The following is a 110190-nucleotide window of genomic DNA, read 5'->3' as shown; positions in this document are numbered from 1 at the left end:
CGACCTCACCGCACTGACCAGGGTCCGTGCGGCGGAGCCGCGGTTGCCGCCGGGGACCAGCACGGGTACCGAGTCGCGCATCCTCCTGGAATCGCTGCGCCTGTTCGCCTATCACGGCTATCCGGCCACCAGCGTGCGGAAGATCGCCACGGCGATCGGGATCAAGGCGCCCAGTCTGTACGAGCATTTCGCCGCCAAGGAGGACATCCTGACGCGGATAGTCCACATCGGACACAGTGTGCTGCTGGCCTCGTTCGAGCGGACGATCGCCGAATGCGACCCCGACCCGGTGAGTCAGATCCGGGAACTGGTGCGCACCCATGTGCTCAACCACGTCACGTACCCGCTGCTGGCCATCGTCACCAACGACGAACTGCATCATCTTTCCCCGGCGCGCGCCGGGGAGGTCCTGGCCTTGCGGCAACGCACCGAACAGATCGCTGTCGAGGCCGGCGTCCGTGGCGTCGAACAAGGCTTGTTCGACGGCTCCGAACTCGTCGCGACCACGGCGGCGATCGCGAGCATGGGGGTACGGGCGCCGTACTGGTTCGTGCCCACCCCCGGCTACGGGGCCGCCGACCTCGCCGACGCCTATGCCGAGCTGGCCATCCGGATGCTGCGGCCCGGGGACCCCGCGGGGTCAGGCCGGTCGAGGTGACCGGTCATGTGGACTGATTCCCGCACCGCTGACGCGCCCCCCGCCTGGACGGACCTGGCCACCTACGTCGGCAGGCAGGAGGAGGGTGCGGAGGTACGCAGGCTGCTCGGGTCCGCGCGGCTGGTCACGTTGACCGGTCCGGGCGGGGTGGGGAAGACCCGCCTCGCCGAACGGGTCGCGGCCAGGCTCCGCCGGGCGTTCGCCGACGGGGTGATCGGCGTGCCGCTCGCCGAAGCGCGTGACGAGCGCCTGCTCGCCGGGCTGATCGCGCACCGGCTCGGACTGCACGACCGGTCGGTCCAGCCCACCCTCCACACGGTCGCCGACTATCTGCGCGAGAAACAACTTCTGCTCGTGCTCGACAACTGCGAGCATCTCGTCGCGGATTGCGCCGAGCTGGTCACCACCCTCTTGCGCCACTGCCCACGGCTGGTGGTGTTGTGCACCAGCCGGCGGTCCCTCGGCGTGGCCGGTGAACACGTTCACGCCGTGCCGCCGCTGACCGTCCCATCCGGACACGGCACCTCCGTGCGTGAGCTGGAAGCCAGTGAGGCCGTCCAGCTGTTCGTCGATCGCGCCTGCTCGGTATTGCCATCGTTTCGGCTCACCGACGACAACGGGCCGGACGTGGCCAAGGTGTGCCGTCAGGTGGACGGGCTGCCGCTGGGCATCGAACTCGCCGCGGCCCGTATCCGGGCGCTGTCGCCGCACCAGATCGCGCGGCGGCTCGAAGACCGCCTCGCGGTACTGAGCACCGGCTCACGCACCGTGCCCGAACGGCAGCGCACCCTGCGGGCCACGGCGGACTGGAGTTTCGCGTTGTGCACCGAGGCCGAGCGGGTGGTCTGGGCGCGGTGCTCGGTGTTCGCCGGATCGTTCGACCTGGCCGCGGCGGAGCACGTTTGCGCGGGCGGCGCACGCGGAGAGGACGTCCTCGCCGCCGTCGACGGTCTTATCGACATGTCGGTGCTGCAGCGAGAGGACGTCGGTTCGACCGTGCGTTACCGAATGCTGGAGACGTTGCGCGACTACGGCCACGAGCAGCTGGTGGCCCGGAACGCGGATCGCGAGGCCGCCCGCAGGCACCGCGACCACTATGACCGGCTGACCCGTGACGCCGACGCCGAATGGTTCGGGCCACGCCAGCCAGAGTGGAACGACCGGCTGCGCGCCGAGCACGCGAATCTGCGCGTCGCGCTGACGTGGTCACTCACCGAGCCCGGCGAAGCAGGCGTGGCGCTGCGCATGGCGACCCGCGTCTCCGAGTACTTCGTGATGAGCGGCGCCGCACGCGAGGCCCGTGAGTGGATCGATCGCGCGCTGGCGGCCGTGGACGAGGACGAGCCTGGGCGGGCCCTCGCGTTGAGCACGTCGGCACTGTGCGCGTTGTTCCAATCCGACCTGCCCTCGGCCCGCGCCCGGCTGGACGAAGCGGCGGCCCTCGACACCGCGGAGGCCGACGCGCACCTCGACTACGTGCGCAGCTTCGCCGCGATGCTGTGTACCGAGCCGACAGTCGAACTGGCCGCGAAGGCGGTGAGGGCCTTCGCCGAACGTGGCGACGTCCGCAGGCAGATGCATCCGCTGTTCATCCTCGGTGTCTCGGTGGCCTACCGCGGTGACCTCGACCTCGCGCGGGCGTTGCTGCGCTGGATGTTGTCGCTGTGCGAGGACGCCGGGGACAGCCACTACCGCTCGATGGCCCTCTTCGGAATCGGTGTCGTCGAGGTGTGGTTCGGTGACGCCGAGGTCGCTGAGACGGCGATGCGCGAGGCACTGCGGATCGACTTGCGCGCCGGTGACAAGCTGTCCGCCGCGTACCGGGTCGACGGGCTGGCCTGGGTCGCGTCGCGGCAGGGCGGGCACACCCGGGCGGCCCGGCTTTTCGGCACGGCGGCGACCATGTGGGACCGCTGCGGGGCGACTCCCGACGTCGCCGTGTCGATCCCGCACCGATGCTTCCGCGACGCCACCCGCGACGCCCTCGGCCTCGACCGGTTCGAGCGCGCGTACGCCGAGGGACGGTCGATGACCCCGGCCGAAGCCGCCGGCGGTACGGGGGAGGACCGCATCGAGGAGCCCCCGCGGCTCCCGCCCTCGGTGTCCCCGCTGACCCGGCGGGAAGCCGAGGTCGCGGATCTGGTCGCCGCGGGAATGACGAACCGGGAAATCGCGCGCCGTCTGGTCATCGCCCAGCGCACGGCCGACACCCATGTCCAGCACATCCTGACGAAGCTGGGTTTCGCGAACCGCACCCAGCTCACGGTCTGGGTCATCGAACGCCGCGCGGCCCACGAGAACTGATCCCGTGGGCCGCGTGAAGTCCGGTCACGCCAGCGCCCGCACCACCAAGTCGGCGACCTTGTCGTCACGCAGCATCGCGAGATGACTGACACCGGGCACCTCGATGTTGTGCACGCCGTCCAGTTTCGAACTGGTGGCCGGGGTGACCACGCCGTCGTTCGGCGACCAAATGACGGTGCCCGCCACGTCGCCGGGCAACGTCTCGCCCGCGTTGAGCTTCGTGAGGAATCCGGAGCCGGGCCGCATTTCCCGGCAGGTGACCTGCCACCCGCAGAGACCGGCGTTGGCCGTGCCGTTGTTCGGCCCGGCCAGCGACACCCAGTCGTCCACCTTGCCCGCGCACGCGCCGTACTTCACGCAGTAGCGGCTGTTGAGGCTGCCCATCGAATGGCCGACCAGGTCCACTTTCGACGCGCCGGTGCGGCTCAGCACCTCATCGACCTTCGCGCCGAGTTGTTCCGCGGTGACGACGTTGGACTGCGTCGTGGTGTTGTAGCCGAACGTGAAGACCTGATCGTCGCGGTACCCGGCCTGCTTCAGCGAGGCCGCCAACTCGGTCCAGTTGGCCGGGCTGCCGAACAACCCGTGGATCAAGATCACCGGATCGCGTTCGGCGGCCACCGGCGAATCCGCCGCGGCGGCGGGAACCCAGGACTGGACAAGGACCCCGACGGTGGCCATGGCGGCCACCGCGATGGCCGCCACACTGCGACGCGCACGCTTCATGAGACTTTCTCCTCGCACCTGGCCGAGACCCTCGCGGTCTCGGTGACAGGCACACACCGTCTCGTGATCGCGCGGCCGGGACATCGCCAGAACTACGGAGATGTCCCTACGTACGTGAAGGCCCCCTTCCTGTACCTAGGCGCAAGGAAGGGGGCCATCATGTACTTCGACAGGGCGGAGGGGTGGTGGCGGCGTGAGCGGCTTCGCGAAGTGGACTCTCGGTATCGGCATCTTGCTCATGGTCGCCGCCGTGGTGTGTTCGATGCGCGACCTGATCCCGGCCTCGGTGATCACCGGTATCGTCGGCCTGATCGGGCTCACCATGGCGGGATACGACGTGATCCACGACTGGTCGGAGCGGGCTGAACTGCGCCGCCGGGGGGAGAAGGCGGCCGCGAGTGGCCGTGACCGCGAACAGAACGGCTGAGAGATCTCAGGCCGTGCAGTTCCTGGGTGAACTCACGTTGACCTTGGCTCCGGTGAATTCCTCGATTATCGCGATGTTCTCCGGGGCGTAGTTCTTGGCGACGATCTTGTCCACGTCCGCACTGCCGAGTTTGGTGGCATAGGACGCGGATTGGTCGAGCCAGTACGCCGACCGGAGAAACTCGATGAGCACCAGTTCGCGCAGCGCGGGTTCGGCCTTGATCTTGGTCCAGTAGTCGGCGTGTTTCGTCTTGGCCGTGCGCAGGTAGAGCAGAAGATAACGCATGTTGGTGGCGACGATGTCCCTGGAATTGCTCGCTCCCACGCCCTGGATGTACTCGGCGACGACCGTCGCCGCGGGCAGACCCATGAGCCCGGCGTTGAGTTCGGCGAGGACTCCCTGCAGGCGGTACGTTCCCTGCTGCGCGTCCCGCAGGTAGATGTCGTCCATGGAGGCGGTGAGCTTGTCCGTGATCAGCGGCAGGATCTCGCGGCGGGGAAATCCGCCGTGCAGCGGCACCTTCATCGCCTTCCGGGACGCGTTGATCCACGCGGACATGTAGACGTCCCAGGACGTTCTCGACGGATCCAGGTCCCACATATGGGTCTCCTCGTGAATGGCCACCATCAGCGATTCGGCGAGGGCGTTGAAACTGGATTTTTCGACGAACTGGCTGAAATACTTGTCGTTGGCTTGAGCGATCGCGAGGCCTTCGCCGCTGGGCCACCGTCGTTTGTACACGGCCTGGATCGTCTGCAGCCACTTCGAAGACTGGAAAGCGGCCTTGATGTCACTTACATCGGCTTTCGGCTGCACAGGTTCTTCGTAGCAGAACGCGGCGCGCGTCCCGCCTGTGTCCGAAGCGGGTGCTGCGGCGGCGACGGGAACCTGGACGAGGGACACGGCGAGGCAAGCGGACAGCAGTGAAACGCGGAATTCGCGGCGCATGAGGACCTCGGTTCACGGTAGGAGTTCCGTGGGTCAAGACGGAAAGTGTCTCCTACTCGGCACCGTCGTCTCAATGATATCGCTTCGCATACGACTGGACGGCCTAGGTGTTACGGCGGCGTACGGAGGAGCGTATTCCCGCCCCGCACATGCGAACGGCACGCGGCGTTGAAGCCGCGTGCCGAAGGGGCGGAGAGAGGTGGTCTGTTCAGTCGCGCGTGTTGCCTTCGTTGGCGAGGCCTTGGGATCGGTTGAGTTGCTGAGCTTCGTAGAGCTGGTCTTCGAGGGTGACGATGCGGCAGGCGGCGTCGATGGCGGTGCCCTGGTCGACCATTTCCCGCACCCTGGCGGCCTGGCGCAGCTGGTGCCGCGAGTAACGACGGTGCCCGCCGGCGGACCGTTGGGGGGTGATCAGGCCGGCCTCGTCGAGGCTGCGCAGAAAACCCTGGGTCGTGCCGAGCATGTCGGCGGCCCGGCCCATGGTGTACGCGGGGTAGTGCTCGTCGTCGAACCTGTCGGCCCCGCTGGGCGTGGCCGGTCCTTCTTGGTCAGGGATCATTCCACCTCCATCACGAAGGGCCCCGGGTGCCAAGCGGCACCCGGGGCCCTCAGGGTTGGGTTTCACCATTGTCAACCGGCTTGCTCGCCGGCTTCCTGCACCCGCGTCCGGCGGAAAGCCGAACCTTGCGGGGATCGCTGATTCGTGACCGAGAACCACCTCCGAACTCGATGGAACTACGGCACCCGCGCGGCACTACCTGGCCGCCGCGGGCGATCCAATGATGACGCCGTTCCCTTCTTTCCTGTGTTTTCCACTTACTGGGTACTGCGACTTCACTTACCGGTACTGCAACTACTGGTACTGCGACTTCAACTGCTGGTACTGCAACTACTGGTACTGCTACTTCACTTACTGCTACTTCAGCTACTGCAAACGTCACTGCTGGAACCCTTTCACTGATCGGTCCCAGCACGCTGACGCCGCTGGTCACTGCCAGGAACCCCGTTCACTGATCGGCTCCGGGCACCTGACCGGTCCTGCCTACTGCTGATACTGCTCGACTTCGGTACTGCCAACACTTCGATACTGCTGCTCCAGGACCGGTACTACCTGGCAAAACCTCTTCACAACACGGTCCTGGAGTACTGCTCCCGGTCACCAGCCGGAACCTGTTCCTTGATCGGCTCCGTCCTGCCTGACCGCCTTGTCTCACCTCGCGGGTAGTTACGTTCTCTCCCGCGCCTGCTTGACGTTGTCTCTCTCGGTACGAAGAGAAGACTACACGCACCCGTCGTTGAATGTCTACTCCGGTCGGCATAGATTTTCTCCGGCGTGTCGGACGGAGTACGGGAAGAGGGGCTCACGGGCATGAGCGACGAGGTCATGCGGGATCCGCTCGACGAGCGCTACGGCCTGGTCGGGGTGCGTGACCTGGACGAGTACGCCGAGGCCCTGACCCGGCTGATGGAGCGGGGGCGCCGGGAACGGTTCGCGGCGTTGCTGTCGGAGGCCGAGGCTTACGCGGCGGCGGAACTGCTGGGCCGCTTCGCGCAAGTCGAACCCCATGGCGCGCTGAACCAGCTGGCCGCGTCGCTGGCGAGCCGCCTCTACAGCCGTCTCGGTGCCTGAGGAGCGGCGGCTCCGGGTCGTGAGTGGCGATTCGGGTGCTGGCCGGGGTCGTTCCAGGTGCCTATAGCGGGTGGGCCCGGTAGCGGCTGGTCTGTGAAGGACTCTTTGGGGACTTGTATTTGGTTGTCCGCTGGTGTGGGTTGCCGGTCGGCGTGTGCGATGGGGCGAAGGGACTCGGCGTTCCTGCAGGAGTCCTTCACACCTTTCCCAGTACATGATGGCCCCCTTCCTTGCGCCTAGCGCAAGGAAGGGGGCCATCATGTACTTCACGCGAGCAAGACCGCAGGTGACGAGTAGGTACTTAAGAGAGGGTTCTGACCCGAATCGTCACTCACGACACGGCGAGCGGTCCGAACACGAGCGTCCCCGGCGCTCCGGCGTCGTCGCCCGCCCAGAACTCCAGCCACAGCGCGGCGAACTCGGTCCGCGACAGCATGCCATCACCGTCGGAGTCCAGCAGCGGGAACGTGGTGTCGGTGTCGGTGGGGCGGCCGCTCCAGGCCTCGATCATCCGGCGGTACTCCGCCGCGGAGATCAGGCCGTCCTCGTTCTCGTCGATCGCTTCGAACATCGCGTCGGCCGTCGCGGTCACGGCCTCCGGCGTGTCCGGCAGCTTGTCCACCACCAGCAGCACTTCGTCGAGGGAGACCTTGTCGTCGCGGTCGAGGTCCGAGGCGGCCAGCAACGTCGACCACCAGCTCAGCATGATGCCGGTCAGCCGTCGCTCGTCACCCGGGCCACGCAGCCGCGCCCAGCGCTCGGCGAGAGCCTGAAAGTCTTGCTCCTGAAGGAAACCGTCACCGTCGCCGTCCATCGCGGCGAAGACCCCGGAGATCTTGCGTCGTTGCAAGTCGCTTGCCATGCGACCGAACGATAGGACCGGATGCCGTAGTGACACATCGGCCATTCAGGGGCCACGGCGACCCACTAACGGGGGACGGCGCCCTCAGTGAGGGCGCCGAGGAGCTTGCCCAGTGCGGACTGCGCCACCGCCGAGGTGTACGGGCCGACGGCGACCAGCGACGCGATCAGCGCGGAAGCCTCGCCCGGTGTCAGCGAGATCGGCGGCAGCGCGGACCGGGCGTCGATGCCGTATCCACCGCGAGGTCCGCGGTGGATGGTGATGGGAACGCCCGCCTCGCGCAGCCGGGTGATGTCGCGCTCCACGGTCCGCAGGCTCACCCCGGTCGCCGTCGCGAGGTCCGCGCCTGCCACCCGGCGCGGCGCCCGCACCCGCAGCAGTTCGATGATCGCGTGCTGCCGCTCGACCAGAGGTGCCGCCTGGTGCAACTGGGTCATTCCCGCGATTCCCCCGGAACCGACCAGCCGCCGCTGGGGCATTTCCACTCCCTCGAGTTCGAATAACCGACCCGGCTATGACGTCTATTGGATCTTAGGCTGATTTTTCCTTCTCCGATTGGACTTTCATGCCTTCACCGTTCGCGTTTTCCGGCGACTTCCGGCGGTTGTGGATCGGTCAGACGATCAGCGCTTTCGGGGACAAGGTTTCGCGGATCGCGTTGCCGACCGTCGCCTTGCTCGGCGCCGGTGGAACCGCGTGGGACGTCGGCCTGCTGGCCGCGCTGCGGTTCGTGCCGTTCGTGCTGCTCGGTTCGGTGGCGGGCGTGTGGGTCGATCGGGTCTCGCACCGGCGGACGATGATCCTCGCCGACATCGGCAGGCTGGTGGCGATGGGTTCCGTCCCGGTCGCGTACCTGTTCGACGCGGTCACGCTGGGCCATTTGTTCGTCGTGGCCGGAGTGGTGGGGGTGTTGACGGTGTTCTTCGAGGTCGCCGCCCAGTCCTTTCTGCCGACGCTCGCCGGACCGGACGGGATCGTCGCGGGCAACGAACGGCTGCAGACCTCCCGGGCGGTGGCCGAGGTGGGTGGCGCGGCCGCCGCGGGTGGGCTGATGCAGTTCCTCGGCGCTGCACTGGCGATCCTGGCCGACGCGCTGTCGTTCCTCGCCTCACTGGTCTCACTGCTGCTGATGCGCCACCGCGAACCAGCCGCGATCAAGCCGGACAAGCCGCGTTCGGCACTGAGGGAGGCCAAAGAGGGGCTGGCGATGTTGTGGTCCGACGCGCGGCTGCGCAATCTGATGTTCGCGAGCACGACAGTGAATCTGGGAGTGGCGACGGCGAACACACTCGTGCTGGTCTTCGCCTACGACCACGCGAAGCTGAGCCCGGGCGCGGTCGGTCTCGCGTTCGCGATCGGTACGGCCGGGCTCATCCTGGGGGCGGTGTCGGCCGGGGCGATCGCCCGCGGGCTCAGCCTCGGCCGGACGCTGGCGATGTCGATCTTCGTGACCGGCCTGGGTTTCCTGGTACTGCCCGTCGGCGGGCAAGGCCCCGCGATGATCACCTTGGTCGTGAGCCAGTTCCTCATCGGCTTCGCCGACTCGGTCTTCAACATCCTCGTGCTCAGTCTGGTCCAGCGGATCACCCCGCCGGAGATGATGGGGCGGGTGAACGGGACCGCGCTTTCGGTGGTGTTCGGCACCGGGACCCTAGGTGGAGTCGCCGGCGGCCTGGTCGGCACCGTGGTCGGCGTTCTGCCCGGACTGGTTCTCGCCTCGGCGGTCATCTGCTGCGGGGTGGCTTTCGTCCTGGTCAAACCCTTGCGGACGATGCGGGACGCGGCGAGCGAACCGGTGGCGAGTCCGGCGAACCCACCCCAACCGGACGCCCGGCGTGAGACCATGAGACCGACGGCTTGAACACCTGGACGGAGGGAAAAGGATGACCGCCGGAATCGAGCGCGCGGCGCATGCCTACTGTCCCGTCTGCAACCCCGATCCCGGCCGCGGCGTCCCGGTCACCGCGCTCTGCGGTGCCACCCACCCCTTCTGGGGCCGTCGCGAGCGGCCGGTGAACAATTGCCCCTCGTGTGAAGCCCTCGCCGCGAAGACGGTCTACCCGTGCGGTCACACGGGGAGCGAGCGATGAAGCAGGAAGTTAAGGATCGCCGTGCCCGGGGTACTAGATCGGTGTGGCCCTCCCGACGGGTCACGGAGAACATGGAGGTCCCCCCGTGTCCACCGAGCAAGCCGCGCGGACCGGTGGCCAGGTCGAGAGCCTGACGCTGGACGTCGGCACTGACGTGACGGAGTCCGCGCGAGTGCGCGCTTGGGCGCGGGCTGGACTCACCGGTCTCACGGAAGAGGCGCTGGCGGATACGATCCTCGTGCTGGACGAGCTGGTCTCCAACGCGTTGCGGCACGGTAAGGGGCCGCGGCGGGTGTGGCTGACGCGGTCGCCCGGCCGGGTGCGGATCGACGTCGACGACGCCGACAGGACGCCCGCCGCCCCCCGTCCACCGTCAGAGGACGGTGGCCGCGGTCTCACTCTCATCGATGCCTGCTCTTCGGCGTGGGGGCAGGAAGTCCGCGACAACGGCAAAACCGTGTGGGCCGAACTCACTTACTCCGAAGGTGTTTCGGAATCGGCCTGAGGGGTATCCGAGGGTAGCGGACGACAACGAACGGAGGCCTGATGAACGACAAAGCCGAGAACAAGGCGGAAGAGCTCAAGGGCAAGGCCAAGGAAGCCGTCGGGAACGCCACGGACAACGAGCAGTGGCAGGCCGAAGGCAAGGCCGAGCAGGGTAAGGCCAACGTGAAGCAGGCCGGAGAGAAGCTCAAGGATGCCGTGAAGGGCGTCGGGGACTGAGCGAGCAACCGAAAAAAGGGTCCGCCTCAGGGTGGACCCTTTTTCGTGTGACCGGCAGCTCGCCGCGATACGGTCCGGCTCAGGGAGACCCGTCCATCTCGACGGCGTGACCAGGACGGCGTCCGCGGCTGTCCGATGTGGTCTTCGAGGGCGTCGACCTGTCCAGCGCGGTGATCCGCGACCTGACGGCGCGCCGCGTCGAAATCCTTCGCTGCCGCGCCCCGGTGACGCTCATCCCTCGGGATAGAAGACGAAGAGCGTGCACCCCGTCACCGACGCGGGCACATGCCACGAACCGGCCGGAGCGTGCAGGAAGGTCCCGGCCGGGTAGTCACGCGCGCCGTCGTTGAACGTGCCTGAGACGACGTACACCTCCTCTGGCCCTGGTTCGTGGACATCGCGACGCGGCCACGAAGTACCGGGGTCCATTTCCAGCATGTTGGCGTGCGCCCCGTTCGCTCCCGTCCACAATGGACGAACGCGGATCCCGGGGAAGATCTCGCGAACGGGGGATTCCTTGACAGAGACGGAAGTGTAGCCCTCTTGGGCGAGGATCTCGGGGTGCATGCACACAGCATGCCGCGATCTTCGTGCGGTCGGACAGTGTCAGTGAAGACACCATGGGGTACTTTCCTGCCATGAAGTGGTTCCGGTGGCCGCCAGGAACAGAGAAGAAGCGGCCATGCATCGCGTGACGGCTCTCGTGCGGCCGGTCCAGTCGACGTTCGAACTCGGCATCGCCGCCGAGGTGTTCGGGACGGCGCGGGCCGGGGTGCCGCGGTACTACGAATTCGATGTCTGTGCGGAGAAACCCGGCCCGGTGCCGACCACCGCCGGGTACGCGATGTCGGTGACCCGCGGCCTTTCCGCGCTGGCGGCCGCGGACACCGTGCTCATCCCCGGCTGGGCGCCGGTGGACGCACCGTTGTCCGCCCCCGTGCGCCGGGCGCTCTTGCGCGCGCACGCCAGGGGAGCGCGGCTCGTCACGATCTGTTCCGGCGTGTTCGCGCTGGCGCGCACCGGGCTGCTGGACGGCCGCGCGGCGACCACGCACTGGGCGAACGCGGCCCGGCTGCGGGAGGAATTCCCTCAGGTGCGCGTGGAACCGGACGTGCTCTACGTCGACCACGGCGACGTCGCCACGAGCGCCGGGGCGGGTGCGGGGATCGACCTCTGCCTGCACCTGGTTCGGCGGGACCACGGAGCCGCACACGCCGCACTCGTCGCGCGGCACATGGTGATGCCGCCACACCGCGACGGTGGTCAGGCGCAGTACGTCCCGCCCCCGCCACCCGCGGACGAGCTGGACGGCCTTCTCGGCTGGGCGGGCGCGCGACTGGGGACGCCGCTCTCGGTGAGCGACCTGGCCGCGCACCTCAGCGTCTCGCCCCGCACTCTCGCCCGGCGGTTCGCCGATCGGCTCGGCACCACGCCGGGCGCTTGGCTCCTGTCGCGCCGGGTGACCGAGGCCCGCACCCTGCTGGAGGAGACCGATCTGCCGGTGGAAGTGATCGCGACCCGCGTCGGGCTCACGTCGGCGGTCAACCTTCGCCGCCGGTTCCGGGCGCAGGTCGGGACCACGCCGGGTGCCTATCGGCGGGCGTTCCGGGGCTCGTGACCTGGACGGGTGGCCTGTGGCGGGCCACCCCGCTCGTTTCGCCTTGAGCGGAACGGCGCACTCGGGCGCCGTGCGGATGTCACGATGACCGTATGGCGGACATCCTCCCTTTCCACCAGAAGCGTGCTTCGACCGAAACCCCCGAGCCGGAACCGCTGTGGCGTGACGTGCTGGGCCAGAGCCTGCGCGCGGCCAGAGAGGAGCAGGGCGGCCGCCTCGTCGACGTCGCGGAGCGCGCCGGGATCTCCCCGCAATACCTGTCCGAGATCGAGCGCGGCCGCAAAGAGCCTTCCAGCGAGATGATCGCCGCGGTCACCGGCGCGCTCGGGGTCGACCTGGCGGATCTGCTCGTCGGCATCGCGGGTACGGTGCGGCGCCGCCGCGGCACGGGTCTCGCGGTCGGCCGCCGTCCGGCGGGACCCGTGCTCATGGCCGCCTGAGCCCTCAGCTCCGCTGATCCAGGACGCGGTCCGCGAGCCCGTAGGCGACAGCGCCCGCCGCGTCGAACACGCGGTCGCGGTCGGTGTCGTGCCGGAGGTCCGCCACGGCGCGACCGGTGTGCGCGGAAAGGATCTCTTCGAGCTGCGTCCGCACGCGCACGACCTCGTCGGCCTGGAGGATGAGATCCGGGATCGTGCCGCGGCCCTGCGCCGCGGGCTGGTGCAGCACCACCCGGGTGTGCGGCAGCACGAACCGGTGCCCCGCCTCGCCCGCGGCCAGCAGGATCGCGCCCGCCGCGACGGCCTGGCCGACGCAGGTCGTCGCCACCGGCGCCTTGATGAAGCGCATGGTGTCGTACAGCGCGAGCATCGCCGACGGGTCGCCGCCCTCGGAGTTGATGTAGAGGTTGATCTCCTGCTCCGGGTTGTCCGCCTCCAGGTAGAGCAGCTGGGTGATCAACGCGTTCGCCACGCCGGAGTCGATCGCCGTGCCGAGATAGATGATCCGCTCCGACAGCAGATGCGAATAGACGTCCATGATCCGCTCGCCGGCGGGACTGCGCGAGATGACGTTGGGGATGGTGTAGGTGCTCATGCGCCGACACCCCTTTCCGAGCCGAGGCCGAGCCTGTGGGTGCGGACGGGAACGACCTGGTCGAGACTCTCGACGATGTGGTCGATGAAGCCGTATTCGCGTGCCTGTTCGGTGGTGAACCAGCGATCGTGCAAGGAATCGGCGAAGATCCGGTCGATGGGCTGCCCGGTGTCCTCCGCGATGAGGCCGAGCACGGTGTCGCGCGTGTAGCGCAGATCGTCCGCCTGTACCTCCACTTCGACGGCCGAACCGCCGATGCCGGCCGAGCCCTGGTGCATCAGGATTCGCGCGTGCGGCAGGGCGAACCGTTTGCCGGGGGTGCCCGCGGACAGCAGGAACTGCCCGGCACTGCACGCCAGTCCCAGCGCGAGGGTGGCGACGTCGCACGGCACGAGCCGCATCACGTCGCGGATGGCCAGCATCGAGGGGACCGATCCGCCGGGGGAGTGGATCCACAACGCGATGTCCTTGCGGGGATCTTCGGCCGCCAGCGACAGCAGCTGGGTGGTGAGCACCGTCCCGTTGTCGTCGTCGAGCGCGCCGTCGAGGACGAGCACACGCCGGCTGAAGAACCGTTCCCGGAGCCGGTGGTCGAAGAGTGGTTGTTTCTCGTGATCGCTCATGCCCCGACCATGCCGCCGGAGCCGTGCCGTCCGCCGGTTTCTCTGCTGTGAGCGGATCAGCCCACAGCAGGACGCTCCACTGTGGACCGCCGGGCCGGGACGAACCAGGCGACGCCCGCCACGGTGAGGGCGAAGACGAGAACGAGGACATCGATGGTGAGACCCGGTTGAACCGGAAGGCCGAGGTGCGTCCGATCCTCGCCGACGAAGGTCAGCAGACACAGCGAGAGCAGTGCCAGCAGCGCGGAGACGCTGAGCATGGTCTGCCCCGCCCGGACCCTGGCGAGCAGGCTCGCGCCACCCGCCACCGCGGCCACTCCGGCGAGGACCAAGCCGGCGTCTCCCACCGTGATCCACAGATGCGCGAACTCGAAGAAGTAGTACGCCTGATGCACCAGCATCGCGTTCGCGAACAGTGCGAAGCCGAGCACCATGCCCGCCACCCCTGCCAGGACCGTGAACACGGAGGGCGGGGTCAGCCCTGGCCGCTGGGGTGCCGGGGGCTCGACTCCGCTGGCGGCCTGGGCCAGCAGCGGAAGCACTTGATCCGGCAGCATGCGCGCCTGTGGTGATTTCGCCAGCAGCCCGCGGATGGCGTCCGCGAGCGCCCCGTACGTCCGGTGGAAGGACGGCTGCTCGTTGACCACGGCGTACAACGTGGCCGCGACATTCACCCGCTGGAACGGATTCCCGCCTTCGCTCGCGCTGAGGAGCGTCACGCCGAGCGACCAGAGGTCGGAATGGGGAGTGCCGTCATGGCCCGCGATCTTTTCGGGGGCGAGGAAGGCCGGTGTGCCTGCCGGATCGAGGGCCTTGGCGATTCCGAAGCCGGTCAGTTTCACCGCGCCGTCGGGGCACACCAGGATGTTCGCGGGCCGCACGTCGCCGTGCACGACACCCGCCGTATGCGCGGCGGCGAGCGCGGCGAGCGCCTTGCCGCCGATTTCCGCCACGAAACGCGGCTCCAGCGGGCCGGACGACGTCAAGTCCTCCAAGGTCCGCGCTTCCACGAAGGGCATCACGAGGAAGGCCGTCTTGTCCTCGACCACGACCTCGTGGACGGGTACCACCGCCGGGTGATCCACCCCGGCCATGGCCTCGCGCCGAAGCCGTTCCACGAGCGCCGCGCGGGCGTGCTCGTCGAGCGTGGGCAGGGTCAGTTCCTTGAGCGCGACTGCGCGGCCTCCGGATCCGTCCTCGCCACGCCACAGCACGGCCGTCCCGTCGCCGCCCAGCTTCTCGAGCAGGGTGTAGCGCTCGGCGATCGTGCGCGAAACAGCCGTCACAGTTGGTCTCCTCGAATCCCGAAGTGTCTTCGAGCGCACGCTAGTTCGCGAGCATGAAAAACCGATGAAATGGCTGATCATCCAAGATGACCGGTGCGAGCTGGATATATTCCCAGCCATGCTCACCTTGGCGGCGCTGGTCGAGGACCCGGATCTCGAACTGCGCGTGGTCGTGCCCGGTCGCGAAGGGGCGCTGACCGGGCAGGTGCTGTGGGTGCACAACACCGAGCTGCCCGATCCCGGGCCGTACGTGCGTGAGCGCGAGGTCGTACTCACCAACGGCCTGTGGCTGGACAGCGTCGATCCGGCGGACTTCGTCGCGCGGGTGGTCCGCGCGGGGGCGGCGGGGATCATCTTCGGGCTGCGCGTCGAGCAGCGCGACACGCCTGCGGCGCTCGCCGACGCGTGCCGTGCCGCCGGGCTGCCGCTGCTGGAGATCTCGGTGGCGGTGCCGTTCACGGCGGTCACCCGCGCCGCGGCGGCGATCCAGGCCAAGGGCAGGCAGAACGCGCTGATGTCGCTGGTGCGCCGAGGCGACGAGCTGACCTCGGCGTTGTCGAGAGGCGACGGGGCTTCCGGGGTGCTGGCGGTCCTTCGCCGGGAACACCAGCTGCCGCTGGCGGTCGTGGACCGCATGGGCCGCGAGCTCGCCTCAGCCGGTGCCGATCTGGACGCCGGACAGCGGCGAGCCGCGGCGGAGGCCTTGGCCGGGCATCCGCCGCCGCTGGAGGCGGAGCTGGGCGCGGGAACGCGGGCGGCGCTGTTCCCGGTCGGCGCGCTCGGCGACGCCGACGCCGCGCTGCTCTGCCTGCGTCCCGTGGCCGAGCTGACGCGGGCGGAGCGGGACGCGCTGGAGCAGACCGCCCGCTACCTCAGCCTGGAGGTGGCCCGGCACCAGGCGGTGCAGGCCATCGAGATGCGGTTCGCCGTCGAGTTGCTGGACATGGTGCTTTCCGGCGCGCAGCGGGTCGCGGAGGTACCCGGCAGGCTGCGGGCGTTCGGCGTCGACCCGGACGGCCCCCTGGCGGTGTTCGCGCTGGCCTTCGCGGGCGACGACGACGCCGCGACCCGGCCGGGGATGGCGGAGGCCGTGACGGATTTCCTGCTGGCGGACGGGCTGCCCGCGGTCGTGGCGGCGGGCAGCCGGGACGTCGTGGCGGTGCTGTCCTGGCGGCCGGGCGCCCGGTCACCCGCGACGTTCGCGCCCCGGCTGGCAGCGGCGGTGTCCCACCGGCTCGGTGGCGGGCGCGTGGTCGTCGGGCTGGCCGATCCCGTCTCCGGCGCGGCCGACCTGCGCACGCCGTTGTCGCGCAGCCGCGAAGCCTGCCGCGTGCTCCGCGGCAGGCGCGGCGGCCCGGTGGCGGCGAGTTTCGCCGAACTGGGCAGCTACCGGCTGCTGCTGGAATCGCACGACGAGCAATGGCGGCGGGCCTTCGCCGACGCCCTGCTCGGTCCGCTGCGCGAGCACGACCGCGCCCGCGACGGCGCACTCGAGACGACTCTGCGGGCGTTCCTCGACCACGACGGCCAGTGGGCGGCCACCGCCGCCGCCCTGTACGTGCACGTCAACACCTTGCGCAACCGGCTGGCGAAGGTCACCGAGCTGACCGGCCGGGACGTCGGGCGGACCGCCGACCGGGTCGACCTGTTCCTGGCACTGGAGGCGACTCAGCCTGGATAGACCGCCGGGTCGGCTTCCAGCCGCCGCAAGGGTTCGGCGGGCAGTGCCGGATCGGCCAGCGCCGCGGCCGCCACGTCCCGGCACCGGGCGAACCGGACGTCACCGAGGCCGAGTCCGAATTCGATGAGCGCCCGTACCGCGGCCAGCCGTCCCGGCCTGCCCGACAGGAACGGGTGGAGGCACAGGTTGAACAGGCACCGATGACGGCGCATTGCGTCCAGTTCCGCGCGCCACATCTCCAGCACCCGCACCGGCGACGCGATGATCGAACCGATCTGGGGCGCGGGAAGGAACGCGTACTGCTCCCAATCGTCGAGCGACCAGTGCACCGGCAGCTCGGCGATCCGGCCCGCCCCGGTCTCGATCAGATAGGGGCGGTCGTCGGTCATCAACGACGAGTCGTAGCTCAGGCCGTATTCGGCCACCAGACCCGGAGTGTCCCACGTGGACTCCCAGCCCGCCGCGCGATGCCCGCTGATCTCGATGCCCTGGCTCGCGAAGACCGTCATACCGCGCTCGAAATCGGCCCGCTGTTCGGCCGCGGTCATCGCGGTCGGCGGCCGGTGACTGTAGGAGTGGTGGGCCACCTCGTGCCCGCGCTCCACGATCGCCGCGGCGAGGCCGGGCCGCTGTTCGGCGACCCAGCCCGGCACGAAGAACGTCGCGGGTACGGCGAGTTCGTCCAGCAGGTCGAGGATGCGCGGCACCCCGACCCGTGGCCCGTATGCCTGATGGGACATGGTCGACAGGTGATCGGCGTAGCCCCGCCCTCGCGCGAGGATCGGGGACTCCGCGTCCACGTCGAAGGTCAGGGTCGCCACCGCGGCCGCGCCGCCGTGCCAGTTCGGTTCCGTCACGCCTGCCGACTCTCCCGCCACCGGCGCGCGTTCGCCACCGTGACCGTCGGGGTGACCATCGCGCGGTCGAATTCGGCGAGCGGTTCCGCCGCGGCGACACGGGCGGGCAGATCCGGGTTGGCCAGCGCGCCGTGCCCGAGGGAGAGCAGGTCGGCGTGCCCGCCGGTGAGGACCTCGTGTGCCTGGGTGAGGTCGTGCATCCCGCCGTTGGCGATCACCGGCAGGCCGGTGATCTGACGGGCGAGGGCGGTGACGGTGCCACCGTCGGCCAGCCTCGCGGTCTCCAGCCAGTTCCGCCCCTCGCTGGCGATGTGCAGGTAATCCGCGCCCGCCTCGGCGACCGCGGCGAAGATCACCTCGGCGTCGTCGCGGCCGCCGGGCCAGCGGTAGGTGAAGTCGTTGACCTTCGTCTGTGACAGCCGAACCCCGGTCAGCAGGTCCGGGACGGCTTCCGCGACGGCGGACACGACCCGGGCGGTCAGCCGGATCCGGTTGGCGACCGGTCCGCCGTAGGAGTCGGTGCGCTGGTTGGTGTAGTCGGTGAGGAACTGGTCGAGCAGGTAACCATTGGCCGCGTGCACCTCGACTCCGTCGAATCCGGCCTGGCGGGCGCGCTCGGCCGCGGCGGCGAAGCCCGCGACGACGTCGTCGATCTCGGCGGTGGTCAGCTCCCGGGGCACCGGCCACGGCCCGGAACCGCCGTACGCGCGCATCATCTCCCCACGCGGCTTGACGGGCGAAGGACCGACGGTGTGCTCTTGGTGTGGATTGCCCTGCGAGATCGCCCCCGCGTGCATGAGCTGGGCGATCATCCGCCCGCCTGCCGCGCGCACTCCGGCGGTGACCACACGCCAGCCCGCGACGTGCTCGTCACGCGCGAGCCCCGGCTGGTTGAGGTACCCCTGGCTGGCCGCCGTGTCGGGGTAGGTGCCCTCGCTGAACACCAGGCCGAAGCCGCCACGGGCGAATTCGGCGTAGTAGTCGGCCATTTCGCCGGTCGGCGTGCCGTCGGGCCGGGCCGAGACGCGGGACATGGGCGCGACGGCGTAGCGGTTGCGCAGGGTGAGACCGCCGAGTGTGATCGGGGCCAGCGCGGGGTGGGCGTGGCCGACGGTGGTGGTCATGCCGGGTTTCCTCCATTGTGGACGGTTTCGATGGCGAGTGGGGAGAGGTCGGCGTCGCTGATCCGGACGAGGTCCTGCGGGCAGGCGGAGACCACGACGACGCAGTCCACTTCGGCCCGCAGCGTCACCGCGTCGCCCGGCCGCGACGACGCGGTGAGCCGGCTCAGCCGCCCGTCCTCGGCGACCGGGACCCGCATGAAGACGTTGATCGGCTGGGGAGTCGGGCCCGCGAAGCTCAGGCCGAGCTCGTCCAGCGCCTCACGCAGGTTCACCGCGCAGGATCGGTGACCAGGAGCCCCCAGCGCGGCGTACCTTGCCGGATCGCAGGCCGGGATCAGCATGTCGTGCTCGCCGGGCGAAGTGTCCTCGACCAGGGTCAGGATGGGGCGGCGCCGATCGGTCGCGAAGGCCTCGCCGACGGCGGGGAACAGCCTGTCGATCGCGGCGCGGGTGTGCGCGGCGCTGTGATGCTCGGTCAGTTCGGCCCCGGTGCCGGCTTCGGTGAATGCGAACACGTCGCCGACCTGGCCTCCTTCGACGTCGATCACCCGGACGAGGTCTCCGGCGGCGACCCGGACGGCCTTGGCTGTCGCCGGGGGGACTTGCGTTCTGCTCATGCCTCCAGCAAACCGGTGAAGGCGGACGGTTCGCCATGGAGGAGTCTCCACCGATTGCCAAAGTAAATGTGAATATCTCCAGACAGCTCAAGGTTGGCAAACTAGTTTCGACTTTGACCATTTTCACGGCACCGGGTTAATGTGCGGTGATGGAAGACGTGGACGCGGCCGGGCTGGACTTCTGGTCGTTCGTGGCGCTGGCCAACCGGCGGCTCGCGCAGGAGTACGGCTTCCGTCACCAGTTGGCGACCGAGGTGCTGCTGACCCTCAACCGGGCCTCCGACCTGGTGACCTACGACCTCGAAGCCGCGGTGCACCGGCCACGCGGCCGGTCGTGGTCGGCGTTCCGGCTGCTGTTCGTCGTCTGGCTCGCCGGGCCGCTCGAACCGACGAGCGCGGCCCGGTTGACCGGGATGAGCCGGGCGGCGGTGTCGAATCTGGTCAAGACGCTGGTCGGGGAGGGGATGCTCCACCGGGTCCCGGACGAGCGCGACGGCCGTTCGGTGCAGCTGTCGCTGACAGAGGTGGGTCACGAGGAGATGGTCTCGGTCTTCCGCGAGCACAACGAGCGCGAGTTCGGCTGGACGAACGCGTTGACCGAGACCGAACAGCGCATCCTCGTGATGCTGCTGGGCAAGCTGATCACAAGCCGCGCCGAGTTCGGTACCCGCAGCCGCAACTAGGCCTTCCCGTCGCGAGGAAGACCGGACTACGCTGCCCGAGGGTAGTCAAAGTGTGAACTAAATCGGCGAGGAGGAGACCATGGTGGACGGCGGACGGATTCCCGCGCTCTTCGCCGGGTTGTGTGACGACGCCGCGGTGTTCCCGCCGGGGCTGGCTCCGCTGCCGGACGCCGTCGCCGCGCATGACGACCACGTCTCCGCCTGGTACGCCGACCTCGTCGGCCCGCTCGTCGTCGCCGCCACCGCGCTCGGTGAACTCGCCGAAGTGCTGGGGGAACGGGCGGCCCCGCTGCCGGTCTCGGTGACCCTGTCCGGCGGGCCCACGCGGCTCGACGGCGTGCTCAAGACCGTCGCCACGCTGCCGGTCGAACTCGACGCCCTGGAGATCGCCGTCCCGGACGGGATGGGGCCGGACGAGGTACTCGCCGCGATCGGCGGCGCCACCGCCCCGGTGTTCGTCGAGATCCCGCGTGACGACCGGCGGATCCCGTTGCTGAGGTCCCTTTCCCGCACCGGCCACCGCGCGAAGTTCCGCACCGGCGGCGTCCGCGCCGAGCTGTACCCCGACGAGACCGAACTCGCCGCCGCGGTCCGGACGGCGGTCGAGGCCGGCGTCCCCTTCAAGGCCACCGCCGGGCTGCACCACGCGCTCCGCAACACCGATCCGGAGACCGGCTTCGAGCAGCACGGGTTCCTGAACCTGCTGCTCGCCACCGACGCCGTCCTCCGCGCCGACGGCGATCCCGAAGCCCTGCTCGCCGAACGGGACGGCGCAGTCGTCGCTTCGCGGCTGCGGGAATGGGACGCGGACCGGGCCGCCGCCGTCCGCGCGGGCTTCACGTCGTTCGGCACCTGCAGTATCACCGACCCCCTGACCGAGCTGACCGGCCTCGGCCTGCTCGAGACGCCCCGAGGAGAGGCATGACCACGATCGACATCCCCGCCGGCTCCCTGTTCGGCATCGGCAACCTGCCCTACGGCGTGTTCTCCGTCGACGGTGATTCCCCGCGCGTCGGCGTCCGCGTCGGAGACTCGGTCCTCGACCTGGCGGCGGCACTCGGTGACGACGTCTTCGCCGCGCCGTCGCTGAACCCGTTCATGGCACAGGGATACGACCGCTGGGTGGCGGTCCGGGAACGAATTCGCGCACTGGTCTCGGGTGAAGTCCCCGACGGCGCGGTGTATCCGGTCGGACAGGTGAGGATGCACCTGCCGTTCGAAGTGGCGGATTACGTCGACTTCTATGCCTCCGAACATCACGCGTCGAACGTCGGCAGGCTCTTCCGCCCCGACGCGGAACCGTTGCTGCCCAACTGGAAACACCTCCCGGTGGGCTACCACGGGCGGTCCGGCACGGTCCTGGTCTCCGGCACGGACATCGTGCGCCCGAGCGGCCAGCGCAAGGCCCCGGCCGACGCCACGCCGGTGTTCGGGCCGAGCACGCGGCTCGACATCGAAGCGGAAATGGGTTTCGTCGTCGGCACCGGAACCCCGCTGAACACCCCGATCACCCCGGATGCCTTCCCCCGGCACGTTTTCGGCGCGGTCCTCCTCAACGACTGGTCTGCCCGCGACATCCAGGCGTGGGAATACGTTCCGCTGGGCCCGCACCTGGGCAAGAGCTTCGCGACGTCGATTTCCCCTTGGGTGGTCCCGATCCTGGCCCTGGAGGCCGCACGGATCCCGCTGCCCGGCCAGACCGATCCGGAACCGCTGCCCTACCTGCGGGAAAGCGCCCCGTGGGGCCTCGACATCGACCTGGTCATCGAATGGAACGGCGAGGAGGTCGCCCGCCCGCCGTTCCGCGAGATGTACTGGTCGCCCGCCCAGATGCTGGCGCACATGACGATCAACGGCGCCTCGGCGCGCACGGGAGACCTGTACGGCTCCGGAACGATCTCCGGCCCGGAAAAGCACCAGCGCGGCGCGTTCCTCGAATTGTCGTGGGGCGGCAAGGAACCGCTCACGGTCAAGGGGGAGGAGCGCACCTTCCTGCTGGACGGCGACGAGGTCGTGATCACCGGATCCGCGCCGGGCGCTGATGGCGCGAGGATCGGGTTCGGTGAGGTGCGGGGGCGGGTTCTGCCGTCGAAGTGAGCGTGGCCGGTATGAGTACGCCGTCCTGTTGCGGCCTCGCAGTCGCAACAGGAAACGACTGCCGCGCAACGCCTCAGGACGAGATCCTGGAGGGGTCGGACCTCCCGGCACTCGTTTCAGGAAGGCGGACGCACCGTGAAACTCGTAGTCAGCGTGCTCGGCTTGGCCAAGTTCTTGTTCTGGCTCGTCGCGATCGTCGTCGTTTGCGGATTCGTCGCCGGCTCCGGCAGCGTCGGCGACGCCCACCCGGCGTCGCCTCACCGGCGTGCCGCCGTGCACCTGACCTCCGATTCCTCTTTCCCTCGGTAGCCGTGCGTCAGGAAGACAAAGGTGCGAGACGCATGCGGGATTGGATCTTGCCCTTGTACTTGACGGTCAGATCCTGCCCGGATATCTCGTATCGGTAGTCGCCGTTGACCGCCACGAAACCTGTCGCGTTCTGTTCGGCGGGCAAGGAGATGTGGTTGTCCGGAGTGGTCGGCTTTCCGTTGAGTTGCCCGTCGTAGTGGTAGGACCCCGCCGAGTCGCGACAGATCGTCACCGTGTGCCTGCCGGTGTCGTACCTGGCCACTAGTTCGGCGCCTTCGCCGTTGCCTGGTAGCCACCGGAAGGCTTCGACGGGGCACGGCTTCGCGGTCCGCCCTGCGCCGCTCGTGCTCACGGAACCGAGTAGATCGCCGATGCGGCCGAGATTGGCGAACAAGACGAGGGCGGCGACGCCTGTCAGGACGGCACGTACCGCTTTCCGCACCGTGGTGCGTGACACCGGTACTCGGGGCGGACGGGGAACAACGCGGGGGATCGGCGGAGCGAGGCGCGCGGGCGATGAGGGTGGTTTGGGAGCGGCGGTAGGTCTGGTCGGCGGCACCGGGGCCAGTGAAATGGTGGGCCGGGGAAGGTCTTTGTACCGGGACTCGACGAAGTCGACCGTCTCGTCACGCGCGACTTCGAGCGGTCGGTGTTCCGACAACGCCAGCACGGCCGTCGCGCTACCGGGCTCACGTCCACATACGCGGCAAGTCGACTGTTGCGCGTAGTTGTTGGTGTGGCACGAATCGCATGACCAGTCAGCGTTGTTCTTCATCGCTCACCGCCCGTCCGTCACTGTGGACTCGCAGTACTTCTCCGTTGTCGCCGTCTTGAAAGATGATCCAGTCATGGCTGTCGGGTGCTCGGCGAACCATCAGCGGTTCGAGCAGCGCGCCCGGCGGTTCGTCCGTCCTCGGAGACTCTTCCGGCCTTCCGCGATCGTGGGCTCCCACTCGGGCTGCCACTTCGTCTACCAAGTGCTGAAGCTCGGCCCGGCATTGTGCCGGAAACCAGAGTGGCAGTTCTACCGAGGCGATCCGGCCCAAACGCACGGTCAGGGTGAGCTGAAGCGGTTCTGCACCGGGAAGGCCAGGCTCGACTGCGATCCGCGCAGCCGCACAGCGTGTCATCGGGATCTGCAACATAGTAGGCGGGTCACCCGGTCGGGGTTGCTCGGTGATGACGAGCAGAGCGCGATTGCGGATGAGTGTCACGTCCAACCCGACGATCGCCGGAGGAGACGCCTCCGGTGGTGCCGTCCGGAGTTGTTCGCGGGAGGGGTGGGTGGGTTCGCGGCGGAAGCGCAACCGGAGACGCCGGCTCAAAGGCTGCTCGCGATGGTGGCGATGATCTCGTCCATCTCCCACTCCTCCAGGCCCTCTCCGGCGACGGAGGGGAAAAAGAGGGTGTTGTTCCAGTCGTCGGCTATGTCCGCCCACGGATACTCCTCGGGTGCGAAGATCAGCAGTCGTTTGGCCGAGTTCTCCATGAGCGACTCGCGACTCTGCGCGTGTCCCCACAGTGTGAAAAGCTCGTCCAGCGAACGGGGCGCGGATTGGGGATAGCCGGGCGCATTGGTCTGTCGAGGGTCACCCAGGGGATGGGCGGGCGCGTCGGTGAAGATCACGATCACGTGGCGGCGGCGGTCGAGTCCTGTTTCCCAGTTGGAGTGCATCGCGACCGCGAGAGCCTCGAGCCCGGACTCGGGAACGTCACCACCACCGCCTGGACTGAGCGTGCCGACTGTGCGTTCGAATTCGTCGACCTGCGACGGGATACGGAGGAACTGGCTCTCGGCCAGTGCGTCTTCGGCGCGGTCACCGAAGTCGCGGAAAGCGATGACCTTGAGGCGAAGGCTGCGAATCTCCCTCCCTTTGGCCGCCATCTCCTGCACGAGCCTTCCCGGGAAGGAGAGCGCACCGTGTTTCACGTTGTCGAGCGTCGGCTTCATGCTCGCGGTGGCGTCGATGCACAATACGATGTCTACCGCGTAGCCGAGATCATTCTGGTTTTGCGGAAAGGAAGTCATGGGTCTCCTTAGACCGGGATACGTCCAGTGAGGTTGATACGGACTCGGCTACGCCCTGCCTTTTCGACAGGGGCCCGCAGTGAATTGAGCAGTGACAGGACGTCGCCGATACCGGGGCGGTCCGCAGGATCGACCTGGATGAGGGCCGTCAGCAGCGATTTCCAGTAGAGGGGAAGCTCCGGGCGGAGCTCCAGTTCCTCGCCCGCGAGGACGGCGGCGGCGGGTGAACCGAACCGCGACGGGAAAGCCGGTGCGTCGCCGGTGAGATAGGTGTGGAGCAGTAATCCAAGGGCGAAGAGGTCAACGGCTGTCGTGAGCTGATCGGCCTTGATCCCGTTTTCACCGCGAAGATAACTCAGCCATTCGGGCGCGCCGTAGTAGGGATTCCCTCCGATGGTTTCGGCGGCCGGTGGCTCCCCGGAGGGATACGCGTCGTCGAAGTCGATCAGCTTGGCGATATGCAGATCGCTTCCGGCTGGGCGATGAAACAGCACGTTCTCCGGTTTGAGGTCGCCATGGATCATGCCGCACTCGTGCAGGAGGGCGATGCTCTCGCAGAGGGTGTGCAGTAAGACGTTTCTGTCCGCGGATGTCAGCTCGGCCGGAGTCACCTCCACCGCGTCGATCCGGTCCGTCACCTTGTAATAGCGTGTCCCTTGGGCGAAGAAGTCCTTCGCCAGAACCAGATTCCCGGCGTGAAGGTGGTCCGCACGCAATAGCCGGGACAGCCTCTCGTGATGGAGTTCGAAGCGACGGCACTCGGCCAGCCGGCGTTTCTTGTCCGTCACGGTGCCCATCGAGTCGGGGCGAGGGCGTTTGGGATCCAGATACTCCTTCACGAAGAAGTCCTCGCCTTCCTTGCGCGCGAACGCCCATAGGCACTTGCCTGCGTTCGTGTTCGAAGGACGCGTGACGATCTCGTAGCCGTTGACCAGTTCGCCCAGCTTCACGAATCGATCCCTTCACGAGGGGGCAACCGTCGTTCGTAGCCGTGACGGTAGGCAAGCCAAGACCGCTCCCTCGTGGCGACCAAGGCCGGACGTCCCATCGAAGTGGCCCGGCGCATCGGTTCGGCGTGTTCCGCGTGCATGCGGTCGAACCGCCACCGGAAGCTCGCTCGCAACGCGGCGAAATCTTCGAATCCGAGCGCCGCGATCGCGATGGACGCGTCGTCCTTGGTGAAGGACTCCACTCGTTCGGCGAGAAGGACCGACCAGTGCATCGCCTCCTGCGAGGCCAGCAGGGTGTCCCACAGCAGATGCTCGAATTCGGCCGGGGTGCCGACATAACCGAAGAAACCGTCGGTGGCGGCGATGAGGACGCACGGGACGTGCGCGGTACCCCGCCACCGATTGATCGCGAAACCGCCGCCCGCGTGCACCATGTTGGTCATCGGCGGGTCTTGCAGCAGCAGGGCCAGTGCGTCGGAAGGCTCGGTGTCATCGACGCTCAGCTGCTGCAGGCCGGCTTCGGGCTCGGCCACATAACACCGGGAGTCCCCAGCCCAAAGCACCTGCCACGAAACCTCTTCGGTGCGGGAATCAAAAGCCAGACCGGCCAAGGTGGTCGGAAGCCGACGTTGCAACCGGCCCCTCATCCTTCCTCGCTGAAGGACGCCGGTCGCCAGCCGTCCACTGATACGCGCTGCGAGAGCCTCCGGCGAGAAGTCCGCGGAGCGGTCAGTGAACCACTCCTCGACCAGGCCCCGGAGGCGGCGCGAAGCGAGCCACGCCTGAGTACGGGCCTGTCCTGATGGTGTGCGGCCCGCGAGCGGCCGGCCGGCGCCACCCACTCCGTCGAACACGGAGAGGAGCCCGGACGCGCTCGGCCTGTGATAGAGCACCAGAGGGTCGGCGTCCTCGCCTTCGTTCGCGATCTTTTCGGTACGTACCGCGACGGAGATGAAGCGACTTTCGTCGTGGTGCCAGAGACGTGCGTTGCCGCGGTTTCCCGGGTAGATGTCCATCGGTATCCGCCTCAGCTTCCGCTGTCCGGCGCGGACCGGCGCATCGTGCCCCGCACCCGGCTGGAGCCGTTCTCAGGCCGCGGGTCCGGTGACGATCCCGGGCGCTCGTCAGCGGTCTTGTCGGGTCGAGGAACGTTTCCCTCGACCACTTTGCCGTCTTCGATGGCGGCTTTTGCGCGGGACTCGAGGCTGTCACGAAGTTTGCGCCTCGCACCCGGCACTGACTTGCTCCGGTCGAAGAACTCGCCGAGTACCTGGTCGCGCAGATCCGTGGCGTTGGGATCGGTGATATCGCTGCCTGTGAGGGCACGGAGTACATCGATCTTCGCCTTGGTTTCCGCGGCCCGGTCAGCTCGTTCCCGGTCAAGGAGAGCCATGGGGTCGCCGTCGTCGAGCGACATGACGTGGGCGAGCATGTCCTCCCGGCTGCCACCGGCGATGGGCCGCATCGAATCGTAGGTCAGTTTGCGCACCCTGATCTTCCGCTGTTCGGTCACGAAGTCCTCCGCATCGACCATCGCGACCGCCACGGAGTAGCTGCCTAGCTGCACGGTCGTCGATCCGTGAGCGGAATTGAGCCGAGCCAGGACAGCGTTCTGGACGTCGGCTGGGGCGAGCACGTCGAAACGAGCTGCGGTCTCTCGAACGATCGAAGCGAGTGAGGACTGCAGCGACGCGGTCATGTCGGTGATGTTGTCCCGTGCGACGGCGACCGGATCCTTGACCCGACAAGCGAAGCGCACGGTCACGTTGAACGGGAAAGCAGGGTCGGCACTCGCCGTGGTGATGCTGAAAGCAAGCCCTCGGTTGGCGACGTCGATCAGGTACATCCGGCGGTAGTTGCCGAACCGGGCGTCGGGGACGCGATCGCCGTGGTTCAAGACCAGCGGCGCGCCCATCGCTCGTTCGAGCACCATCGCCGTGCCCAGCTCAGGAGTTCGGAGAGGAGACGTCAAGCGCATACGGCGGAGTTCGAGGCGCTGGAGGATGGGATTGTAAGTCTGGTTCATGACGCCTCTTTCTCGAGGTCGACGAGTGTGTCGTGAAACTCGGTTGCCTTGTCGGACGGGGCGTAAGGGTCTTCGGCCCAGCTTTGGAGCAGTCGGAGTACTCGTTCCAGATCGGCGCGGCCGCGGTCCGCGATCCCGACGAGAACGTCGAGCACAGCGGAAGAGACCGTTTCGTCGTGGTCGGCGTACCGGATCCACGAGCGGAGTGCGGCACGGGCGAGCTTTTGCGCCGACGAGTCAGCCAGCGCCCGGCCCCACAGTTCGGGGAGGACGTCACGATGCTTGCGCTCCTCTCGCATGAGCAGGGGGCGCTCTCCGGAACCGTCTTCGGGAAGGACCGCGAATGAGAACGTCATCAGAACTTTGACCGTGGCTTCCTCGTCGTCCGACCGTTCCGCCCACTCGAGCAGGGCTCGCAGGACCTCCGTGGCGCGGCCGGCCTGGAGCAGGGACTTGGTGCTGATCGCGACCGGTTCCAGTAGCTCCCACGAGTCGCGGTGGACGAGGGTACGCAGGACGAGCAAGGCCCGGCGTGGGTCGTCGAAGCCAAGCCTGCCTCCCACCGCCAGACCCGCGGTGATCGGCAATTTCGGAGATCTTGTCGAGCGTTCGAACTCGGCCCACTGCTCGATATGGGACCAGGCGGCTTCCGCGTTGCCGCCGATCGTGCCCGCCACGTTGAGCCCATGCGCGGCGCTCTGTCGGAGAACAGCCGTTTTCGACGCGGCCCACGGCAACAAGTATTTGTGCAGGCCATGCTCGAAATCATTGGTCGCGAGGATGCCCGCTGCCTGGGCTGTCCGCGCCCGGACCTCGACATCATTGTGTTCTGCGAGGCCCTTGAGCCATTCCAGGATCTTCGTCCTCGCCCCGTCGAGTTCGACCCACGTCACACCGAGTACGGCTACTCGTAGGTGCGCCGATCTGAATCTCAACCGGGAAACACCGCCGTCTCCCGTCGGCGGCGTCACGAGCTCGAGCCATCCCCGTTCCGCGAGGATTCTTCTGAGATACCGTAGCGTGAGCGTCGCCGAACTGGTGCTCAGCTGTCGGTAGAGCGCGATGGCGGCATCGGCGACGTGAAGGTATCCGGCGTCTTCGAGCACTGCCGTGGCGAGAACCAGCGCGACGTCGGCAGTGTCGGGGGAACGGCTGAGCCATTCCCGAACCTGGTCCTCGGGATTGCTGAGCTTGCCTACGACCTTCCCGATATCCTCGCCCGTCCGAACGGCTTCGACCACCGCGCTCGCCACCCGGGTGGCGAAGTGTGGATCATCGCGTTCCTCCAACAGCTCCGCTAGTCCGTTGGTGGCCAGGTGATCTTCGAGTTCGGAAGGTTCCAGCCAAGGTAGCTCGCCGGCCACCCGGCGGCGTACGATCTCCGCAGGGTCGGGGAGTTCGAGCTCCTCGACGACGAACTCCATCCGCCTCGAGGCGGTGGCGAGGGAGCCGGTGACCGGACCGGTTACCACCACGAGGTAGCTCTCCTCTTCCAGGAGCCGTTCCGAAATCCTCGTCAGCCAGTCGTCGGTGAGTTTTCCCGCCGCGAACTTGCCGTCCCCACTGGCGGTGTCGACGACGAGGTAGCCGCTTCGCGGATGCGGGATCCTCCAGTTCGGGTTTCCCAGCATCGAGTTGGTGACGCGGTAGACGTTCGTGTCCTTGCCCACGACATCACGCAGGGTCGCCAGCGCCCGGGTGAAGCGGCCGGTAGCCGCGGCGTCGGCCATGACGAGGAGGCTGGTGCTCTGCAATCGGCCGACGCCGTCGCAGAAGTCCGGAGGAGCGACGAAGTACTCCGTCGCCTTGATGACATCCTGTGGTTCGGTTCGTGCCCTGGACGACCGACGAGCGCCTACCCGGCCGCCCAGACCGGCCACGAAGTCGCCGTCGACGATGATGTCGCCGTGGAACAGATTGAGGTTCCCAGCGCCCGCAAGCCGGTCGGCTGCGGCTGAAATTATCTCGGTGAACCGACCGTTCGACAGTTCCGAAGCCTCACCACGAAGGCCTTTGACAGCCTCTTCCCGGCTTGGCGGCGCCGGATCTTCCTTGGAGGGCGAAGGCGGTTCCTCTTGGGGTGGGGGCGCCGGGTCGTTCGGTGCAGGCTCGGCCTGCTTGTCCTCGCTCACGGTTCAGCTCCGGTAGGGGTTCGGCAGTCAGGGCAGTAGGGACGGGTCAGCTGAATCTGGGGCCTGCGTGGAAATCGCCATGTACGGTGACCTGGTCGTACTGGCTGACAACGCCACCTTCGTGTGCGTGCGCCGTGAATTTTCCCGCGGAAGCCGACGTCGGCGCGGACCGTGCCGGTAAACCGGGAATCAGTTCCCGTAGCCTGGCCGCGAGCCGGTCGATGTCCGGGCCCGCACTGCGAAAACCGATGGCGATGTCTTGGAGCACGGAAAGAGAACGAAGCGCCTCCGGCAAGTCTTCGGCGCGAACTCTTTCCGGCACGTCGAGCCGCACAGGGATGACCCGTTTTCCGAGTTCGAACGCGAGCAGGATCTCCCGGCGGACGAAATCCTGCGGATCGTCGATGCGGCGTAGTCCAGCCTCGTTCACGGCGCCGAGCCAACGGCGTCCCATCACCACGAGCACCGCCTCGGATTCCGCCACGGCGTCGAACATGCTCTTCTCCCAATCGGCGCCGAGTTCGATTGATTTCGAAGCGAAGAAGACGGTCTCCGGACCGAACGCCCGCGACAGTTCGCGGTCGAGGAGCGCGACCCCGAAGCGATCGTCGGCTGTGCGGTAGTTGAGGAAGATCTTGATCAACGAGGAGGCCTTTCTCATTCGCTTGGGTGCGTCGTCGGTCCGGGGGCGGCATCGCAGGGGCTCGGCCGGATGGATGACAGGGAGTAATACTCGACATCCGGTCAGCGGCTTGACAAGCCCTACTTGGCAGTAGGGGAGCGTTTCCTGTTTCCGTTTCCGCCGCTGTCCAGTATTTGTCCTGTTTTCGGCAATGATCTTGCTCGTATCGGGTGTGGCAGATGCCCCCGGGTGTGCAGTGCTGTTTAATGCCGGAAGGTATGCCTTCCTGTTTCCTGTTTCCGGCTCCGTACGGAACACGAACCCCATGCCGGTCGGCGTAAGAGCGCGGAAGATGGTCAGCGGAGAAGGGTGGTGCACGGATGTCTTCCCTGTCGGAGACCTTCGGGGCGAGGTTGCGGGCGTTGCGAGTGGCCGAAGGCGTTTCCCTCAGCGAGTTCGCGCGTCGTCTCTACTACAGCAAAGGACATGTGAGCCGAATCGAAACCGGTGCGCAGTCCCCGTCTTCCGAGTTCGTGCGCAAGTGTGATGCCGAGTTGGGCGCCGGTGGCGAGTTGATCGCGCTGGCGGGGGAGAAGGCGCGGGTGGTGCGCACGGCTCTGTCCGAATCGGCCGAGGAAGAGGTGTGGGTGATGACGATGACGCCGGACGGTGGTGCGGCTTTCAGTCCTGTCGCCAGGCGGGACGTCCTGCTCGGTGGGATGGCTGTGATCGCCGGGCTCAAAGTGTCCGGTACGGGCGTCGTGGCGGCGAACGCGGAGGCACAATTGCGCTACCATCGGCACCTGTTCGACTCGGCGCGGGACCTAGGGCAGATTTCGTCACCGGATGTCGTGCTGCCGCTGGTGGTCGGGCAGGCGCAGGCATTGCGTACGCTCGCGAAACAGGTAGATGCGAGCACCGTGCCCGCCGTGGCTTCTTTGGCCGCTCGGACGGCGGAGTACGCGGGCTGGATGGCGCAGGAATCCGGAGACGATTCGGCTGCCGCGTGGTGGACGGACCGGGCCGTGCAAGTCGCGAGAGTGGCAGGTGACGACTTCTTGGCGGGCTACGCGCTGGTGCGGCAGGCGTTGATCGCGATGTACCAGGACGACGGCGCCACAACGGTTTCACTGGCACAGCGGGCGCAAGCGGAACAAAACCTGCCGGCGAGAGTGCTCGGACTCGCCGCTCAGCGTGAGGCGCAAGGGTACGCCCTGCTGGGCGACCGCGACGCATGCCTGCGGGCCCTGGACCGTGCGCGGACCCTGCTGCTGGATCCAGACGGTGCGCCGGAGGGTCCTGTGATCGGTACCTCACGTGTTGTCGATCCCGTGGCGGTCGCGAGCGGCTGGTGTCTCTACGACCTCGGGAGACCGGCCGAAGCCGTGGAAGTCCTCGACAGGGAGCTAGCGCGCATACCCGGCAGCGCCGTTCGAGCCCGCACCCGATTCGGCGTGCGACTGTGTCTGGCTTACGCGGCCTCGGGAGAGCTGGAGCAGGCGTGCCGGCTTGCTCGGCTGCTCTTCGGTCAGATCGCCCAGCTCGATTCCGCGACGGTCCGCACCGACTTGCGCCGTCTGGCCACGCTCGTGCGACGGTGGAGCACTCATCCAGAGGTCCGCGCACTGGAACCGGAACTCACGATCGCGCTAGGACGCTCGGCGTGAAGCCGATCTTCGGCGAGGGACGGGATTGCCCGAGCATGACCTGATAGACGAACTGGCGGTAGTCATCGATCGGGCCGGATCTGTTCGACGTGGAAGCGGAACATTTCCGGCGTGGGGGGCTTACTCGAGCCGCCCACGCCGCGCCGAAACCGTCGAGCGACATCGTCACCGAACAGATCAGCGGCGGACCTGCCACAGCCGACGCTACTTACCCGCCTTCGCCTCCGGAATCCCGTTCGACGGCGGCGAGTCGTTGGCCGCCGAGTCGTTCGCCTCGATGGGCGCCTCGCCGATGTCCGTCACGAGAACCGGGGTCAGGTCCTTGCCGACGCCGCCCTGGAGTTCGACCACCGACATGCCGGAGATGCCCATGTGGCTGTCCGCGGTGTAGCGGAACGGCGCCAAGCCCGGCCCTTCGAACGTCTTGCCGGACTGCTGGATCGCCTCGACGACACGCTCGCGGGTCAGGTCCCGTCCGGTCGCCTGCAACGCCTGGACGAAGGTGTACGCCTGCGCCATCCCGTAGATCCGGTAGTTCGTCAGGGCACCGCCCTTGCCGTGCGCGCCCCAGACCTTCTGCCACAGCTTGGTCCACGCGTTGTCCGGAGCGTCGACGCCGGGCAGGTACTCGGTGGTGAGGACGCCGTCGATGAGCGACGCGCCATTGGTCACCTTGCCTTCGGAGAACCGCGCGAGCAGGGAACCGACCAGTGCCGGGTCGGAACCGACGTTGCTGTAGAACCACTTCGGCTTGAAACCGATCTTCAGCGACGCCAGCTGCGACAGCGCGGTGTACGACGGGACGTTGAAGCCCAGCACGAGATCCACGCCCGCGGCTTTGAGTTTCGCGATCTGTGGTGCGATGTCGGTGTTGCCCGGCGAGTATTTCGCGACCTCCACGATCTGCTTGTCGAGGAAGCGTCGCGCGCCTTTCTCGCCGTCGCGGCCGAAGTCGTCGTCCTGGAGGAAGAGGCCGACCTTGGCGTTCGGCAGGTTCTTCCGCACCCAGTCGCCGATGATCTTGCCTTCGATCTCGTAGTCCGGTTGCCAGCCGAAGGTGAACGGCGCCTTCTTGGGGTCGTCGCCCCAGCGGAGCGAGCCCGACGACACGAACAGGTCCGGGACCTTCGAGTTGTTCAGGAAGTCGACGACGGCGCTGTGGGTCGGCGTGCCGAGGCCGCCGACCATCGCGAAGATCTCCTCCTTGAGTACCAGTTCGTTGGTGACCGCGCTGGTGTTCGTCGGGTTGTACCCGTCGTCCTTGACCACGAACTCGATCTTGCGGCCGTTGATCCCGCCGTTCGCGTTCACGTAGTCGTAGTAGGCCTGGTGGCCGCTCGGGATCTCGCTGTAGCCCGGCGCGGCGACGCCGGTCAGCGGGAAATGCGCGCCGATCTTGATGGTGGTGTCGGTGACGCCGACGGTCGAGCCCTTCTGCTCGCCCTCGGGCCTGCCGCCCGCCCCGCAAGCGGCGGTGACCGTGACGGCCAGGAGCACGGCCACGGCCTGATACCAGCGTTTCATGAACTTCGCCTCCGGTTGATGAGTTTCCGCAGCCCGCCGGTGAGGCCGGCCGGTGCGAGCAGCACGATCAGGACGGTGACCAGGCCGTAGATCAACGGCGCCAGATGCGCGGCCTGGACGTCGGACAGGCCGAGATCCGTTCCCGCGCCGGTCACCAGCGGCGGCAGGAACGTCAAGAGCGCCGCCCCCGCGAGCGCGCCGGTGAGCGTCCCCAGACCGCCGAGCACCACCGCGGACACCAGCGACAGCGACAACGTCAGCGCGAACCCGCTCGGCGCCGCGAGCCGCGCCGACAACGCCACCAGCGCTCCGGCGAGTCCCGCGCAACCCGCGCTGACCACGAAGGCGCCCACCCGGGTGCGGCCGAGGTCGATCCCGGCCAGTTCGGCGGCGACCTCCCCGTCGCGCACCGCACGCCAGTTGCGGCCGACGCGGCCGCGGGAAAGATTCGCCAGCAGGACGAAGACGATGATGACGGCGAGCCAGGAAAGGTAGGCGAGGTACCGGATCGGCGTGAGGTCCTGGCCGGTGACGAAGTACGCGGCGTCGGCCAGCCAGGTGGGGATCTCCGGCATCCGGACGGGTAGTCCCTGCTCGCCGCCGAGTGTTTCGCCGAAGAACAAAGGGATCCCGGGCACCGCGACGGCGAGCGCGAGGGTGGCACCGGCCAGATACGGTCCGTGCAGCCGCGCCGCGGCGACGCCGACCAGCGCTCCGACGGCCAAGGTGAGCACCACCGCGAGGAGCAGGATCACGGGCAGTGGCAAGGCCGCCGGCTTCAGCAGCAGCGCGGCCGAATAGGCGCCGACAGCCATGAGCGCGCCGTGGCCGAGTGACAGTTGCCCGTTCAGTCCTGTAAGGACGGTCAGACCGCCTGCCGCGATCGTGAAGTACGCCATCGCGGTGAACTGCGCGTTGAGGAACGGGCCGGTGCTTTCCAGGACCAGCACCACGACGACCAGCGCGGCGAGCGCGAGGAGCAGATGTCTGCGCAGCACGTCAGACCCTCCGTTCGCGGACACTGGCGAACAGGCCGCCGGGTTTGAGCAGCAGCACCACCATGAGGATCGCCAGCGCGGCGAGCGGCACCAGCTCCGAGCCGACGTACCCGCTGACCAAACTCAGTGACAGGCCGAGCACAACGCCGCCGACCACCGCGCCGACCGGGCTGTCCAGGCCGCCGAGTACCGCCGCGACGAATCCGTAAACCACCACACCGTCCATATAGGACGGGTGGACGAGTCCGCCGCCCGCGATCAGCAGGCCCGACAGCGAACCGGCGAGCGCGGCGAGTGCCCAGCCGAGGGTGAGCATCCGCCCGACCCGCACGCCGAGCAGCCGCGCCACCTCCTGGTCGAACGCCGCCGCGCGCATCCGCAGGCCCAGATCGGTGCCGCGGAACAACAGCACCAGCCCCGTCAGCACCACCGCGACGGCGACGATGGTGAACACGCCGAACCCGGTGAGCGCGATCGTCGTGCCGCCGACCTGGAACCCGGTGAGCCCGAACGGCGCGGGAAAAGACCGGTAGCGCGAGCCGAACACCAGTGCCGCCAGCGCGTGCAGCACGATGAACAACCCGAGCGTGAGGATCACGGCGTTGATCTCGGCCTTGCCGGAGACGAACCGGACCACGAACCGTTCCACTACCGCGCCGAGCACCAGTCCCGAAAGCAGGGCGACGGCGAACCCGAGCCAGTACGACCAGCCCGCGTCGATCAGCACCAGCGCGAGGTAGGTGGTGATCATCGCCATCGGCGCCTGCGCGAAGTTCACGATCCGCGTCGCCCGCCAGATCAGCACCAGCGCCAAGGCGAACGCGGCGTAGACCACGCCGAGCGTCAGACCGGTGAGCGCGGTGGTCAGCAGTTGCTGCACGAGGCTCCCTTTCAGAATCCGAGGTAGGCGTGCCGCAGGCCGTCGTCCGAGACGAGCGCGGCCGCGTCCCGCCGGACGACGACCTGGCCGAGGTTGAGCACGACGCCGTGGTCGGCGATGGACAGCGCGCTGCGCGCGTTCTGCTCGACCAGCACGACGGCCAGCCCGTCGAGGACGAGACCGCGCAGCAGCTCGAAGATCTGTGCCACGATCCGCGGCGCGAGGCCCAGCGACGGCTCGTCCAGCAGGAGCACCTTCGGCCGGGACAGCAGCGCGCGGCCGATCACCAGCATCTGCCGTTCCCCGCCGGAAAGGACGTGCGCGAGCCCGTTCTTGCGGTCGGCGAGCACCGGAAACAGGTCGTAGACGCGGCGCAGCTCGGTCGTCGACGCACGGCCGCGCGCCCCCAGCGCGCCCAGCCGCAGGTTCTCCTCGACGGTCAGTTCGGCCAGCACGCCGCGACCTTCGGGCACGTGGGCGAGACCCAGTCCGGGAAGGTCCTCAGTGGACACTCCGGTGAGGTCGCGACCCGCGAGGGTGACCCGGCCGCCCGAGGGGCGGACGAGGCCGGAAATGGTGCGCAGCAAGGTGGTTTTACCGGCCCCGTTCGCGCCGAGCACCGCGGTGATCTCGCCGGGCGCGACGGACAGGCTCACGGAATCGAGCGCCCGGACCGGGCCGTAGTTCGCCGAAAGCTGCTCAACGGTCAGCACCGGCCACCTCCTCGCCGAGGTAGGCCGCCTGCACCGCCGGGTTCGCGCGGATCTCCGACGGTGCGCCGGTGGCGATCACCTTGCCGAAGTCCAGTACGACGATCTCGTCGCACACCCCCATCACGAGATCCATGTGGTGTTCCACGAGCATCACCGACATCCGTTCGGTCAACCCGCGCACCAGCGTGCCGACGTCGGCGATCTCGGCGGCCGAGAGCCCGCCCGCCGGTTCGTCGAGCAGCAGCAGATCCGGTTCGCCGACCAGTGCCCGCGCGAGGGCCACCCGTTTGCGGACCGGGTAGGGGAGACTCGCGGGATAGCGGTGGGCGACGTCGGCGATGTCGAAGTCGTCGAGATAGGCCATCGCCCGCTCGGTCAGCGCCTTCTCGTCCCGTGTCCGGCGCGGCAGGCCCAGCATCGACGACCAGAAACCCGCCTTCGCGTGCCTGTCCGCGCCCACCAGGACGTTGTCGAGCACCGTCATCCGGTCGAACAGGCCGAGTTCCTGCAGGCTGCGGGCGATGCCGAGGCCGGCGAGGTGATGCGGGCGCAGCCGGTGCAGTCGGGTGCCGCGCCAGGTCAGCGTGCCGGTGTCCGGCCGGACGAAACCGCACGCAACGTTGAACAGTGTGGTCTTACCCGCCCCGTTCGGGCCGATCACGCCGAGCACCCGGCCCGGGGCGACGGTCAGTGAGACGCCGGACAGCGCGACGAGGCCACCGAAGGTCACCGACACGCCGGACATCTCGAAGGTCGACAGGGTCACGCAGGAGCTCCCAACGGCGAAAGGGGACGGGGATGGAGATCAGGTCCCGGCGCGAGCGCGCCGGGACCTGACGGTTCAGGCGTGCGGGCAGGTGTCGCGGTAGTCGCTGATCGCGCGGTCGTCCGGCGCCGGGCAGAGGAACTGCTCGTAGCGGGTGTCGTTGTCCACGAACCGCTTCAGCCAGGAGATCGTGTATTTGGCCATGGTGGTGTTCGAGGTGTTCGGGAAGAAGTGGCTCGCGTTGTCCAGTTCCATGTACGCCTTCTCCGCCGAGGCGGGAATGCTGGTGTAGAACGGGATCGAATGCGTGGCCACCGGTGCGACGCTGTCGGCTTCACCGCCGATGATGAACGTCGGCACCCGCAGCGAAGACCACGACTTCTGCGTGTTCCACGGCGCGAGCGGGACGGCCGCCTGCAGCGACGGCCGGTCCTGCGCCGCCTCGAGCGAGCCGCCGCCGCCCATCGAGTGCCCGGCCACCGCGAGGCGGGTGGTGTCGATCCGGGAGCGGACGCTGCTGCGCTGCGTCAGGTAGTCCAGTGCGGCCAGCAGCTGGTCACCGCGGCTCCCCGGCTGGTCGTAGATCGTGTTGGTGTCGATGGTGAAGACGACGAAACCTTGCGACGCCAGCCGCGGCCCGATCCACGCGATGCTCGACTGGGTAGCGGTGTAGCCCGGCGAGACGGCGACAGCGCCGAAGGTGCCCTGGGCGGTGCTTGTCGGATAGTAGATGGTGCCGCCGCCGAACCCGGTGACGGAAACGCGGGACACCGACACCTCGGACACCGCGAACGAGCCACGGGAGGCTTCGATACTGCTTTCCGTCGGGTCCGGCCCCCGTTCGTAGGGGTTGTCGGCCGCGTGTGCCGTTGGAGCGATAGCGAGCGCGGCGACCGTCGCCAGTCCACAAAGGATCCGGGTCGTACTACGCATAGTGCCCTCTCCGTTCGCCAATGAACACAGTCCGTGGTGATGGACTGTGGCAAACGGACACCGGGGGCTGCATCGGCGAAATCGCCAGTCTTCGTCCGCGGCCACGCCCGCCGGGCTCACCGCCCGTACGATCGGCGATCGTGAATCCCTCAGCCGAGGACATAGTCCGTACGGCGGCCCGGTGGATCGACCGCGGAATCCGCGTCGACACCTCCGCTTTCGCCCAAGACCTTGGCATCTCGCGCAGCACCCTGTTCCGTCGCGTCGGCAACCGGGAAGACCTGCTGGGTGATGCCCTCTACTACCTGTCCGAGCGCACCCTGACCGCCGCCGTGCGCACCTGGGAGCGCGAAGAGGGCGACGTGGTGCGCAATGCGGCGGGTGAACTGCGGTGTCTCGCGATCATGCGCGACTACCGGTCGGCACTGGCGGCGAGCGCCGGGTTCCGGCGTTTCCTCGACGACGAGCCGGTGCTCGCCATCCGGCTGCTCACCGACCCGGACGGACGGGTCCAGCCGAGGGTGATCGCGGCGCACGTCGACCTGCTGCGCCGCGACGTCGACGACGGCGGATTCGTGCCCGCGGTCAGCCTGGACAGCCTCTGCTACGCGATCGTGCGGCTGGGGGAGGCGTTCCTGTATTCGGACGTCCTCGCGTCACGGACACCCGATCTCGACGCGGCGTCGACGCTGCTCGGCGCACTGGTGGAAGGACGGGTGCCGAGCAGGACCCCGTGAAACAGGACCTGCGCGGAGGGCTTGTGAAACACTTGCGCCTGGTGTTTCATCGAAGGGGATTTCGAGGAGGCGCCGATGCCTGTCCGGGACGTCGTGTACCCGCTGCGGGGCAGGGACGATCTCTTCGGCGGGCTGCGGTCGGTCGCCGGGCAGGCCGTACTGGTCCGCGGCGCGGAAGGCCTCGGCAAGTCGGCGCTGCTCACCGAGCTGCGCGGCGCGTCCGGCATCCGCCTGCTCGGCGTGCGGGGCATACGAGCCGAGCGCGCGCTGCCGTTCGGGGCACTGCACCGCCTGTTCGGCGCCGCGGTCTCGGGCGGTGAGGAAGCGCATCGGCGGCTGAGCGAACTCCCGGAACCGGCGATCTGCTGGGTGGACGACGCGCAATGGGTCGACGCGGAGTCCCTGGCGGCGTTGGGTTTCGCGGCTCGGAGGCTGGCCGGCTCCTCGGTCGGGATGGTGCTCGCGTCGCGGTCCGGATCCGACGAGTTCGAGTGCGTGGAACTGGCTCCGCTGACCGACAAGGCGGCGGATCTGCTGCTGCGCGACCGAGGGGTGCCCGCCGGGGTACGACCGCAGCTGGTCGAACTGGGCGGCGGAAATCCGGCGGACCTGGTCGCGCTGGCGGCGCAGCTCACCCCGGCGCAGGCCGCGGGACGGGAGCCGGTGTCGCCGGTCCTGCGGGAGCGGTTGGCGGGCTGCGCGGCTCGCCTGGACGCGATGCCGACCGGCGAACGCGTCCGGTGCCTCGCCGGTTTCCTGGATTCTTCGGCGAGCAAGGTGACTCAAGCGACGTGGGCCGCGGCGGCGTCACCGGCGGATCGGCGGGCGGCGCACGCGCGGCTGGCTTCCGACGGCGAAGGGCCGGAGGTGCTCTGGCACCGCGCGATGGCGACCGCCGCGCCGTCGGTGCCGCTGGCCGACGCGCTCGCCGCCGCACCCGCGGCGGATCACGCCGCCTCGGCGCGTCAGCTCGAACGCGCCGCCGCCTTGACCGCCGACCCCGGCGTGCGGGCGACCAGGCTGCTGGCCGCCGCCGACGCCGCTTGGCAGGCGGGCAGGCCGGGCTGGGCGCGGCTGTTGCTGTCGCGAGTCGACGCCGAACCGGGCGCGGTGGCGTTGCTGCACGGGGAGATCGAACTGCGCGACGGTGATCCCGCGGTCGCCACCCACGAACTGGGCACGGCGGCGGAACTGCTGCCCGATCCGGCCGAGGCACTCCTGCTGGCGGGCGAGGCACGGCGGCTGGGCGGCGACCTGAGCGGGTACCGGGGACTGGCGCGGACAGTCCCCGCCGGAGAGGGGCTGGCCTTCTCGCATTTCAGTGGTCTCACTTCGGTCTACGCCGGCCGTCACGACGACGCCGTCGAGCCGTTGGAGGACGCCGTCCGGCGCGGGATGGCCGACGACGACGTCGCCGGAGCCGTCTGGGCCGCCGAGGCCGCCTTCGCCCGTGGGCACGCCGAACGGGCCCACGAGTACGCGGCGGCGGCCGTGAGCCGCGCGAGGCTCGGCAGGCGCCACGCGGAACTGCCGTGGGCGCTGATCTACCTCTCGCTTTCGGCCATCGCGCTCGACCGCATCCCGTGCGCGCGGGCGGCCTCCCGCGAGGGCCTGCTCGCGCCCCACAACCTGCGGATGGAGCACCTCACCCTGCTCGGGCTCGCCGCCGCGCTCCTGGGGGAACGGGCCCCCGAACTGGACGAGGCGACCGAGGGGATCGCCGAACGCGGGCTCGGCAGGCCCGCCGCCGTCGCCGCGTGGGCGAACGCCTGCCTCGACCTGGCGGACGACCGGCCGGACGACGCGCTGAGCAGGCTCGAAGACCTGGCGTCGGGTGTTTCCGGCGACCAGCCGGTGATCCGGGTGCTCGCCACCCCTCAACTGGTCGAGGCGGCCGTGCTCGCCGAGCGACCCGAACGCGCGCGGGCGGCGCTGGAGGTGTTCGACCGGTGGACATCGGCCGGCGCGGAACCCTGCTGGCTCGCGCTGAGCCACCGCTGTCACGCGCTGACCGCGACGGACCCCGCCGTGAGCGAACAGCACTTCCGGCTGGCCATCGAGGCGCACCGCCGGGCGGGTGGTGCGGTGGAACTCGCCAGGACCCGCTTCGCGTACGCCACGTCGCTGCGCAGGCACCGGCGGACCCGGGACGCCCGAGATCAGCTCCGCGATGCCTTGCGCGGCTTCGAAAGCGTCGGCGCGACCCGGTTCGCCGAACGGGCCCGCGCCGGGCTCCGGGCGACCGGCGAGACCGTGGACGTGCCGCACCGGTCCCTCGCCGGGCTCACCCCGCAGCAGGACGCCATCACCCGGTTGGTCGCGGCGGGGGAGACGAACAAGGAGATCGCGCGGCGGCTGGTGATCAGCCACCGGACCGTGGATCACCACCTGCGCAACATCTTCACCGCGCTGGGCGTGCGCTCACGCGTGGAACTCGCGCGCCGGGTCACCGACGCGTGACTCCCACCCTGACGCGTCGTGAGTGGCGATTCGGGTTCTAACCAAGAGTGTTTCAGGTACCTACCGCGGGTGAACCCGGTAGCCGCCTGGCCGTGAAGGACTCTTTGGGGGACTTAGAGCCGCTCAAAGTTCCCCTCACCCGGGCCCGGAAGCCACCACCAGCCTCAATAGCAGCACCTTCACACCTTCCCCAGTACATGATGGCCCCCTTCCTTGCGCCTAGCGCAAGGAAGGGGGCCATCATGTACTTCACGCGAGCAAGACCGCAGATGACGAGTAGGTACCTAAGAGAGGCTTCGCTCGAACCCGAATCGCCACTCACGACCACGACGGCTCACCGCATTCAGAGGACTAAACGCGGGGGCACGAGAGCACCGGTGCCTGCGGACGGCCACCGCCGTGCAGGTCGCTCAACGGAACCCTCGCCAAACCGAGGATCGCCTGGGCGGTCGCGCGCGGGGCGGTCGACGGGTTCAGGCCGGTGGCGTCGTAGGCGATCGCGCCGCGGTCCGCCGCCGCACCGGCGCAGCCGGTCTGCAGCGAACGCAGGAATGCGCGGGCCCTGGCCGCGGCGGCGGGACGGTGCCCGGCCAGTGCTTGGGCGGCGAGGCCGGTGCTGTTGGCGTTGGGCGGGTTGGTGCCGAAGCCGAAACCGCCGTTCGTGTGCTGCTTGGTGACCAGCCACGCGGTGCCTTCGGCGGCGTTCACCGCGTCACCGGTGGCACGCAACGCCTGGACGGCCGTCGCGGTCGCGTCGACGTCGCTCGTGCACGTCGCCTCGCCGAAGTTCTGCGGGAAGCCGCCGTCCGCGCATTGCGCGCCCGCGAGGAAGGTGACGGCGGACGCGGGAGCACCGCCGGGGGTGCGGTCGAGCGCGAGCAGCGCGAGCGACTGCGAAAGCGCGTTGGAGTAGTCGCCGAATTCGGTCCGGTCGGAGAACCGGCCGGACGGCGTGAGCAGCGAGAGCAGGCCGGCCGTCAAGTCGACGCCGCCGAACGACGACGGGTTCGAGCCCCGGATCTGCGCGGCGAGCATCAGTTTGGCGTGCGCGCCCGCGTACGCCTCGTTGCCGCTTCCGACGTAGCCGGCGGTGATCTCCGGCTTCGCCAGCCACGCGATCGCCTTGCCCGCGTTCGTGTCCGAAACCCCGGCGGCGGCGAACGCGAAGACGGCGTCGATCGTCAAGCCCTGGTCGGGGAACTTCTGGCCGCCGAAGTCGGCTTCGAACCGTTCCCCGTCGATCAGCTGCCTGGCGAGCCAGCCCGCGGCGGCATCCGCCTTGTCCGGGGTGACCGCGGCCGCCGCCGGAGCGGCGACCAGCCCGATGCCGCACAGCATGGCGACGGCGAGGACCAAACGTCTCATGAGAACCCTTTCCCGCATTTCCACGACAGGAGTCGGTGGTGACACCGCGCGACGTGGGTGACCGGGCTCGCCGGAAGGGCATACCGTTGCGGGACAGCGCCGGACTCTCACCGGACTTCCCCCACGACCGCGCTGAATCGGACGATCCGAAGAGTCTCATCCCCGCCGGGTGCCGCGGTACCGCCGGGCGCGAGCGGCGATGTGATCCTGGCAACGACCTGGTCAGCGGTGCCTGTCGCAAGTGATCGGGTGTTAACCTCGGCTGGCTCGACAACTCAACACCGCCGCCCGTGACGGGGAAGCCGGTCGAAATCCGGCGCTGTCGCGCAACCGTGGGCCCTTTCACCGGGGCGAGCCGGGATACCGAACGGGCGGACGAACGACCAGAAGTCCGAACCACTGTCGCGATAAACAGGGGTGACCGCGGCGCCCGCGCCTGTCCTCCTTCGTGCCCGCAAAGGAGGAGTACATGCGCCGCGGATATCTGGCCGCCTTGTCGTTCGCCGTCAGCGCAGGCCTGGTCGCCGCGCTGCTCACGGGCACGGCGACGGCCGCGAGCGACCGCGATGCGGCGCAAGCGAATTCCCGCTGGCTCGCGACGAAACTGAAGCCGGACGGCGCCCTGGACGATCCCAACGGCGGCGCCTTGCCCGACCACGGGCTGATGCTCGACGTGCTGTTCGCGATGTACGCGTCGGGCGAAGGGGCGCGCGCCGAACCGATCGTGAAGTTCCTCGACGACCAAGGGCACGCCACCGACTTCTTCACCTGGGACGGTTTGGTCCCCGGTGCCGGGTACGACGCGGTCATCGTCGGCGGTGCGGTGGCGAAAACGCTGGTCGCCGCCCAAATCTCCGGCCGTGACCCGCGAAACTTCGACGGCCACGACATGGTCGCCGAGACCAAGGCCGCGATCATGCGGGAGGGGCCGGACAAGGGCCGGGTCAGCGACTATTCGAAAAACCCCGAGCTCGCCGACGCCGTGACCAACAACGCCAACATGTTCGCGCAGGCGCTCGGTGTCATCGGGCTCGCGGCCGCGGGCGAGAACGATCGGCTCGCCATCGACAAACTGCTGACCCAGCAGTGTTCCGAGGGTTACTTCCGCGTTTTCTTCGGCGAAGTCAAAACGACCGAGACCGGCGACCACGTCAAGCCGGGCGGCTTCAAGATCTCGACCTGTGACGAGGGCAAGCCGTTCGACCAGTCCGCGCCGGACGGCGACGCCACCGGGCTCGCGCTGTCGGCACTGGTGGCCGCGCGGAAGGCGGGTGCGGCAGGGCTCGACGGGCCGATCGCCAAAACCGTCTCCTGGATCACCGCGCACCAAAGCGCGGGCGGCGGCTGGGGTGGCGGTGTCGGCACCGAAGCCCCGAACACCAACAGCACCGGCCTGATCGTCCAAGCGCTCGCCGACGTCGGCGGCGCGGACGCGGCGGTGGACCGCGGGGTGCGTTTCCTCAAATCCGCGCAGGCGACCGCCGCGGCCGACTCGGGCACCCGGCTCGCGGGCGAACTCGGCGCGATCGCTTACGACCCGGCGGCTTACGAAGCCGCGCGCGCCAACGGGATCAGCGGGCTCGACACGTGGATCCGCTCCGGCGCCCAGGCTTCGCTGGGGCTGGCGCAGACCGGGTTCTACGCGCTCGCGAAGGGTGCCGGGCCGCCGCCCGCGAGCAGCGTGGCGGAACCGGCCACGGTCACCGTCACGCCGCCGATGGCCAAGCCGAAACCTCCACGCGCGCACAAGAACAGCACGTCGGCACCGAGGAAGACCACCGTCCTGAAGGCGGCGCCAGGCGCGATGGTCTCGCCGTCCCGGGCGACGCCCGCCGCCCGGCTGGGCGCCTACCTGGCGAACCATTTGACCGGCGACCACGTCGAGGTCGCCGAGGACGGCAAGACCTACGTCGATTACGACGCCACCGCGGATCTCGTACTCGCGTTGCGGGCACTGGACGAGCAGCCGGACGCGGTCGCTCGCGCGTCTCAATTCCTGCTCGCGCCGGAAGCCGTGCAGGCCTACGCGCACGGCGCGCCGTATGAACAGGGCGGGGCTTCCTACGCCGAACCGCTCGCGAAGCTCGTGCTCGTCGCCGAGTTCGCGAAGTCGGCCGACCTCGCGGTTCGGCTGCGGGCCGAGCTGGTGAAACTCCGTAGCGAGGACGGCACATTCACCGACATCGGTTCCTTCGCCGACGCGGACGAGACGGCCCGGCTTCGGCGGTGGCCTCGTCGAGGATCGCGATGGGCGGATCCGCGAGGACCAGCCTGGCCAGCGCCAGCTGCTGGGATTGGGTGACCGTCAGCTGATGCCCGCCTTCACCGACCACGGTCGCGAGACCCTCGCTCAGCGCCTCCGCCCACCCCCGTGCGCCGACTTTGTCCAGTGCCGCCAGCAAATCCGCGTCGGACGCGCCGGGAGAGGCGAGCCGGAGGTCGTCGGCCAGCGAACCGGCGAAGACGTGCACCTCCTGGCTGATCAGCGCCACCGCCTGCCGGGTGGCGGACGGTCCGAGTTCGTCGAGCGGCACCCCGCCGACGGAGACCGTGCCGGCGGCCGGGGTGTGGATCCCGGCGATCAGCTTGGCCAGCGTCGTCTTCCCGGCGCCGCTCGCGCCGACCAGCGCGACCCGTTCGCCGGGAGCGAGACTCAGGTCGACGTCGCGCAGTACCGGGTGTCCGTCCACATAGGAGTGCGAGATCCCGGCCACTTTCACCGAGGCGTCAAGGGGTTTCGCGGGCCGCTGGGGCTCGTGGGGGGCGGGGAGGTCGGCGACCCCGACCAGCCGGGCGAGGCTCGCCGCGGCCGCCTGCGCGTCGTCCACCAGCGCCAGCGCGGTGTTGATCGGACCGAACAGGCTGTGGAAGTACAACGCCGCCGCGGTCGCCGCGCCGATGGTCACGGCGTTGTCGCCCACCAGGAGGAAACCGGCCGCGAGCACGGCGGAAAGGCCGACGAACTCGGCGAGGTTGAGCCTGGCGAAGAACTTCGTCATCAGCCGGACGCCGCGCAGCATGAGTTCCATCGCGCCCTCGGAGCGCTGCCGGACGCGCTCCACGTGGGCGTCGGCGAGGCGGAACGCGCGGACGGTTTTCGCGCCGCCGATCGTGTCGAGCAGTTGCTGCTGCTGGGAACCCGTCGCGATCCGCTGCTTCGCGTACAAGGGGACGGCGTTGCGGACGTACCAGCGCACGGTGTGCAGCTGGATCGGTGTCGCCAGCAGCGCCGCCAGAAGGAACCGCCAGTCGAGGACGGCGAGCGCGCCGAGGGTCAGGACGATGGTCAGTACCGAACGGCCCAGTTCGGGCAAGGCCTCGCGGACCGCCCTCGCCACCACCGTGACGTCGTTGGTGACCCGGGCGGTCAGGTCGCCGGAGCCCGCGCGTTCGACCTGCTCCAGCGGAAGGCTCAAGGCGCGGTCCACGAACCGCTCCCGCAGTTCCGCCAGCAGGGTTTCGCCGAGCCGCGCGGTCAGCGAGACGCCCAGCGCCGTCGCGATCGCCTGTGCGACGGCGACCAGTACCAGCGCCACCACCGGCGTCGTCAGTTCGGTGGCCGGTCGTTTCCCGATGACGAGATCGACGACATGGCCGAGCAGGGGAGCGGTGAGCAGCCCGATCGCGGTCGCGCCGACGAGCATCGCGAGCGCGCCGACGGCACGCGCCTTCGAGGTCCGGAGCAGTTCGCCGAGGACGGCGCGGATCCGCTTGCCGTCGGCGGTGGGGAGGAGTTCGCGGCTCATGAGAGCACCGCCGCGCGGTAGTCGGCGCGGTCGAGCGCGAGTTCGGCGTGGCCGCCTTCGGCCGTGACCCGGCCGTCGTCGAGGACGACGACCCGGTCGGTGACGGCGAGCAGGGCGGGACTCGTGGTCACCAGGATCGTGGTCCGTCCTTGTCGTAAGCGGGCGAGCCCGGTGGCGATCTTCGCCTCGGTCACCGTGTCGACCGCCGTCGTGGGGTCGTGCACGACGAGGACCGGCGCCTCCGCGGCGAGCGCGCGGGCGAGGGCGACGCGTTGGCGCTGCCCGCCGGAGAGGGAGCGCCCCCGCTCGGTGACCGCGGTTTCGATTCCGTCCGGCAGGGCCTCCGCGACCTCGTCCGCCGCCGACGCGGCCAGCGCCTCGTCGCGCGAGGGACCGCCGGCGTGGACGTTCTCCGCCAGCGTTCCTTCGAACAGGTCCGCGTCGTGCGCGGCGACCAGGACGACCTCGCGTACCCGGTCAGGGTCCACAGTGGACAGGTCCACGCCGTCGACGTGGACCTGCCCCTCGGCCGGGTCTGCCGCGCGGCCGAGGCAGTCGAGCAGGTCGGTCGCGGCGGCCGGATCGGTGGCGACGACCCCGACCAGCTGCCCGGCCGGGATGTCGAGATCGACCCCGCGGAGGCTGCCGTGAGAGACGCCGCTGAGCCGGACATTTCCGTCGGCGGGCGCGGGAAGTTCACCGTCGGCCGCGCCGACCGCCGTCGGAGTGGTCAGCAGATCGGCGACCCGGGACGCCGACGCGCGGCCCTGTGCCAGCTCGCTGTTGACCCACGAGAAGATCAGGAACGGGGTGAGCAGGAACTGCGCGAGACCGACCGCCGCGACCAGGTCGCCGACGCTGATCGAGCCCGACGACGCGAGATGCCCGCCGACGAGGGCGACGACCGCGATGAAACCACCGGTCAGCGCGAGCACCGCGCCGTCGTGCCAGGCTTTGGCCCTGGCGGCGCGCAAGGTCGCCTTCAGCGAGTTCTGGCTCGTCTCGCGATAACGGGCGACGGCGGTCGGTTCGGCGCCGATGCCCTTGAGGACCCGCAGACCGGCGACCAGATCCGTGGCGACCCCCGAAGCGTGCGCGGAACGCTCTTGTTCGGCCTCGCTGCGGCGTTCCAGAGGCTTGCCGATGAGATGCGCGAGGTACAGCAGCGGCGGCGTGCCCAGGAGGACCAGGAGACCCAAGGGCAGCGACATGCTCAGGAGGGCGATGGCGCTGACCAGCACTCCGGCGAGCGCGGCGACCCCGAACGGCAGGGCGGCGTTGACCACCCCGACCCGTTGCGCGTCGCTGGTGCCGATGTTGACCAATTCGCCGGCCAGCTTGCCGTTCTCGGCGCCGCCACCCGGATGCAGGACGCGTCTGCTGATCGCGATGCGGATTTCGTGCGCCGCTCGCAGCGAAGCGCCTTCGGCCGCGCGCGCGGCGAACCGGTAGCTGTAGGACAGTCCCGCGAAGACCACACCGAGCACGGCGAGCCAGAACACGAGGGTGCCCACCGAGCCACCGGCGACGGCCTGGTCGATCACCACGCCGATGATCACCGGAACGAGTGCTTCACCGCCTTGATGGCCGGCGGCGAGCACGGACGCGAGCGTGACCTGGCGTCGTTGCCCGGAAATCGCCTGGCGCAGCACGCTCCGGCTGGTGGTGGCCGCTGCGGGCACCGGCGCCTCCCTCTGTCAAGTCAATCGGGTGAACCCGCGTCCGCGATCGCGTCGACAGGGCGCTGCCTGGTCAGACCTCTCACGTTCGTGGGCAAGGGCGCCCTGCCGCCATATAGCGGGACCTCCGGCCGGGCGGGTGCACGCCTCGGTCCGTTGTGCGAGTCATCCTCAACTCCGCCAACTGGCTCAGGGGTAGGTAAGGCTAGTCTAAGTCGGTAGCTCAGTGAGGTGAACTCCGGCGTTCGGTTAGCCTCGCCTCACTCGAAGGAGGTTCCGTGGTCGTCACCGAACGCCCGCCCGCCGCGGCGTCCCCGCCGAGCGCGGCGGCACGGACCTTCCGCGCCGGCGGTCTCGTGGTCGGGCTCGCCCTGCTGGCGCTGGTGTTCCTGCTCAGCATCTGGGTCGGGTCGAAAAGCATCCCGTTCACCTCGACCTGGTCGGTGCTGTGGCACAACGACGGCTCGACCGACGCGGTGATCATCCACGACCTCCGCATCCCGCGGACCTTGCTCGGCGTGGTCGTCGGCGTGGCGCTCGGCCTGGCCGGCGCGGTGATGCAGGCGCTCACCCGCAACCCGCTCGCCGACCCCGGCCTGCTCGGGGTCAACACCGGCGCCTCGGCCGCGGTCGTTTCGGGGATCGCGTTCGTCGGGGTCAGCGGCGTGCTCGGCTACATCTGGTTCGCCTTCGCCGGGGCGGCGATCGCCTCGGTCGTGGTGTACGTCCTCGGCGCGGCGGGCCGCAGCGCCACCCCGGACCGGCTCGTGCTCGCCGGTTCGGCGGTCATGGCGGTACTCCAGGCCTACATCGTCGCGATCCTGCTGCTGATGCCCGAGACGTTCAACCAGTTCCGCTTCTGGAACGTCGGTTCACTGAGCGGCCGCAAATGGGACGTGCTCTGGCAGATCTCGCCGTTCGTGGTGGCCGGCGCGGTCGTCGCGCTGCTGCTCGCCCGGCCACTCAACGTGCTCGCGCTCGGCGACCAGACCGGCAAGGCGCTCGGCGCCCACGTCGGCCGCACCCGGGTACTGGGCGCGATCGTGATCACCCTGCTCTGCGGCGCGGGGACCGCGGCCGTCGGTCCGGTCCTGTTCCTCGGGCTCGCCGTGCCGCACGCCGCGCGCATGCTGGCCGGTCCGGATCAGCGGTGGGTGCTGCCGTATTCGATGCTGCTCGCGCCGATCGTGCTGATCGGCGCGGACGTCGTCGGCCGCGTGCTGAACCCGCCGGAGGAACTGCAGGCCGGCATCGTCGTCGCGTTTCTCGGCGCGCCGGTGTTCATCGCGCTCTGCCGCCGCAGGAAGCCGGCCCGGCTGTGACCGCGATCAAGGAGCCACCCCCGATGACCACCCGTGTCCTGCGCACTCCTGGCGGAGGCGTGTCCCTGCGCGTCACGCCGAGAGCGGCGATCGTCGTCGCGCTGCTGACCGTCGCCGTGTTCTTCGTCGGCGCGGTGAGCATGACCACCGGCGACTATCCGCTGTCGGTCGGCGAGGTCGTCCAGACCCTGTTCGGCTTCGGCGACCGGAGCACCGAGTTCATCGTGACCACCCTGCGCCTACCGCGGTTGCTGACCGCGCTCCTGGTCGGCGGCGCACTCGCGATCAGTGGTGCGATCCTGCAGAGCCTTTCCGGGAATCCCTTGGGCAGCCCCGATTTCATCGGCTTCACCCAAGGCGCGTCGGCAGGTGCCCTGCTGACGATCGTGGTGATCCACGGCGGAATGCTCACGGTCTCGCTCGGCGCGCTGATCGGGGGCATCCTGACCGCCGCGATGATGGCGTTGCTCGCGTTCAAAGGCGGTGTGCACGCCTTCCGCCTGATCCTCGTCGGGATCGGGGTGAACGCGATGCTCCTCGCGTTCAACTCGTATCTGATCACCAGGGCCTCCTGGCAGGACGGCCTGGCCGCGCAGGCCTGGCTGGTCGGTGGGCTCAACGGACGCGGCTGGGAGCACGTGGTCCCGGTCGGGATCGCGGTCGCCGCCTTGCTGCCGCCCGCCTTGGTCTACGGCAGAAGGCTTTCCTTGCTGGAGATGGGCGACGACTCGGCGAAGGGACTCGGCGTGCCGGTCCAGCGGAGCCGGGTCGTGCTCCTCGGCGTCAGCGTCGGGCTGTGTTCCATCGCGACGGCGGCCGCCGGACCGATCGCGTTCCTGGCGCTCGCCGCGCCTCAGCTGGCGAAGCGGCTCACGCGGTCTTCCGGACCCGGACTGGCCGCGGCCGCGCTGATGGGCATGCTCCTGCTGGTCGCCAGCGACCTGATCACCCAGCAGGTCCTCGCGGGACTGCCCGTCGGTCTCGTGACCGGGGCGATCGGCGGGCTGTACCTGGCGTGGCTGCTGGTGTCCCGGCGAGGGGTCAACCGAGCGGCGCGCTGACGGGCTCGATCGGGGCGGGCTCGCCGAAGCGGGCCAGCGCCAGCGCCGCCGAAACCGCGAGCACGAAACCGACCACCGCCACGGCCGCGAACCCGGGGCGGGTGGTGTCGCCGAGGACGACGACTCCGACGAGTGACGGGAAGACGGTCTCGCCGATCACCATCATCGCGGTCGAGGTGGTGACGCTGCCGCGTTGCAGCGCGGTGGCGTAGAACAGCATCGCCATCGCGCCCGCCGCGGCCAGCGTGTAGGTGGCCGGGTCGGTCAGCAGGTCGAGCGGGGCGAAGCTGGGCAGCACACGGCCCGAAAGCGCGACCACGCCGAAGCACAACCCGGCGATCAGGCCCAGCGCCGGGGTCCGGATCCGCCGCGGCGCGCGGCCGGCGAACATCCCCGCCGTGCCGAGGACCACCACCGCGCCGATCAGCACGAGCCGGAAACCGAACCCGGTCGCCGACGAGCCCTCACTCTCCGCCGACATCCCGAGCAACGCCAGCCCCGCGCAGACGACCGCGACCGCCGTCCACTCGCGACGTCCCAGCCGGACACCGAGCGTCCGTGCCGCGACCGCGGTCACGGCGAGGCTTCCCGCCAGCGCCGCCTGGACCACGAACAGCGGCAGCACGCGCAAAGCCACGACCTGGGCGACGAATCCGACCACGTCCAGCGCGAGGCCCGCGACGAACTTCCACTGCCGCAGCACCCGCACGAGAAGCTGGGGATCGACGCGGCCTTCGTCGCCCGAAGTCGCCTTCGCGGCGACCGCCTGCATCACCGAAGCGATGCCGTACGCACAGGCCGCGAAGAACGCGCAGATCAATCCCCACCACATGGAGCGTCAGCCTAGTCCTGTCCGACGGGTAAGGTGGCCGCATGTCGAACACGAGTTCGAGTGCCGCCGAAGCGGTCGAGCGGTCCTGGCCGGACGGGATCGCCGAGGACGAGGCCAGGCTCCAGTGGGATTTTCTGCGCTTCCTCCGCGCGACCGCGGTGAACAAGGTCGCCGGGCTGACCAGGGAGCAGGCGGCCGCGACCCCGCTGCCGTCGTCCCCGCGCATGAGCGCGCTGGGGCTGCTCAAACACCTGACCGCGGTGGAGCGCTGGTGGCTCTCGATCGAGGCGGCCGGCGCGGAACTGCCGTCGCTGTGGGAAGGCTCACCGGATCCGAGCTGGGACCTGACCGAGGACGACGACCCGCGTTCGGTCGTCGAGGCCTACCGCGCCGAGTGGGTGCGCTCGGAGTCGTCGCTGGCCGGGGTCTCGCCGGACGAGCGGGCCCGCCGGTCGGGGAAGTTCACCGTCCGCTGGGTGCTCGCGCACGTCGTCCAGGAAACGGCCCGGCACGTCGGGCAACTGGACATTCTGCGGGAGCTGGCCGACGGGACCACGGGGGAGTAGCGCCGTAAGGTGTGCGCATGGCTGACAGGCTGTACTTCCGGCAATTGCTCGCGGGCCGCGACTTCGCGGTGGGGGATCCCGTCGCGACACAGATGGTCAACTTCGCCTATCTGATCGGCGATCGGGAGACCAACGAGGCGGTCATCGTCGACCCGGCGTACGCCGTCGGTGATCTGCTGGACCTGCTGGAAGCCGACGGGATGCGGCTGACCGGCGTCCTCGCCACGCATCATCACCCCGATCACGTCGGCGGCGAAATGATGGGCTTCTCGCTGCCCGGGATCGCGGAACTGCTGGAACGCGTCCAGGTACCGATCCACGTCAACGGCGCGGAGGCCGAGTGGGTCCGCCGGATCACCGGCGTCTCGGAGACCGACCTGCGCTCGCACGAGCACGACGAGGTCCTCCAGGTCGGCGCGGTGCCGATCCGGCTGCTGCACACCCCGGGACACACCCCGGGCAGCCAGTGCTTCCTCGTCGACGGGAAGCTCGTCTCCGGCGACACGCTGTTCCTCGAAGGCTGTGGCCGCACCGATTTCCCCGGCGGTGACGCGGAAGCGATCTACCGGAGCCTGCAGTGGCTGGCCGGGCTGGACGGGGATCCGGTCGTCTACCCGGGACACCAGTACTCGGCGGAACCGTCGGCGAACCTCTCGCACGTGAAGGACACCAACTTCGTCTTCCGGCCGAAGTCACTGGACGAGTGGCGCGTACTGTTCGGCGGCTGACCAGACGCATATAGAGGACTGAATGCATAGCCGGGGACGTTCAGATCGCGGGACGGGAGGGGCGTCGATTGACCCGATGCGGCGCGGGCACGGCGTCGAGGAGTTCGTCCTGTCCAGATACCCGCATCTGGAAGAGGCGTACTGGTTCGGCGAGGGCGTGCGGCCGGAACTGGTCCGGCGGGGGCTCGTCGCGTAGCCCTCACAAGGTGCGCGACAGCGCCAAAGCCGCGGTCCGGACCGCGGGCGCGACGCGGCTGGTGTGCATGCGATTCGCCCACCCGGAAATCGACAACGCCGCCACCGCGACGCCTTGCGCGTCGAGCAGCGGACTCGCGGCGCACACGACGCCGACGCCGGATTCCTCGCGCTCGAAAGCGATCCCGTCACCGCGGACCTTCGCGAGCTGACGGCGCAGCAGACCGGCGACGGTGATCGTCCGGACGCTGACGCGGGGCAATCCGGCGTCGATCACCTGTGTCACCACGGATTCCGGCGAAAACGCGAGGATGGCTTTCCCGACTCCGGTGGCGTGCGCGGGAAACCGGCCGCCGATCCGGGACGGCAGCGACGGCGCGTCAGGTCCGCGAAGGATGTCGAGATAGACGACCTCCGTGCCCTCCAGCACCGCGAGATGCACGGTGTTCCGCGTCGCCTCGCGAAGATCGGCGAGATACGGGCGCGCCGCCTCGACCAGGCCACGGCGCCGTACCGCCAGCTGGCCGATCTCGAACAGCTTCAGCCCGAGCCGCAGCGCCGAACCGTCACGTTCGAGCAACCCGGTCGAGACCAGGTGCCCGGTGAGCCGGTGGACGGTCGACTTCGCGAGCCCCGTCCGTCGCGCCAGTTCGGACACGCCGAGGGCGTCGTCGCCTGGTTGAAAGGCCGAGAGCAGCGCGGTGACGCGGGCGGCGACGAGGCCGTCCGCTCCGGTTCGTTCCTCCTCGTCGTTCCGCCCAGCGGCACGCATGGGTTGAGTGTGCCCTATCCACTCGGGAAACGTCACCTGGTATGGCGCAACGGAAAGCGGTGGCCGCGATCGTCGGTCCCGGGAACATCGGCACCGACCTGCTCGCGAAGCTGCGGCGCAGCGAACACGTCGAGGTGCGGTACATGGTCGGCGTGGACCCCGCCTCGGACGGGCTGGCGAAGGCAGCCGAGCTGGGACTGGAGACCTCCGCGGAGGGCGTCGACTGGCTGTTGTCCCGCGACGAACTGCCGGACCTGGTCTTCGAAGCGACCTCAGCGAAGGCGCATCTGGCGAACGCGCCGCGTTATGCCGCCGCCGGGATCCGCGCGGTCGACCTCACCCCGGCCGCGGTCGGCCCGTTCACCTGTCCCGCCGTCGGCCTGCCCGAACGGCTGGACGTGCCGAACGTCAACCTCATCACCTGCGGTGGCCAGGCCACGATCCCGATCGTGCACGCCGTGTCCCGGGTGACGCCGGTGCCCTACGCCGAGATCGTCGCGTCCGTGTCTTCGCGTTCGGCAGGGCCGGGTACGCGGGCGAACATCGACGAATTCACCGCGACCACCGCGCGCGGGATCGAACTCGTCGGGGGAGCGAGCCGCGGCAAGGCGATCATCATCATCAACCCCGTCGAACCACCGATGATCATGCGGGACACGGTGTTCTGCGCGGTCGACCCGGACGCGGACTTCGACGCGGTGACCGAATCCATCCACCGGATGGTCGAAACCGTCCAGGCATACGTGCCCGGCTACACGCTCAAGGCGGATCCGCAGTACGACCCGCCGAGGCCGGGGTGGAGCGGGCAGGCACGGGTGGCGGTGTTCCTGGAGGTCGCCGGGAACGGGGACTTCCTGCCGAAGTACGCCGGGAACCTCGACATCATGACGGCCGCGGCCGCCCGCGTCGGCGAGCTGCTGGCCACGCAGGAGGTGGCGGCGTGAAGTGGGATGAGATCGACCGTGAGGTCAGGCTGGTCGACACGAGCCTGCGCGACGGCAGTCACGCGATGGCGCACCAGTTCACCGAGAAGAACGTACGTGACACCGTCCGGGCGCTGGACGACGCCGGGGTTTCGCTGATCGAGGTCAGCCACGGCGACGGCCTCGGCGGCTCGACGTTCAACTACGGATTCTCCCTTGTGGACGAACGAAAACTGATCGAAGCAGCGGTCGACGAGGCACATCGGGCGAAGATCGCGGTGCTGCTCCTGCCCGGCCTCGGCACGGTCGGCGACCTGCGGGTGGCGGCCGATCTCGGCGCGGGCGCGGTCCGGATCGCGACCCACTGCACCGAGGCCGACGTCTCCGTCCAGCACTTCGGCGCGGCGCGGGAGCTCGGCCTGGAGACGGTCGGTTTCCTGATGCTGTCCCATATGTCGACGCCCGAAGCGCTGGCGGAACAGGGCCGGATCATGGTCGACGCCGGTTGTCAGTGCGTGTACGTCGTCGACTCCGCCGGTGCGCTGATCCTGGAGGAGGCCTCCGACCGGATCGCCGCGCTGGTGGCGGAATTCGGGGACGAGGCGCAGGTCGGCTACCACGGGCACCAGAACCTCAGCTTCGGCGTCGCGAACTCGGTGCTCGCCCATCGGGCGGGCGCACGGCAGATCGACGGTTCTCTGGTGGCGCTCGGCGCGGGCGCGGGCAACTCGCCGACCGAGGTTCTCGCGGCGACGTTCGAGCGGCTCGGGATCCGCACCGGCGTCGACAAGGACGTGCTGATGGACGCGGCGGAGAACGTCGTGAAGCCCTACATCACCCGGCTGCCGGTGATGGACCGATCGTCGATCGTGCAGGGATTCGCGGGCGTGTATTCGAGTTTCCTGCTGCACGCGGAACGCGCCGCCGAGCGCTACGACGTTCCGGCGCACGAAATCCTCTACCGCGTCGGCGCCGCGAAGTACGTGGGCGGACAGGAGGACATGATCATCGACATCGCCCTGCAGCTGGTCGCCGAACGCGGTCAGGGCTGACGGTCGGCACCGAGCACGAGGCGGACACAATGGTCGATCAGGCGCTCGCGGCTCACCTTGAGCGAGCCGTCGAGGTAGGCGATGAACACGTTGCTCAGCGCGCCGACCAGCCCGATCGAGGTCATCTGCCTCGTCGCCGCGTCACCGTGGGACAGCTGCCCGCTGACCAGTTCGGCGAAGGAGGGCAGGAGTGCGATCCCGCGGGTGGTCAGCGCGGGATCGGTGATCGGCGCGAGCAACAGCACGCGGCCCTTGCGCGGGTCGTCGAGCATCAATTCGACGAAGGCGCGGACGGCGGCTTTCGCCCGTTCGGCGGGTTCGGTCGTGTCGCTGACCGCGTCGACCAGCGCCTGCCTGGCCTGCTCACCGATGTGCTCGTAGACCGCGACGACCAGGTCCTCGCGGTCGGTGAAGCTCTCGTAGAAGTACCGCTCGGTGAGCTTGGCGTGGCGGCACACCGCGCGGACACTCACTCCGGCGCTGCCCTGGGTGCCGAGCAGGTCGAGACCCGCCTCGACGAGTTGTTCCCGGCGGGCGGCCTTGCGGTCGTCCAGGGTGGTGCCTGCCCAGCTTCGGCCGGCCATGGTCGGTTCCTCACTCTTGGCTGCGACAGTTGACTACGGCCGTTGTCAACTTTAACCTGACAACAGTTGTGGTCAATTTAACCAGCTCAGTGAGGAGACCGGGGATGACACAGCCGCGGCCGCTCGGACCGGATTCGCTGACCTGGAAGTACTTCGGCGACTGGCGTGGGCTGCTCATCGCGCTCTGGGCCGGCTCCATGCAGAACATGCACCCCGAGCTGGGCGCGGGCGTCGAGGAGCATTCGCGGTTCTTCGAGGAGCGCTGGCAGCGGCTGTTCCGTTCGCTGTACCCGATCGGGGGAGTGATCTACGACGGTCCTCGCGCGCGACAGACCGCGCTTGAGGTGCGCGGCTACCACGATCGGATCAAGGGCGTCGACAAACACGGGCGGCGCTATCACGCGCTCAACCCGGGCACCTTCTACTGGGCGCACTCGACGTTCTTCGTGAGCGCGATCCTCATCGCCGACAACTTCTGCGGTGGCATCGGCGAGGCCGAGAAGCGGAAGCTGTTCGACGAGCATGTCCAGTGGTACGAGCTGTACGGCATGAGCATGCGCCCGGTTCCGGAGTCCTGGGAGGACTTCCAGCTGTACTGGAAGCGTATGTGCGAAGACGTCCTGGAGGACAACAAGGCCACGCGCGACGTCCTCGACATCAAGGACCTCCCGAAGCCGAATTTCCTGCCGTGGCTGCCGGACTTCCTGTGGAAGCTCGTACGCGGGCCGGTGGCGCGGAACTTCGTCTGGCTGACCGTCGGCCTGTACGACCCGCCGATCCGCGAACGGCTCGGCTACACCTGGACCGAACGCGACGAACGACGGCACCGGCGAACCGGGAAACTGATCGACGCGGCGTTCAAGCTGGTTCCGCGCGACCGCCGGTATCACCCCCGCGCCCGGGCGGGCTGGCGCCGGGAGCGCGGCGAACTGGCCATGGACGCGCCGCTGGTCGAGACTCCCGCGAGGAACCTTCCGCCGCTTTCGGAGCGGGGCAAACCCGAGCACTACTCACCGAACGTCTGACGAGGAGCCTCGATGAAGCTTGGTTACCACCTCGGTTACTGGTCCTCCGGTCCGCCCGAGGGCGCGCTGGACGCCGTTTTGAAGGCCGAAGAACTCGGCTTCGATTCCGTGTGGACCGCCGAGGGCTACGGCTCGGACGCGTTCACCCCGCTCGCCTGGTGGGGCGCGTCGACCAGCCGGATCAAGCTCGGGACCGACATCGTCCAGATGTCGGCGCGCACCCCGACCGCGACGGCCATGCACGCGCTGACCCTGGATCACCTGTCCGGCGGCAGGTTCGTGCTCGGGCTCGGCGCGTCGGGGCCGCAGGTGGTCGAGGGCTGGTACGGGCAGCCGTATCCGAAACCGCTGGCCCGCACGCGCGAGTACGTCGACATCGTGCGGAAGGTCGTCGCGCGTGAGGCGCCGGTGACGCACGACGGACAGCATTTCCAGTTGCCGCTGCAAGGCGGCACGGGGCTCGGCAAGCCGCTGAAGTCCACAGTGCACCCGTTCCGCAAGGAGATCCCGATCTTCCTCGCCGCGGAGGGCCCGAAGAACGTGGCGCTGTCGGCGGAGATCTGCGACGGCTGGCTCCCGCTGTTCTTCTCACCCAAGAGCGATGGCTTTTACCGGACCGCGCTGCAGGAGGGCTTCTCCCGTCCCGGCGCCCGTCACGGTTTCGACGACTTCGAGGTCGCCGCGTCCGTCCCGGTGCTCGTCCATGACGACGTCGAGGAGGCGGCGAGCTGGATCAAGCCGTCACTGGCGCTCTACATCGGCGGTATGGGCGCGAAATCGGTCAACTTCCACCACGATGTCTTCGCCCGGATGGGATACGAGGACGTCGCCGACAAGGTGCAGGAGCTGTACCTGGCGGGCCGGAAGGACGAGGCGACCGCCGCGATCCCGACGTCACTGGTCGAGGACACGTCTTTGATCGGACCGGCGGAGAAGATCCGCGACGAACTGGCCGCCTGGGAGGAGACCGTGGTGACGACGCTGCTCCTGAGGGGCGATGCGGCCACGCTCACGAAGGTCGCGGAGACGCTCGCGTGAGTGGTAATGACGGTTCTATTGACGGGTACGGCAAAGGTGATGGAGGAATCGGGACGTTAGGCGCCATGGCAACTCTCGCTTTCGGTGCGTCGGCCTAGGCGCTGTTCTGTAAGTCATCGGAGCCAGAGGACGATCGCGGGGATGGTGAGTTCGGCCTGGTAATAGGCGGCGCGTTTGGCGTAGCGGGTGGCCAGGTCACGGAACTGCTTGAGCCGGTTGAAGCACCGTTCGACCACGTTGCGCTGTTTATAGACCTCGGCATCGAACGTGGATGGTCGCCCGCCGCTGCTGCCTTTGGCCGCACGGCGGGCGATCTGGTCATCCCGCTCCGGGCTGACGAACCTGAATCGACGCTCTCGCATGGCCCTGCGGGTTGAAAAGGATGCGAATCAGGCTTGTCCGCGATCACCGTCTCCGGTCGGCAGCGTGGCCGACCTGGTCCGGTCCGTTCCGGTCGACGGTGATGCCGTCCAGCAGCGAATCAGCTGCGGATTGTCCCGGCTTGGCTCGGGGTGAGCAGGAACCGCATCGGCAGACCCCGCCCGTCCACGGCGAGGTGCGTTTTTGGTGCTCAGCCCGCCTCGGGACCGCCCGAGCGCTTCCCCGTCGAGGGCGAGTGCTTCGATTCCGTCGCTGCCTCCCCTTTTTTCCGGGGGCCGGCGGAGTACTGGTGTGCCCGGACCACACTCGAGTCAGCGGAAATGACCCATTCGAGGTCACCAACGGCGTCGTCTTTGACGATCACCCGGTCGAGGATCCGGTCTCAGGTACCGTCTTTGGTCCACAACCGCCGCCGTTCATGCGCGATCTTCCAAGGCCCGTTGCGCTCAGGCAGATCACGTCAGGGCGTACCGGTACGCAGCTTCAACCGAATCGCGTTGATCACTTGCCGGTGATCCCGCCACCGCCGACCACCGCCTTGCTGCGACGGCAGCAACGGCTCGATCACCGCCCATGCCTTGTCCGTCAACTCACTCTGACCACAATCCAACCGGACGGCAGCTAGAACACTTACAGGACACGCCCTAGCTCCTGAGGTGCATGGTGTTGCGCCGGGGTTGGCCTGACGGGTCCAGATAGGAGGGTGGAGTGAATTCGGGTAGGCCGTCTTGGGCGATGGCGACTTTCCATTCGCTGTGGTGGATGAGGCGGTGGTGTTTGGTGCAGAGCAGGACGAGGTTGTCGATCTTCGTTTCGCCGTGGTGTCGCCAGAAGACGATGTGATGTCCGGTGCAGCGCGGCACGGGCATGTCGCAACCGGGGAACGCGCACCCACCATCGCGAATGGTGAGCGCATATTTCTGGGCCAACGACACGGTCCGTTTCGACCGGCCGATGTCGAGTGGTTCGCCTGCGGTGCCGAGGACGCCGGGTCGGACGCGGGCGTCGCAGGCGAGGATGCGGGCGTCAGTGGCGCTGATCGGCCCAACGAGGTCCAGGCGCGCTTCACCAAGATCGTTGATCAGATCCTCGTAGGACATGGTCACGAGAATGTGGGTGGCTTCCCCGGCCTGTCCAGGCAGATTCCGGCTGGTGGTCTTCAGCCGCACGTAGTCAGTGAAAGCATCCCCATAACGCTCATCTTGGCTGCGGGAGTCCCGGACCCCGTCGATGGCTTTGTGTGGTTTCGCCAGCGGGTCGAGGTCGGCTTTCAACCGCGCATACGTTTCGAGGTCGAGGGTGGCTTTGAGGCCGAGGGTGCCGTCGCGGTGTTTGACGAACCGCAACTCCGGCCGCACGTCCTTCGGGTCCTCACTCCGCGGCTCTTTCCCATCGGGATCGAGCTTGTCCAGCAGACGGCGCCCGGCGCGGGCGATCTGCCGGGGCCCAGCGTGCCGGGCCAGGTCGACCAGGATCTTCTCTCCGCTTCGCACGTCTTCTTCCGGGACGGTGGAGGGGATGCGGGCGAGGGTGCGGATGATCGCGTCGATCTGCGCCCCGCCGATCGCGCCCTCCGCGGCGGCCTCAGCGGTCAAGGGAGCCAGAGGCGGCACGACCTCGCCGCCCACCACCACCCCGGGATGCAGCGCCAGGACCCGGTCGGCACGAAGACCGGCTTCCTTGTCCGTGACATGAAAATCCTCGAAGATCAACGCCGCCAACGTCGAATGACCGGAACACCCACGCACACCCCGGTTATTGATTTCCGCCAGGATCGCGTTCTGCTCCGCGTCCAATTGACGCTTCAAGACTTCGATTTCCTGCTTCCGGGCATGCAGCGTCGCCGTATCGGCACGCCACCACTCGGAGCGCACCGCCTGAGGACTGTTTTCGCTGGCCACGCCCTCAAGAATACCGGTGCTCGAACACTTATGCTAGCCCGATTTCCGTAGCGGCCGAGCGAGAAGCATTCCACCCGATAGAGGGCAAGCTGCGGCCAAGCAATTGCGCAGAGCAACAAACTTACATAACGCGTAGAGCGCGAAGGCGGGCGTGAGCGGTAATGACTGTCTAAGCTGTTTCAGGATCTTAAGGACAGAGGTGTTTCAGGACTTCTCGGACAGTTTGGTGAGGCGGAATCCCACCGCGTCGATCTTCCCGTCCGCGGCGACCCGAGCAACCGGCGACGAACTCAGGATCCATCGAAGACCCTGCCCATCGAAGCATGCTCACCACGTCGACAGACTGGTCAGTGTCCGTGAGGTCCTGAAACCTCACTACAGCGACCCGTCCTGAACGCAGGCAGACGAGCCCCATCGACACCCCGGCTCTAATCGCCCTCACCGCTCACGTAGGTGCGGGTTGCGATGGTGAGGTCCACCACGTAGCGTCCCGCCCACGAACATGAAGTCGGTTCATGTTCGTCGGCCGGGAGGTGCTCCATGGCGGTGAGCCGGAGGCGGGTTCTTGCGGGCGCGGCGGCGTTACCGGTCGCGGCGGGCGTGCTCGGCGCCCCACCAGCGCAAGCGGCGCCCTCACAGGGTTTCCGCGTCGGCGTCGGCATCTCCGACGTCACCGGCCCGGCCGCCGAGAACGGCATGATGGGCTACTCGATGCCGCAGCAGCAGACCGCCGGCATCCACCTCCGCACCCGGGCACGGGCCTTCGTGGTCGACGACGGCGCCAAGCGGATCGCGTTCGTGACCGCCGACCTCGGCGCGTTGTTCCAGTCGGTCCACCAGGGCGTGTTGCGCAAGCTCCAGGCCGCGTACGGCGATCTCTACACCGAGCAGAACGTCCTGCTCAACGCCACGCACACCCACTCCGCGTGCGGCGGCGATTCCCATTACGCCGCTTACGATCTGGCGATCCTCGGCTTCCAGCAGGAGGTCTACGACGCGGTCGTCGACGGGATCTTCGAGGCGATCGGACGGGCGCACGCGAACCTCGCGCCCGGAGCGATCCGGCTCGGCCGCGCCGAACTGACCAAGGCGAGCGTCAACCGTTCCCGCAAGGCCTTCGACCTCAACCCGAAGGCGGACAAGGACCACTTCCCGCAGGCCATCGACCCGGCCGTCACGGTGCTGCGGTTCAGCCAGGGAGGCGTCGACGTCGGCGCGATCAGCTGGTTCGCCACGCACGGTACCTCGATGAGCAACGGCAACCATCTGATCAGCGGCGACAACAAGGGTTACGCCGCCTACGAATGGGAGCACGACCACGCCGGAGTGCGGTACCTCGACGGGAATCCCCGGTTCGTCGCCGCGTTCCCGCAGACCAACACCGGCGACATGAGCCCGAACCTGAACCTCGAACCCGGCACGCCGGAGACGGAGTTCGAGAACACCCGCACCATCGGCGACCTCCAGTTCCGCGCGGCGAAGAGCGCCTTCGACGCGGCCGCCGAAGCCGTGACCGGTGGTGTCGACCACCGGATGTGTTACGTGGACATGTCCGACGTCGCGGTCGACGCGAAGTACACCCCGAACGGGCGGCCGCAGCACACCTGCACGGCCGCGATCGGGGTGCCGATGCTCGCGGGCAGCCGCGAGGACGGTCCCGGGCTACCGCTGCCCGAAGGGGTGAAGAACCCGTTCATCGACTGGCTCGGCGGGATCGACGCGCCGATCCCGCAGGCGCTCGCCGACGCGCAGGCGCCGAAGGTGGTCGCCGTCCCGTTCGGCTCGATGAAGCCGTATCCATGGGCGCCCGAGGTCCTGCCGCTGCAGCTTGTCCGGATCGGACAGTTGCACCTCGTGGCCGTTCCCGCCGAGCTGACCATCGTCTCCGGGTTGCGCCTGCGCCGGACCGTCGCCGCGGAACTGGGCGTTCCGCTGGAGAACGTGCTCGTCCAGGGCTATGCCAACGCCTACAGCCAGTATGTCACCACGCCGGAGGAGTACGACTCGCAGCAGTACGAGGGCGCGTCGACGTTGTTCGGTCGCTACACGCTTCCGGCGTACCAGCAGGAGTTCGCCAAGCTCGCTGCCGCGATGAGGGCCGGGAAGACGGTGCCGCACGGGCCGACGCCCCGGGATCTGCGCGGCAAGCTGGTCAACTTCCAGCCCGGGGTCGTCTTCGACAGCGCGCCCGCGTTCAAGAACTTCGGAGACGTCCTGGTCGACGCGAAGAGCTCCTATGCCCGCGGCGAGCAGGTCGCCGTCGAGTTCGTCACCGGGCATCCGAAGAACGACCTGCGACGCGGGGCCACGTTCCTGGAGATCCAGCGGCTGGTCGACGGCAAGTGGATGCGGCACGCCGACGACGGCGACTGGGACACGAAGTACCACTGGGCACGGACTTTCGTCGCCGAATCGAAAGCCGTCGTCCACTGGAAGATTCCCCCGAACGCCCCGATCGGCAAATATCGCGTGGTCCACTTCGGCAACTGGAAGAACGGCTGGAACGGGGCGATCTCCGCGTTCAGCGGGACTTCGCGGACGTTCGTCGTCTCCTGACACCGAAGGGGCCTTCTGTGCGGAAGCTCGCCGTACTCGCCATCGCCGCCGCGATGTTCGCCGGAACCGCCGTGCCCGCCCAGGCAGCGGTCTCGGTGAAGGTCATGGCCTTCAACCTCTGGCAGCTGCCCGGGATCGCCAGTCCGAACACTGCCGACAAACAGGCCAGGGCTCGCGCGGCCGAGGCTGTCATCCGCGCGAACGACGCCGACGTCGTCGTCCTGGACGAGGCGTTCAGCGCGCAGGCGGAGGAATTGCGGACCCGGCTGAAAGACGTCTGGCCGTATCAGACTCCACTCGTCGGCCAGTACTGCAAGACGTCTCCGGGCTGGACCACGGTGAACGGGAACTGCTCGAATTCCCCCGTCGTGGTCAACGGCGGGGTGACCGTGCTGAGCAAGGCGACCGTGACCGAACAGCATCAGCTGGTCTTCGGCAATTCCTACCAGGGGACGGCGGATTACCTCTCCAACAAGGGCGCGGCGCTCGCCCGCCTGGTCGTGAACGGAAAACCGCTCTGGATCACGGGCACCCACCTGCAAGCCGACGAAGGGCCGGAGACGCTGCCCAAGGCGCACGACGTCCGGATGGCACAGCTCGGCGAGATCCGGGATCTGGTCACGAAATACGCGCCCCCGACCGAGCCGGTCGTCGTGGCGGGTGACCTGAACATCGAGTACTGGGCGGGGCAAGCGCGCAAGGACTCCCTCGGCCGCACCCAGATCCAGCAGGGCGAAGCCGTTCTCGACGGTGTCCTCGGTACGACGGGCGAAGGCGCGTACACCTTCGACGCGGCGACGAACCCGAACGCCGCGAAATCCGTTCCGGTGACCTACCGCGACTCGCTCGACTACGTCGGAACCGTGCGCGCGGGCAGCCGTCCACTCGCCGCTGTCGGCCCGGTACAGCTCGTGCATTACGACGGTGGCACGATTCCCTCCGACCACTACCCGGTGGTGGCCAAGATCCAATACTGAGGCCTTCATCGGGAGAATCGCCTCGAGGAGGATCATGGCATCGCTGCCAGCACGGACGAGGTACCGCTACTCGCTCGGCTCGTTCGTCACCGGCGCCTTCGGCACGGTTCCCGGCCTGCTCCTCCTGAAGTACCTCACCGACACGATGGCCGTCCCCGCGGGTGTGGCCGGCGTGATCGTGTTCGTTCCCAAGGCGTGGGACGTGCTGTTCAACCCGATCGCGGGACGGCTGTCGGACGCGGACCTGGTCCGCACCGGCAGCCGCCGCCGGTTCCTGCTCTACGGCGGCATCGGCGTCTCGATCCTCTTCGCGGCCCTGTTCGCGCACCCCGGCTTCGGCGACCCGGTGCCCGACGCGATCTACGTCGTCGTCGCGTTCCTGTTGTGCGCCACCGCGTACGCGTTCTTCCAGGTGCCGTTCAACGCGCTGCCCGCCGAACTGACCGACTCGGCCGAGGAACGCACGAAGCTGACCAGTGTCCGGATCGGCTTCCTCGCGGTGGCCATCCTGATCTCCGGCGGTGGCGCGCCCGCGATCACCGACCTCATCGGCGGTATCGCCGGTTACCGCGTCATGGGCGTGTTCATCGCCGTGATCATCCTGCTCGCGACGCTCGGCGTGTACTTCGGCCTCAAGGACGCCCCGGTCGGCGCGCTGCGGCCGAACACGGTGAGCCCGCGCGAACTGCTCCGCACGCTGGCGCGGTGGCGGCCGTTCCGCTGGCTGCTCGGGGTCTACTTCATCCAGGCACTCGGCATCGGCACGGTGCTGGCCGCGATCCCGTTCTTCGCCGAGCGGATCCTCGGCAGCTCCGGCTACTCGACGGTGCTGTTCGTCGGCTTCGTCGGACCGGCGCTGCTGACCATGCCGCTGTGGCCGAAACTCGGGGCGAGCCTGGGGAAGCTGGCCGGTTTCCGGATCGCCACCGCCGCGTTCGGGGTCGGCCTGCTGGGCTTGCTCGGCGCCCAGGGGTTCCCGTTCGCGGTCACGATGGTCTTCGTCGCCTTCTGCGGCGTCGGGTACGCGGGTATCTCGGTGTTCCCGCTGGCGATCCTGCCGGATCTGATCAGTGACGAGGAAGAGCGGACCGGCGAGACCAGGGCGGGAATCGCGGCCGGGGTCTGGACGGCGTCGGAGACGCTCGGGCTGGCGCTCGGCCCCGGTCTGTGGGGACTCGTGCTGCAGTTCGGCGGGTACCGGTCCAGCCTCGACGCCAAGGCCGCGCAGCCGGACAGCGCGCTCACGGCGATCCTGCTCGGCGCGTCGATCCTGCCCGCCGTGCTGATCGTGCTGGGCATCCCGTTGCTGCGGAAGTCGGTACTGGAGCGCCGCCCGTGACCGCCGAAGACATCCTCCGGGAGCTGCGGGAACTGCGTGCGGGAGACCTGCCGACGCACGGCGGCCGGACGCTCGCCTACGTCTATGACAGCGGTCTGTCCGAAGTGGACGAACTCGGCGCCGCGGCGCACGCGCTGGCGTCGTCGGCCAACGGTCTCGACCCGACCGCGTTCCCGAGTCTGCTGCGGATGGAGAACGACCTCGTCGGCACCGCCGCGCGGCTGCTGGGCGGCGCGGCGGAGGCGGTCGGTTCGGTGACCTCGGGCGGCACGGAGTCGTGCATGCTCGCGGTGCTGGCCGCCCGCGACGCGCGTCCGGACGTGACGTCACCGAGCATCGTGCTGCCGACGACGGCGCACGCCGCGTTCCACAAAGCGGCGCACCTCTTCGGTGTCCGCGCGGTTTCGGTGCCGGTCGATCCGGTGACCTTCCGAGCCGTCCCCGAGGCGATGGCGGCCGCTGTCGACGACACCACGGTGCTTGTCGTCGCGAGCGCACCGTCGTACGCCCACGGCGTACTCGATCCCATCCCGGAGATCGCGGCGCTGCTCGACGGCGTCCGGTTCCATGTGGACGCCTGCATCGGCGGCTGGGTGCTGCCGTACCTGGATCCCGGTCCTTTTGGCTTCGACGTTCCCGGCGTCACCAGCGTCTCGGTGGATCTGCACAAGTACGCCTACTGTCCCAAAGGCGTGTCGGTTCTCTTGCACGCCAACGCCGAACTGCGCCGGCCACAGTACTTCGCCAGTGCCGACTGGCCCGGCTACACGATGCTCAACACCACACTGCAGAGCACGCGTTCCGGTGGTCCGCTCGCCGCGGCGTGGGCGGTCGTGCGTCACATCGGCGACGACGGCTACGGGGAGCTGGCGTCGGCCGCGCGCGAGGCGGCCGTGGAGCTCCGCGCCGGAATCGAGACGCTGGACGGGCTGCGTGTGCTCGGCGATCCGGTGTCGACGCTGCTCGCGTTCTCCGTCGAGGAGGACGCCGGTTTCGACCTGTTCACCGTCGCGGACGAGATGCGTGAGCGCGGTTGGTACGTCCAGCCGCAGTTCGCGCACGAGTCGTCGCCCGCGAACCTGCACCTGACCGTGACGGCGGCGAACCGGGCCAGTAAAAATGAGTTTCTCGATAGCCTCGCCGCGTCGGTCGACGCCGCCCGCGAGTCCGGTCCGGTCGTCGTCGACCCGCAGGTGGCTCAATTCGTCGCCGCGCTGGATCCCGCGACGCTGACTTCGGAGCAGTTCGCCGGGCTCCTGACGGCCGCGGGACTCGGCGAGGGTGCCGGGTTGCCTTCGCGGATGGCGGAGATCAACGCGCTGCTGGCCGCCGCGCCCGGCCCGTTGCGGGAGCGGCTGCTGCTGGAGTTCCTCGGCGCGCTGTACACCGCTTCCTGAATCGGCCTTGACGCAATCGGTCGGTTGCTATACAAAGTTATAGCAACCGACCGATTGCTATTTGAGGAGGCCGTCGTGGGATTCCCCGACCGCATCGAACGCACCGTCGAGATCGCCCATCCGCCCGCGAAGGTCTGGGCCGCGCTGACCACGGCCGAAGGCCTGGGCACCTGGTTCGGGAATCAGGCGACCATCGACCTGCGCCCCGGCGGCGACGCCGAGATGAAGTGGGACAACGGGCACAAGGCGAACATGCGCGTGGAGCGCATCGAAGAGCCGGAGGTCTTCGGCTTCACCTGGCAGATCTACGGCCTGCCCGACGACGATCCCCGCCGCACCTACGTCGAGTTCACCCTGAAGCCGGTCGGCGCGGGCACACGGCTCACGGTCGTCGAGAGCGGCTTCTCCCAGCTCCCGGACGAAACCCACCGCGTCGCGTTCGAAGGGAACACGAAGGGGTGGGCGGCCGAGTTGGGCGAACTGATCGAATACCTCGATGCCGCCTGACATCGAAGCGATCGCCGAACAGGTCTTCGTCGCCTTGGCCGACCCGAGCCGACGGAGCATCCTCGCCACCCTCGCCTCGGGCGGCCCGGCCACGGCGACCGACCTGGCCGAGCGGCTGCCCATCACCCGGCAAGCCATCGCCAAGCATCTCGCGCTGCTCACCGACGCCGGTTTGGTGACCCCGGAGCAGGGGGAGCGGCGACGCGTGCGCTACCGGCTGCGCTCGGCCCCGATGCAGGTCGCCCAGCAGTTCCTGGCGGCGCTGGCCCGTGATTGGGACGGCCCGCTCTCGGCTTTGAAAGACCATCTGGAGGGACCATCATGAGCTTCACCACGAGTTTCACCGTCGACCAGACGCCACAGCAGGTCTTCGACGCTTTCACCGACGTGCACGGCTGGTGGTCGGAGGAGATCGACGGCGGCACGGTGCGTGTCGGTGACGAGTTCGACTACCACTACCAAGAGGTCCACCGCTGCCGGATGCGGATCACGGAGTCCGTGCCCGGCCGCGAGGTCTCGTGGCTGGTCCTCGAAAACCACTTCGACTTCACGCGGGACGACACCGAATGGGTCGGCACCACGATCACGTTCGAGATCGCCGAGAAGGACGGCAAGACCGAAGCTCGCTTCACGCATCACGGCCTGGTGCCGGAGTACGAATGCTACGACGTCTGCCACAAGGCGTGGACGTTCTACGTCGGCACCAGCCTGCGCGCGCTGATCACCACCGGCGAGGGACAGCCGAACCGGCAAAGCGTCCTGCCCGCGGAGCTGGCGCGATGAATGTCGTCTCTTCCGGGGAATGGGAAGAAGCACGCCTTCGCCTGCTGGTGAAGGAAAAGGAGCTGACCCGCGCCCGCGACGCGCTCGCCGCCGAGCGAAGGCGGATGCCATGGGTCGCGGTCGAAAAGCCGTACGAGTTCGAGGGGCCGTCCGGGAAGGCGAGCCTGCTCGACCTGTTCGAGGGACGGCGGCAGCTGATCGTCTACCGGGCGTTCTTCGACCCCGGCGTGGATGGTTTCCCCGAGCACGCCTGCAAAGGCTGCTCGCTGGTGGCCGATCAGGTCGCGCACGTCGCCCACCTGAACGCCCGCGACACGACACTGGTCTTCGCGTCACGCGGATCGCAGGCGGACCTCGCGCGGATGAAGGCGCGGATGGGCTGGACGATGCCGTGGTACACGATCACCGGTGCTTTCGACGTCGATTTCGGCGTCGACGAATGGCACGGCACCAACGCGTTCATCCGCGAAGGTGATCAGGTGTTCCGGACCTACTTCGTCAACAACCGCGGGGACGAGGCGCTGGGGAGCACCTGGAGCTACCTCGACCTCACCGCGCTGGGACGGCAGGAGGAGTGGGAGGACTCGCCGGAGGGCTACCCGCAGACCCCGCCGTACGAGTGGTGGAACTGGCACGACGCCTATGAGGGTGCCGCGCCTCCGGGTGGCTGTTGCTGACGGGCCGGATCACCGAGGACCGCGGTGATGTCGCGAAGTCGCCAGTCACCGGTCGTCCGGTCCCGCTAGCGTCCGAGCATGACAGAAAGCAGTCTTCAGATCGTCCAGAACGCGTGGAAGGCCTTCAGTACCTACGATCCCGAGCGCATCGCCGCGGTGTTCACCGAGGACGCGGAGTGGCTGGCACCCGAGGGCAACGCCACCGCGGTCGCGTTGGGTGGGTCGGCTCACCTGGTCGGCAGGGAGGTGATCGTCCGGTTCCTCGCCGAGGATTTCCGGAAAGTGTTCGTCTCGGACGTCGCCGTGGAGTTCCGGGGTTTCCACGCGGACGGTGACACGGTGGTCGTCGAGGAGACCATGACCGCGGAACTGGCGGACGGAAGCAGGTACAGCAACGATTACTGCTTCGTGTTCGTCCTGCGCCAAGGCGCGATCCACCGCGTCCGCGAATACATGGACACCGCGAAGGGACATCGGCAACTGGTCCCTATAGGACGAATTCCGTCCTATAGGGACCAGTCATGACGCTTCAGTGGACGTGCACCGCTTCCCACTCCGGAAACGGATCCACCCCGGCCAAGGCGTCCACAATGGACAAACAGCCCTCGAGTGCATCCAGCAGAGTGTCCTTCTCCAGGCCCACCCCGATGAACACGAGTTCCTGCCGCGGCGCGTCCTCGACACCCTGCGGCTCGAACCGGGCGACCGACCCGGCCTGTGACCACAGCCCGGTCACCCCGGGCCGCGACGCCAGGGAGAAGAAACCCTTCGACCGCAGGACCGTCCCGTACTCGCCGGAATCGAGCCGCTCGACGAAGTCCCACAGCCGTTCCGGGTCGAATGCCCGCCCGGCACGGAAGACCACGCTGGAGATCCCGTACTCCTCGGTCTCCGGGACGTGGTCGCCGTTGAGTTCGGCGACCCAGCCGGGAGCTTCCTGCGCCCGCTCGACGTCGTAGCGTCCGGTGCCGAGCAGCCGGTCGAGCGGAACCCGGCCGTGCGTCGAGACGACCACGTCCGCGGCCGGGTTCAGCCGTCGCAGCACCGCCGTCAGCCGTTCGAGGGATGAGGCCGGAACGAGATCCGCCTTGTTCAGCAGGAGCACGTCCGCGAATTCGATCTGGTCCATCAGCAGATCGCTGACCGTCCGCTCGTCGTCCTCGTACTGATCCAGCTCACGGTCGATCAGCGCGTCGCCCGAAGCCAGCTCCCGCTCGAAGTTCACCGCGTCGACCACGGTCACCATCGTGTCGAGGCGCGCCGAGTCCAGGAGGGTGGCGCCATCTTCACGGGCGAACGAGAACGTCGCCGCCACGGGCATCGGCTCGGAGATCCCACTCGACTCGATGAGCAGGTAGTCGAACCGGCCGTCCGCGCAGAGCCGCGAGACCTCTTCCAGCAGGTCGTCGCGCAGGGTGCAGCAAATGCAGCCGTTGGTCATCTCGACGAGCCGTTCCTCGGTGCGGGACAGGCTGTTCCCGTCCCGCACCAGCGCGGCGTCGATGTTGACCTCGCTCATGTCGTTGACGATCACCGCCACCCGAAGTCCGTCGCGATTGGCGAGGACATGGTTGAGCACGGTCGTCTTGCCCGCGCCGAGGAACCCGGACAGCACCGTGACCGGCGTCGTCATTCCCCACCCTGATGGCCGTGTTCCTTGAAGAAGTGCTTCATCAGCTTGCGCGGCACCAGTTTCGTCTCGCCGTTCACCTTGATCGGCACCAGATCCGGCACGGCGGCCTTCCACTGCGAGCGCCGGGACCGGGTGTTGCTGCGCGACATCTTCCGCTTCGGGACGGCCATTACTTCGACCCTCCACGGCGACCGTAGCGGCGGTGGAACTTCTCGACCTGTCCCGCGCTGTCCATGATCCGCTGGTTGCCGGTCCAGAACGGGTGCGACCACGAGCTGATCTCGACGTTCACCACCGGGTAGGTGTTGCCGTCGGTCCATTCGATGGTCTGCTCGGAGGTGGCGGTGGACCGCGTGAGGAAGGCGTCCCCGGTGGAGAGGTCCTTGAACACCACCGGGTGGTAGTCGGGGTGGATACCTGGTTTCACTGCGTTTCGTCCTTTCGGTTCGACACGTTCACGTCGTGCTTCTCGGGGTCGATTTCCGTGTCTTCACACGGTTCTTCGTGCCACTCGCCGAACGGGTCCGGGTAGCGGAGCCAGTCCTGCTCGCCGGCGGCGAGTTCCTCGTCGGTCAGCAGCGCCCCGCGCAGGGCCGCCTCGACCTCGTCGGGCGTGGCCTGATCGGTGACGACGACGAGTTCCTGCGCGCGATCGCCGAACATCGGGTCCCAGCGCAGGGAGGCGAGCGTCCGGCGTTCGGGGGAGACGTCGGCCCAGTCCGGCCCGTCCGGGGCGGCGAGCCACGGTCCGGCGTGCCCGACGCCGAGGCCGCCACCCGCGGACTCGATCCACAGCGCCATGTCCGGCTGGCTCGCCACCCAGAGCCGTCCCCGGCTCCGGACGACGCCGTCGAGCAGGACGTCGATCGCGTCGTGGAGGCGGTCCGGATGGAACGGGCGCTGCGCGGTGAAGGTGAGCAGCCCGATCCCGCAGTCGGTGTGCAACGGCGGTTCGCCGTACAGCAGCGGTCCGTGCATGTCGGTGACCTCGCCGCGCCGCGCGCCGGCGGGGACGGCGTCGAGCACGGTCTTCCCGTCCACCGCGGGCAATTCGATCCGGGGGACCGACGGCGCGACCCGGTCGAGCACGGCCGACACCTTCGCCGCGGACCAGGCGTCGGTCGCCGCTCCGGCGAGCACGAGCAGGTCGGCGAACTCGGCTTGGGCCAGCGCGACCTGGGCGACGGTGCGCTCGTCCTCGGGGCTGGCCCGCAGGTTCCGTTCGGCCAGGGTGTCGTCGCCGGTGCAGTCGGCCAGCCAGCCGGCGCGGTCGACGACGGTGAGCACGGCCTTCAGATCGACGTCGTCGATCACCGGCCGGTCGCCGACGAGGACGTTCCGCAGCGCCCAGCTGACCGGTTCGGGCTCCATGGCCTCGTCGAGCCGGACCACTATGCGCCGCACCTGCGGCATCCGCGAAAGCTTGCGCAGCAGCGGCAGGAGATCTTCGCGGAGCGTGCACGACACGCAGCCGTGCGCCAGTTCGAGGATCGTCAGCTGGTCGCGATCGCCCAGCAGGATCCGCCGGTTGACCACTCCGGAATGAATCTGCCTCAGGTCGTGGTGCACGACGGCGGTGCCGGGCTCGGCCAGGCGCAGCCGCTCGGCGAGGTCGGCGTTAGGTCCCGGCGCGAGGCCACTGATCAGGACGAGGGGCACGCGGGGGTTGTCGGTCACTGAAGCTCCGGGGCGTCGAGGGCGAGCTGGTTCGGCTGTGTAGAGTAAATGAAAACGACAACCGATATCAACTTGGGAGGGTGTATGTCCGCCGTGTGCCAGGTCACCGGCCGCAAACCCGGCTACGGGAAGCAGGTGTCGCACTCGCATCGCCGCACGTCCCGGCGCTGGGAGCCGAACTTGCAGGCCAAGCGGTACTTCGTGCCGAGCGAAGGGCGCTGGGTCCGGCTGCGTGTCTCGGTGAAGGGCATGAAGACCATCGACAAGCGCGGGATCGAAGCCGTGGTGGCCGAACTCCGCGCGAAAGGGGTGAAGCTCTGATGGCCAAGAGCACCGACATCCGGCCGATCATCAAGCTCCGCTCGACCGCGGGCACCGGCTACACCTACGTCACGAAGAAGAACCGCCGGAACGACCCGGACCGCATGGTGCTGCGCAAATACGACCCGGTCGCGCGCAAGCACGTCGAGTTCAAGGAGGAGCGCTGATGGCCAAGAAGTCCAAGATCGCCAAGAACGAACAGCGCAAGGTGATCGCCGCCCGCTACGTCGAGCGGCGGCGTGCACTGAAGGCCACCATCGCTTCGCCGTCCGCTTCATCGGCGGAGAAGGCGGCCGCGGTGTCGGCGCTGCAGGCGATGCCGCGCGACGCCAGCGCGACCCGGATCCGCAATCGCGACACCGCCGACGGCCGCCCGCGCGGCTACCTGCGGAAGTTCGGGCTCTCCCGGGTCCGGATGCGGCAGCTGGCGCACAGCGGCGAACTGCCCGGCGTCACGAAGTCGAGCTGGTGAGGACGATGGCACGACCGACGCGGGACCGCCCCCTCAAGCGCAAGACGAACCCGCTGCACGCCAACAAGATCACCGAGGTCGACTGGAAGGACGTCGACCTGCTGCGGAAGTTCCTCTCCGACCGGGGCAAGATCCGCGCCCGCCGGGTCACCGGATTGACGCCCCAGCAGCAGAAACAGGTCGCCACGGCGATCAAGAACGCCCGGGAGATGGCGATGCTCCCCTATCCCAACGCGGGCCGCTGAGGCCCGGCGTCCGGGCGGTGTCCACGCACCGCCCGGACCGCGGTTTCTGTGGGAGAATCGGCGCCATGACGGAGAACCCCGGGCAGCCCGAGGAATTCGATCCCGAACTGCTGGCGCTGTGGGCGAAGGTGTTCGGCTTCGCCCGGTCGGGGGCGACGGCGGAACTCACCGCGTACGTCGACGCGGGAGTCTCGGCGAATCTGACCAACGACCGGGGTGACACGCTGGTCATGCTCGCCGCCTACCACGGTCACGCGGAGACCGTCGCGGCGCTGATCGAGCGCGGCGCCGATCCGAACCGGGAGAACGACCGCGGCCAGAGCCCGCTCGCCGGCGCGGTCTTCAAGAACGAGCCCGAGGTCGTGAAGGCCCTCCTCAAGGGCGGCGCCGACGCGACGGCGGGGGAGCCGTCCGCCATCGACGCGGCCAGGATGTTCGGGAACACCGAGCTGCTCGCGCTGCTCCAGGGCTGAGGCGGTGCTCACTCGGATCGCGATGCGGGCCACTGAATCCTTACACTGCCCCGCATGGATGACCCGCATTACCTCTCCGGCCTCGACCTGGCCGGCCGTCGTGTCGTGATGATCGGTGGCGGGACGGTCGCCCAGCGCCGCCTGCCGCGGTTGATCGGCGCGGGCGCGCGGGTCGAACTGGTTTCGCCGCATACGACGCCGTCGGTGAGCGCCATGGCCGACGCGGGGGAGATCGTCTGGCACGAGCGCCGCTACACCGAGGGCGACCTCACCGACGCGTGGTACGCGCTGGCGTGCACGAACGATCCCGAGGTCAACGCCGCGGTCTGCGCCGAGGCCGAACGCGCGCGCGTGTTCTGCGTCCGCGCCGACGACGGAGACCTCGGCAGCGCGGTCACCCCGGCCTCGGGCAGGCACGGCGGACTGCTGGTCGGCGTCCTCTCCGGCGGCGAGCCGCTGCGGTCGGCCACCGTCCGGGACAGCATCCTCGACGGCCTCCGGGACGGCACCGTCGCCGACGGCCGCGTGCCGGACGTCCACGGCGACCTGCCCGGCGTGGCGCTGGTGGGCGGTGGCCCCGGCGACCCGGAACTGATCACCGTCCGCGGCCGTCGTCTCCTCGCCAGGGCCGACGTCGTCGTCGCGGACCGGCTCGCCCCGCGTGAACTGCTCGACGAACTCTCGCCCGACGTCGAGATCGTCGACGCCGCGAAGATCCCGTACGGCCGCGCCGCCAGCCAGGACGTGATCAACTCCACGCTGATCGACCGGGCCAAGGCGGGCAAGTTCGTCGTGCGGCTCAAGGGCGGCGACCCGTACCTGTTCGGCCGCGGCTTCGAAGAAGTCCTCGCCTGCGCCGAAGCGGGCGTCCCGGTGACGATGGTCCCCGGCATCACGAGCGCGTTCTCCGTGCCCGCCGCCGCGGACGTCCCGGTGACCCACCGCGGGGTCGCCCACGAGGTCGTCGTGGTGTCCGGGCACGTCTCGCCGGACGACAAGAAGTCGCTGGTCGACTGGGATCTGCTGGCGAAGATGCGCGGCACGATCGTGCTGATGATGGGGGTGGAACGCCTGCCGCTGTTCACGAAGGCGCTCCTGGAGGGACGGCCCGGTGACACGCCGGTCGCGATCGTCGAGGACGGCACGATGCGCACCCAGCGGGTCCTGCGCTCCACATTGGACAGTGTGGTCGAGGACGCGGCCGCGGCCGGGGTGCGGCCGCCCGCGGTGATCGTCTTCGGCCCGGTGGCCGGGCTGGCTCAGCCTTCCTGGGCCCAGTCCGACATGTAGAACCAGTCCGCCCCGTCGTCACCCGGGGTGTCGAAGTCGTGCGCCCGGAGCAGACCCGCCCGTAGAGCCACTCGCTGCGAAGCGACGTTCTCCGGCCGGACGCGGGCGATCACCAGGTCGTCCGGCCGGTGGGTGCGCGCCCAGCCCACCGCCGCCGTGGCGGCCTCACTGGCGTATCCGGCGCCCCAGGCCGACGGGAAGAGCCGGTAGAAGAGGTTCAAGACCGGATCGCGCTGGGAGCCGACGACCTTCACCCCGCAGAATCCCAGCGGCTCCGGTGCGTCCTGCCGCCGGACCGTCCAGTACCCGAAGCCGTACTGGTCCCACTGACGCGACCAGCGGAGCAGGAGCAGTTCCGCGTCCTCGCGGGTCTCCACCAGGTCCGAGGGGTTGTGCGCGCAGGCCTCCCGATCGGTGTGAAGGGCATAGATCGCTTCGAGGTCTTCGGACGCGGGACGGCACAGGAGCAGCCGTTCGGTCCGCAGTTCCTCCGCGCCGGTGTCCCGGGCAGGCACCGGGTCAACGGTCATGGCAGCGCGCCGAGAAATCGGCGATGGTCTCGGTCAGGCGGGTCGGGTCCAACCGCAGTTCGACCGGGCTCCTGGCTTGGACGAACTCGGCGGCAGGCATGTCCGCGGCCAGCGTGTCGGCGTCGCCGAAGGGGTGGATCGGGTCGCGTTCGTGCCCGATGACCAGCGCCGGGGTCTCGATGGTCCGCCGGATCGACTTGGGCGGCGCGATCCGGCCGAAGAGCACGCCGTGCAGGAGCGCGGCCATCGACGCGGGCTGCTGGGACAGCGTGTCGGTGACCACGTCGACCCACTGGTTGCCGTGCGGGACGAGTTTCGCCGCCAACGCCACGCCCTGCACGGTCACCGGCAGGAACCGGGCCGCCATGAGCAAGGGGGTGAAGGTGATCAGCCCGGCGACGATGGCGTTGTCCAGCACGGGCATCTCGACGATCAGGCCGAGCGCGCGTTCAGGCGCGGCGACGCCGACTTCGAGCGCGACGTTGGCCCCCAGCGACGTCCCGCCGACGACCGCGGAGTCGATCTCCAGATGGTCGAGCAGCGCGATGGTCTGCTCCGCGAACGCGGGCATCGAGTACAGCCACGAGTCGGTCGGCCGGTCCGAGTCGCCGTGACCGAGCAGGTCGAGGGTCACGGTCCGGAAACCGGCGCGCGCCAGCCTGCGGGCGAGCGGGGCGTGCATCCGCCTGGTCAGCATGATGCCGTGAGTGAGCACGACCACCCGGTCGCCGGAGCCGAACTCGGTGTAGGCGAGCCGGTGGCCTTCATGGGTGAAGGATCCCGACAGCTCGATGGGCCGGGAAGAGCGTTCCCGCTCCCGTCCGGGGATCAATGCGGGCAGGTCGGCGACCGCGGTGGCGCTGCTGGCCGGGCTCATCTCCCACCGTCCTTCGTCGATCATCGTGTACTCGCCGGTAGCACTCGGTGGTACCAGGAAAGCATCTCAGGCCCCCTCAGGCACAGTGGCCGTTGGCAGCCTGTCAATGTCATGAGTCAAGATGACCCTATGACCGCTACAGCTGACAGTCTTCCCGATCTCGTTTCGCTCAAGGTGGAGATCGACGGGCACGTCGCCGAAGTGACCTTGCTCGGCCCGTCCAAGGGCAACGCGATGGGCCCCGATTTCTGGCGCGAGCTGCCGATCGTTTTCCGCGCGCTCGACGCGGACACCCGGGTCAGGGCGGTCGTGCTGACCGGCAGCGGCAAGCACTTCTCCTACGGGCTCGACCTGCCGGCGATGATGCCCAGCTGGGGCGAAATGCTCGGTGGCGACGCGCTCGCCGGACCGCGGTCGAAGTTCCTCGACGAGGTCAAGAGCCTGCAGGCGAGCGTGTCCTCGATCGCCGAATGCCGCAAACCGGTCATCGCGGCCGTTTCCGGCTGGTGCATCGGCGGCGGCGTCGACGTCATCGCGGCCGCCGACGTCCGGCTGGCGAGCGCGGACGCGAAGTTCAGCGTTCGCGAAGTCAAGGTCGCGATCGTCGCCGACCTCGGCAGCCTGCAGCGGCTCGCGCCGATCATCGGTGAGGGGCACCTGCGTGAACTGGCCTTGACCGGCAAGGACGTCGACGCCGCCCGCGCGGAGAAGATCGGCTTGGTCAACGACGTCTACGCGGACCAGGAGACGCTGCTGGCCGAGGCGCGCGAGATGGCGCGGGAGATCGCCGCCAACCCGCCGCTGGTCGTGCAGGGCACCAAGAACGTCCTTTCGGCCAACACCGAACGCCAGGTCGCCGACGGCCTGCGCTACGTCTCGGCCTGGAACGCGGCGTTCCTCCCCAGCAAGGACCTCGGCGAGGCCGTGCAGGCCTTCCTCGAGCGGCGCGCGCCCGAGTTCAAGGGAGAGTAGAAAGATTCCGCGGCCACCCGGCGGACCAGGAGGACGAATGTGAACGCTTCGGAGGCACACCGCACGTTCCGCGCGGCGCGGGACTACCTGCAGACCCATCGCGAGGACTACGAAACCGCGTATCGCGAGTTCACCTGGCCCCGGCCCGCCGAGTTCAACTGGGCGCTGGACTGGTTCGACGTCATCGCGGCCGATCCGGCCAATCAGGACCGGTACGCGCTGTGGATCGTCGAAGAGGACGGCGCCGAGAACCGCTGGACCTATCCGGAGATGGCCCGCCGGTCGAACCAGGTCGCGAACTGGCTGCGCTCACTCGGCGTCCGCCGGGGCGACCGGCTCATCCTGATGCTCGGCAACCAGGGTGAGCTGTGGCAGACGATCCTCGCCGCGATCAAGCTGGGCGCGATCATCATCCCGGCCTCGACCCTGCTCGGCCCGGCGGATCTCACCGACCGGGTCGAGCGGGGCGGGGCGAAACACGTGGTGATCCGCTCGGTCGACGCGGACAAGTTCGAGAACGTCGACGGCGACTACACCCGGATCGCCGTCGGCCGGCAGGTCGAGGGCTGGCAGTCCTTCGTGGACGCCTACGAACAGCCGGACGAGTTCACCCCGGACGGGCCGACCGCGGCGGACGACCCGCTCCTGCTGTACTTCACCTCGGGTACGACCGCGAAGCCGAAACTGGTGCAGCACACGCAGGTCTCGTATCCCATCGGTCATCTGTCCACAATGTACTGGATCGGGCTGGAACCGGGCGACGTCCACCTCAACATCTCCTCGCCGGGATGGGCGAAACACGCGTGGAGCAACGTGTTCGCGCCGTGGAACGCCGAAGCGACGGTGTTCCTCTACAACTACGCGCGCTTCGACGCGGTGTCCCTGATGGCACAGATGCAGCGCTGCGGCATCACCAGTTTCTGCGCCCCGCCGACGGTGTGGCGGATGCTGATCCAGGCGGATCTGTCCGTGCTGAAGACCCCGCCGGGCAAGGTCGTCGGCGCGGGCGAGCCGCTCAATCCCGAGGTGATCGATCAGGTCGAAAAGGCCTGGGGCGTCACGATTCGCGACGGTTTCGGCCAGACGGAGAGCAGCGTCCAGATCGCCAACACCCCCGGACAGCAGGTCGTGCCCGGTTCGATGGGCCGCCCGCTGCCCGGGTTCACCGTCGCGCTCGTCGACCCGGTCACCGGCGAGCGGGCGCGGGAGGGCGAGATCTGTCTCGACCTGGACGAACGCCCGGTCGGGCTGATGACCGGGTACGCGGACGACGACGAACGCTCGGCCGCGGCCTTCGCGAACGGCTTCTACCACACCGGCGACGTCGGATCGATCGACGAACGCGGCTACATCACCTACGTGGGCCGCACCGACGACGTTTTCAAGGCGTCGGATTACCGGATCTCGCCGTTCGAACTGGAAAGTGTCCTGCTGGAACACGAAGCCGTCGCCGAGGCTGCCGTGGTCCCGGCGCCCGACCCGATCCGGCTCGCGGTGCCGAAGGCGTACGTCGTCCTCGCCGACGGGCACGAGCCGACCGCCGAGACCGCGATGTCCATCCTGGCCTTCTGTCGTGAACATTTGGCGCCGTACAAGCGGATCCGGCGGCTGGAGTTCGCGGAACTGCCGAAGACCATCTCCGGCAAGATCCGCCGGGTCGAACTGCGGGGCCGCGAGACCGAGGCCGGCGAACGGCCGGCGGGGGAGTTCCGCGAAGAGGACTTCCCGCAGCTGAAGGCCTGATCACTTCCGGTGGGCGGGGCACGCGATCAGTCCGCTACTTGCGTGCCCCGGGCGGCCGTGTGGGTCGAACGACCCACAGTGCGGCACCTGAAGACGCGTTAGCCTCCGAGGTAGTGAATCGTTGACATCCCGTGGGGGTCACGGGACTCACCTTCCCTGCCTTGAAAGGTGTTCCTGTCATGCGCATTCGTCTTCTCCTGCCGATGCTCGCCCTCGTGGCCGGGCTCGGCACCGCGGTGGCCGCTCCGGCCGCCGCCGATCCGGCCCCGGTGACGGCGGGCGACGTCGCCGCAGCCGACGCCTGTTACACCTGGGGACGCACGCTGTCCGAGGGCGCGTCCGGCGACGACGTCCGGCAGCTGCAGATCCGCGTCGCCGGTTACCCCGGTTACGGCGGCGTGCTGGCCCTCGACGGCCAGTTCGGCGCGGGTACCAAGGCCGCCGTCACCCGGTTCCAGCAGGCTTACGGGCTGGGCGCGGACGGCATCGCCGGAGCGGCCACGTTCGCGAAGATCTACGAGTTGCAGGACAACGACTGCACGCCGGTCAACTTCACCTACGCGGAACTGAACCGGTGCAACTCGGACTGGTCGGGCGGCAACGTCCCCGCCGCGACGGCGAAGGCCAACGCGCTGGTGTCGATGTGGAAGCTGCAGGCGATGCGGCACGCCATGGGTGACCTGCCGATCGACGTCAACGGCGGTTTCCGCAGTGTCGCCTGCAACAACGCGGTCGGCGGGGCGACGAACAGCCGTCACCTCTACGGGGACGCTGTCGACCTCGGCGCGGGTTCGCAGGGCTTCTGCGGGCTGGCGAAGCAGGCCCGCAACCACGGGTTCAGTGAGATCCTCGGGCCGGGCTACCCCGGTCACAACGATCACACGCATGTGGCGCACCGGTCGAGCCGGTTCTGGTCGGCGTCCTCCTGCGGGATCTGACCCGTCACTCCCAACGCCAGAGCGAAGGCGGCCGTCCTCCTTTCGGGAGGGCGGCCGCGTGCTCGGTGGTCCGGCGCAACCCGGGTACCCGCTCCATGATCCGGCCCAGGTTGGCCGGATAGGGGCGGTCCCCGGTCAGCGCTTCGGTCGCGTCGAGTGCCTGCGCCGTGGTGAAGGCCGGGCCCAGCAGCCCGGCGGTGAAAGCGACGTCCCGCCACAGCCGGTCGGCCAGCAGCGGGCGGCAGTCCGCCACGATCCGGTCATGGTCGAACGCCAGGGGCGGCACCGCGTCCAGCGGCGTCCACACCACGTCCCCGGGCACGTCGAGCGCGGGATCGGTGGTGGCCCACAGTGCGATGGAGAGGGTCGGGCCGCGCGGGTCCCGATTCGGCTCGTCGAAGGTGACGAGCTGGCCCGTCGCCGAGAGCGCGTCCGGCGGCAGCCCGAGTTTGGTGACCGCCGCCCGGCCCGCTGCGTCCCGCAGCCGTTCCCCGAGCCCGAGAAGCACCCCGGGCAGGGCGAGTTCCCCTTCGAACGGCTCGGCGGCACGCGGTGCGATTCCCAGCAGGACGGTTCGCGCGCCGGGGTCGAACCGCATCACCAGCACGTCGACGGACACCGGAGTCGACTCGATCACGCGTAGATTGTCGACCTTGCCTCCACGACCCGGTAACCGGCCCTGTCCGGGCCGTACCCGGTGACCGCCACCGGAAGCCGGGCACCGAACCACGTCAGCGGATCCGGCAGGTCGACCGCGGGGCAGCCATCCCCGGGCACGACCTTCAGCCCGGTCGCGTCGAGGTGGGTCACCGCGAACGCGTCCACCCCTTCGCAGGCCGCGATCGCGTAGTCCAGCAGCGCCGCGTCGAGATGCCCCGCCCGCCACGCGCCCTGGTACTCCCCGGTGCCGTTGTGCGCCTCGGGGAACCGGGCGAGCACGGAAGCGGATTCGGTGGGAAGCGGCCCCGCGCCATGCCGGGTGAGATAAGTCCGCGTCACGCCCAGCACGGTGTGCGGACGCCCGCCCAGCAGCGTGCGGGCGTTGTGCGGGGTGGTGGTGGACCACGTCGTATGCGGATGGAATCCGTGGTGCTGATCGAGGAGAACCCCCTGCGCTCCCTCGAAGACCACGCGGCCGCTGTCGGCGAGCCGCCCCGTTTCGTCCCCGTCGGTGATCCGCATTGCGTCCGCGAAGTCGCGGTACAGAGCCACCAACTCGTCCACGCCGTGCGGTGGGGTGGCCAACGGCGCGTAGAACCGCGCGAGCGCGTCCAGCTTGCGCCGCAGCACCGCCGGCCGCGCGCAGTCGGCGACCGTTGGCGCTTCGCCCGGCGTCCCGATCACCTCCTGCTCCTCCACCCGATCACCCCGGGCCGCCCCGGACAGCAGCGAGTACCAGACGGTCTCGCCGATGCCCTTTCCGCACGAGCCATGCCGTTTCGCGCCGCGGGCGTCCTCCCGCGCCCGGTTGGCGTAAACGTGGAACGGGGTGGTCAGCAGCGCTCGTCCGTCGACGCTCAGCATCGACAGCGGATCCGCGACGCCGACGGTTTCGAGCTGCCGGGCTTCGGCGGCCAGCGCGAACGGTTCGACCAGGACGAAGCGCGACAGATGGGTGGGCACGCCCGCGAACGTGCCCGCCCCGAACTGGCTGAACGTGTGGTGCCGTCCGTTCTCGACGACGTTGTGCGCGGCTTGCGCGCCGCCGTTGAACCGGACGACGGCGATGGTGGGCCGGTCGGCGCAGAGCGCGTCGACCACGGCTCCCTTGCCTTCGTCGCCGAAACCCAGCCCGACCACCACCGCGTGCCCGTCCAGGAGGCTCATCGCAGCACCACGTGGTCCGGACCGCCGGGCTCGGGTACCGCCGAGGTGACGACCGTCCGGTTGCCGAGCTTCGCCAGCGCCTTTCCGACCGCCGCGCTTTCGGCGGCCGAACCGATGTCCGCGAGATCGGCGAGCGCCCGGTCGACGTCGACGACCTGTTCCTCCACCCCGATCGTGGCCGCGATCAGCTCGCACACCGCGCCGGGGTCGTCGAGTTTGAGGAAGTTCTGGCCGAGCAGGCCGCTCCAGTGCTCGCCGATCTGCGGGTCGTTGTAGTACGAGGACTGGTTCGGCAGCACGAAGTAGACGTGCCACTTGCGGGCGAGCTCCCGGTACACCGACGCGGGATCGATGTCCTCCCGCACGTCGTCGCCGATCACCCGGCGGAGGTGGCGCGCCTCCAGCGCGGGCTTGTTCAGTTCGTCGCCGATGAGGAACAGGTAGCCCTTGCGGCCGCGTTTCTGCCACGCGTCGGTGACCACGTGCCGTGCCATGAAATAGGCGGCCAGTTCGTAGGATTCGCTCTTCTGCCCGCCGCCACCGCCTTCGAGGAAGATCGTGCGCAGCTGCTCGTCCATCCGGTTGTCCGATTCGAACTGCCCGACCTGCAACGGCACCCGGTCGCTGTCCGCGTCGCCGATCGCGCCGAACAGGACCTGCGGATCGGCCAGATAGCCGCGGCGCTTCAGCAAGCCGTGCAGTTTGCCGAGCTTGCCCTGCATGACCCGCGGTACCCGGCGCATCGAGCCGGTGACGTCGAACAGCACCGCGATCGGCGTCGAATCGGCGTGGTCGGCCGAATCCCGGCATTCCCGGACGGCGTTCAGCGGATCGAGCGCGGGCGCGACCTTCCACTCTTTCGCGGGTTTGGAGCGGAGATCGGCGGTGTAGCCGAAATCGTCCTCGCCCTTGGCCGCGCGGAAGGTTTTCGCGGCGGCGTAGGCGTTGTCGTCCCAGTGTCCGTGTCCCATGGTCAGGCTCCTGTCTCGGGAATGGTGAAGGGTCGGAAGGTGCGGGGGCCGTAGAGCTCACCGATCAGGTCGTCGTATTCGTCGAGCAGATCGACGGCGTCAGGCCGTTGTCCCGGCGTTTCTTGGGTGCACCACGTGGCGAACTCGCGTTGGCGGGTTTCTCCGGGTGCCAGCAGGGAAAGCATCAGCTGGTGAAGCATGTGGACGTCGGTGGCCGGAGTCATCGGCAGTCCTTTGTGGACTTCGGGCGGATACTCGGCGGAGTTGTCCACCGCCAGCGGGAGCGCACCGTCTTCGACGGCGAAGGACCAGCCGATCAGGACGATGCCGTGCCGTTCGGGATGGACCAGCACGTTGTCCCCGGTCAGATGGCCATGGACGACGCCCGCGCGGTGCGCTCCCGCCATCGCCCGCAGCAGACGCCGGTGCATCCAGGCGTAATCGCGGCCGTCGAGGCCGTCCGGGAAGGCCTTCCCGATGTCGGCGAGGGTGACGAACCCGTCGACGAGTGGCTCGAGGACGCTGAACGCCCGCTCGCCCCGGGCCACCGGCCCGGAGGTGTCGAGCAGCCGCGGGTAGTAGGGGCGCAGCCATCGGTGACGCTCGGTGAAGGCGTCGAGTGTGCGCAACGCCGCCCATTCGGCGTGGATCAGCGGGTTCAGTGCCGGGTTTCGGACGAGTTTGACCAGATGAGGTCCGGTGGTGCGGTAGGTCGTCGCGACACTGCCGATCGCGTGCGTGCGGGTGAGGGGATAGGCCGACGTCACCGTGGTGACCGTCTGGACGCGGCCGCGTTTCCAATCGTCGTAAAGGTGATTGAGGGCCGCGGCCGCCTTGTGGGCGCGTGAGTCGCCGGGATTCCGGTCAGGGTGAAGCGCGGCCGCCAGCGCGCGGTAGTGCCGGTGAGCGAGCCGGGGGTCGGTGTCGAACAGTGCCGCCGCTTCGGCCGCGTTCTCGATCGCCATCACGGCTTCGTCCCTGGTGAACATAGTTTGAGTCTAGACGACTCTTACTCGATGTGACAAGGGGGTGGGGAAGAAGATCTTGTCGGCATAAGACCTGTGGCCGTGGTCCTCACGCTCCGGGGCGAGGCGACCAGGCTGGATGGCACCTCACGGAAGCTGTCCGCCGACGCGCACGACGAGCCGCGGCGGGCCGAAGGCTTCGCGGGCGCCTTCGGCGGCAGGGCAGGGCTCGTCTGTTTCGTGGTCCCGCCGGGCTATCGGCCTGGGTGCCTGCACGTCGGCGAACGCGACCGTGAAGCGTGCTCGACGCTGTGACCGGGTTCGCCTGCCAGGCGAGATCTCCGCTGACCTGGAGCGTTTTCGGCCGGTCGATCTCGCGGGTGACCACAGTGGACTGAAAGCCCATTCCGTGAAGGCCTCCTTCCCTACTGTCAGGGTAGGGAAGGAGGCCTCCACGGACTTTCCTGCCCTGATGTCCCGGCGAAGTCGTCGTAGGGCAGGCCTGATTCCGGGGTCGTGAGTGGCGATTCGGGTTCTCTTGAGTGCTAGGGCGAACGTGTCTGGCTGGTGTGACTGGACCGGTCACGGGGGACTGTGTGGATTTCTGGTCATCCAACGTCCCGAAATCCACACAGTCGATGCCCTTGGCCGCCGCCGAGACACGCCACGTTTGCCTTACCGCTCAATAACCTGAATCGCGCGTTAGAGTGCGGGGAAGTGTCCTTTGAGGACACAAGATCACTTCGTCACGAAAAGTGTCCCTTGAGGACAGTCGGAAGCCCGCTCAGGAGCGGGTCGCGTCGATCTGCCGCTCGTCCTCGGTCGAGCAACTCGTCACCGGGTCGTTCGGCCCGCTCCCGCATGTCCACGCGCCGATGACCACCGGTCCGGGGCCCTGCGCCGAGTTGGCTTCGGCGGGCGTCAACTTGGCGAAGTAGTCCTTGAGTACCTGAGTCGCTTCGGCGCAATCGGTCTTCCCGCGGGCGACGACCTTGTTCTTCGCGCCCTGGAAACCGGCGATTTCACCGCACGGCGTTCCGGCGAGCGCCTGCCCGGCGGCGGGGGCGGGGGAGGACGACGCCGGCGCGGCCGACGGGGCCGGATCGGCCCCGCAGCCGCTCAGCAGGAGGACGGCGACCGCTGCGGGGAGTACGGGGAGGCTCTTCATGGGCCCTTCTTCTCGGGGGTGGTTCATTCGACGGGGACGACGGCGGCGAACACGTTCTGCTCGCCTTTGCTGCAACTGGTGCCACCTTGCGCGGCGGGGGCGCCGGAAACGCACAGCCAGCCGTCGACGGTCTCGCTGACCGGCTCGTCCGAGCCCGCGGACTGGCGTCCGGCGATCCTCTTGTGGAACGAGCCGACGATCCCGGTCGCGTCCGCGCACGAGACCCCGGGCCCGTTGAGCACCTGCAGGGTCAGCCCGCTCGCCGCGGTCACCGTGCCACACGAACCCTGTACCGGTTCAGCTGGTTTCGGCTTGTTGGCGGGATTCGGGGCAACCGACGAAGTCGGCGCGGTCTGCGACGGGATCGGCGGCACTGAGGCGCTGGACGTGCTGGAAGGCGGCGTGGCAGGGGGAGCCGGCGCGGAGGTGACGGGCGGTGGCGGGTCTTCGCCCGAACAGGCGGCGAGTGTTCCGGCGGCGACGCAGGCCGCGATCAGGCGCCGCCACGCTCCCGTGGTCGTCGAGACGGGCAAGGCGATCCTTTCGTCGGCCGGTCGTGGCCGGCCCATTCTGACCCGGCCGGGCCCGATGTCGTGGCATTGAGCCACGTTCGATGCGCGGCAGGTTATCGCGCCGTCGGCGCGGCGGTACGCGAGGACCGCCGGATAATTGTCCACTATGGACAATTAACATGCCGTTCACGGCGCGACAACACACCGCTGTCGTCGCGAATCGATCGGACGAATCCGGCACGGGACCGTTAACGCCCGCTCCCGTTCTGCCGAAAAGACAAGTAAGCGCTCCGGCGTGTCCCAGTCCCCGTCACCCGAAACCGTGAGAGCGATGAAGACCGACGAACAGAACGATCCCGCGTCATTCGAGGCCACCGCACCGGCGAGCGCGGAGCTGCCCCCCACGGCACCGTGCACCGTCGTCTGGTGCGGCGGCCGCCCGTACGTCCTCGAGAGTTCCACCGGGCACACCCGCTGGATCGGTACCGACCACCGGGGCAGGCCCGTGGCACTGACCAGCGCGGACCTGCAACGCCGCGGCTGGAGCCACACCCGGGCCAGCTGACGCCGGAGGACCTGCCGTCGCTGGATAGGCTGCGCTGGTGAGTACGCCCCCCGAACCGAGCGTGACCAGCGAAGAGCCCTCTTTGCTGCGGCAGGCCCTGAACGTTCCCAACATGCTTTCGATCCTCCGGCTCGCCGGGGTGCCGGTCTTCCTGTGGCTGCTCCTCGGCCCGAAGGAGGACGGCTGGGCGCTCGCGCTGCTCGTGTTCAGCGCGCTCACCGACTGGCTCGACGGCAAACTCGCCCGCTGGCTCAACCAGATGTCGCGGCTCGGCCAGCTGCTCGACCCCGCCGCCGACCGGCTCTACATCCTCGCGACGCTCGTCGCCTTCCTGATCCGCGACATCGTCCCGTGGTGGCTGGTGGTCCCGCTCGTCGTCCGCGAGGCCGTACTGGGCGTGTGCGTGCTGCTCCTGCGCCACCGCGGGTTCGCCCCGCCGGAGGTCACCTACATCGGCAAGGGCGCCACCTTCGTGCTGATGTACGCCTTCCCGTTCCTGCTGCTCACCCAGGGCGGCTCCGACATCGCCGCGGTCGCCCGCCCGATCGGGTACGCCTTCACGGCCTGGGGCGCGGTGCTGTACGTCTATTCGGGCGTGTTGTACGTCGTACAGACGGTGCGGGCCCTCCGGACGGCCTAGCTTGCGGGAGGCGCCGGGCGCGTGGCCCGGCGGGATGCGAAACTTCGCGCGTCGGTTTCGAGTGAGGGCACCAGAAAGGGGAGCGGCGTTGTCCACTCCAGAAGAACTGCGCTACACCGAGGAGCACGAGTGGGTCTCCGTGCGCGACGGAGGACTCGTGCGCGTGGGCATCACGGAGTACGCGCAGGACCAGCTCGGTGACGTGGTGTTCGTCGAACTGCCAGAGGTCGGCAAGCAGGTCGGCGCGGGTGACGCGTTCGGCGAGGTCGAATCGACCAAGAGCGTTTCGGAGCTGTTCGCCCCGCTCGACGGCGAGGTGGTCGCGGTCAACGACGCGGTGACCGAGTCGCCCGAGCTGATCAACAGCGACCCCTACGGCGAGGGCTGGCTGATCGAGCTCCGCCTCGACGACGCGAGCACGGTGGATTCCCTGCTCGAGGCCGAGGCGTACCAGGCACTGATCAAGGAATAGCCGCACGCCGCGGCCATCCGCTCCGAGTAGGGGGAGCCGCGGACCGGAGATTCGATCAGGCACGGTACGTTTGTCCTCTACACGTTCTTGAGTAGTGGCAACACACATGCGTTAGGAGAGCTCAGGTGAGCACGAACGACGGGCCCGGCGTTCCCCCGGAGCAGTCTCCGGAGCGGACTTCTGTCTTCCGGGCCGACTTCCTGGCCGACGTCGAAGGCACTGAGGCTCCTCCGGCTGCCGAGGCCCCTGTCCAGGGTGTGGACGCGCTGCCGGCGGGTTCCGCCCTGCTGGTCGTCAAGCGGGGCCCCAACGCGGGTTCGCGCTTCCTGCTGGACCGCGACACCACCAGCGCGGGACGGCACCCGGACAGCGACATCTTCCTCGACGACGTCACGGTCTCCCGGCGCCACGCCGAGTTCCGCCGTGAGGGTGGCGAGTTCGTCGTCATCGACGTCGGCAGCCTCAACGGCACCTATGTCAACCGCGAGCCGGTCGACCAGGCCGTCCTCGCCGGTGGCGACGAGGTGCAGATCGGCAAGTTCCGCCTGGTCTTCCTGACCGGCCCGGGTCACGGGGGCCAGGGGGCACAGTGACGGCGGCCGGGCGGCCTGATCGGGATGCGTCGCAGCGCGATGGGTTGAGCATCGGGGCCGTGCTGGCACAGCTGCGCGGCGACTTCCCCGATGTGACCATCTCCAAGATCCGGTTCCTCGAGGCGGAGGGTCTGGTCCAGCCGGGCCGGACCCCGTCCGGGTACCGGCAGTTCGCTCCGGCGGACGTGGAGCGGTTGCGGTTCGTCCTGTCCGCCCAGCGGGATCACTATCTTCCGCTGAAGGTCATCAAGGAACAGCTGGACGCGGCGGATCAGGGCGCCGCACCGTCGGCGGTGGGGCCCAAACCGCCGCGGAAACTCGTCTCGCTCGAAGCCCCGGGGGAGAACGGCGGACTGCCGTCCCCCGGGGATTTCGAGACCGACCGCGAGCTGAGACTGACCGAGGAAGATCTGCTCCGCCAGGCCGGCATCGACGCCGCCACCCTGGCTGAGCTGCGGCAATACGGTCTGGTCCGCCCGGGAGTGGCGGGGTTTTTCGACCCCGACGCGGTCCTCGTGGCGAAGACGGTGAAGGCGATGACCGAATTCGGTATCGAGCCGAGACATCTGCGTGCCTTCCGGGCCGCGGCCGACCGCGAAGTCGGCCTGCTGGAGCAGATCGTGACCCCGGTGTATCGGCACCGTGACGAGGACGCGCAAGCGAGGGGCGACGAGGTCGTCCGCGAGCTCGCCGCGCTGACCGTGGCGTTACATACGCTCTTGGTGAAGGCCGGAATACGGGCCGTCACGGGCGGCTGAACGGTTCCGGGGGACTGAAACCGTTGTGAGGTCACTTGTCAATGACTGAATGTTCGGCACCCTATGCCGTACCGTGAGAGTCGGGTTTGCCGCGAGCGAACCGAGAATGTCTGGACAGCGAGCACAGCGCTCGGAAGACGGGTAGCGTCGGGATTGCCGTCGCTTGGTCGTCGAGACAAGCGTTGCAGCCCGTGCGCACGAGAGGGAGGCGAAGCCCGATGAGCGAGATGCGCGTCGTCGGCGTGCGGGTGGAGTTACCCGCGAATCAGCCGATCTTGTTGCTGCGGGAAACCGAAGGCGAGCGCTACCTGCCGATCTGGATCGGCTCGGTCGAGGCCACCGCCATCGCTTTGGAGCAGCAGGGAGTCCGCCCGGCCCGTCCGCTCACCCATGACCTGCTCAAGGAGGTCATCGGCGCGTTGGGCCGGGAGCTGGAGCAGGTCGTCATCACCGACCTGAAGGAAGGCACGTTCTTCGCGGAACTGGTCTTCGACGGGGATATCCGGGTTTCGGCGCGGCCGAGCGATTCGGTGGCGCTGGCGCTGCGGGTGGGGGTCCCGATCCACGCCGTGGACGCGGTGCTGGAGGAAGCGGGCCTCATCATCCCCGACGAGCAGGAGGACGAGGTCGAGAAGTTCCGCGAGTTCCTCGACTCGGTCTCGCCGGAAGACTTCCGCGGCGCGGATACGTGATCGGCTCGTGAGTGGTAATGACGGTTCCACCGTCATTACCACTCACGATTCAGGCCGCGGTCGCCCGCGTGAACAGGTCCGCCAGTTCCCGCCCGTACCGCTCCAGATCCAGTTTCGGGTCCGCCGCGAACTTCGCGGCGACACCGTCGATGGCCTGCGCGATCGACAGCGCCATCACGTCCGGCGCGAAATCGCCGAAAGCACCTTCCCGCTGACCCTGCCGTAGCTGGCGTTCGAGCCGGCCGGTACGGAACTCTTCGACGATCGGCGCCGACATGAACCAGCCCTCCGCGTCCGATCCGCTCGAAGCCATCTCGACCATGACCCGCACCAGTTCCGGGTACGAGCCGAGGAACGCGATCTCCGACTCGATGTAGCCGCGCAGCAGCCCGGCCCGGTCCGTCGTGCCCTGGGTCCGTTCTTCGAGGAACTTGTCCTTCATCCCGGTCGCGGCGGTGACCACGGCCTGCATCAAGCCGGCCTTGTTGGTGAAGTGGTAGGAGATGATCCGGGTGCTGGACAGCCCGGCCCGCTCCTTGATCTTCGCGAACGACGTCTTGTGGTATCCGAGTTCGGCGATCGTCGCGATCGTGGCGCTGATGATCTGAGCCCGCCGCGCGGCCTCCGTGACCGACAACCCGAGCTCTGCCTGCACCTCTCGAAGGGCGCTTTGCGTGGACGGCGTTACTTGCATGAGTAAAAATTAACACGACTGAGTAAAAGTGGCAAGCTTGCGGCCGATCGGGGGAGGAGTTCCCGGCAAGCCTCAAGAAGAGCTTGAGGTCGACCGCGCGTCGCGTTGACCGCTTTACCGGACACGCTTACCGTCAATGGAGGTAAATCGCCAAGGTGTGATTCGGATGTCTGGGGCATCCGTCTTGACGGTTCACTCCGGTGCGGACTCACCTGGGTCCGCGCGGCTTTGTTCGCCGGCCGCCAGGTCGGGCGAGGGGAGGCATGGCGTGGTCGAGGCTGGTAGCCCTCAAGAGCCGCTCGTTCCGGTCGCAGACGGCGAGCAGGGTGAGCTGTTCCCCGACTCTTCCCTCCCGGACGAACTCGTCGGTTACCGTGGTCCCGCCGCCTGTCAGATCGCCGGGATCACCTACCGGCAGCTCGACTACTGGGCCAGGACGAAGCTGGTCGCGCCGAGCATCCGCACGGCGCACGGTTCCGGTTCGCAGCGGCTGTACTCGTTCAAGGACATCCTCGTCCTGAAGGTCGTCAAGCGGCTGCTGGACACCGGTGTCTCGTTGCAGAACATCCGGGTCGCCGTCGACCACCTGCGCCTGCGCGGCGTCCGTGACCTCGCCAGGGTCACCCTGTTCTCCGACGGCACCACCGTCTACGAGTGCACCTCGCCCGAAGAGATCGTCGATTTACTGCAGGGCGGTCAGGGCGTCTTCGGCATCGCCGTCAGCGGCGCGATGCAGGAGATCAGCGGAACCATCCACGAGTTCCCGGCCGAGCGCGCCGACGGCGGAACGATCGAAACCGTCACCCCGGACGAGCTCACCCAGCGCCGTAACGCACGTCGCACCGGCTGATCATGAAGTCCTGCGGGCGGCAGGGTAGGCTCGGTTCCGCGGTCGACGAATCCGCGCGGGAGAGACCGGGCCGATAACGGCCCGGCGCCGAAGGAGCAAGTCCTCCCCGGAACCTCTCAGGCACCCTGGACCGCGCGGACTAGACGCCTCTGGAAAGTGAGCCGTCAGGTCACCACCTGGCAGCTCCGCCGACGGTGCAAGCCCGAATCAACCCACGGGCGAAACTCTCAGGCGCCCTCATAGGGTACGGACAGAGTGGGGAGGGCCAGGACAATCGTCCCGGCCTCACCCCCGCGTCCTGGGAGGTCCCCGATGGAGCCTGTTTCTCTGGCCGCTCTCGAATCCGGAACCCCCTTCGCGGACCGGCACATCGGTCCCGGCCCGGAAGAACTCGCGCGCATCCTCGACGTCGTCGGCGTCGCCTCTCTCGACGAACTGGCCGAGCGCGCCGTTCCCGAGTCGCTGCGGGAATCCGCCGCGCCGCCGGAGCTGCCGCCGCCTGCCACCGAGACCGGCGCGCTCGCCGAGCTCCGCGCGCTGGCCGCGCGCAACCGGCCGATGATCCAGATGATCGGCCTCGGCTACCACGACACCGTGACCCCGCCGGTGATCCGCCGCAACGTGCTGGAGAGTCCGGCCTGGTACACCGCGTACACGCCCTATCAGCCGGAGATCTCGCAAGGCCGCCTCGAAGCGCTGCTCAACTTCCAGACCATGGTCTCCGATCTGACCGGCCTGCCGATCGCAGGAGCGTCGATGCTGGACGAGGCGACCGCGGCGGCGGAGGCGATGACGCTCGTCCGCCGGGCGGGCAAGGCGAAATCGAACCGGTTCGTGGTCGACGAGGACACCCTGCCGCAGACGATCGAGGTGTTGCGCACCCGCGCCGAACCGCTCGGCATCGACCTGGTGACCGCGGATCTCTCGCAGGGCATCACCGGGCTGGGCCTCGGCGGCGACTTCTTCGGCGTGCTGCTCTCCTATCCCGGTGCTTCCGGCGTCGTCCGCGAATGGGGCCACACCATCACCGAGGCCAAGGCGCTGGGCGCGGCCGTGGTGATGGCCGCGGATCCGCTGGCGCTGACCTTGCTGCGGTCGCCGGGTGAACTCGGCGCCGACGTCGCCATCGGGTCGACGCAGCGGTTCGGCGTGCCGATGGGCTTCGGTGGCCCGCACGCGGCGTACCTCGCCGTGCGCCAGGGACTCGAACGCCAGTTGCCCGGCAGGCTCGTCGGGGTGTCGAAGGACGCCGACGGCGCGCCCGCGTACCGGCTGGCGCTGCAGACCCGCGAGCAGCACATCCGCCGGGAGAAGGCGACCAGCAACATCTGCACCGCGCAGGTGCTCCTGGCGGTCATCGCGTCGATGTACGCGGTGTACCACGGGCCGGAAGGCTTGCGCGCCATCGCGAACCGCGCGCACCGGATGGCAACCGTGCTCGCGGCCGGGCTCGCCGAAAGCGGCGTGGACGTGGTGCATGGCGAATTCTTCGACACCGTCATGGTGTCGGTCCCCGGACGCGCGGCCGGGATCGTCGGCACGGCCAGGGAACTCGGCGTCAACCTCCGGCTCGCGGACTCCGACCACGTCGCCATCGCCTGCGACGAGACGACCACTCGCGAGCATCTCTCCTTGGTGTGGAAGGCGTTCGGTGTCGCGGTGTCCGAAGTGGACTCTCTCGACGCGGACACCGCCGACGGCTTCCCGCCGGATCTGCGCCGTACGAGCGAGTACCTCACACATCCCGTCTTCCACGCGCACCGCTCGGAAACCGCGCTGCTGCGGTACCTGCGGGCGTTGTCCGACAAGGACGTCGCGCTCGACCGGAGCATGATCCCGCTCGGCTCGTGCACGATGAAACTCAACGCCACGGCCGAAATGGAGCCGATCACCTGGCCCGAGTTCGCCGGACTGCACCCGTTCGCGCCCGCCGAGGACGCGGCCGGGCTGCTCGCCATCGTGCGCGACCTGGAGCGCTGGCTGGCCGGGATCACCGGCTACGACGCGGTTTCCCTCCAGCCGAACGCCGGCAGCCAGGGCGAGTTCGCCGGTCTGCTGGCCATCCGCGCCTACCACCGCGAACGCGGGGACGCAGCCCGTGACGTCTGCTTGATCCCGTCGAGCGCGCACGGCACGAACGCGGCCAGCGCGGTGATGGCGGGGATGCGCGTGGTCGTCGTGAGATGCGACGACGACGGCAATATCGACCTCGGCCACCTGAAGTCCACTGTGGACGAGCACGCGGACGACCTCGCCGCGATCATGATCACCTATCCCTCGACGCACGGCGTGTACGAGGACACCGTGCGCGAGGTCTGCGCACTGGTGCACGACGCGGGCGGTCAGGTCTACGTCGACGGGGCGAACCTGAACGCGCTGATCGGGGTCGCGCAGTACGGCAAGTTCGGCGCCGACGTCTCACATCTCAACCTGCACAAGACCTTCTGCATCCCGCACGGCGGTGGTGGCCCCGGCGTCGGCCCGATCGGCGTCCGCGGGCACCTGGCGCCGTACCTGCCGAACCATCCTCTGCAGCCGGAAGCGGGACCGGCCACCGGCGTGGGCCCGATCAGCGCCGCGCCGTGGGGGAGCGCGTCGATCCTGCCGATCTCCTGGGCCTACGTCCGGATGATGGGCGCCGAAGGGCTGAAGCGCGCGACGCTGACCGCGGTCGCGAACGCCAACTACGTCGCCAAGCGCCTCGCGGACCGCTATCCGGTGCTGTACTCCGGGCACGAGGGACTCGTGGCGCACGAGTGCATCCTCGACCTCCGCGCGCTGACCAAACGGACCGGGGTCACCGTCGACGACGTCGCCAAACGGCTGGCCGACTACGGCCTCCACGCGCCGACGATGTCGTTCCCGGTCGCCGACACGCTCATGGTCGAGCCCACCGAAAGCGAGGACCTCGGCGAGCTCGACCGGTTCTGCGCCGCGATGATCGCGATCCGCGGCGAGATCGAGAAGATCGCCGCGGGGGAGTGGCCGGTGGAGCAAAGCCCGCTGCGCAACGCCCCGCACACCGCGCGGTGTCTCGCGGGCGAGTGGGATCGCCCGTACAGCAGGGAGATCGCCGTCTTTCCGGCGGGCTTCACCGCCGCGAAGATCTGGCCCCCGGTGCGGCGGATCGACGGGGCCGCGGGTGACCGCAACCTCGTCTGTTCCTGCCCGCCGCCGGAAGCCTTCGCGTAGGCGTCAGCCGGGCATCTTGTCGAGAAAGCCCAGCACCTGCTTGATCCTGCCCTCCTCGACGGTGATGACGTCGAAGCCGATCGCCAGCGGTTCGTCCGCGCCGGGAGCGCCGAGGTACCACTGGAATCGTGCGATGTCGTGGTGCGCGTCGGGCGCGGCCGGCAGGCTGAACGTCAGCCCGGCGAACTGGGCCTGCGCGCCGGCGATGAAGCCATCGACACCGTCGTGCCCGGTGACCGCGCCCAGCGGGTCGGTGTAGGCGGCGTCCTCGGTGAAGACCTCGGCGATGAGCGCACGGCGCTTTTCGGCGTCCGTCTCGTTCCAGACGGCGAGGTACTGCTCGGCGACGCGCTGGATGTCCGACATGGTGTCTCCTTGGTGCGTTGTGGGGTAACCGATGACGCAACTCTGTCGGGCGCGGGTGGGTCCCGTCGATTACGCGAGAGGTAATGGCGGTCCGGCACACGCGGTGCGTAGGTTCGTGATCGTGACGACCACATTGACGGCGAACCGCGCGGGCCGCCCCGTCGGCGAGCTCCTGCGGGAATGGCGCGATCGCCGCCGGATCAGCCAGCTCGACCTCGCCATCTCCGCCGAGATCTCCACCAGGCACCTGAGTTTCGTGGAGACCGGGCGATCCAAGCCCAGTCGCGACATGGTGCTGCGGCTGGGCGAACATCTGGAGGTGCCCTTGCGGGAACGCAACCAGCTGCTCCTCGCGGCGGGCTACGCGCCCGCCTATCCGGAGGGCGGCCTCGGCGATCCGGAACTGGCCGCGGTCCGCCAGGCGGTCCGGCAGCTGCTGACGAGTCACGAGCCTTACCCGGCCGCCGTCGTCGATCGCGGCTGGAACCTGGTCGACGCCAACGCGAGCGTGTCGATCATGACCGATCTGGTGTCGCCGACCCTGATGACGCCACCGGTCAACGTCCTCCGGCTGACCCTGCATCCGGAGGGAATGGCGCCGTACGTGCGCAATCTGGGGGAGTGGCGGGCCCATCTGCTCGGCAGGCTGCGGCGCCAGGTGACCCAGACGGCGGATCCGGCCCTGACGGAACTACTGGAAGAACTCCTCACCTATCCGTGTGAGGATCCGGTTCCCGAGGTGGAGGTCCCCGGGCCGGGCGACATCTTCGTCCCCCTTCGGCTGCGGCACGAGGGCGTGGATCTCACGTTCTTCAGCACGGTTTCCACATTCGGGACGCCGCTGGACATCACGGTCGCCGAGCTGGTGATCGAATCCTTCTTCCCGGCCGACCCGGGCACGGCCGAGTATCTGCGCGCGCACCCGCGGCGCGGGGTGGAATGATGCGGGGCGAGAAGTCCTGTCACCGACTCGGAGCGAGGATTCTTCATCCATGGCCGTGCCTTCCGTCGTCCTGAACAACGAGGTAGCCATCCCCCAACTCGGTTTCGGTGTCTGGCAGGTGCCCGCGGCCGATACGGCCAAGGTCGTCCGGACCGCGATCGAGGCGGGGTACCGCAGCATCGACACCGCCGCGTCGTATCGCAACGAAGCCGGTGTCGGCGAGGCGATCCGCTCGGCGGGCGTGCCCCGCGACGAACTGTTCATCACCACGAAACTGCCGAATCCGGCGCACGGGTACGACGAGGCGCTCCGCGCGTTCGACGCCAGCCTCGCGGAACTGGGTCTGGACCGGGTCGATCTGTACCTGATCCACTGGCCGATGCCGACCCGCGGCAAGTACGTGGAAACCTGGCGGGCACTGGAAAAGCTCTACGCGGACGGCCGGGTGCGGGCCATCGGGGTGTCGAACTTCCACGAGCCGCAGCTGCGGCGGCTGTTCGACGAAACGGGGATCGTGCCATCGGTCAACCAGGTCGAGCTGCATCCCCGGCTGCAGCAAAAGGCGTTGCGCGAGTTCCACGCCGAGCACGGCATCGTCACCGAGGCGTGGAGTCCGCTCGCGCAAGGGTCACTCCTGCCGGACGCGACGCTGACCGCCCTCGCGGCCAAGTACGGCAAGAGCCCGGCACAGCTGGTGCTGCGCTGGCATTTGCAACTCGGCACGGTCGCGATCCCGAAATCCGTGACGCCGTCCCGGATCCGCGAGAACTTCGACGTCTTCGACTTCGAACTCGCCGAAGACGATCTGGCCGCCCTCGCCGAATTCGACGACGGCACCCGCACCGGCCCCGACCCGGACACCTTCGACCTGATTTAGCCGCGAGCCTTGCCCCTCAAGAAACCCGGAGGAGACGTTGATGGGTCCGTTCGATGTGCCACTGGAAGACGAGCGCACCCAGCTCGAGGCGTTCATCGAGGAATATCGCACCGCTCTCGAGACGACGCTCGACGGTCTCACCGAAGAGCAGGCCCGCCGGCGGCTCGTCCCGTCGGCGACGACGCCGCTCGGGTTGCTCAAGCACGTGACCTGGATGCAGCGGGTGTGGTTCGAGGAGTGCGTGGGCGGTACGCCGCGTAAGGAACTCGGCCTGGTACCGGATCCGGAGGAATCCTTCCGGCTTTCCGACGACGACACCATCGCCTCGGTCACCGCGGCCTACCGGGAAGCCTGCGCCACGGCCCGGACGACGGTCAAGGAGCTGCCCTTGGCCACCGTCGTGACCGGCCACCGGACCGGACCGCGCACGCTTCACTGGGTGTACCTGCAAGTGCTGCGGGAACTGGCCCACCACTGCGGGCACGCCGACATCCTGCGTGAACAGCTCCTCGCCGGCTGAGTCCCGAAGTACGTGAAGGCCCCCATCACTGCGCTGGACGCAATGATGGGGGCCTTCACGTACTTCTGTGTGCGACCCTCAGGTGGCCTTGATGCCTGCGGCGGCGAAGTCGGCCTGCTGGGCGGGCTGCTGCAGGAACTGCCGGAACGTCTGCGAGGCGCGCATCTGGACCTCGTCGATGGTCTTGCCGGCGAGCCCGACGAGCGGGTAGTCGGCCGAACGAGCCGTCGCGACCGACTGGGCGGGCGAACCGACCAGTTCGGGCTTCGCGGTGTTCAGCTCGGTCACCCAGTAGGACGACTCGGGAATCCACGCGGCCGGCAGACCGCCGATGGCGTCCAGGTTCGTCCGCCCGACGAGGCCGTCGAGCACGGCCGCCGAGGGCAGCGCGTCGATCTGGATGATCACGCAGTGGTCGCGGACCACGGTCGCGGCGCTGTTCCAGCGCTCGGCCGCGGCGCGGAGCGGCTTCTCGATGCTGGGGGTGACGACGACCCGCATCGGGGTGTCGCCGGCGCTGCAGCCCTTGGCCTGGGCTTCGGCACGGGTGTTGAGCTCTCCGTCCGCCCAATTCCAGCCGAAGATTCCGATCGCGACCAGGACCACCAGGACCAGGCAGGCGATGGGCCATTTGGCGATCCTTCGCCGCGGTGCCTTCTTCCCGACGATCCGGTGCGAGCCAGTCGCCTCACTGCGGCCCTGGGGGCGCTTCGGCGGGTCGAGGGGGTGCGGTACCGGCTCTTCGGCAACGCTGTGTCGCCCCATCGTTGTCCTTTCGAAACGTGCGCGCTCGCGCTGCGTATGCAATCAAACCGTTATCACTCTAACAGGGGAGGATGTTACGGGGAATGCGGCAACTCACAGTTGTTTTCCGCGTGTCGCGGACACCTTCTTTACCTCGGCCAGAAGCCGTTCGAAATGCGCTATCAGGTGCTCACGCAGAGGCGCGGCCCGGCGCGCGAAAGCGGCCTGGGCGCGGGCGTACTCCGCCCTGCCCTCCGGGGTCTCGATCCGGACCGGGGAGTACCCGAACGACGCGAGATCGTACGGGCTGGCGCGCATGTCCAGCTCCCGGATGTCCGCCGCCAGCTCGAAGCAGTCCCCGACCAGCTCGGCGGGCACGAACGGATCGAGTTTGTAGGCCCATTTGAACAGGTCCATGTTGGCGTGCAGGCAGCCGGGCTGCTCGAACTCGAGCTGGTTTTCCCGCTCCGGTTGCAGCGTGTTGCGCGGCCGGGCGGGCTCGGTGAAGAACCGGAAGGCGTCGAAATGCCCGCACCGGATCTCCAGGGACTCGACGACGCCGTCCGTTCCGGCCGAACCGAGCCGGAGCGGAAGCTGTGAGTGACGAACCTCATTTGCCGCTTCCCGGTAAACCATTGCCCATTCGTGAAGCCCGAAACAACTGAGTCTCGGTGCGCGGGAAGCGGTCGCGGAAAGCAGGCCGAGGACGAATTCGGCGGTTTTGGCCCGGCCCTCGGTGAAACCCGCCGGATCCAGCAGGACGCCCTCCGGCGTATCGACGTAGCCCTTCCGCTCCAGGAACCGGTGCGCGGACGGGCCTTCGAGGACGACACCCGGCCCCGGCTGCCAGCGTTCGAGATGGCCGGGCCGGTGCGAGTAGTAGGTGAAGAGGAAGTCGAGCACCGGATGCTTCTCGCCCCGCGAGCGGCGGCGCTGGTGCGGTGCCGTCCAGCGCCGCATCCGGGTCACGTGGGCGTCCTCCCGGGCCCGCCAGACGAGCTCCGGCAGGACGATCGGACCGGTCATGACATGACGTGGGTACCGTCGCGGACAGTTCCCACGTATTCCTCGACGAGGTCCTCCAGCGCGACGACGCCGACGGCGTGCCCGGCCGGGCTCAGCGCCCGCGCCAGGTGACTGCCTTCCTTGCGCATCGCCGACAACGCGTCGTCGAGGCGGGCGTCGACGCGCAGTTCGGTCAGGGCGCGCGTCTTGTCCGGCGGCACCACGGTCGTCGGGACCTCGCCCACGAGGTCGAGGATGTCCTTGACGTGGATGTAGCCGGTCAGCGTCCCGTCGTCGGTGCACACCGGGAAGCGGGAGAAGCCGGTCGAGGACACCGCGCGCTCGACGTCGCCCAATGTGGGCGAGCAGGGGAGCGTGGTCAGCTGCGCGGTCGGGACCAGGACGTCGGCCACCGTTTTCTCCACCGACGAGAGCGTCTTGCTCAGCCGCTGGTGCTCGGACTGCTCCAGCAGTCCCTCGCGACGCGACTCGCTGAGCAGTTCGGCGAGTTCGTCGGAGGTGTAGGCGGTTTCGAGTTCGTCCTTCGGTTCGACCTTGAACAGCCGCAGCAGGGAGTTCGCCACGAAGTTCAGCAGCCAGATGAACGGGTTGGCGACCTTCACCCACGCCACGTGCACCGGGACCAGCCACAGCGCCAGCCGCTCCGGTTCGGCGATCGCGAGGTTCTTCGGCACCATCTCACCGATGAGCACGTGCAGGATGGTGATGAACGCCAGCGCGATCGCGAACGAGATCGGATGCAGCAGCACGTCGGGAAGCCTGAGCAGCTCGAAGAAACCGGCCAGCTGATGCGCGATGGCGGGCTCGCCGAGCCGTCCCAGCAGCAGCGAGCAGATGGTGATGCCGAGCTGCGCGCCCGCGAGCATCAGCGAGACGTTCTTGCTCGCGTTGATGACGATCCGGGCGCGGGTCTTTCCCTGCTCCAGCAAGGCTTCGAGCCTGTCGCGCCGCGATGAGATCAGGGTGAACTCGGCACCGACGAAGAAGGCGTTGGCCAGCAACAGGAGCACGACGAGGAAGATGTTGAACCAGTCGCTCATCGGGCGGGCTCCTGCTCGGCGGGCGCGGTGGCTTCGACGCGGCGCACTTCGACCTCGGCGATCCGCAGACGGTCCATTCTGGTCACGGTGAGCCGCCAGCCGTCGAGGTCGGTGGCGTCACCGGGGGAGGGGATGCGGCCGAGCCGTCCGAGGATCAGCCCGGCGATGGTTTCGTAGTCGCCGTCGGGCATCCGGAACCCGGTCTCGGTACTGACCTCGTCGGCGCGGAGCTGCCCGGACACGAGCCAGTTGTCGGCGCCGACCTGCTGCGAGGACGGTGCTTCGCGCTCGTCGTGCTCATCACGGACGTCGCCGATGATCTCCTCGACGACGTCTTCGAGCGTCACCAGTCCGGCGGTGCCGCCGTACTCGTCGACGACGATCGCGAGCTGGAAGCGGGAGTCGCGCAGCCGGTTGAGCAGCGAGTCGCCGGGCAGGGACTCGGGAACGGTCGGGATCGGCCGCATGACCGAGCCGATCCGCACCGTGGCGCGCTGGGTGGCGGGCACGGTGAAGGCCTGCTTGATGTGGACGGCGCCTTGCACGTCGTCGAGATCCTCGGTGTAGACCGGGAAACGCGAAAAGCCGGTGCGTCGTGAGATCTCGATGAGGTCGGCGATCGTGTCGTCGACGGTCAGCGATTCGAGCTGGACGCGCGGCGTCATCAGCTCGTCGGCGGTCCGCTCGCCGAAGCGCAGCGACTTGTCCAGCAGCTCGGCCGTCGACGTGTCAAGCGTGCCGCTTTCCGCGCTGGAGCGGACAATTGAGCCGAGTTCCTGCGGTGAACGGGCCGACCGCAGTTCCTCCTGCGGTTCGACGCCGAACTTGCGGACCAGGAAGTTCGCGCTGTTGTTCATCAGGGTGATGAGCCAGCGGAACAGCGACGAGAACCGCGAGTGGTACCCCGCGACGGCGCGCGCGGTCTGCAGCGGCCGGGCGATCGCGAGGTTCTTCGGCATCATCTCGCCGAGGATCATCGACAGCGAGGTCGCCAGGATCAGCGCGACCGCCAGCGAGGCCCCGTTCGCGACCCCCTCGGAGAACCCGACGGCGGTGAACAGCGGGTGCAGCAGGTCACCGATCACCGGTTCCGCGAGATAACCGGTGATCAGCGTGGTGATGGTGATCGCCACCTGCGCGCCGGAGAGCTGGAACGAGAGGGTGCGGTGCGCCTTCTGCACCGTATGCGCGCGGCGGTCGCCGACCTGGCGGACGTTCGCGTCGATCGTGCTGCGCTCGAGCGCGGTGAGCGAGAACTCGGCGGCGACGGCGAGTCCGGTGCCGATGGTCAGCAGGAGGAAGAGCAGGATGCCGAGAACGGCGAACAGGACTTCCATCATTTCCTGCCGCGGGGGCCGGCGGGAAAGTTCTCGGAACAGCCGGGTGTGCCACCCGGCTCGATACTGTCACCAGGTGACTGCGCGTCGCGCACGAAAAGAGTCACTCCTCGATCGGAAACCAACAGATACCGCCGCTGTACTGCGGTGATGGGACAATCTTAACGTGTTCCGCCGATCGCGGGGGCGCGGTGCCGTCGCACACTCTCCTCGACCAGGTCGAGGACCGGGCCGAGATCGTCTCCCGGCAGGCCCATCGCGAGGTGGGAGACGAGGCCTTCGAGGACGAGCTCGAGATAGGCGGTCAGAACGTCGACATCGACGTCGTCGCGCAGGATCCCGGCGTCGCGCTGGCGCAGCAGACGACGACGGGTGGCGGCCGTCAGCTGGTGGGAACGCTCGGCCCAGCGGGCGCGGAACTCGGGGTCGGTGCGCAGCCGCCGCGAGACCTCCAGCCGGGTGCCGAGCCAGTCGGCGGGGTGCTCGCTGCGGTTCGACAGCAGGTCGCGCATCACCTGGACGAGACCCTGTTCGGCGACGACGTCGGCCATGCGGACCGCGTCGTCCTCGGCGAGTGCCAGGAAGAGGGACTCCTTGTCGCGGAAGTGGTGGAAGATGGCACCGCGGGAAAGTCCGGTGGCTTCCTCCAGCCGCCGGACGGTGGCACCCTCGTAGCCGTACCGCGCGAAGCACACGCGGGAGCCGTCGAGGATCTGGCGCCGGCGTGCGTCGAGGTGATCCTGGCTGACGCGTGGCATCCTGGGATCCTGTCACCGAGAACCCGGGTAAAGCAATCCGTACGTACGTACTGTGACCAGTTCGCGGGATCTTCCCCCGCCTGGGGGAACCGCGCGGTCTCGACACGCGTCCGACCAGTAGGGCGGATGGGCTGACACGTCGTCCGCCACTTGGCTACGCTTTGTCCGTCACGGTGCGTGAATGCTGAGGGGAAGGTGCGGGGCGTGAACATCATCGGCGATGCCGCGAGCGCGATCAAGGCCGTCTGGGGTGACCTCACCACGCCGCCGGAGCCGACCGTTTACGGCGGTGGAGGCGGCGGGGGCGGCGGCTTCGAGATGAGCCCCGAGGAGCTCCAGGCCGTCATCGGGCTGTGGGAAGACGAGCTGAAGAAGGTCATCGAAGACGGTGAGAAGATCCGTCGGATCGCGGAGGACCTGATGCCGCCGGGACGGGATGAAGCCAGCGCGAGCTACGTCGATTCCGGCATCAGCTCTTTGATCTCCCTGCAGAACCAGAACGACTCGATGAAGATGTACATCGAGGGTTATATCGAGAAGCTCCAGATCGCTCGCGACAAGACGATGGCGACCGACGCGGCCAACACCATGCGTACGACCTGAGGATGCCGAACGTGTTGAGGAATCGCGCCGCTGCGGTGGCGCTCATGCTCGTTTCCGTCGCGGTCGCAGGGTGCACGGGAGAGACTCCCGGTACGCCTAGCCCGACCCAGGGACCGGCGACGTCGTCGGTTTCGTCGGCCTCGCCTGCGGACCCGAATGTTCCGAAGGTGACGGATCCGCTGGACGCTACGGCGTTCGTCAGTGACGTGTGCAAGCTGCTCCCCGCCGCCGCCGCCGCGGATCTGGGGTTCACGGAGCCCGGAGCGCCTAAGAGCGATACCGGCAACCCCGCTTGCAGCTGGGGAATTCGAGGCAAGGCCGACAGCCTGCAGATCATCCTCGGCAGTGGCAACCGCGAAAAGGGCATGGGTGGGCTGGCCGGTCTGCACAAGGCCAAGGAAACCGGGCAACTGAAGTTCCTGGAGCCCGGCCCTGAGGTCGACGGTTATCCCACCGTCTATTACGGACTGCAGGACCGGCGGGCGCGGGGCAACTGCGACCTTTCGGTCGGTGTCGCCGACGACCTGGCGATCAGCGCCCAGGCCGAGGGCTACGACAACGAACAGGATTCTTGTGGGACCGCGCAGAAGGTCGCGTCGGCCTTGATCAAGACACTCAAGGGGGCATGAGGGTGGACGGCAAACAGATCTACGAGAACTTCACCCAGGGCGATACCCGCAACTTGCGCAGCGCGGCCGATAGCGTCGCGGAGCTTTCCGACGCCTATGTCCAGCGAGGGATGGGCATCAAGGCGCTGCAGGAGCGGATGAAGGCCTCTTGGACCGGTTCCGCCGCCGATGCCGCCAACGCCGGAGCCGGTCCGCTCGAGCAGGCTTTCCGCGACACCGCCGATCCGCTGTTCCAGACGAGGGATTCGGTGACGACACAGGCCGACAGCTTCGACGATTCGGGCTCGTCCGTCGTGCCGGTGCCGGACAAGCCGGAGAAGCCGAACCCGTGGACCACCGGTCTCAAGGGCGCGATCCCCATCGCGGGGCCGTTCATGGTCAACAACGACATCAAGAACTACCAAGAGGGCGTCGCGAAGCACGAAGCGGCGAACCAGAACAACGTCCGGGTGATGGAGCAGTACGACTCGGTCACCAGCAGCACGAGTTCCAGCCTGCCGACCGACTACGGCGTGCTGAAGAACGACGGTGCGAACGTCAGCGTCAAGGTCGATGGCGGTCCTCCGCCGATCAAGCCGCCGCCGGTCCTCCCTCCGGTGCGGCCCGGCCGGAACGGTGGTGGGGACGACGACGGCACCGACACCAGCGGCACGGACGACAACGGCACCAACCAGAACCAGAACCGGCCGGGCACCGACCAGCACCAGAACAAGCCGGGGATCGGTGAGGACCGGCCGGTGAACCCGAGGGACCGGCCCGGCAGCGACACCGGCATCACGTCGCCGACGAGGAAACCGGGAGTCGGGGACACGACACTCCCGTCCGGCGGTGGCCGGGGGAGGCCAGGGCAGACCACCGAGACGCCGGGCAGGAACACGGGACGCGGTACCAGCGACCTCGAAGACGTCGTCGGCCTCACCAACGGGCTCGGCCAGAATTACAACCCCGGCGGCACCGGGCAGAACCCGCCCGGAACTTCCGGCGGCCGTAACGTGCCCGGGCCCAACAGCGCGGCGGGCAGGCTCCTCGGCGGCGAGGGCGGCGCCGGCGGCCGCGCGGGTGGGCCGGGTGGGTCGGGTGGCACTGGTTCCGGTGGTGGTCTGGGCGCGGGCAAGGGCACCGGTGCCGGCGGTATGGGCAGCGGTATGCCGGGTGCCGCCGGTGTGCCCGGCGGCCGCGGCGCGGGTGGACGTGGCCTCGGTGGGGGTCCGATGGGCCCGATGGGCGCCGGAGGCAGGCGTGGCGAAGGTGACGAGGACGACGAGCACCAGCGTCCCGACTACCTGATCGAGGCCGACCCCGACGCGATCTTCGGCACCGACCAGCGGACCAGCCCGCCGGTCATCGGCGAGTAGCGGATGACCGTCAGAACGGGCCGGGTGGACATCCCGGTCGAAGCCTTGGCGGTGCTCGCCGAACGTGAACGCGTCGGCGACCTGCACCTCACGTTGCGTCCCGAACCGCGCTGGCTGTCCAGGACGGCTCGCGCGGAGGCGGACAAGCGAGTGGAAGCCGCTTTGGCGCAGGCAGGGCTGCTGGACTCGAGGGGGCGCGCGTCGGTCGACTTCCTGGACTGGCTGCCGGTCCTCACGAAGCCGGCGATCGAGTACTACGGCTGGGTGAACGCCGGCGGCGAGACCTACGGCCTGCTCGCCGCTTCGCTGGGCTTGCAAGCGGTGCTGGCGGTGTCCTCCGGCGACTGGGTCGGGATCCAGGAGATCGATCGGCGGCGGCTGCCCGAGTCGCTGATCGAACAGTTGCCGCCCGTCCCCGCGGGCGGTGGCAGGCTGCGCACGGTCCGGGCTTACGAGCTCGAAGAGGCGGCACGGCGTGGCCCGGACACGCATTCCCTGCCGCCGGTGATCGCGGACATCGTCAGCCTGGTGCAGCGGCCGGTCGAGGGGAGTGGGGAACTCTACGTCGGCAAGCGGGACGAGGTCGGCAGGCATGTGGCGGTCGAGGATCCGCTGCACTTCGCGGACACCGACTGGGGCCGGTACCTGAGCTACACGACGGGGCGGGGCAACGACGCGGTGGTCCACATCGGACCCGCCGGTCCGCCGGAACTGGCGGACGCGCTTCGAAACGTGGCCTCGACTCTGGGCGGCTAGTCACCGGCAAGCGCGCCGGTACGGCTCGATACGAAAGCCTCACGTCGGGAAGTCTGTGAAGGCCTCCTTGTGGAACTGGTCATTTGGTTACCCGCTGGTGTGGGGCTTGTGCGGGTTGCCGGTCCGCAGGTCGTGAGCGGCACGAGCTTGATCAACGGAAGATCCGGGACGTTGAGTGTCCCGGATCTTCCGTTGATCAAGGTGAGACGGGCGGCGGTGCCAGCGGAACCGCCTTCGGGCAGGTCAGGCGTAAGTACACAAATGCGGGCACTCCTTGAGGAGCACTGATTGTAGTGAGGGGTAAGGCGTGATCAGCTCGTTGCCGTGAAGGTCCCCTTGCTTACCCTGAAGGTAGCGGTCCGGTGGGGTCGTGAGGGTCGATTAGGGGTTGGAAAACACCCGAATCGGGCGCTACGGGCTCGCGAAGCGTCGTCTTGGACACTCGAGCGCAGACCAGCGCAAGGACGCTGTCACGGGCCCGAAACCCTGCGCGCCGGAGCGTCCATCCAGGCTATTGTGACAGCACTGTTGTATTTCGGGCAGGTCTGGGAGGACGAGAACGTGACAAGGCTGTATCCGGAAATCGAACCGTACGACCACGGGATGCTCGACGTCGGTGACGGGCACCTCGTGTACTGGGAGGTCTGCGGGAATCCCGACGGCAAACCCGCCGTCACGCTGCACGGCGGCCCGGGCACCGGCTGCAGCACGGGGCTGCGCCGCTACTTCGACCCGGCCAAGTACCGGGTCGTGCTGTTCGATCAGCGCGGCTGCGGCCGGAGCACGCCGCACGCGAGTGCTCCCGACGCCGACCTCTCCACCAACACCACCGACCACCTGATCGCCGACATGGAGAAGCTCCGCGCACATCTGGGCATCGGGAAGTGGCTGATCTTCGGCGGCTCTTGGGGCTCGGTGCTCGCCCTGGTGTACGCCGAGCGATATCCCGATCGGGTCTCCGAGATGGTCCTGATGGGCTTGGCCACCGGACGACGACGCGAGACCGATCTGCTCACCCGGGGCCTCGGCGGTGTTTTCCCCGAGGCTTGGGCCAGGTTCCGTGACGGCGTCCCCGAAGAGGATCGCGACGGCGACCTGGCGGCGGCCTACCACAAGTTGCTCATGGATCCGGATCCCGCGGTGCACGGGAAGGCGGCCGCCGACTGGTGTGCCTGGGAGGACGCGATCGTCCCGACTTCCCCGCCGTACAAGAGTTTCGAGTCGCCGGAGTTCCGGCTGGCCTTCGCCAGGCTGGTCACGCACTACTGGCGCCAAGGGTCCTTTTTGGACGAAGGCGTGGTACTGCGGGACGCCAGGACGCTGGCCCACATCCCGGCCGTACTCGCCGAGGGAAGTCTCGACCTGGGCAACCTCGTCGGCACCCCGTGGGAGCTGGCGCACGCTTGGCCGGGCAGCGAACTGGTGATCATCGACGAGGTCGGCCACAGCACCCAGGACGAGCCCATGCGCGAGGTCCTCATCGGCGCCACCGATCGTTTCGCCGCCTGAGCAGGACGCGCTTGAACGTCCCCTTCCCTGGGCTCGACCGAGGGAAGGGGACCTTCACGCGCAGGACGTCAGGGGATGACCAGCATCGGCTCGGACTCCGGGGTGGTGGCGGCCGAACGGGTGGTTTCGGCGAGCCGGAGGCCGGTGGTACGCGGGGCGATGCGGTCGAGGTTCCACGAACTCAGCAGCAGCGCCACCTTGGCCCGCATCTCCGTCCGCAACCGCACGAACGAGTCGGCCGGGTCGGCGCCGACCTCGCCGAGCAGGAGCCACCACGCCCACGCGGCGGCACCGGCGTTGGCGACGAAGTCCGGGATCACCGGGATGCCGCGAGCCGCCAGGCCCGCTTCGGCGTCGGAGGTGGTCGCGGCGTTGGCCGCCTCGATGACGACCTTCGCCCGGACCGAGCCCTGGTTCCCGGCGCGCAGCGCGTAAGAGATCGCCGCCGGGACGAGGATGTCGGCGTCGGTCGCGACGATCTCGTCCCGGGGCAGCAGCCGGACGTCCGACGGCAGCCGGCTCCGGTCGATTTCGCCGTAGGAGTCACGCAGGTCCAGCAGCGCCGGGATGTCGAGCCCTTCCGGCCGGTACAGCGTGCCTGCCGCGTCGGCCACCGCGACGACCCTCATCCCGGCTTCGTGCAGGTACCACGCCGCGCCACCGCCCATGGTGCCGATACCTTGCACGGCGACGGTGGTCTTCTCGACCGGCCACTCCCACGCGTCGGCGACGCCGAGGCAGGCCTGTGCGACGCCGTAACCACCGATGACGTCACCGAGCAGAAGCCCACCGGGGACCGGCGTGCTCAATCCGGCCTGCACGCGGCGAAGAGTGTGCGCCGGATCGGCCGAACGGCGGATCGCGGCATGGTACGACTGCTCAAGCCCGAGCTTCGCGAACACCTCGTCGATCAGGTGCTGCGGCACGCCGAGGTCTTCGGCGGTCACCCAGTGGTTGTCGATCCACGGCCGCAGGAACGCGCAGAACCGTTCCAGGACACCGAAAGCGCGGTCGTCCTTCGGGTCGAAGTCGATACCTCCCTTGGCCCCGCCGACCGGCAGGCCGAAGGTCGCGGTCTTGTTCGCCATCCCGCGCGCCAGGTCTTCGACCTCGGACATCGTGCAGCCCGCCCGCATCCGGGTCCCGCCGGTCGCGATGCCGGAGACCAGGCTGTGCACCACGAGGTAGCCGGTGGCACCGGTGACAGGGTCGGTCCAGCTGAGCCTCATCAGCGGTTCGGCGTTCCTCGCGGCCATGCGGCCACCTCCTTCGGGGTTCGGGGTCGTCCTGCGCCACTTCCGAGGGTGCGCCCCGGCGGGGGCGGGCGTCCATTTACCGAATCTGAACGATGGTGTGCAGAGAAACTGGTGTAACGCGTCATCCGGCGTCCGCGACCGCGCCCGTTTACGTTGGGGACATGGAGCTTTCGTTGCACCGCTTGCGGATGCTCCGCGAGCTGAGCAGGCGCGGCACCGTCACGGCGGCCGCGGCGTCACTGCATTACACCGCGTCGGCGGTGTCGCAGCAGCTGGCTCAGCTGGAGCGGGACGTGGGCGCGAAGCTGTTCGAGCGATTCGGCAGGCGGGTGCAGCTGACCGAACTGGGGTTACTGCTGACAGAGCACGCCGAGGAGATCCTCGGCTCGGTCGAACGGGCGACGCTGGCGCTGGAGGAGGCGCAGACGACCGTTTCGGTCCGGCTCATGGCCGGGGTGTGGGCCTCGGTCGCTTCCGGGCTCCTGCCGCACGCGCTGGCGGCGCTCGCCGGCGAGCATCCGGGGATCCAGGTCCGGACCCGTGAGCTGGCGCCCGAGGACACCGCCGACGCCGTCCGTGACGGCGAATTGGATCTCTCGTTCGTGATCGACTACTCCGACGCGCCGATGCCGTGGGACGCCGGTCTGGAGCGCGCGGTCATCGCGGTGGAACGACTGCACGCCGCGGTGCCCGCCGGTGCCGTCCCCGCGGGCAGCGCGTCGCTGCTCGAACTGGCCGAGCATCCGTGGATCCTCGCCAGCCCGAAAAGTCACTTCGGCCGCGCGGTGCGCACAGCGTGTCATCGGCACGGGTTCGAGCCCAAGATCAACCACGAGGTGGAAGAGCAGTCGACGGCGATGGCGATGGTCCGGGCAGGCCTCGGGATAACCCTCGTTTCGGACCTCGGGCTCGGGCTCCGGCCGCCGGGGATCGACGTTGTCGCGTTGACCACACCGTTGCTCCGAACGGTTTCCATCGCTTACCGGACGACGTCGTCGCGGCGACCGGCCCTGCAACTGGTGATCGAGGCGGTCCGCGGTGCCGCGGCGGCGCTGGGGCTGGGCACGGAGCCCGCTTTGCCCTGATCTGTCCGTCCTGGAAAGTGGTCCGGGCATCTTGCCCGGTAAGAACCCACCTGAATTTGTCGGACCCCGCGTGTAGCGTCCGAAGGCAAGTTTCCCGAATATCGGACAACCGACTGGACGGCGGAAAGATGACTACTGTTCATGATTTCCCCGAGAAGTCCGGGAGCGCGTCGAACGCGACGGCGAAGGTCCTGTCGGATCGCGCCGAAGGTGAGGCGTATGTGGCTTCCGTGTGCTTCAAGCACGGGCCACCGAGACTTCTCGGCGTAGAGCTGGAATTCACCGTGCACTACGCCGACGAGCCCGCCCGGCCTCTCGATCCCGACGATCTCGCCGCCGCGCTCGGCCCGCACACCCCGCGGACCCTGCGCCCCGACAGCCCCGCCCTCCCGCTTCCGGCAGGTTCACCGCTGAGCCTCGAGCCCGGATGTCAGGTGGAGATCTCCGCTCAACCCCAGACCACGCTGCGCCAACTGGACGCCGTCGTCTCGGCCGATCTGGCCCACCTCGAAACCCTTCTCGCCACGCGAAGCCTGTACCTGGGTGAAACCGGGATCGACAGGCATCGCCCTCCGGTCCGCAAACTGGGCACACCCCGCTACGCCGCGATGGAACGCCGCTTCGCCCCGATGGGTGACGGCGGCGCGACGATGATGTGCAGCACCGCGGGCCTGCAGGTGTGCGTGGACACCGGCGAGGCCGGCGATCTCGCCGCGCGCTGGGCCGCCGTCCACGCGCTCGGCCCGCCCCTGCTGGCCACCTTCGCCAATTCCCGAATCCACGCCGGACGCGACACCGGCCACGCGTCCGCGCGCTGGCTGGCCGTGATGGACACCGAGCGGGCCCGCACCCGTTCGGCGGAGCCGTCGAGCGATCCGGCGGGGGAGTGGGCACGCCGGAGCCTGGACACCCCGCTGATGGTGCTGCCCGGCCGCGACGACGGCTGGGACGCGCCCGCGTCCCTCACCTTCGCCGACTGGATCGAGGGACGGGGCCCGGGCGCCGGACTCGGCAAGCCCACCGAGGACGACCTGGCCTACCACTTGACGACCTTCTTCACCCCGGTCCGTCCACAGGGGTATCTGGAGATCCGCTATCTGGACGCCCAGCCGACCGGCAGGTGGCTGCATCCGGTCGCCCTGCTGACCGCGCTGCTCGCGCGCCCGTCCACAGTGGACAAGGTGCTCGAACTGTGCGAACCGGTCGTGGGCGGCTGGGAGCGCGCGGCCCGGTTCGGCCTCGCCGACAAGGCGATCGCCGCCGTCGCGAGCGAGGTGGTCGACCTCGGTTGTGCCGAACTCTGCACGACCGGTCTGCCGCCGGAGACCATCAACGGGATCAGCGAGGGCGTGCAGTCCCTCCTGCACGGTTCGAGGAGCCACCAGTCATGAGCGTGGAAAGCACCGAGACGAACCCGCTTCGCGCGCTGAGCCCGCAAGACCTGCGGGCGCACGCGGCCGAGGCGCTCACCAGGGCCCGCGAGCGCAGTATCGCGCTCACCGACGTCGACGACGAGGACCTGGTCCGCCAGCATTCGAAACTGATGTCGCCACTGGTCTGGGATCTGGCCCATATCGGCAGTCAGGAGGAGCTCTGGCTGGTCCGCGACGTCGGTGGCCGCGAGGCGCTGCGTCCGGACATCGACGACATCTACGACGCGTTCCAGCACGCCCGCGCGGATCGCCCCGAGCTGCCGTTGCTCGGCCCGGAAGAAGCACGCAAGTACGTTCGCGAAGTCCGCGAGAAATCCTTCGACGTCCTGGAAAACGTTCCGTTGCAAGGCAGGCGCCTCACCGAGGACGCGTTCGCCTTCGGCATGATCACCCAGCACGAACAGCAGCACGACGAGACGATGCTGGCCACCCACCAGCTCCGCAAGGGCGATCCGGTGCTGCACGCGCCCGCACCGCCGCCGTCGCGGTCCGGACGGTTGCCCGCCGAGGTCCTCGTGCCCGGTGGTGCCTTCACGATGGGCACCTCGGCCGAACCGTGGGCGCTGGACAACGAGCGCCCGGCACACGAGGTCGCGGTGGAGGCGTTCTTCATCGACACCACGCCGGTCACCTGCGGGGCGTACACCGAGTTCCTCGACTCGGGGGGCTATCAGGACCCCAGGTGGTGGAGCGAGCGAGGCTGGGCCTACCGCAGCGAGCACGGTATCGACGCGCCGCGCTT

117 protein-coding genes, 1 pseudogene and 3 riboswitches (1 of these 121 running past the window's edge) are annotated in these 110190 nt (G+C 68.7%); of the genes and pseudogenes, 65 read left to right on the top strand and 53 right to left on the bottom strand.

All coding sequences use genetic code 11. From position 1 onward, the window contains the following. Positions 1–43: 43 nt before the first annotated feature. On the top strand, positions 44–658 hold the full coding sequence (locus AVL48_RS02965) for a TetR/AcrR family transcriptional regulator (RefSeq protein WP_061983713.1): 615 nt from the start codon (positions 44–46) through the stop codon (positions 656–658). A gap of 6 nt (positions 659–664) precedes the next feature. Further along, entirely contained in the window at positions 665–2962 is a 2298-nt protein-coding gene (locus AVL48_RS02960) for an ATP-binding protein (protein ID WP_061983714.1), read from the top strand. A 24-nt stretch (positions 2963–2986) separates the two neighbouring features. Here AVL48_RS02960 and AVL48_RS02955 read toward each other — a convergent pair whose 3' ends face one another. Beyond that, the gene (locus AVL48_RS02955) at positions 2987–3688 is read right to left on the bottom strand and encodes an esterase/lipase family protein (protein ID WP_061983715.1); all 702 of its coding nucleotides are present in this window, start codon (positions 3686–3688) and stop codon (positions 2987–2989) included. A gap of 193 nt (positions 3689–3881) precedes the next feature. On the opposite strand from AVL48_RS02955, the gene AVL48_RS02950 reads away from it, so the two are divergent. Further along, entirely contained in the window at positions 3882–4115 is a 234-nt protein-coding gene (locus tag AVL48_RS02950) for a hypothetical protein (RefSeq protein WP_061983716.1), read from the top strand. 6 nt (positions 4116–4121) lie between these two features. Here the strand turns inward: AVL48_RS02950 and AVL48_RS02945 are convergent, their stop codons facing one another. Then, positions 4122–5063 carry a hypothetical protein gene (locus AVL48_RS02945; RefSeq protein WP_244162276.1) on the bottom strand — a complete coding sequence of 314 codons (942 nt, stop codon included), beginning with the start codon at positions 5061–5063 and terminating at the stop codon, positions 4122–4124. A gap of 208 nt (positions 5064–5271) precedes the next feature. Then, positions 5272–5622, bottom strand: coding sequence for a helix-turn-helix domain-containing protein (locus AVL48_RS02940; RefSeq protein ID WP_061983717.1), 351 nt, complete (start codon positions 5620–5622; stop codon positions 5272–5274). Positions 5623–6432: 810 nt separating this feature from the next. Here AVL48_RS02940 and AVL48_RS02935 point away from each other — a divergent pair. Further along, positions 6433–6693, top strand: a complete 261-nt coding sequence (locus tag AVL48_RS02935; protein ID WP_061983718.1) for a hypothetical protein — start codon at positions 6433–6435, stop codon at positions 6691–6693. A 331-nt stretch (positions 6694–7024) separates the two neighbouring features. On the opposite strand, the gene AVL48_RS02930 is transcribed toward AVL48_RS02935, so the two are convergent. Beyond that, positions 7025–7555 carry an EF-hand domain-containing protein gene (locus AVL48_RS02930; protein ID WP_177242295.1) on the bottom strand — a complete coding sequence of 177 codons (531 nt, stop codon included), beginning with the start codon at positions 7553–7555 and terminating at the stop codon, positions 7025–7027. 65 nt (positions 7556–7620) lie between these two features. After that, entirely contained in the window at positions 7621–8034 is a 414-nt protein-coding gene (locus tag AVL48_RS02925; RefSeq protein WP_061983765.1) for a helix-turn-helix transcriptional regulator, read from the bottom strand. An 86-nt stretch (positions 8035–8120) separates the two neighbouring features. On the opposite strand from AVL48_RS02925, the gene AVL48_RS02920 reads away from it, so the two are divergent. From AVL48_RS02920 to AVL48_RS02910, 4 genes are all read left to right on the top strand, one after another. Then, complete coding sequence (locus AVL48_RS02920; RefSeq protein ID WP_061983766.1) at positions 8121–9416, top strand: MFS transporter; 1296 nt, start codon at positions 8121–8123, stop codon at positions 9414–9416. A gap of 22 nt (positions 9417–9438) precedes the next feature. Further along, positions 9439–9645 carry a hypothetical protein gene (locus AVL48_RS38055; RefSeq protein ID WP_074038050.1) on the top strand — a complete coding sequence of 69 codons (207 nt, stop codon included), beginning with the start codon at positions 9439–9441 and terminating at the stop codon, positions 9643–9645. 85 nt (positions 9646–9730) lie between these two features. Then, a complete protein-coding gene (locus AVL48_RS02915; RefSeq protein ID WP_061983767.1) occupies positions 9731–10150 on the top strand; it encodes an ATP-binding protein in 420 nt (139 codons plus the stop codon). Between the two features lie 41 nt (positions 10151–10191). Then, positions 10192–10368 carry a CsbD family protein gene (locus AVL48_RS02910; RefSeq protein WP_061983768.1) on the top strand — a complete coding sequence of 59 codons (177 nt, stop codon included), beginning with the start codon at positions 10192–10194 and terminating at the stop codon, positions 10366–10368. A gap of 231 nt (positions 10369–10599) precedes the next feature. Here AVL48_RS02910 and AVL48_RS02905 read toward each other — a convergent pair whose 3' ends face one another. After that, on the bottom strand, positions 10600–10935 hold the full coding sequence (locus tag AVL48_RS02905; RefSeq protein WP_061983769.1) for a cupin domain-containing protein: 336 nt from the start codon (positions 10933–10935) through the stop codon (positions 10600–10602). A gap of 115 nt (positions 10936–11050) precedes the next feature. On the opposite strand from AVL48_RS02905, the gene AVL48_RS02900 reads away from it, so the two are divergent. Beyond that, the gene (locus AVL48_RS02900; RefSeq protein ID WP_061983770.1) at positions 11051–11986 is read left to right on the top strand and encodes a GlxA family transcriptional regulator; all 936 of its coding nucleotides are present in this window, start codon (positions 11051–11053) and stop codon (positions 11984–11986) included. Between the two features lie 92 nt (positions 11987–12078). Further along, complete coding sequence (locus AVL48_RS02895) at positions 12079–12426, top strand: helix-turn-helix domain-containing protein (RefSeq protein ID WP_061983771.1); 348 nt, start codon at positions 12079–12081, stop codon at positions 12424–12426. A gap of 4 nt (positions 12427–12430) precedes the next feature. On the opposite strand, the gene AVL48_RS02890 is transcribed toward AVL48_RS02895, so the two are convergent. The 3 genes from AVL48_RS02890 to AVL48_RS02880 are packed head-to-tail and all read right to left on the bottom strand — an operon-like array spanning position 12431 to position 14930. Further along, positions 12431–13021, bottom strand: coding sequence for a ClpP family protease (locus AVL48_RS02890; protein ID WP_061983772.1), 591 nt, complete (start codon positions 13019–13021; stop codon positions 12431–12433). Then, complete coding sequence (locus AVL48_RS02885; protein ID WP_061983773.1) at positions 13018–13644, bottom strand: ClpP family protease; 627 nt, start codon at positions 13642–13644, stop codon at positions 13018–13020. The genes AVL48_RS02890 and AVL48_RS02885 overlap by 4 nt, the downstream gene beginning before the upstream one ends. 56 nt (positions 13645–13700) lie before the next feature. Continuing rightward, positions 13701–14930: a serine/threonine-protein kinase gene (locus tag AVL48_RS02880; RefSeq protein ID WP_061983774.1), complete on the bottom strand. Its 1230-nt coding sequence runs from the start codon at positions 14928–14930 to the stop codon at positions 13701–13703. Between the two features lie 118 nt (positions 14931–15048). Between AVL48_RS02880 and AVL48_RS02875 the strand changes: the two genes are divergently transcribed. Further along, a complete protein-coding gene (locus AVL48_RS02875) occupies positions 15049–16611 on the top strand; it encodes a PucR family transcriptional regulator (protein WP_061983775.1) in 1563 nt (520 codons plus the stop codon). Here the strand turns inward: AVL48_RS02875 and AVL48_RS02870 are convergent. From AVL48_RS02870 to AVL48_RS02860, 3 genes are read right to left on the bottom strand one after another with little or no spacing between them, the layout of a single operon-like run. Further along, positions 16599–17468 (bottom strand): polysaccharide deacetylase family protein, encoded by an 870-nt coding sequence (locus AVL48_RS02870; RefSeq protein WP_061983776.1) that lies wholly within the window; start codon positions 17466–17468, stop codon positions 16599–16601. The two genes, AVL48_RS02875 and AVL48_RS02870, sit on opposite strands and share 13 nt — an antisense overlap. Continuing rightward, entirely contained in the window at positions 17465–18592 is a 1128-nt protein-coding gene (locus AVL48_RS02865; protein ID WP_061983777.1) for an oxidoreductase, read from the bottom strand. Before AVL48_RS02865 ends, AVL48_RS02870 begins: the two co-directional genes overlap by 4 nt. Further along, positions 18589–19209, bottom strand: a complete 621-nt coding sequence (locus tag AVL48_RS02860) for a DUF1989 domain-containing protein (RefSeq protein ID WP_061983778.1) — start codon at positions 19207–19209, stop codon at positions 18589–18591. Before AVL48_RS02860 ends, AVL48_RS02865 begins: the two co-directional genes overlap by 4 nt. Positions 19210–19358: 149 nt before the next feature. Here AVL48_RS02860 and AVL48_RS02855 point away from each other — a divergent pair, with 149 nt between their 5' ends. The 4 genes from AVL48_RS02855 (at position 19359) to AVL48_RS38870 (ending at position 22298) form a co-directional block, all read left to right on the top strand. Then, positions 19359–19892 carry a MarR family winged helix-turn-helix transcriptional regulator gene (locus AVL48_RS02855; protein WP_061983779.1) on the top strand — a complete coding sequence of 178 codons (534 nt, stop codon included), beginning with the start codon at positions 19359–19361 and terminating at the stop codon, positions 19890–19892. A gap of 79 nt (positions 19893–19971) precedes the next feature. Beyond that, a complete protein-coding gene (locus tag AVL48_RS02850) occupies positions 19972–20817 on the top strand; it encodes a hypothetical protein (RefSeq protein WP_061983780.1) in 846 nt (281 codons plus the stop codon). Next, positions 20814–21989, top strand: coding sequence for a fumarylacetoacetase (gene fahA / locus AVL48_RS02845; RefSeq protein WP_061983781.1), 1176 nt, complete (start codon positions 20814–20816; stop codon positions 21987–21989). Before AVL48_RS02850 ends, fahA begins: the two co-directional genes overlap by 4 nt. A 135-nt stretch (positions 21990–22124) precedes the next feature. Next, positions 22125–22298, top strand: a complete 174-nt coding sequence (locus tag AVL48_RS38870; RefSeq protein WP_156515755.1) for a hypothetical protein — start codon at positions 22125–22127, stop codon at positions 22296–22298. Between the two features lie 7 nt (positions 22299–22305). On the opposite strand, the gene AVL48_RS02840 is transcribed toward AVL48_RS38870, so the two are convergent. The 7 genes from AVL48_RS02840 to AVL48_RS39435 form a co-directional block, all read right to left on the bottom strand. Further along, a complete protein-coding gene (locus tag AVL48_RS02840) occupies positions 22306–22755 on the bottom strand; it encodes a hypothetical protein (RefSeq protein WP_061983782.1) in 450 nt (149 codons plus the stop codon). An 864-nt stretch (positions 22756–23619) separates the two neighbouring features. Then, on the bottom strand, positions 23620–24327 hold the full coding sequence (locus AVL48_RS02835) for a vWA domain-containing protein (protein ID WP_061983783.1): 708 nt from the start codon (positions 24325–24327) through the stop codon (positions 23620–23622). A gap of 8 nt (positions 24328–24335) precedes the next feature. Further along, positions 24336–25277, bottom strand: a complete 942-nt coding sequence (locus tag AVL48_RS02830) for a protein kinase domain-containing protein (RefSeq protein ID WP_061983784.1) — start codon at positions 25275–25277, stop codon at positions 24336–24338. After that, positions 25274–25810, bottom strand: a complete 537-nt coding sequence (locus AVL48_RS40695; protein WP_341865657.1) for a hypothetical protein — start codon at positions 25808–25810, stop codon at positions 25274–25276. Before AVL48_RS40695 ends, AVL48_RS02830 begins: the two co-directional genes overlap by 4 nt. Before the next feature lie 494 nt (positions 25811–26304). Then, entirely contained in the window at positions 26305–27123 is an 819-nt protein-coding gene (locus tag AVL48_RS02820) for a hypothetical protein (protein ID WP_143104755.1), read from the bottom strand. 176 nt (positions 27124–27299) lie between these two features. Further along, a complete protein-coding gene (locus AVL48_RS02815) occupies positions 27300–29435 on the bottom strand; it encodes a hypothetical protein (protein ID WP_061983787.1) in 2136 nt (711 codons plus the stop codon). Positions 29436–29481: 46 nt separating this feature from the next. After that, positions 29482–30384, bottom strand: coding sequence for a toll/interleukin-1 receptor domain-containing protein (locus AVL48_RS39435; RefSeq protein WP_143104756.1), 903 nt, complete (start codon positions 30382–30384; stop codon positions 29482–29484). Positions 30385–30437: 53 nt separating this feature from the next. Between AVL48_RS39435 and AVL48_RS02805 the strand changes: the two genes are divergently transcribed. Further along, positions 30438–31724, top strand: a complete 1287-nt coding sequence (locus AVL48_RS02805; protein WP_061983789.1) for a helix-turn-helix domain-containing protein — start codon at positions 30438–30440, stop codon at positions 31722–31724. A 204-nt stretch (positions 31725–31928) separates the two neighbouring features. Here the strand turns inward: AVL48_RS02805 and AVL48_RS02800 are convergent, their stop codons facing one another. From AVL48_RS02800 to bdeA, 6 genes are all read right to left on the bottom strand, one after another. Beyond that, a complete protein-coding gene (locus AVL48_RS02800) occupies positions 31929–33248 on the bottom strand; it encodes an ABC transporter substrate-binding protein (RefSeq protein ID WP_061983790.1) in 1320 nt (439 codons plus the stop codon). Further along, positions 33245–34246, bottom strand: a complete 1002-nt coding sequence (locus tag AVL48_RS02795; protein WP_082857518.1) for a branched-chain amino acid ABC transporter permease — start codon at positions 34244–34246, stop codon at positions 33245–33247. Before AVL48_RS02795 ends, AVL48_RS02800 begins: the two co-directional genes overlap by 4 nt. Position 34247: 1 nt before the next feature. Beyond that, positions 34248–35126, bottom strand: coding sequence for a branched-chain amino acid ABC transporter permease (locus tag AVL48_RS02790; RefSeq protein WP_061983792.1), 879 nt, complete (start codon positions 35124–35126; stop codon positions 34248–34250). A gap of 11 nt (positions 35127–35137) precedes the next feature. Continuing rightward, the gene (locus AVL48_RS02785; protein ID WP_061983793.1) at positions 35138–35839 is read right to left on the bottom strand and encodes an ABC transporter ATP-binding protein; all 702 of its coding nucleotides are present in this window, start codon (positions 35837–35839) and stop codon (positions 35138–35140) included. Then, a complete protein-coding gene (locus AVL48_RS02780; protein ID WP_061983834.1) occupies positions 35826–36584 on the bottom strand; it encodes an ABC transporter ATP-binding protein in 759 nt (252 codons plus the stop codon). The genes AVL48_RS02785 and AVL48_RS02780 overlap by 14 nt, the downstream gene beginning before the upstream one ends. Positions 36585–36680: 96 nt before the next feature. Beyond that, the gene (gene bdeA, locus AVL48_RS02775) at positions 36681–37538 is read right to left on the bottom strand and encodes a bis(hydroxyethyl) terephthalate hydrolase (protein WP_061983794.1); all 858 of its coding nucleotides are present in this window, start codon (positions 37536–37538) and stop codon (positions 36681–36683) included. Positions 37539–37678: 140 nt separating this feature from the next. Here bdeA and AVL48_RS02770 point away from each other — a divergent pair, with 140 nt between their 5' ends. Then, entirely contained in the window at positions 37679–38275 is a 597-nt protein-coding gene (locus AVL48_RS02770; RefSeq protein WP_061983795.1) for a QsdR family transcriptional regulator, read from the top strand. Positions 38276–38350: 75 nt separating this feature from the next. Continuing rightward, positions 38351–40735 carry a helix-turn-helix transcriptional regulator gene (locus AVL48_RS02765; RefSeq protein WP_061983796.1) on the top strand — a complete coding sequence of 795 codons (2385 nt, stop codon included), beginning with the start codon at positions 38351–38353 and terminating at the stop codon, positions 40733–40735. A gap of 351 nt (positions 40736–41086) precedes the next feature. Here AVL48_RS02765 and AVL48_RS02760 read toward each other — a convergent pair whose 3' ends face one another. From AVL48_RS02760 to AVL48_RS02745, 3 genes are all read right to left on the bottom strand, one after another. After that, a complete protein-coding gene (locus AVL48_RS02760; RefSeq protein ID WP_061989628.1) occupies positions 41087–42100 on the bottom strand; it encodes a prenyltransferase/squalene oxidase repeat-containing protein in 1014 nt (337 codons plus the stop codon). Positions 42101–42135: 35 nt separating this feature from the next. Next, positions 42136–42262: riboswitch (cobalamin riboswitch) on the bottom strand. A 109-nt stretch (positions 42263–42371) separates the two neighbouring features. After that, positions 42372–42487: riboswitch (cobalamin riboswitch) on the top strand. Between the two features lie 1787 nt (positions 42488–44274). Then, the gene (locus AVL48_RS02750) at positions 44275–45846 is read right to left on the bottom strand and encodes an ABC transporter ATP-binding protein (protein WP_244162588.1); all 1572 of its coding nucleotides are present in this window, start codon (positions 45844–45846) and stop codon (positions 44275–44277) included. After that, on the bottom strand, positions 45843–47528 hold the full coding sequence (locus AVL48_RS02745) for an ABC transporter ATP-binding protein (protein ID WP_061989626.1): 1686 nt from the start codon (positions 47526–47528) through the stop codon (positions 45843–45845). The genes AVL48_RS02750 and AVL48_RS02745 overlap by 4 nt, the downstream gene beginning before the upstream one ends. A gap of 275 nt (positions 47529–47803) precedes the next feature. Between AVL48_RS02745 and AVL48_RS02740 the strand changes: the two genes are divergently transcribed. After that, complete coding sequence (locus AVL48_RS02740) at positions 47804–48847, top strand: FecCD family ABC transporter permease (RefSeq protein ID WP_061989624.1); 1044 nt, start codon at positions 47804–47806, stop codon at positions 48845–48847. A 23-nt stretch (positions 48848–48870) separates the two neighbouring features. Beyond that, positions 48871–49908 (top strand): FecCD family ABC transporter permease, encoded by a 1038-nt coding sequence (locus AVL48_RS02735; protein ID WP_061989636.1) that lies wholly within the window; start codon positions 48871–48873, stop codon positions 49906–49908. On the opposite strand, the gene AVL48_RS02730 is transcribed toward AVL48_RS02735, so the two are convergent. Further along, entirely contained in the window at positions 49889–50740 is an 852-nt protein-coding gene (locus tag AVL48_RS02730) for a DMT family transporter (protein WP_061989621.1), read from the bottom strand. The two genes, AVL48_RS02735 and AVL48_RS02730, sit on opposite strands and share 20 nt — an antisense overlap. Positions 50741–50781: 41 nt before the next feature. On the opposite strand from AVL48_RS02730, the gene AVL48_RS02725 reads away from it, so the two are divergent. Continuing rightward, positions 50782–51306: a DinB family protein gene (locus tag AVL48_RS02725; RefSeq protein ID WP_061989619.1), complete on the top strand. Its 525-nt coding sequence runs from the start codon at positions 50782–50784 to the stop codon at positions 51304–51306. A 17-nt stretch (positions 51307–51323) separates the two neighbouring features. After that, positions 51324–52034 carry an MBL fold metallo-hydrolase gene (locus tag AVL48_RS02720; protein ID WP_061989618.1) on the top strand — a complete coding sequence of 237 codons (711 nt, stop codon included), beginning with the start codon at positions 51324–51326 and terminating at the stop codon, positions 52032–52034. A gap of 199 nt (positions 52035–52233) precedes the next feature. Here the strand turns inward: AVL48_RS02720 and AVL48_RS02715 are convergent, their stop codons facing one another. Next, positions 52234–53001: an IclR family transcriptional regulator gene (locus AVL48_RS02715; protein ID WP_061989615.1), complete on the bottom strand. Its 768-nt coding sequence runs from the start codon at positions 52999–53001 to the stop codon at positions 52234–52236. A gap of 41 nt (positions 53002–53042) precedes the next feature. On the opposite strand from AVL48_RS02715, the gene AVL48_RS02710 reads away from it, so the two are divergent. Both AVL48_RS02710 and dmpG read left to right on the top strand, forming a co-directional pair. Next, positions 53043–53945, top strand: coding sequence for an acetaldehyde dehydrogenase (acetylating) (locus AVL48_RS02710; RefSeq protein ID WP_061989613.1), 903 nt, complete (start codon positions 53043–53045; stop codon positions 53943–53945). Continuing rightward, positions 53942–54976, top strand: coding sequence for a 4-hydroxy-2-oxovalerate aldolase (gene dmpG, locus AVL48_RS02705; protein ID WP_061989611.1), 1035 nt, complete (start codon positions 53942–53944; stop codon positions 54974–54976). Before AVL48_RS02710 ends, dmpG begins: the two co-directional genes overlap by 4 nt. Here dmpG and AVL48_RS02700 read toward each other — a convergent pair. Next, positions 54967–55560 carry a TetR/AcrR family transcriptional regulator gene (locus tag AVL48_RS02700; protein ID WP_061989609.1) on the bottom strand — a complete coding sequence of 198 codons (594 nt, stop codon included), beginning with the start codon at positions 55558–55560 and terminating at the stop codon, positions 54967–54969. The two genes, dmpG and AVL48_RS02700, sit on opposite strands and share 10 nt — an antisense overlap. A 104-nt stretch (positions 55561–55664) precedes the next feature. Here AVL48_RS02700 and AVL48_RS02695 point away from each other — a divergent pair, with 104 nt between their 5' ends. Both AVL48_RS02695 and AVL48_RS02690 read left to right on the top strand, forming a co-directional pair. After that, positions 55665–56585, top strand: coding sequence for an oxygenase MpaB family protein (locus AVL48_RS02695; RefSeq protein ID WP_061989607.1), 921 nt, complete (start codon positions 55665–55667; stop codon positions 56583–56585). Between the two features lie 12 nt (positions 56586–56597). Continuing rightward, positions 56598–57623 (top strand): LLM class F420-dependent oxidoreductase, encoded by a 1026-nt coding sequence (locus AVL48_RS02690; RefSeq protein ID WP_061989604.1) that lies wholly within the window; start codon positions 56598–56600, stop codon positions 57621–57623. A gap of 113 nt (positions 57624–57736) precedes the next feature. Here the strand turns inward: AVL48_RS02690 and AVL48_RS38865 are convergent. Then, positions 57737–58614 (bottom strand): annotated as a pseudogene (locus tag AVL48_RS38865) (IS5 family transposase). A gap of 34 nt (positions 58615–58648) precedes the next feature. After that, positions 58649–59905 carry an HNH endonuclease signature motif containing protein gene (locus AVL48_RS02680; protein WP_061989600.1) on the bottom strand — a complete coding sequence of 419 codons (1257 nt, stop codon included), beginning with the start codon at positions 59903–59905 and terminating at the stop codon, positions 58649–58651. 540 nt (positions 59906–60445) lie between these two features. Here AVL48_RS02680 and AVL48_RS02675 point away from each other — a divergent pair. The 9 genes from AVL48_RS02675 (at position 60446) to AVL48_RS02635 (ending at position 68666) form a co-directional block, all read left to right on the top strand. Beyond that, positions 60446–62461, top strand: a complete 2016-nt coding sequence (locus tag AVL48_RS02675) for a neutral/alkaline ceramidase (RefSeq protein WP_061989598.1) — start codon at positions 60446–60448, stop codon at positions 62459–62461. 17 nt (positions 62462–62478) lie between these two features. Beyond that, a complete protein-coding gene (locus AVL48_RS02670) occupies positions 62479–63438 on the top strand; it encodes a sphingomyelin phosphodiesterase (protein ID WP_061989596.1) in 960 nt (319 codons plus the stop codon). A gap of 34 nt (positions 63439–63472) precedes the next feature. Then, entirely contained in the window at positions 63473–64777 is a 1305-nt protein-coding gene (locus AVL48_RS02665) for an MFS transporter (protein ID WP_061989594.1), read from the top strand. Then, the gene (locus AVL48_RS02660) at positions 64774–66174 is read left to right on the top strand and encodes a pyridoxal phosphate-dependent decarboxylase family protein (RefSeq protein ID WP_061989592.1); all 1401 of its coding nucleotides are present in this window, start codon (positions 64774–64776) and stop codon (positions 66172–66174) included. Before AVL48_RS02665 ends, AVL48_RS02660 begins: the two co-directional genes overlap by 4 nt. A 75-nt stretch (positions 66175–66249) precedes the next feature. Further along, on the top strand, positions 66250–66681 hold the full coding sequence (locus tag AVL48_RS02655) for an SRPBCC domain-containing protein (RefSeq protein ID WP_061989590.1): 432 nt from the start codon (positions 66250–66252) through the stop codon (positions 66679–66681). After that, complete coding sequence (locus tag AVL48_RS02650; RefSeq protein ID WP_061989588.1) at positions 66671–67006, top strand: ArsR/SmtB family transcription factor; 336 nt, start codon at positions 66671–66673, stop codon at positions 67004–67006. Before AVL48_RS02655 ends, AVL48_RS02650 begins: the two co-directional genes overlap by 11 nt. Further along, positions 67003–67464, top strand: a complete 462-nt coding sequence (locus AVL48_RS02645; RefSeq protein ID WP_061989586.1) for an SRPBCC family protein — start codon at positions 67003–67005, stop codon at positions 67462–67464. Before AVL48_RS02650 ends, AVL48_RS02645 begins: the two co-directional genes overlap by 4 nt. Continuing rightward, the gene (locus AVL48_RS02640) at positions 67461–68141 is read left to right on the top strand and encodes a DUF899 domain-containing protein (protein WP_061989584.1); all 681 of its coding nucleotides are present in this window, start codon (positions 67461–67463) and stop codon (positions 68139–68141) included. The genes AVL48_RS02645 and AVL48_RS02640 overlap by 4 nt, the downstream gene beginning before the upstream one ends. Before the next feature lie 78 nt (positions 68142–68219). Then, positions 68220–68666: a nuclear transport factor 2 family protein gene (locus tag AVL48_RS02635; protein WP_061989582.1), complete on the top strand. Its 447-nt coding sequence runs from the start codon at positions 68220–68222 to the stop codon at positions 68664–68666. 4 nt (positions 68667–68670) lie between these two features. Here AVL48_RS02635 and AVL48_RS02630 read toward each other — a convergent pair whose 3' ends face one another. From AVL48_RS02630 to mrf, 4 genes are read right to left on the bottom strand one after another with little or no spacing between them, the layout of a single operon-like run. Next, positions 68671–69774, bottom strand: coding sequence for a GTP-binding protein (locus AVL48_RS02630; RefSeq protein WP_061989580.1), 1104 nt, complete (start codon positions 69772–69774; stop codon positions 68671–68673). Beyond that, on the bottom strand, positions 69771–69944 hold the full coding sequence (rpmF, locus tag AVL48_RS02625) for a 50S ribosomal protein L32 (protein ID WP_061989578.1): 174 nt from the start codon (positions 69942–69944) through the stop codon (positions 69771–69773). The genes AVL48_RS02630 and rpmF overlap by 4 nt, the downstream gene beginning before the upstream one ends. After that, on the bottom strand, positions 69944–70201 hold the full coding sequence (locus AVL48_RS02620; RefSeq protein WP_005149945.1) for a type B 50S ribosomal protein L31: 258 nt from the start codon (positions 70199–70201) through the stop codon (positions 69944–69946). Before AVL48_RS02620 ends, rpmF begins: the two co-directional genes overlap by 1 nt. Beyond that, positions 70198–71451, bottom strand: a complete 1254-nt coding sequence (mrf, locus tag AVL48_RS02615) for a ribosome hibernation factor-recruiting GTPase MRF (RefSeq protein ID WP_061989576.1) — start codon at positions 71449–71451, stop codon at positions 70198–70200. Before mrf ends, AVL48_RS02620 begins: the two co-directional genes overlap by 4 nt. An 84-nt stretch (positions 71452–71535) precedes the next feature. On the opposite strand from mrf, the gene rpmB reads away from it, so the two are divergent. The 6 genes from rpmB to cobA all read left to right on the top strand — a co-directional run bounded on the left by rpmB (position 71536) and on the right by cobA (position 74252). Next, positions 71536–71772, top strand: coding sequence for a 50S ribosomal protein L28 (gene rpmB / locus AVL48_RS02610; RefSeq protein WP_005149951.1), 237 nt, complete (start codon positions 71536–71538; stop codon positions 71770–71772). Further along, positions 71772–71939 carry a 50S ribosomal protein L33 gene (gene rpmG / locus AVL48_RS02605; protein ID WP_005149953.1) on the top strand — a complete coding sequence of 56 codons (168 nt, stop codon included), beginning with the start codon at positions 71772–71774 and terminating at the stop codon, positions 71937–71939. Before rpmB ends, rpmG begins: the two co-directional genes overlap by 1 nt. Further along, complete coding sequence (gene rpsN / locus AVL48_RS02600) at positions 71939–72244, top strand: 30S ribosomal protein S14 (protein WP_061989574.1); 306 nt, start codon at positions 71939–71941, stop codon at positions 72242–72244. Before rpmG ends, rpsN begins: the two co-directional genes overlap by 1 nt. Before the next feature lie 5 nt (positions 72245–72249). Further along, on the top strand, positions 72250–72489 hold the full coding sequence (gene rpsR / locus AVL48_RS02595) for a 30S ribosomal protein S18 (RefSeq protein WP_061989572.1): 240 nt from the start codon (positions 72250–72252) through the stop codon (positions 72487–72489). Positions 72490–72554: 65 nt separating this feature from the next. Then, on the top strand, positions 72555–72962 hold the full coding sequence (locus tag AVL48_RS02590) for an ankyrin repeat domain-containing protein (protein WP_061989570.1): 408 nt from the start codon (positions 72555–72557) through the stop codon (positions 72960–72962). A gap of 54 nt (positions 72963–73016) precedes the next feature. Next, a complete protein-coding gene (cobA, locus tag AVL48_RS02585; protein WP_061989568.1) occupies positions 73017–74252 on the top strand; it encodes a uroporphyrinogen-III C-methyltransferase in 1236 nt (411 codons plus the stop codon). Here cobA and AVL48_RS02580 read toward each other — a convergent pair. Beyond that, entirely contained in the window at positions 74222–74767 is a 546-nt protein-coding gene (locus AVL48_RS02580; RefSeq protein WP_244162589.1) for a GNAT family N-acetyltransferase, read from the bottom strand. The genes cobA and AVL48_RS02580 overlap by 31 nt on opposite strands. Positions 74768–74771: 4 nt before the next feature. After that, positions 74772–75659, bottom strand: a complete 888-nt coding sequence (locus AVL48_RS02575; RefSeq protein ID WP_061989634.1) for an alpha/beta fold hydrolase — start codon at positions 75657–75659, stop codon at positions 74772–74774. A gap of 129 nt (positions 75660–75788) precedes the next feature. Here AVL48_RS02575 and AVL48_RS02570 point away from each other — a divergent pair, with 129 nt between their 5' ends. From AVL48_RS02570 to AVL48_RS02560, 3 genes are all read left to right on the top strand, one after another. Then, complete coding sequence (locus tag AVL48_RS02570; protein ID WP_061989564.1) at positions 75789–76631, top strand: crotonase/enoyl-CoA hydratase family protein; 843 nt, start codon at positions 75789–75791, stop codon at positions 76629–76631. A 39-nt stretch (positions 76632–76670) separates the two neighbouring features. Beyond that, positions 76671–78374 (top strand): AMP-binding protein, encoded by a 1704-nt coding sequence (locus AVL48_RS02565; RefSeq protein WP_061989563.1) that lies wholly within the window; start codon positions 76671–76673, stop codon positions 78372–78374. 179 nt (positions 78375–78553) lie between these two features. After that, positions 78554–79312 carry a D-Ala-D-Ala carboxypeptidase family metallohydrolase gene (locus tag AVL48_RS02560; RefSeq protein WP_061989561.1) on the top strand — a complete coding sequence of 253 codons (759 nt, stop codon included), beginning with the start codon at positions 78554–78556 and terminating at the stop codon, positions 79310–79312. Between the two features lie 4 nt (positions 79313–79316). Here AVL48_RS02560 and AVL48_RS02555 read toward each other — a convergent pair whose 3' ends face one another. Genes AVL48_RS02555 through AVL48_RS02540 form a run of 4 tightly spaced genes read right to left on the bottom strand, consistent with a single transcriptional unit; the run spans position 79317 to position 83099 of the window. Next, a complete protein-coding gene (locus tag AVL48_RS02555; protein WP_061989559.1) occupies positions 79317–79949 on the bottom strand; it encodes an NUDIX hydrolase in 633 nt (210 codons plus the stop codon). Continuing rightward, positions 79946–81139, bottom strand: a complete 1194-nt coding sequence (locus AVL48_RS02550; RefSeq protein WP_061989557.1) for an adenylosuccinate synthetase — start codon at positions 81137–81139, stop codon at positions 79946–79948. Before AVL48_RS02550 ends, AVL48_RS02555 begins: the two co-directional genes overlap by 4 nt. After that, positions 81136–82110 (bottom strand): hypothetical protein, encoded by a 975-nt coding sequence (locus tag AVL48_RS02545; RefSeq protein ID WP_061989555.1) that lies wholly within the window; start codon positions 82108–82110, stop codon positions 81136–81138. Before AVL48_RS02545 ends, AVL48_RS02550 begins: the two co-directional genes overlap by 4 nt. A 2-nt stretch (positions 82111–82112) precedes the next feature. Beyond that, the gene (locus AVL48_RS02540; protein WP_061989553.1) at positions 82113–83099 is read right to left on the bottom strand and encodes a protein kinase family protein; all 987 of its coding nucleotides are present in this window, start codon (positions 83097–83099) and stop codon (positions 82113–82115) included. A 78-nt stretch (positions 83100–83177) separates the two neighbouring features. Here AVL48_RS02540 and AVL48_RS02535 point away from each other — a divergent pair, with 78 nt between their 5' ends. Further along, positions 83178–83390: a hypothetical protein gene (locus tag AVL48_RS02535; RefSeq protein WP_143104758.1), complete on the top strand. Its 213-nt coding sequence runs from the start codon at positions 83178–83180 to the stop codon at positions 83388–83390. 469 nt (positions 83391–83859) lie between these two features. On the opposite strand, the gene AVL48_RS02530 is transcribed toward AVL48_RS02535, so the two are convergent. Further along, on the bottom strand, positions 83860–84243 hold the full coding sequence (locus tag AVL48_RS02530; RefSeq protein WP_061989549.1) for a hypothetical protein: 384 nt from the start codon (positions 84241–84243) through the stop codon (positions 83860–83862). Between the two features lie 23 nt (positions 84244–84266). Continuing rightward, on the bottom strand, positions 84267–84515 hold the full coding sequence (locus AVL48_RS02525; protein ID WP_005150008.1) for a hypothetical protein: 249 nt from the start codon (positions 84513–84515) through the stop codon (positions 84267–84269). Between the two features lie 40 nt (positions 84516–84555). Between AVL48_RS02525 and AVL48_RS02520 the strand changes: the two genes are divergently transcribed. The 7 genes from AVL48_RS02520 (at position 84556) to AVL48_RS02490 (ending at position 88475) form a co-directional block, all read left to right on the top strand. After that, positions 84556–84846, top strand: coding sequence for a hypothetical protein (locus AVL48_RS02520; RefSeq protein WP_244162590.1), 291 nt, complete (start codon positions 84556–84558; stop codon positions 84844–84846). A 240-nt stretch (positions 84847–85086) separates the two neighbouring features. Continuing rightward, positions 85087–85320, top strand: coding sequence for a hypothetical protein (locus AVL48_RS02515; protein WP_061989547.1), 234 nt, complete (start codon positions 85087–85089; stop codon positions 85318–85320). Between the two features lie 112 nt (positions 85321–85432). Continuing rightward, positions 85433–85960 (top strand): cardiolipin synthase ClsA, encoded by a 528-nt coding sequence (gene clsA, locus AVL48_RS02510; RefSeq protein ID WP_244162607.1) that lies wholly within the window; start codon positions 85433–85435, stop codon positions 85958–85960. Positions 85961–86048: 88 nt separating this feature from the next. Next, positions 86049–86432 (top strand): glycine cleavage system protein GcvH, encoded by a 384-nt coding sequence (gene gcvH, locus AVL48_RS02505; protein ID WP_061989543.1) that lies wholly within the window; start codon positions 86049–86051, stop codon positions 86430–86432. Between the two features lie 125 nt (positions 86433–86557). Next, positions 86558–87025: a glycogen accumulation regulator GarA gene (gene garA / locus AVL48_RS02500; RefSeq protein ID WP_037305121.1), complete on the top strand. Its 468-nt coding sequence runs from the start codon at positions 86558–86560 to the stop codon at positions 87023–87025. Then, the gene (gene ftsR / locus AVL48_RS02495) at positions 87022–87783 is read left to right on the top strand and encodes a transcriptional regulator FtsR (RefSeq protein WP_061989541.1); all 762 of its coding nucleotides are present in this window, start codon (positions 87022–87024) and stop codon (positions 87781–87783) included. The genes garA and ftsR overlap by 4 nt, the downstream gene beginning before the upstream one ends. A 218-nt stretch (positions 87784–88001) precedes the next feature. After that, on the top strand, positions 88002–88475 hold the full coding sequence (locus AVL48_RS02490; RefSeq protein WP_005150031.1) for a bifunctional nuclease family protein: 474 nt from the start codon (positions 88002–88004) through the stop codon (positions 88473–88475). A 49-nt stretch (positions 88476–88524) separates the two neighbouring features. On the opposite strand, the gene AVL48_RS02485 is transcribed toward AVL48_RS02490, so the two are convergent. Continuing rightward, positions 88525–89169 (bottom strand): TetR/AcrR family transcriptional regulator, encoded by a 645-nt coding sequence (locus AVL48_RS02485; protein WP_061989539.1) that lies wholly within the window; start codon positions 89167–89169, stop codon positions 88525–88527. 268 nt (positions 89170–89437) lie between these two features. Here AVL48_RS02485 and AVL48_RS02480 point away from each other — a divergent pair, with 268 nt between their 5' ends. Both AVL48_RS02480 and gcvP read left to right on the top strand, forming a co-directional pair. Further along, positions 89438–90019 carry a MerR family transcriptional regulator gene (locus AVL48_RS02480; RefSeq protein ID WP_044853188.1) on the top strand — a complete coding sequence of 194 codons (582 nt, stop codon included), beginning with the start codon at positions 89438–89440 and terminating at the stop codon, positions 90017–90019. A gap of 46 nt (positions 90020–90065) precedes the next feature. Next, a riboswitch (glycine riboswitch) is annotated at positions 90066–90162 on the top strand. A gap of 169 nt (positions 90163–90331) precedes the next feature. Then, positions 90332–93211 carry an aminomethyl-transferring glycine dehydrogenase gene (gene gcvP / locus AVL48_RS02475; protein ID WP_061989537.1) on the top strand — a complete coding sequence of 960 codons (2880 nt, stop codon included), beginning with the start codon at positions 90332–90334 and terminating at the stop codon, positions 93209–93211. A 3-nt stretch (positions 93212–93214) separates the two neighbouring features. On the opposite strand, the gene AVL48_RS02470 is transcribed toward gcvP, so the two are convergent. Then, positions 93215–93577, bottom strand: coding sequence for a nuclear transport factor 2 family protein (locus AVL48_RS02470; RefSeq protein ID WP_061989536.1), 363 nt, complete (start codon positions 93575–93577; stop codon positions 93215–93217). A 115-nt stretch (positions 93578–93692) separates the two neighbouring features. On the opposite strand from AVL48_RS02470, the gene AVL48_RS02465 reads away from it, so the two are divergent. The 3 genes from AVL48_RS02465 to AVL48_RS02455 are packed head-to-tail and all read left to right on the top strand — an operon-like array spanning position 93693 to position 95917. Further along, a complete protein-coding gene (locus AVL48_RS02465) occupies positions 93693–94520 on the top strand; it encodes a helix-turn-helix domain-containing protein (RefSeq protein WP_061989534.1) in 828 nt (275 codons plus the stop codon). Positions 94521–94569: 49 nt separating this feature from the next. Then, entirely contained in the window at positions 94570–95397 is an 828-nt protein-coding gene (locus AVL48_RS02460) for an aldo/keto reductase (protein WP_061989532.1), read from the top strand. Between the two features lie 40 nt (positions 95398–95437). Next, entirely contained in the window at positions 95438–95917 is a 480-nt protein-coding gene (locus AVL48_RS02455) for a DinB family protein (RefSeq protein WP_061989530.1), read from the top strand. A gap of 78 nt (positions 95918–95995) precedes the next feature. Here AVL48_RS02455 and AVL48_RS02450 read toward each other — a convergent pair whose 3' ends face one another. The 5 genes from AVL48_RS02450 to AVL48_RS02430 all read right to left on the bottom strand — a co-directional run bounded on the left by AVL48_RS02450 (position 95996) and on the right by AVL48_RS02430 (position 100822). Then, positions 95996–96682 carry a hypothetical protein gene (locus tag AVL48_RS02450; protein ID WP_061989529.1) on the bottom strand — a complete coding sequence of 229 codons (687 nt, stop codon included), beginning with the start codon at positions 96680–96682 and terminating at the stop codon, positions 95996–95998. Between the two features lie 93 nt (positions 96683–96775). Further along, positions 96776–97687 (bottom strand): hypothetical protein, encoded by a 912-nt coding sequence (locus AVL48_RS02445; protein ID WP_061989527.1) that lies wholly within the window; start codon positions 97685–97687, stop codon positions 96776–96778. Continuing rightward, positions 97684–98727 (bottom strand): hemolysin family protein, encoded by a 1044-nt coding sequence (locus AVL48_RS02440; RefSeq protein WP_061989525.1) that lies wholly within the window; start codon positions 98725–98727, stop codon positions 97684–97686. Before AVL48_RS02440 ends, AVL48_RS02445 begins: the two co-directional genes overlap by 4 nt. After that, positions 98724–100067, bottom strand: coding sequence for a hemolysin family protein (locus tag AVL48_RS02435; RefSeq protein ID WP_061989523.1), 1344 nt, complete (start codon positions 100065–100067; stop codon positions 98724–98726). The genes AVL48_RS02440 and AVL48_RS02435 overlap by 4 nt, the downstream gene beginning before the upstream one ends. A gap of 158 nt (positions 100068–100225) precedes the next feature. Then, a complete protein-coding gene (locus tag AVL48_RS02430; protein WP_061989521.1) occupies positions 100226–100822 on the bottom strand; it encodes a TetR/AcrR family transcriptional regulator in 597 nt (198 codons plus the stop codon). 204 nt (positions 100823–101026) lie between these two features. Here AVL48_RS02430 and AVL48_RS02425 point away from each other — a divergent pair, with 204 nt between their 5' ends. The 5 genes from AVL48_RS02425 (at position 101027) to pip (ending at position 105674) form a co-directional block, all read left to right on the top strand. After that, positions 101027–101425: a hypothetical protein gene (locus AVL48_RS02425; RefSeq protein WP_061989519.1), complete on the top strand. Its 399-nt coding sequence runs from the start codon at positions 101027–101029 to the stop codon at positions 101423–101425. 2 nt (positions 101426–101427) lie between these two features. Then, positions 101428–102054 (top strand): DUF3558 domain-containing protein, encoded by a 627-nt coding sequence (locus tag AVL48_RS02420; protein WP_061989517.1) that lies wholly within the window; start codon positions 101428–101430, stop codon positions 102052–102054. After that, entirely contained in the window at positions 102051–103409 is a 1359-nt protein-coding gene (locus AVL48_RS02415) for a hypothetical protein (RefSeq protein ID WP_143104760.1), read from the top strand. The genes AVL48_RS02420 and AVL48_RS02415 overlap by 4 nt, the downstream gene beginning before the upstream one ends. A 24-nt stretch (positions 103410–103433) precedes the next feature. Further along, positions 103434–104165 (top strand): ESX secretion-associated protein EspG, encoded by a 732-nt coding sequence (locus AVL48_RS02410; RefSeq protein WP_082857536.1) that lies wholly within the window; start codon positions 103434–103436, stop codon positions 104163–104165. 516 nt (positions 104166–104681) lie between these two features. Continuing rightward, positions 104682–105674 carry a prolyl aminopeptidase gene (gene pip / locus AVL48_RS02405; RefSeq protein ID WP_143104761.1) on the top strand — a complete coding sequence of 331 codons (993 nt, stop codon included), beginning with the start codon at positions 104682–104684 and terminating at the stop codon, positions 105672–105674. Positions 105675–105742: 68 nt separating this feature from the next. Here the strand turns inward: pip and AVL48_RS02400 are convergent, their stop codons facing one another. Next, positions 105743–106930 (bottom strand): Glu/Leu/Phe/Val family dehydrogenase, encoded by a 1188-nt coding sequence (locus tag AVL48_RS02400; RefSeq protein WP_061989510.1) that lies wholly within the window; start codon positions 106928–106930, stop codon positions 105743–105745. 161 nt (positions 106931–107091) lie between these two features. Here AVL48_RS02400 and AVL48_RS02395 point away from each other — a divergent pair, with 161 nt between their 5' ends. The 3 genes from AVL48_RS02395 to egtB all read left to right on the top strand — a co-directional run. Further along, positions 107092–108015: a LysR family transcriptional regulator gene (locus tag AVL48_RS02395; protein ID WP_061989508.1), complete on the top strand. Its 924-nt coding sequence runs from the start codon at positions 107092–107094 to the stop codon at positions 108013–108015. A gap of 128 nt (positions 108016–108143) precedes the next feature. After that, entirely contained in the window at positions 108144–109406 is a 1263-nt protein-coding gene (locus AVL48_RS02390; RefSeq protein ID WP_061989506.1) for a glutamate-cysteine ligase family protein, read from the top strand. Further along, positions 109403–110190, top strand: the 5' portion of a protein-coding gene (egtB, locus tag AVL48_RS02385; protein WP_061989504.1) for an ergothioneine biosynthesis protein EgtB. Its footprint extends 562 nt past the window's final position; only the first 788 of its 1350 coding nucleotides appear in the window; the start codon lies at positions 109403–109405; its stop codon lies off the right edge, out of view. The genes AVL48_RS02390 and egtB overlap by 4 nt, the downstream gene beginning before the upstream one ends.

The sequence above is a fragment of the Amycolatopsis regifaucium genome (assembly GCF_001613935.1).
GTDB lineage: Bacteria > Actinomycetota > Actinomycetes > Mycobacteriales > Pseudonocardiaceae > Amycolatopsis > Amycolatopsis regifaucium.
Note: the sequence above shows the minus strand (reverse complement) of the source record. Positions and strands in the feature narration are given on the sequence as shown.

Excerpts from the sequence above, each read along its gene's own strand:
- AVL48_RS02960 (WP_061983714.1), top strand. The coding sequence starts at position 665 with ATGTGGACTGATTCCCGCACCGCTGACGCGCCCCCCGCCTGGACGGAC.
- AVL48_RS02955 (WP_061983715.1), bottom strand. The coding sequence starts at position 3,688 with ATGAAGCGTGCGCGTCGCAGTGTGGCGGCCATCGCGGTGGCCGCCATG.
- AVL48_RS02945 (WP_244162276.1), bottom strand. The coding sequence starts at position 5,063 with ATGCGCCGCGAATTCCGCGTTTCACTGCTGTCCGCTTGCCTCGCCGTG.
- AVL48_RS02940 (WP_061983717.1), bottom strand. The coding sequence starts at position 5,622 with ATGATCCCTGACCAAGAAGGACCGGCCACGCCCAGCGGGGCCGACAGG.
- AVL48_RS02935 (WP_061983718.1), top strand. The coding sequence starts at position 6,433 with ATGAGCGACGAGGTCATGCGGGATCCGCTCGACGAGCGCTACGGCCTG.
- AVL48_RS02930 (WP_177242295.1), bottom strand. The coding sequence starts at position 7,555 with ATGGCAAGCGACTTGCAACGACGCAAGATCTCCGGGGTCTTCGCCGCG.
- AVL48_RS02925 (WP_061983765.1), bottom strand. The coding sequence starts at position 8,034 with ATGCCCCAGCGGCGGCTGGTCGGTTCCGGGGGAATCGCGGGAATGACC.
- AVL48_RS02920 (WP_061983766.1), top strand. The coding sequence starts at position 8,121 with ATGCCTTCACCGTTCGCGTTTTCCGGCGACTTCCGGCGGTTGTGGATC.
- AVL48_RS38055 (WP_074038050.1), top strand. The coding sequence starts at position 9,439 with ATGACCGCCGGAATCGAGCGCGCGGCGCATGCCTACTGTCCCGTCTGC.
- AVL48_RS02910 (WP_061983768.1), top strand. The coding sequence starts at position 10,192 with ATGAACGACAAAGCCGAGAACAAGGCGGAAGAGCTCAAGGGCAAGGCC.
- AVL48_RS02905 (WP_061983769.1), bottom strand. The coding sequence starts at position 10,935 with ATGCACCCCGAGATCCTCGCCCAAGAGGGCTACACTTCCGTCTCTGTC.
- AVL48_RS02900 (WP_061983770.1), top strand. The coding sequence starts at position 11,051 with ATGCATCGCGTGACGGCTCTCGTGCGGCCGGTCCAGTCGACGTTCGAA.
- AVL48_RS02895 (WP_061983771.1), top strand. The coding sequence starts at position 12,079 with ATGGCGGACATCCTCCCTTTCCACCAGAAGCGTGCTTCGACCGAAACC.
- AVL48_RS02890 (WP_061983772.1), bottom strand. The coding sequence starts at position 13,021 with ATGAGCACCTACACCATCCCCAACGTCATCTCGCGCAGTCCCGCCGGC.
- AVL48_RS02885 (WP_061983773.1), bottom strand. The coding sequence starts at position 13,644 with ATGAGCGATCACGAGAAACAACCACTCTTCGACCACCGGCTCCGGGAA.
- AVL48_RS02875 (WP_061983775.1), top strand. The coding sequence starts at position 15,049 with ATGCTCACCTTGGCGGCGCTGGTCGAGGACCCGGATCTCGAACTGCGC.
- AVL48_RS02865 (WP_061983777.1), bottom strand. The coding sequence starts at position 18,592 with ATGACCACCACCGTCGGCCACGCCCACCCCGCGCTGGCCCCGATCACA.
- AVL48_RS02860 (WP_061983778.1), bottom strand. The coding sequence starts at position 19,209 with ATGAGCAGAACGCAAGTCCCCCCGGCGACAGCCAAGGCCGTCCGGGTC.
- AVL48_RS02855 (WP_061983779.1), top strand. The coding sequence starts at position 19,359 with ATGGAAGACGTGGACGCGGCCGGGCTGGACTTCTGGTCGTTCGTGGCG.
- AVL48_RS02850 (WP_061983780.1), top strand. The coding sequence starts at position 19,972 with ATGGTGGACGGCGGACGGATTCCCGCGCTCTTCGCCGGGTTGTGTGAC.
- fahA (WP_061983781.1), top strand. The coding sequence starts at position 20,814 with ATGACCACGATCGACATCCCCGCCGGCTCCCTGTTCGGCATCGGCAAC.
- AVL48_RS02835 (WP_061983783.1), bottom strand. The coding sequence starts at position 24,327 with ATGACTTCCTTTCCGCAAAACCAGAATGATCTCGGCTACGCGGTAGAC.
- AVL48_RS02820 (WP_143104755.1), bottom strand. The coding sequence starts at position 27,123 with ATGTACCTGATCGACGTCGCCAACCGAGGGCTTGCTTTCAGCATCACC.
- AVL48_RS39435 (WP_143104756.1), bottom strand. The coding sequence starts at position 30,384 with ATGGGGTTCGTGTTCCGTACGGAGCCGGAAACAGGAAACAGGAAGGCA.
- AVL48_RS02805 (WP_061983789.1), top strand. The coding sequence starts at position 30,438 with ATGTCTTCCCTGTCGGAGACCTTCGGGGCGAGGTTGCGGGCGTTGCGA.
- AVL48_RS02800 (WP_061983790.1), bottom strand. The coding sequence starts at position 33,248 with ATGAAACGCTGGTATCAGGCCGTGGCCGTGCTCCTGGCCGTCACGGTC.
- AVL48_RS02780 (WP_061983834.1), bottom strand. The coding sequence starts at position 36,584 with ATGTCCGGCGTGTCGGTGACCTTCGGTGGCCTCGTCGCGCTGTCCGGC.
- bdeA (WP_061983794.1), bottom strand. The coding sequence starts at position 37,538 with ATGCGTAGTACGACCCGGATCCTTTGTGGACTGGCGACGGTCGCCGCG.
- AVL48_RS02765 (WP_061983796.1), top strand. The coding sequence starts at position 38,351 with ATGCCTGTCCGGGACGTCGTGTACCCGCTGCGGGGCAGGGACGATCTC.
- AVL48_RS02760 (WP_061989628.1), bottom strand. The coding sequence starts at position 42,100 with ATGAGACGTTTGGTCCTCGCCGTCGCCATGCTGTGCGGCATCGGGCTG.
- AVL48_RS02750 (WP_244162588.1), bottom strand. The coding sequence starts at position 45,846 with ATGAGCCGCGAACTCCTCCCCACCGCCGACGGCAAGCGGATCCGCGCC.
- AVL48_RS02735 (WP_061989636.1), top strand. The coding sequence starts at position 48,871 with ATGACCACCCGTGTCCTGCGCACTCCTGGCGGAGGCGTGTCCCTGCGC.
- AVL48_RS02730 (WP_061989621.1), bottom strand. The coding sequence starts at position 50,740 with ATGTGGTGGGGATTGATCTGCGCGTTCTTCGCGGCCTGTGCGTACGGC.
- AVL48_RS02725 (WP_061989619.1), top strand. The coding sequence starts at position 50,782 with ATGTCGAACACGAGTTCGAGTGCCGCCGAAGCGGTCGAGCGGTCCTGG.
- AVL48_RS02720 (WP_061989618.1), top strand. The coding sequence starts at position 51,324 with ATGGCTGACAGGCTGTACTTCCGGCAATTGCTCGCGGGCCGCGACTTC.
- AVL48_RS02715 (WP_061989615.1), bottom strand. The coding sequence starts at position 53,001 with ATGCGTGCCGCTGGGCGGAACGACGAGGAGGAACGAACCGGAGCGGAC.
- AVL48_RS02710 (WP_061989613.1), top strand. The coding sequence starts at position 53,043 with ATGGCGCAACGGAAAGCGGTGGCCGCGATCGTCGGTCCCGGGAACATC.
- AVL48_RS02700 (WP_061989609.1), bottom strand. The coding sequence starts at position 55,560 with ATGGCCGGCCGAAGCTGGGCAGGCACCACCCTGGACGACCGCAAGGCC.
- AVL48_RS02695 (WP_061989607.1), top strand. The coding sequence starts at position 55,665 with ATGACACAGCCGCGGCCGCTCGGACCGGATTCGCTGACCTGGAAGTAC.
- AVL48_RS02690 (WP_061989604.1), top strand. The coding sequence starts at position 56,598 with ATGAAGCTTGGTTACCACCTCGGTTACTGGTCCTCCGGTCCGCCCGAG.
- AVL48_RS02675 (WP_061989598.1), top strand. The coding sequence starts at position 60,446 with ATGGCGGTGAGCCGGAGGCGGGTTCTTGCGGGCGCGGCGGCGTTACCG.
- AVL48_RS02665 (WP_061989594.1), top strand. The coding sequence starts at position 63,473 with ATGGCATCGCTGCCAGCACGGACGAGGTACCGCTACTCGCTCGGCTCG.
- AVL48_RS02650 (WP_061989588.1), top strand. The coding sequence starts at position 66,671 with ATGCCGCCTGACATCGAAGCGATCGCCGAACAGGTCTTCGTCGCCTTG.
- AVL48_RS02645 (WP_061989586.1), top strand. The coding sequence starts at position 67,003 with ATGAGCTTCACCACGAGTTTCACCGTCGACCAGACGCCACAGCAGGTC.
- AVL48_RS02640 (WP_061989584.1), top strand. The coding sequence starts at position 67,461 with ATGAATGTCGTCTCTTCCGGGGAATGGGAAGAAGCACGCCTTCGCCTG.
- AVL48_RS02635 (WP_061989582.1), top strand. The coding sequence starts at position 68,220 with ATGACAGAAAGCAGTCTTCAGATCGTCCAGAACGCGTGGAAGGCCTTC.
- AVL48_RS02630 (WP_061989580.1), bottom strand. The coding sequence starts at position 69,774 with ATGACGACGCCGGTCACGGTGCTGTCCGGGTTCCTCGGCGCGGGCAAG.
- rpmF (WP_061989578.1), bottom strand. The coding sequence starts at position 69,944 with ATGGCCGTCCCGAAGCGGAAGATGTCGCGCAGCAACACCCGGTCCCGG.
- rpmB (WP_005149951.1), top strand. The coding sequence starts at position 71,536 with ATGTCCGCCGTGTGCCAGGTCACCGGCCGCAAACCCGGCTACGGGAAG.
- rpmG (WP_005149953.1), top strand. The coding sequence starts at position 71,772 with ATGGCCAAGAGCACCGACATCCGGCCGATCATCAAGCTCCGCTCGACC.
- rpsN (WP_061989574.1), top strand. The coding sequence starts at position 71,939 with ATGGCCAAGAAGTCCAAGATCGCCAAGAACGAACAGCGCAAGGTGATC.
- rpsR (WP_061989572.1), top strand. The coding sequence starts at position 72,250 with ATGGCACGACCGACGCGGGACCGCCCCCTCAAGCGCAAGACGAACCCG.
- AVL48_RS02590 (WP_061989570.1), top strand. The coding sequence starts at position 72,555 with ATGACGGAGAACCCCGGGCAGCCCGAGGAATTCGATCCCGAACTGCTG.
- cobA (WP_061989568.1), top strand. The coding sequence starts at position 73,017 with ATGGATGACCCGCATTACCTCTCCGGCCTCGACCTGGCCGGCCGTCGT.
- AVL48_RS02575 (WP_061989634.1), bottom strand. The coding sequence starts at position 75,659 with ATGAGCCCGGCCAGCAGCGCCACCGCGGTCGCCGACCTGCCCGCATTG.
- AVL48_RS02570 (WP_061989564.1), top strand. The coding sequence starts at position 75,789 with ATGACCGCTACAGCTGACAGTCTTCCCGATCTCGTTTCGCTCAAGGTG.
- AVL48_RS02560 (WP_061989561.1), top strand. The coding sequence starts at position 78,554 with ATGCGCATTCGTCTTCTCCTGCCGATGCTCGCCCTCGTGGCCGGGCTC.
- AVL48_RS02550 (WP_061989557.1), bottom strand. The coding sequence starts at position 81,139 with ATGAGCCTCCTGGACGGGCACGCGGTGGTGGTCGGGCTGGGTTTCGGC.
- AVL48_RS02545 (WP_061989555.1), bottom strand. The coding sequence starts at position 82,110 with ATGGGACACGGACACTGGGACGACAACGCCTACGCCGCCGCGAAAACC.
- AVL48_RS02540 (WP_061989553.1), bottom strand. The coding sequence starts at position 83,099 with ATGTTCACCAGGGACGAAGCCGTGATGGCGATCGAGAACGCGGCCGAA.
- AVL48_RS02530 (WP_061989549.1), bottom strand. The coding sequence starts at position 84,243 with ATGAAGAGCCTCCCCGTACTCCCCGCAGCGGTCGCCGTCCTCCTGCTG.
- AVL48_RS02515 (WP_061989547.1), top strand. The coding sequence starts at position 85,087 with ATGAAGACCGACGAACAGAACGATCCCGCGTCATTCGAGGCCACCGCA.
- clsA (WP_244162607.1), top strand. The coding sequence starts at position 85,433 with ATGCTTTCGATCCTCCGGCTCGCCGGGGTGCCGGTCTTCCTGTGGCTG.
- AVL48_RS02490 (WP_005150031.1), top strand. The coding sequence starts at position 88,002 with ATGAGCGAGATGCGCGTCGTCGGCGTGCGGGTGGAGTTACCCGCGAAT.
- AVL48_RS02485 (WP_061989539.1), bottom strand. The coding sequence starts at position 89,169 with ATGCAAGTAACGCCGTCCACGCAAAGCGCCCTTCGAGAGGTGCAGGCA.
- gcvP (WP_061989537.1), top strand. The coding sequence starts at position 90,332 with ATGGAGCCTGTTTCTCTGGCCGCTCTCGAATCCGGAACCCCCTTCGCG.
- AVL48_RS02470 (WP_061989536.1), bottom strand. The coding sequence starts at position 93,577 with ATGTCGGACATCCAGCGCGTCGCCGAGCAGTACCTCGCCGTCTGGAAC.
- AVL48_RS02460 (WP_061989532.1), top strand. The coding sequence starts at position 94,570 with ATGGCCGTGCCTTCCGTCGTCCTGAACAACGAGGTAGCCATCCCCCAA.
- AVL48_RS02455 (WP_061989530.1), top strand. The coding sequence starts at position 95,438 with ATGGGTCCGTTCGATGTGCCACTGGAAGACGAGCGCACCCAGCTCGAG.
- AVL48_RS02450 (WP_061989529.1), bottom strand. The coding sequence starts at position 96,682 with ATGGGGCGACACAGCGTTGCCGAAGAGCCGGTACCGCACCCCCTCGAC.
- AVL48_RS02445 (WP_061989527.1), bottom strand. The coding sequence starts at position 97,687 with ATGACCGGTCCGATCGTCCTGCCGGAGCTCGTCTGGCGGGCCCGGGAG.
- AVL48_RS02440 (WP_061989525.1), bottom strand. The coding sequence starts at position 98,727 with ATGAGCGACTGGTTCAACATCTTCCTCGTCGTGCTCCTGTTGCTGGCC.
- AVL48_RS02435 (WP_061989523.1), bottom strand. The coding sequence starts at position 100,067 with ATGATGGAAGTCCTGTTCGCCGTTCTCGGCATCCTGCTCTTCCTCCTG.
- AVL48_RS02430 (WP_061989521.1), bottom strand. The coding sequence starts at position 100,822 with ATGCCACGCGTCAGCCAGGATCACCTCGACGCACGCCGGCGCCAGATC.
- AVL48_RS02420 (WP_061989517.1), top strand. The coding sequence starts at position 101,428 with ATGCCGAACGTGTTGAGGAATCGCGCCGCTGCGGTGGCGCTCATGCTC.
- AVL48_RS02415 (WP_143104760.1), top strand. The coding sequence starts at position 102,051 with ATGAGGGTGGACGGCAAACAGATCTACGAGAACTTCACCCAGGGCGAT.
- AVL48_RS02400 (WP_061989510.1), bottom strand. The coding sequence starts at position 106,930 with ATGGCCGCGAGGAACGCCGAACCGCTGATGAGGCTCAGCTGGACCGAC.
- AVL48_RS02395 (WP_061989508.1), top strand. The coding sequence starts at position 107,092 with ATGGAGCTTTCGTTGCACCGCTTGCGGATGCTCCGCGAGCTGAGCAGG.
- AVL48_RS02390 (WP_061989506.1), top strand. The coding sequence starts at position 108,144 with ATGACTACTGTTCATGATTTCCCCGAGAAGTCCGGGAGCGCGTCGAAC.